Raw genomic sequence first — 82,773 nt, 5'->3', positions numbered from 1 at the left:
CCCTTACCTCGAAATTTCCGCGGCCGCATGCTCCATGCCCCGCTGCGGACGCGGTACTACTTCTGTATAAGGAGATGCTTTATAAGTCGTCATCCCGACGAAGACTTTGGCGACTAGCGAAAGACGGGATGGTGTAATTTCAACATCGGATTGTCGTTAAACTAGATGATGAGCTACGACAAAGCCATTCCGGAGCTCAGGCGCTTAGCTCGCCGAACGCTTCCATGGCGCGCAGTGAGTACACATAGGCGGCACCCGCATTCATGGCGATTGCGACGCCCAGGGCGTCGGACATCTCGGCTTCTGTGGCGCCAGCCTTGACGGCAGCGGCAGCATGGGAGGAGATGCAGCCGTCGCAACGGGTCGTAACGGCCACGGCCATGGAGATTAGCTCGCGAGTCTTAGCGTCCAGGGCGCCATTGGAGCCTTGAGCAGCGGCTAAGCCGCGGTATGCTTCGAGCATTTTCGGGTTGGAATGGCCCAAGCGGGTGTAGGAGCGCTTCAACGTACCAAGCAGATCGGTCCAATTCATAAAGGCCATGATAAGTCCTTAAAAGTATCGCGGTGAAAAAAGCTAATCTGTGACGGTAAGGCGTGCAGCCATTGCTCGTTGCACGTACGTAGAGATCCGGTCCCGAAGCCCGGGAAGGGCGGCGGAACGTACTAGGCGTTCAAGATCCTTGGCATCGTTCATCCCGGCTTCAGGTTCGATGGCCGAACGAAGTGCTGCCGCCATATGGGTGGGCATGTTAAGTTGCTGGCTAACTTCCTCAGCTATGCTCTGCTCGTTGGGCAGGAAGGCGCTGACCAGCCCTGCTCGCTGTGCCTCCGCCGCGGGCACGCCTCGGCCAGTCTCGATCCAATTGAGCGCTGTCGACGATCCGACCAGCGCGGCGAGGCGTCGTGTGCCGAGCACTAGCCCGAACCCGCTCGCGCCGGGAAATGCGAAACTTGCATTGCCCTCGGCGAGTCGCAAGCGGCAGGCGGCGAAAACGTCAGCGCCTGCGCCCATGGCCCGACCGCGGGCGATCGCAACCGTCAAGTACGGCGCTCGGGCGATGCGCTGAAGCAATAGCTCGATGCGTACAAACCGCGCGAGCAACGTATCGTCGGACTCCTCGGCAAGATCTGACAGATCGAAGCCTGTACAAAAATGCCGGCCGCTGCCTGCAAGGATGACCGCCGCAGGAAGATCGCGCTCTGCCCGCGCCAGTACCTCGTCTAGTTCGGTTACGAGTTGCGCGGACAGCGCATTGCCGTGTTGAGGACGGTCAAGCGTAACGCGCCAGATATGGGAGTTCAGATCCAATTGGAGCGTGTTCATGCCTCATTTCCCACGGTATTGCTGTAGCCGGACACAAATTCCTTTACGGCGCCCGACTGTGGTTCAAAGACGTGTCGGCGAACGGCGCCAATATCCGCGCCATAAACATGGATGCTGATCGAGACTCTGTCGTCGAAGGCATTTCGCACCTCATGGATATCGCCGGTGGCAGGCGAGACGGCGGCGACGTGACCCGGCATCAGTGTTTCAACCGGCCCCGTGGGAGCCATCCCCGCCGGCGTCTGGGTGTAGCCCTGAGCCAGTTCACTGCCGCGCAACATGCCAATGACGCCCCAAACGGTGTGATCATGAATGGGCGTCTTCTGGCCAGGTCCCCACACGAAGCTCACCACAGAGAAGCGTGCGTGTGCGTCACGATGCAAGAGATATTGGGTGTAATACTGCGGATTAGGCTTCGCCATTTCATCGGGAAGCCAGTCATCCACGGCGACTAGCTCTCTCATGGCGGCCCGAGCCCGATCCAGAATATCCGCCTCCTCCGACGTGGCGTCGAGCGCCAAATCAATCTCGCCGACGAATCGCTCGAGCCTATTCATGGCTGATTCACCTTATGTTCATAGTGTTCGCGAATCTCCTGGGTATGCTCGCCCAGTGCCGGCGGTCGCCGGCGAATGGACGCTGCTTCACCGCTGAATCGCAAGGGAGATCCGAAGGTCCGCGTAACTAGCCCATTGGGAAGTTCCATATCGTGCACCCAGCCCATCTCTTGCACTTGGGGGTCCTCCAATGCTTGGGCGTAATCGTTGATGCCGGAATGAGGAACTCCCGCTTCGCGGAAGACGGTCAGCCAATGATCGACCGGGTGGTGGCAAAACACTGCTTCGAGCGCTTCCTTGAGTTGCGCCTGATTCGTTGCCCGCAACTGGGTCGTTGCGAACCGCTGATCATCAGCCAGGTGTGGCATACCAACGACGGACACTACCTTCAACCACAACTGCTGATTGCCGGCCGCGATGGCGAAGTAGCCGTCTGAAGCCCGGAAGGCACGATACGGTGCATTGCGCGGATGCGCGGAACCTAAACGCCGGGGGCTACGACCCGTACCAAAGTACTCACTCGTCTGTAGTGCAGCGATCGCGAGCGTGCAACCGAACATAGGCACATCAATATGCACGCCCTCTGCACCGCCGCGCACCGCCGCCAAGGCGGCCGAAATGGCGTAGGCCCCATATAGTCCGGATGCGAAGTCAGAGATCGGGACGCCACACTTGACCGGAGCGCCGTTTTCCTCACCTGTCACGCTCATCACGCCGGCGGCGGCTTGGATTGTGAGGTCAAAGCCACCTTCCTTGGCGCGTGGGCCACTTTGTCCGAAAGCTGAGATGGAGCAGTAGATCAGTTTGCCGTGCTGCGCCTTGAACGTACGGTAGCCCAGACCTAGGCGGTCCATCACGCCAGGGCGATTATTCTCAACAAGCACGTCAGCGTCCATCACCAGTCGGCGTGCGACCTCGACGCAAGCGGGATCCTTTAAGTTAAGGACGACGGACCTCTTGTTTCTGTTGACGGAGGCGAAGTTTTCGCTAAAACCATCCTTGATGGGCGGCCATTGACGCAACCCGTCGCCCTCAGGCGGCTCAATCTTTATGACGTCCGCGCCAAGATCGGCGAGCAGCATCGAACAAAAGGGTCCTGCCGCAGTGGAGCAGAACTCGACAACTCGGATGCCGGCGAGAGGGCGGTGAGCAAGAGGTGACGTTGAAGACTGTGCTGGAGACTGTTCGGTTGCCTGTGTCATGGGGGGTATCCGATGGCTTCGTGATCTGGTGGATGCACGATATAATGTTCTCCAATTGGTAGCAACTGTTCAACATTTGAGAACATGAACAACACTTTGCTGAAAGGCCTCGCAGTCCTTGAACTGCTTTCCCGGAGCGATCGGCCGCTAAACCTCACGCAGATCGGCCGTGATCTCGGCATCGTCAAGAGCAACGTTCATCGACTGATGCAGGCGCTAGTGGAAACGCGCTTTGTCCTGCGCGATGACGAAACGGGCTGCTATAGCGCTTCAATAAAGCTCTGGGAGCTCGGCTCTGCGGTGCTGGCAAAGCTGGACTTGCGTCGCCATGCAGAGCGTCAGATGGAAGCACTTATGACTTTTACTGGCGAAAGCGTGCACCTGTCTGTCTTGGACGGAAGCGAAGCGGTGTACGTACACAAGGTGGATAGTCCGAATCCCGTGCGGGCCTATACTCAAATCGGCGGTCGCGTGCCAGCGTACTGCGTTGCCACCGGCAAGGCGCAATTGGCATTTGCGGGTGAACGCCGCCTACACGAAATCGCAGGATCACTGCAACGCTTCACGGGGCGGACTATCACTGACCCGGAGATCTTTCTGAAGGAAATGCGCAAGGTGCGTGAGCAGGGATACGCTGTGAATCGCGCAGAGTGGCGCGATGATGTATGGGGTATTGCTGCGCCCATCCGGGATTCCCGCGGATCGGTGATTGCTGCGGTCGGTGTGTCAGGCCCTGCTGCGCGCTTTCGCAAGGCCGTACTCGCTCCCTGGAGCGAAGCCGTCATCGCGGCCGCACAGGAGGTGGCACTTGCCCTGGGGGGCCACCAGCCGGAGTCCTCTGCACTAGCAGCGGTCAGGTTCGATCCGATGTAAGACTGACTGCGCAGTGCACCGGTGCGCTGGCGGCGGGAAAGCTGGGATCCCTCACTCCTATCCACGATGCGCCAACCAACAACCTGTATTTGGTATGGAACAAGTCTTCCATGCGCAATCCACACATCGTCCACGTCCGCGACTTTATCCTCGGCCTGTTTGAAAGTGATTCTTAGCCTTTGCTTACGTTGGAACTCGCCGCGCTAACGGGCATTCGATGGCCAGCGGTCTCGGATTCGAATTTAACCACGAGCGTCGGGCGGCTACGTTGCATAACGAGGCTTCTGGCGTAGTCGGGGCCGCCGACTGACCTCGACCGCCTGCTAAATAGATAGGGCGTCTATGTCCGCAATGCTGACGGAAAGCTCGGTTAAACAAGCATCCACGGCAAACCACAACTTACGTCGACGCCCGCCGATTGAACGAATACGAGAACTCATTCAAAACGCGATGAAAAGAGATCCCCATCTTGCGACAGCGTTTCGAGAGGGCACACGCCAAACAAGTAGGGACCTGGAGTCGCTTTACGATGATCTCGTATTAATGGGGAAGATCCGACCAGATGATGAGAGCGCCTGAAATTGCGCGCCTCAGCGCGCCCGAATGCTTGCTGTGGAGTCATGGCGTCAGACATCCGGATCATATCGATCTTGATGCCATCGCCCTATCCAAGGGGACTCACGTTATCTATCGTCGTCTGGATGGTTGCGCAGCACGATTAGTGGAGCCACCGAAGACCAAGCCGTCATTAGTGTAGCAGCGGAAGACAAGGTAGGCAGGCAACGATTCTCGCTTGGCCATGAGTTGGCACATTGGCTCACTGACGTAAATCGCGGGTCTTTCCTCTGTGCAAATGCCGACATCGGTCCGCAAAATGCCGAAGCAAAAAACACGGAAGCGCACGCCAATCGATTTGCCAGTCAACTGGTCTTACCCGATTATTTGGTGATTCCATGGATGGGTTCAAGAAGACCAAGCCTTGACCTCGCAAGCGAGATGGCCGCAGCATTTAGAACGGGTCTAACCGCCTCCGCCATCAATCTCGTTCGCCGCTCCGTCGTTCCGGCCATTGTTGCCTGCCATGATCAGCACCGGCTCCGCTGGAACCAGCGGAGCCGGACATTTCCTCACGACCTGTTCGTTGTAAAACAGCTTCACTATGACACGCACGCGTTTGAGTTGGCCTTCAATGCCACCAGCATGTCCCGCTTCATCGAGGTGCTGGAGGCTGAAAAAGAAGCGCTCGACCAGGCGGGGTTCAAGGCAATCCTGATCGGCATGCTGCAGCGATTGGATACCGTTTCCCGTCCGGCGAACGGTCGTTTGGCGTACACGACCCATTCGGAGGCACGCAGCGGCGCCAACCACTGCGCGAAGGCGTGCGGGTCAGCAAGCGAAGCGTACTCGCCGAAGAACTGCAATTGCCCCCTTGCATGCGCGGCCTCGAGTGCCTCAAGAATGCGGCGTCGGAACGGGAGTTCGTCGGCCAAGCCTTTGGCGGCCACACGGCCGATGACCGTGCGGCCACTTCTATCATCTTGCCCCGGCTCGAACACCGCCAGCTCGCGCGGCTGACCGCTCTTGGCGCGGGCGCATGAAGTTGCGCGATCGACTCTCTCAGCGAGATCGCGAAGTGCGGCAACCGCTTCGAGAGCGGCCATGTCAGCAAAGCAAAGCCCTTCCATCTACCGCAACACATCCAAGGCCTGCGCGTCTGACCAGCAGTGGATTGATATCCAGCTCTTTCAGCGAGGCACCCCAATCGTGCGCCAGCCAACTCAAGCGCGACACGGCTTCAGCGGCAGCTTGAATGTCGATCGGGGGCTTGCCGCGCATGCCATCGAGCACAGGCGCAATGCGCAATCCCCGAAGCATCCGTACTGCCCTTTCCGATGACACAGGCGCACGCGCCAGCACGACGTCCTTCAAAAGTTCAGTGAAGACACCGCCAGCCCCGACCACGACCATCGGGCCGAACTGGTCGTCGTGCTTGAGACCGATCAGAAGCTCGAGATCCCCTATCACCTGCTCCTGAACCAAAAAACCCTGTATCTGCGCATGGGGTACTTGGACGCGAACACGCTCCCACATCTTCCGGGCTGCCGTTTCCACGTCCTCTGGATGTTCCAAACCGAGCGCCACGCCGCCCACATCAGTTTTGTGGACAATGTCACTCGAGACGATTTTGAGGACATAGGGGGACGTGAGCTGGCTCGCAGCGCTTGCGACGTCCAGAACCGTGCTTGCGAACCGCCCGTGATTCACGCCTATGCCATAGGCGGTGATTACATCTTTCACCCCCTGCTCTCCCAGCAGACCGGCTGAAGGCGCTGGGAGCGCGGGAAGTTCCGGAGGCCGAACCGGCATTTCAGGCGCAACGAACATGGACCACTCTCGCCATGCGCTGATGGCTCTCAACGCACTGTCGAGTGTGTCGGTATGCAGAACGTTGCGCTGCCGAAGCAGGGCACGAGCCTCTTCGGCGGCCCTGCCCGGCAGCAACACCATCATGGACGGCTTGTCCGATCCGGCAATGCCGTCGGCGGCCATCTCCGCGAAGCGCGCAATGTCAGGCGCCGCAGTGATCACCGTGAGCGACAAGTCCACGTTCACGTCCGACAGGACTGCTCTATGGGTCTGCTCGGTATGGGACATCGAAGCGCCGTCATTGGCTGCGCCAATGTCCACGGGGTTGTGGGCAACGCCGGGATACATCGGATCCAACGCAGCAACCGTTGCGGTCGAGAACGTCGCAAGGACGCCACCGACATCCACCAGCCTGTCTGTGGCCATGGCACAGCCACCGCCCGAGGGGGACAGCAAGGCGATCTTGTCGACGGTGCGGCCAGGAAAGCGCGACATCCCAGCCGCCAGCAAAAACATGGCCTCGGGCTCGTCGATCAGCAAGACGCCTTGCTCTCGGCACACTGCGGCAAACGCTGCATGGCTGCCCGCAAGACTGGCCGTATGAGAGAAAGCTGCCGCAGCCCCGGCTTCGGTGCGTCCGGCCTTGACAATCAACCACGGCTTTCCGGCTTGCCGTGCCCTTGCAGCGACCTGGTCGAACCGTTGGGGGCGCTTGATGCCTTCGACATAGCTGCAGATTACCCGGGTCGCTGGATCATCGATCAGGTAATCAACGAAATCGCAAAGTTCAAGATCCCCTTGGTTTCCGATGGAGATGCAGTGAGAGAACCCGATTCCTTGGGAAATCGCACGATCGAAGATCGTGCCCATGACCGCGCCGCTCTGACTCACAAAGCCGATTTCCCCGCGAAGAACCGATCGCCCCAGCAGCACAGGAGACGGGCAAAGGACGAAGTTGTTGACGGGGCTGATGATTCCGATGCAGTTTGGCCCGAGGATTCGCATACCGGAGCGATGCGCAATTTCGACCAGATCGCGCTCGAGCGCGGCGCCTTCATCTCCGGCGTCCGAGAACTTCGACGTCACCACGATCGCGCCTTTGACCCCCGCCTTGGCACATTGGGCAATCGTGTCTAGTACGTGCTCGCGCGGAATCGCCATGATGGCCAGGTCGATCGGCCCCGGAATCCGGTCGATCGATGGATACGCCTGGTGCCCCAGCAGTTCGCCACGCTGGGCGTTGACCGGGTAGAGCGTGCCATGAAAGCCTTGCTCCAGCAGCGTTCGCAGGATTCGACCGCCAAATTTGCGTGGATCTTCCGATGCCCCGATGACGGCAATGGACCGGGGCGTCATGATTTCATCGACGGTTCTCAGAAGGGAGGCAGAGGGTGTTGTCATTCGATCGGTTGGGTTTGAATCGAGGTGGATGTGCTGAAGAATCCGCGGGCCAGCCCACTTCATCTGCGCCTCTTACTTGGACGACAGATCGATCTGTTTCGCCAGTTGCCGCCAGCGCAGAACTTCTTCCTGCAAGCTGGCGTCAACCTCATTGGGAGCGCGGGGCTCCGCGGGAGTCAACCCAGCGCTTTCGAGCCTGGCGCGGACGTCGGGCGTAGCCAGTGCGGCAGCCACCCCCTGGTTGATCTTCCGCACGATCGGGTCTGGCGTGCCTGCCGGGACGTGAATGCCAAACCACGGCACGACCAGAGCCGCCGCGTATCCCGCCTCGACGATGGTGGGGACGCCGGGCAGCAGAGGAGAACGCTTGGGGGCGATCACTGCAAGCGCCTTGAGCTTGCCAGCCTTGACCTGCGGGGCCGCAAGGCTCGAACTGACGAGCATGAACTGCACGCGGCCTGCGATGACGTCCAGAAGCGCTGCAGGCGCCCCCTTGTAAAGGACCTGTGTCGCCTCGAAGCCCGCCTGACGTTTCAACACTTCAGTGCCGATGTGCGCCGAACTTCCGTTGGCTGGAATAGCATAGAACACCCTGCCGGGGTTAGCCTTCGCATAGGCGATGAAGTCGCCGATGGTGCTTGCAGGCACCTGTGGAGCAACGACCAGAACGTTGGGGGCGGTTGCGGTCAAAGCAACGGCGCGAAAGTCCTTGATCGGATCGAATGACAATGACGCGTGCAATGCCGGAGCGACCGTGAGGGGGAACGAGGACGCAAGCCATGTGTAGCCGTCCGGCGCGCTCTTCGCGACGGCGTCGGTACCGATATTTCCGTCAGCCCCGAGCTTTTGCTCGATGACGATTGGCTGGCCCAATGCCGTGCTCAGTTTTTCGGCGACAACCCGAATGACGGTATCGTTGATCCCCCCCGCAGGAAACGGGGTAATGACGCGTATCGGCTTGGAAGGCCAAGTTTGTGCGCCTTGCGCCACGCAGACAGATGAAACTCCGAAGGCCAATGCAGCAGCTACGAGTGCTGTCAACTTTTTCATGAAAATCTTTCAGTGAAGATCCCGGTCTGGATGGAAACCAGCGAAGCCGGAACGGGCTCCGGCGTCATTCATGGTTAATCTTGCGCGCCGATTCGTAGCAGCAGCTAAACAATCGGTTAGTTCTTCAACGCTCTTCGCCGTGGCCGGAAAGCAGGCGGCTCAAGTGTTCCGCAAACCGTTCGGCTGCAGGTGACAGCGCGAATCGCCGGTTGCGATACAGCATGACCTTGCGCATCACCGATGGCTCGACCAGCGGCACCAAGACAACGTCGTACGCTTTCATCAACCTGCGTCCATAGTCCGGGCTGACCACGACACCCCGGTTCTCGTTCGCCAGCGCCAATGCGGTCGTGAAATGCCCGACGTCGTATGTATTCGCAAGCATGAATTGATACTTGGCATCTCGCGCTATCAACGGCGCTGCGCCACGATCGATCATGATCATCTGTTCATCCTGCAACTCGGCCCATTTCACTGAAGTTCGGCCTGCGAATGGATGATTGATTGAACACGCTATGTTCAATCGTGTGGAGAAAATAGGGGCCGCGACGATATCGTGCTCGCAGGTCCGCTCGGGGGCCACGACGAAATCGACCTCGCCTCGTACCAGAAGTTCTTGAAGTTTGTCGAATAGAGCATCCACCGGCAGGATCTTGATCTTCGGCCATTTCGCCTGCAACTTGGTGCAAACCGGCGGTAGAATGGTGCAACTCAACAACTGAGTCGCGGCCACGCGCACGACCCCCTCGCTTTTCTGGCCAATGTTCAGGATCGCCTGGGTCAGATTGCGATGCTCCGAAAGCAGCCGCTCCGCGTAGGGCAACAGGGCTTGCCCCGCCTGCGTTAGCCGGACCGATCGAGTCGTTCGATCGAACACCTTGAACCCCGCCGTCTCCTCGACAGACTTCACGATCAGACTGAGCGCGGGACTGCTCAGATGGAGCACCTTGGCGGCCTCGGCGAAGCTGCCGAGCTGCGAGATCGCAACAAACACTTTCAGTTGTCGAATTGACAGATTCATCCGTAAATGTTCCTTATCAGCAGATAAGCCAATTGAGCCCATCGATGTGGAACGATCGATGGGGGCTGTCACCACGGCCTCAGCATATCCATACAGGAAGCACTCATGTCAGAAGTGACCTACCAGTCCAGCAAGGGCGTCGCCGTCATCACGATCAACCGCCCGAAAGCCCGCAACGCAGTAAACACTGTCGCCTGTCAACAGCTTCACGAAGCCTGGAAACGCTTCGCCGCTGAAGATGATCGGGTTGCCATTCTCACCGGCGCCGGCCCCGATTTTTGCGCAGGAGGCGACGTTCGTGACATGCCCGACAACGCATTGCTCTGCATGCCAAATCTTTCGGTGCCTTGCGACAAGCCTGTGATCGCAGCGGTATCTGGATGGGTCATTGGTGCAGGCTCCTCATTGACCATGATGTCGGACATGGCCATTGCGGCTTCGGACTCCAAGTTTGTGTATCCGGAAGCGAAGGTCGGTGCATTCGCCGGACTCATGGGCGGGTTTCCGACGCGTATGCCCGTCAAGGTCGGCATGCAATGGACCTTGACGGGAGACCCGATGATGGCACAACGCGCCTATGAGATCGGCTTTATCAATGAAATATGCGAGCCGGGTGAACAACTTCCGCGTGCCCTTGAGTTGGCGCAGAAGATCGCGCACAACGCGCCGTTGGTGGTAAGGGCTCTGAAGACGCTGGCCCGCGAGACGCTGGTCAAGGGGCCTGTGGAAAATGCATTCGCACATAGCTTGATGCTTCAGGGTATTCGCACGAGCCAGGACTATGAAGAGGGGCTGAGTGCGATCAACCAGAAGCGTAAACCGAACTTCATCGGTCGCTGATCAGGGATACATGCTAAGCCGCCGGGGATCCCATAGTGACCGCTGACGGCAGTCACGGCTGATATTCATACGATGGCAGGTTGCCAGCGGTTGGGCAGCAACTCCTCCGCGCAACTGGCCTTGTGCGTTGGCATCCGATGTCTGACTTCCAATTGTTGGCGGCTGATGCAGAGCATGCGGCGTGTCTCGAAGCGCGCTTTGCATGCGTCGTCGCGCTTTTGAGTTGCCGAAGTCTTTGGCCATGGAGGCCAAGCTCACCAGGGCAGCGATCTCGCGACGATTGAGCCTACCAAGCCCGCCGACTAACCGAATCCTTCTTCAGCAGAGGCTGCGGCCCATGCGTCCAAGACCGGCGAGCTGGCAGCGTGGGATTAGTCAGCATGACTCCCCTGAAGGGCAAGAGGGCTGGCCCGCCGTGAGCGGAGTCATACTGACTAGTCCGATCGCCATCGCAGGCGGGTGAACTCGTGCGGCCGGCATGAGGCTGGCGGGCTCGCCCACGGTGCGCCCTCGTCACACAAAGTGCGGAAGATGCATGACGGCGTCCATCCGGCCGATGGCGTTGACCTGGTCGGCGACTGGTCGGGTTTCGTCGGCGCTGGCAAGGTCACCCACCACAATGGCCGTCGCGCCCGCCAGGCCCCTCTGCCGATCCGGTGATGAAAATTCGGCTCATGGGGATGTCCTTTCTACGGGAAGACCGTCGGGCTTCTCAGTCGCTCACCCGCGAAGTGAAGGTGAGCGATGGGCCGAAACTCAGCAGCGGTCCCAGCTCTTTCATCACGCTGGCCACGTGGGCGTTCTTGGCGTGGGAGTCGACAGCCATCTGGTTGGCCCAGCCGTCGATGATGCAGAACGTGTTGGGCTCGTCGAGCTTCTGATGAAGGTTGTAATAGAGACAGCCTTCTTCGGCCCTGGCGGGCTCGACGAATTGGAGCGCGAGTTCGCGCACCCGCTCACGGTTGGCCGTCTCGCAGCGCAGCTCGCACACGATGTGGATTTCGTCCGGTAGATGGCCCCACTTCAGCATGGCGAGCACAAGGCAGACCAGGAAGACGGTTTCGCCCACCATCAGCACCACAGGCTTGATGCCAACAGCGGCCAGTTCGCGCAACTGCGTCTTCATACCGATGCCCACCATAGCGGCGGCCAGACACCAGCCAGACAGGCTGATGCCCACGTCGGCCACCACCTTGGGCACATAGCCCGTGCTGTTGATAGCCACCAGCACCGCAAAGCCTACGGCAAACCAGGGCAGCAGCGGGGAGCGGGGGCCGTCGCCCTGCTTGCCTTCATCTCGTGATTTGACGCGGGTGTAGGTCACGGCGAACAAAATGACCGGCAACAAGCAGGCCACACGCAGCAGCTTGACGAGGGTGGCCGTGTCGCCCACTTCTTTCGAGATGCTGTAGCCCGCGCCCACCACCTGGGCCACGTCGTGGATGGTGGCGCCAAGGAACACGCCGGCCATGTGCGGGTTCAATCCCAGCATGTGCATGATCGTGGGGTACAGGATCATGCTGGTGGTGGACAGCGCTGAGATGCCAATCACGGTGAACAGCGTGGCGCGTTCCTTGAGCGGGTGGGGCGGCAGCGCGGCCGACAGCGCCAGCGCGGCGGACGCTCCGCAGATCGCCGTGGCCCCGCCGCTCAGCAGCCCGAATAGGCTGTTGAAGCCTATGAGCCGCGCCACGACCATCCACAGGCCGATGGTCAGCATGAGCGACACCCCTACGATCACCAACGGCTGCCAGCCCAGTGCCATTACCTGCGCGCCGGTGATGCGCAGGCCCAGCAGTGCTACGCCCCAACGCAACACCTGGCGCGAGGTGAAATCGATGCCGGTCATGCACGGCCCCCTCGGTGGTGAGAAAGTTCATCGCCATGCCCAGCAGCAGCGCAAATAGCATCTGCGGCGCGTGATAGTGCTCTGACAGAAAGGTGGCCGCGACTGCCCCCACGGCGCAGGCCACAACGCCGGGGAACAGGATGCGGATGCGATACATCATGATGAATCCTCCTCAGTTGTCTCTCGCGCTACGCGCCGCCTTCAGCCCATGAAACCGGCGCGGCCCAGGCCTCGACTGAGGAGGCCATCTATTCGGCTTTCAGAACCGTTGGGACTTCGTACCGAATCTAAGGATCGACACCGAGTTGATGCACGATTGAGATGCTGTTCGATAGTTCCAGGGCCACTGCCAATACATCTTCTCCGGGCACAGAATGATTGATATGGTTCGGTTGCATGACGTGCGCCAAGGTGAATGGGTCGCACCTTTACTTTAGGAGCGCTTTGCGTGCGTTACCGACCCGCCTTCATTCATAGGATCTAGAGCTGCATTTTTTGTCGGACGCCGGCTCCTGATATCGCGCAATCTCTTACGAAATGAAGAGTGCCCCGACTCCAGGTCGATTGACTTGCACGAAGAATGCCACGCCGATGTGCTTACTTGGGTTTTCCTTCATGCGCGCCCATGCGCGATCCGTGCCTTGCATCTGCTCGACATGATCGCAAACGGGCATCATTCCGGCCCACGGCAACAGCCACACCGTGACCTCGCTGTGGAACTAGCACTAGCCGATGGCTGCGCCTGATCGGGTCATTGTTTCAGGGGATTCCCAGCCCAGACAGATGTTGCATGAGCCAGATCATTGCGGACACCGCGGCAAGGGCCCAGAGCGCGACGATCACCAGCGGCGCAACGTGGCTGACGGGGCGGCAGGCAGATGCCGCGGCCGCCCTGCGATGCTCGCGCATCACCTCGACTGGAATCCATCGTATTGCCACCAACAAGAGGAGAGGCACCACCACCACGTCATCCAGATAGCCGAGCACTGGGATGAAATCCGGGATCAGGTCAATGGGCGACAAAGCATAACCGGAGACCAGCAAGGCCAGCGCCTTCGCATACCATGGCGTGCGGGGATCTTGCGCGGCCAGCCACACGGCGTGCACATCTTCCCTGACTGCGCGTGCCCAACGCCGGGAGCGTGCGACCAAATGAGGCAGAAGGTCCCGGCACCACAAATGCAGACGCACATCGTCGAGCACCGGGACTGCCGCGAGGGCGAGCAGCAGGGTTGCCAGCACCAGCGTGGCGCTGAACCCAACGTGCTTGAACCCCAAGGCGCCCATGACGCCGCCGGCGAAGAACAATGCGACGAGCGTGATGAGTACCCGTAGTTTGTGTCGATTGGCGAGCACCGGTGGCTTGCTCGAGTCGGCTCTGGACAAATTCCAATAAAACAGCTTGCCCAGTTCTATGCCGATGTCCGTGACCATGCCGGTCACATGCGTGGTGCGGATCTCGGCATTCGACAACTTGGTGATCATGGCATTTTGTAAGCCCATGATGAAACAGAGCACCATTACCGTTGCAGGCACGAACAGCCATTCGTGGTGCTCGAGATTGCTCCCCAGCAGGCCAAAACATACCAACAGCGCGGCTTCCAGCAGGAGCGGCAATGCGTATTTGCTATGCAGGTACTCTCGTCGACCCCAATTAATCAGCACCGCTGAGCAGGCGGCGCCCGCCAGAAACGATAGTAGGGCCCCTAGGCCATCCAGCATCAGCCAGAGGCTGCCAAGCGCCAGGTTGTCGGCCATCGCGGACACAATTCCGGACATGTGCGAGGTGTACTGCTGGACGGCCAGGAACCCGCCCGCGTTGGTCGCTCCGGCCACAAAGGCCAGGTAGCAGGCCAGTTGCCGATTGCGTCCGGGGCTGCGCTCCTTCCCGGTTAGCTTACGCAAATACAGGATTGGCATGGTTGCCTTGGTCAGCAGGCTGGCGCGGAAGAGGGACTTGCCGGCTTGGGCCAGGCGGCGCGATTCGACGCAACGCGCTCGCCGCTTTTCAGGCGGCGGGCGGCCGCAGTCAGGTTCAGCGGGTGCGCCGTTTCCAGGATGCGCGCACGCGCCACCAGTGCGTCCAGAGGGGGCAGTTTGTTGTGAGTCCCTTTCCAGGCGAACAGCGTGTAGTTAGCACTGTCCTCGGACAGGGAAATCGACATTGATCTGCCGAACACGACACTGACTTCCTCCAGGTAGAGCGGAATATCGGGATCGCTTTCGAGAAAATTCGCGACCAGCACACCGTTGTCGGACAAGCGCGCACGACAGGCGGCATAGAAGTCTGCTGTGCCAAGCTGAACCGGCATGCCATCAGCCAGGAACCCGTCCACCAAGATCACGTCCGGTCGCGCATTCTGGTTCGCGACATATTCGGCGCCATCGGCGCAAACCACCTTGAGTCGTTCATCGTCCGGAGGGATTTGGAACTGCTTGCGCAAGGCGATGACCGCCGGATTGATTTCAATTGCTACAACCTTGGTGTTGGGTAGATGCCGGTAGCAGTATTTGGCAAGTGAACCGCCACCCAAGCGCATCATCGAGATTCTGGTAGGAGTCGGGTGCAACAGCAGGAAGCCCATCATCGTCCGGGTGTAACCCAGCACGAGCTTGTCGGGATCCTTGCGCGACATGAAGCTTTGGGTGGCCAGTGCGTCGAAATGCGGTGACAGCGCGTGCTGGGTTTCCAACACCTGGGGCGTACTGTCGCTGGCCGCCTCGGCCAAGAATTTCAGATTGGCCTCGCAAGACCGCTCGCCTGACCGTATTGATCGACCCGGCGAAGAAGAGGGCCTTCAAGGCGCTCTGTGCCGCCCAGGATCAGACCCCATCTCAAGTTGTTCGCCAGATGATTCGCGACTATTTGCAGCAGTACCAAGTCGAGCCCAGACTGCATGGCCCATCGACAACCCGATGAGCCAGCGAAACAGCAGGCCGAGGGTCAGCCCGAGCGGGCCGCCCTGGTACGCCAACTCGGCACCGTGGGTACGGTGTTGTCCTCGAAGTTCGGAGCGCGAATTGCGCTGGCAGGAAATGCTGCAACACCTGCCTTTCGGCCGTGCCGCATCCGCGGGTGAGATGGCAGATCTCGTCGTGTTTCTTGGTTCCGACAGAGCGTCCTACCTCAGTGGCGGTCGTAGTCGACGCTGACGGAGGGTTCAGTCCTTAACGTGGTTCCTGCCGGTTCCTACGCAGCCGGCGCATGCCAATTAGTCCGAATATCGGCCCCGGCAGCATGATCCATGCCACATGCGACCCTAGTGCCGGAAAGGAACCGGTGGCGATCGGGATCGATACGGTCGTGAGTGCGAAGCCCAGGCAGTTCTGGATGGTGAGCGCGCTACCCAGCAGTTGCGGCGGGCAAGCCTGTACCGACATGGCCGAGAATTGTGGCGAATCGGCAATCACCGCGATACCCCACAGAAGAAGAAGCGCCAGAACCAGCGCTGCAGGCGCATGATCGAGCATCGGATACAGTGCACACATGAGTCCCGAGGTGCCAAGCGCAACCCAGGCTACGCGCGCCGAACCCACGTGCCGGCTTAGCATGCCGCCAGCAATGCTACCCAGCGCGCCTACCCCGATTACCGCAAAAGCCCAGGCGGAGACAGCGGTTGGCGCCGCTGCGGCACCGTGCGTCAGCACCGGTGCCAGCAATAGCGGCACCAACGTCCAGAAGGTGTAGAGTTCCCACATGTGCCCGAAATAGCCGAAGGCAGATGCCCGGAACGCCGGCACGCGGAAGGCCTGCAAAACCCGGGCGCCACCTGGGGGTGGCCCAATACCGCGCAGCTTCGCGTGCGGTCCGTCCCCCAGCAATCCGACCAGCAACGCCCCAAGCAGCGCTAAACAAGACGAGCTAAGCATCACCCACTGCCACGACACCGACGCGCCCAGTGCCCGGATGCCATGCGGCAAAGCTGTCCCGAGCGTGAGCATCCCTACCAGCAGACCCAAACTCTGTCCCGCGCGCAACGGATCCCAGCTGACGACGAGCTTCATACCCAGCGGGTAAATGCCCGCCAGTGCAAGGCCGACGGCGAACCGAAAGGCCATGGCGTCGGCCATCCCTTGGCTGAGCAACGCGAAGCCGGCATTGCAGGTGGCACCGAGCAGGGCACACCCCATGAAGATTCGGCTCGCCGCAAAGCGGTCAGCCAAACCGCTAAGCGCGAACCCCAATGTTCCGGCGATGAAGCCGGCCTGCACAGCGTTGGTAAGCCAGCCGATATCGGCCGTGCTCAGGCCCCACAGCCGCCGCAGGTCGTCGGCTGCGCTGTTGGCACTGAACCAGAGTGAAGTGCCAAACAACTGGGCGATGACGATCCACGTCACCGGCCTGGCTTGGAGCGCTGCGGCGGCCATGGAGTCAGAGTTCCTTGCAGCCGGTGTGGGCCGCGTCAACCTTCACCGTATCCCACGGCAACGGCTCGATCACCTTCCAGCCGACCTTGGCGCCATAGGGCGAGTCCTTCACCGCAACCGTCTCCGAGAAGTAGGTGCCCACGGTGCCCTGGTGGTCCTGTTTGCGAATGGCAAGCTTGCCGACCACCGTGTCCACTGAGGTCTTCTCCAGCGAGGCGATCAGGTCCTTGGGCGACATGGACGGCGACGCGTCCATCGCAGCCAGGGCAAGGCGCATTCCGGCGTACGCCTGAATCGCCTGCGGGCCAGGCACACTATGTAACGTGGCGGTATATGCTTTGACGAAGCGCGCCATTTCCTTGTTCGTACTCTCCGTCGTCCAGGAACCGAACAAGCCAGCGGTTACCAGCTGCGGGACGTCACTGCCGAGTGCGGCAAGCATGGAATCCGGCATGCCCAGCGGCGGCAGCATGAACTGCTTCAGTCCAAAGCTTCGTACCTGACGAATGAAGGCGGGCATGTCGTCGCCTACCGCCAGCGCCAAGTAGATGGCATCGGCGCCGCTGCTCTTGATCTGCGAGATAGCGCTGGACCAGTCAGCCGTGCCCATTGAGCGGCCAGCCTCGCCGACGATCTTGACCCCCGGGATCTTCGCGAACTCTGCCTTGTTGCTCTGGCCCCAGACAACGTCGTGGTAGACAATGAACCACTTTTTCTGAAGCAGCTCGGGCCGCTTTTGCATCAGCACGCGGGTGGCATTCCCCACCATTGCATCGTTCGGGTTGGTGCGGAACACAAACCGGCTGCACTGCGCGCCAGTCACCTGAACCGCCTGAGCATTCGTGGTCACAATGGGAACATTGAGCCGCTCAGCTTGTGCGGCCAGCCCCAGTACCAGAGCACTGGTGGCGCCGCCAACGAGAATGGGGGCCCGGTCCTTGATGACAAGCTTTTGCGCTTTCATCAAGCCGGTGGCGGCGTTGCCCTGGTCGTCCTCAATCACAAGGCGTACCGGCTTGCCTTTGACCGTCGGATGGTCCTTGACGGCCAGTTCGTAGCCGTTTTTCATGTCAATGCCCAGCGGCGCGAGCGCACCGGTGGTCGGAACGATCACACCGATCACCACGTCATCCGCCGCGTTGGCCATCACGGGCAAAAGCGTAGCGCACGTGATTGCAGCGGCGCAGAACGCAAACGTCTTGCTGATTTTCATGTCATCCCCTCTTAATCGAAGTGCCCGCTGCCAGCTTCATCTGCCGGACGGTCTGATTGGCGCCCGCGGTTGCGCTATATGGTGAGCCAGGCGGCTCGTCTTCCGCGATTTCACGGTCCTTGTCGTACACCGCCATGATCCAGCGCCGCGCGGCCTCGTCGGCCTCGCGGCTATCGCCACGCTCGATGGCGGCCAAGACCGCTTCCCAGTTCTCGATCCAGCCGGCGCGGTTGCCCTCGTCGCGCATCACCTTGCGCGTGATCGGTAGCGTCAGCCGACGCAGGGACATCAAGAATTTGCGCGCGTACTGGTTCTGTCCGGCTTCGACGAACTGCAGGTTGAGCCGGAACATCTGCGCGAAGAAGGTGTCAGTGTCCTCTTGCACGCTTGCCTTGAGAGCATTGGTGCTTTCATGCAGTACCTTCAATGTGGCCGCATCGTTTTTCGATGCAGCCTCCGCGGCAATCAGGCCATACAGCACAGCGCGTACATCGAAGGACTCCTTCATGGTCTGCGGCGTCAATACCGCAACTCTGGCGCCCCGGCGCGGCTGAACATCCACCAGCCCTTCGACCTGGAGTTGCTGAAACGCTTCACGCACGGGGCCGCGGCTGACGTTGAAGGCCTCGGCAATCGTCATCTCAATCAGCGGTTGGCCGGGCGCGTACACGCCGCGGATGATGTCATCCGCCAGGCTGTTTGCGATTTGCTCGACCAGCATCAGCGGCACTTTTGCGCCTCGGCCATCAGGCAGGTAGTTGTCGCGCCCTGAATCTTCGTTGTGGGCCATATCAGTCCTTGTCTTCGTTTGCCGCCGCCGCGGCGCTAATCAATGCGGCTTTGTCGAGAGCAAAAGCAGTTTCTGCAATGCCCGGACCGCCCTCGCAGTGGAGGGGAACACCGCGATGCCTTGTTCCAGAAGCTCCACGCGTTTGCGACGCACGAGGTCCTCCTGTGTCGTGTCGCCGGTTGAGCGTAGCGCCACGCACACAGGAGGACCGCTGGAACTGGCGCTGGCAATGCTGGCACAGATGGATTCGATCTCCTTCACACCGTCGGCCTCGCTGTCCGCGAAATCCATGATCGAGCCCATTTCCACATATACCACCACCGCATCGACGGCCGGATCCTTCTTCAATTGGTCCACTATGTCGCCAAAGATGTGCCGCTCGCCTTCTTTCAGCCCCCACACTGGAATGTCAATCGGATTGGCGACGCTGGTGCCCGGCAGCCCGAAACGGCTGAGCGCATGAGCGGTAGCATCCGAGAGGGGCGGCACCTCAAGGCCTGCACGTGCAGCGGCGTCGCAGCACGTCACACTGACACCGCCGCCAGAGCCAAAGATACCAAGGCCTAGTCCGCGCAGGCTGCCATGCGCGCTATGGATGAGGAAAGCGTCCATCAGCTCGTCAACGCTATCGACCTCCAGTACGCCGGACTGCTTCACCGCGGCACGCCACAGGGTCTGGTCCGTGGCCAGCGCGGCGGTATGGCTGCCGGCAGCGACCAACCCTTGCTCCGTCGTGCCGCCCTTGAACAGGATCACCGGCTTGCTAATTTGTCGCGCCAAGCGGAAGAACAGACCGGGGTCACGGATCGACTCACTGTAGAACGCGATCAGTGTGGTGGCCGGATCCGCTTCGCAGAACAGCAGGAAATCCACCAAGTCGAGGTCACTGCAGTTGCCGCAAGAGAGCACCCGTGCCACGGGAACGCCTTGCACCTGGGCGCGTCGCACCACGTCACCCGCGAAGGTGCCGCTTTGGGAAATGAAGCTGATCCCGCGCGTGGCCGTCGGGCAGTATTGTGCCGCACCCATCGCCATGCGGCTCGTCGCGCTGAACGTGCCGATGCAGTTGGGGCCAACCATACGCATGGTACCGTTCGCGAGCACTGCTGCGATCTCACGTTCCAGTGCCTCGCCCTTTGAGGGATCGTCACCTGCTGACCATTCGGAAAAGCCGGCGGTGAGAACCTGTACAACCTTCACGCCTATGTCCTGACACTGGCGCAATGCGTCGGGCACCTGAGCGGCGCCCAGCGCGATATAAGCGCGATCTACTTGTGCCGGCACATCGAGGATCGAGGGGTATGCCGGCAGGTCGCAAATTGTCTTGGCCTTGGGATGAATCGGGTAGATTGGTCCGTGAAAGCCGAAATCCAGCAGGTTCCGGATGCTACGGTAGCCCAGCTTCGTCGTAACAGTTGACGCGCCGATGAAGGCAATGGACTGGGGGTCGAACAATGCCTCGACGCCCTCGAGTCTCGCGCCGCGGCGCGCCGCCGCCTCCGCTACTTGCGTCGCCGACAGGACCCGCGGGCCCAACTCCTTCGCCAGTGGCATGACCACCGCGTCTACTGCCAGGCAGCCGCTAGGGCCGACGATCACCGGATTGATATCGACGTCCCCGACTTCGCCGCGCAAGATCAGCCCATCCGGACCTGCCACCGCCAAAAGGCAAGAGCGCAGCGCCGCCCGAGCATCCGGGTCGAGCGGTATGCGCCCGGGCGGAAACGCCTCGTCAATCAACGCGGAGGCGGCGCGCTCGGTAAGCGGGGCCAGTGCCGCGGCGGGAGCAGCTTTCTGCTCCACGCCCGTGCCCCCGGAACCCAGCAACACCACGGCGCCATAGTCGCGGTCCACCCGAGCCCCGATGAAAACCTCCAGTCCCTCCGGCACGCGCTCTTCGACCAGTACGCCGTCGAGGCGCGCCTGTGGCGATGAAGCCCTGCACGCATTCAGGATGTCGTCGAAGGCTTGTCCCACCTCCGCCAGGGGCACCCCTACGCGCACACCCCCGGCGGCCGCCTTGTGCACAATGTCGGGTGATACCACTTTCATCACCACGGGCCGCTCAAGCGCTCGCGCCGCTTGTATCGCCTCAGCCGCAGAGGTGGCCAATTGCGGTCGAGTGGTTGCGATCCCGCAGGCGCGCAGCAGTTTTTTTGATTCAATCTCGTTCTTCATGGTGTCCGTTCGAAGGTAACTAGGTTTAGCGAGCAGGGCGCACGTCAGATCAGGATCTTGCCTCACTGGAACCAATGCAGCGGCTCCGGCGTTTGCCCACGGCACCGCGGCAGCGGACACCGGATGGAGACGGCGCGGCGGCAACTCGACCCTGGCAAAGAGGAGATCCTCATTGACATCTGTTCGGACGAGAGCGGGTCTATTGGAAACGTGGCGCACGCTTCTCGAGAAAGGCGCGGATGCCTTCGCTTGCATCGGGTGCGCGCTGCAGTTCGGCACTTGCGCTCCATTCGTGCTCACGCGCCGCGTCGGCGCCGGCGTACAGCCCTGTCTCGAGGCCAGTCTTTACCTCCCAGACGACGCCGGCCGAATGACGCGTGATCTCGCCGGCCATGGCCAGCGCAACGTTAAGCGCACCACCTTGCGGCGCGGCACGGCTGGCAAAGCCGAGGCGCAGTGCCTCTTCAGCTTTCATCTCGCGGCAGGTCACCAGCAGTTCGTGTGCCACCGGGCGCGGTAGCAGTGCCGGGAGCCGGCTTAGCTGTCCGCCAATCGGCAGCAAGCCAATGCGGGCGCCTGGCGCGGCAAAGCTGGCATTGGCCGCGCATACGCGAAAGTCGCAATTCAGGGCCAGGATGAACCCGGCAGCGAGCGCGTATCCATTGACGGCGGCGATCGTGGGCGTGCGCATGCGCGCAGGCATGAGGAAAGGCTCGTTAAGCGAAGCATCCGAGGCCTGGTCCTGATGCGTGAGCATCTCCTTCAGGTCATGGCCGCTGGAGAACGCGACATCGCCCTCACCAGTGATCACGACGCATTTCACAGCAGGGTCGCGCTCGGCTGCGTCGAGATGGCGTCCCAGCGCCTGTGTCATCTCATGCGTGAAGGCATTGCGCTTGGTCGGGTTGTCGATCGTGAGCACGGCGATGCCGTCGCGCAGTTCGAGTCGGATGGCAGGCATCAGAGTCACTCCACAGTGAGTCGCTTTTCCAGGGAAGCCGGGTCAGCGAGCACGCGTTCACGCGTCTCGCTGAAGACGATATGGCCGCTCTCGATGACCTGGAAGTGGTCGCCGACGGCGGTGGCCAGCGCCAGGCTCTGCTCCACCAGCAGTACGCCAATGCCGCGCTCACGCATCTCGAGGATGGCGTCATGGATCGCTCCCACGTAATTCGGAGCCAGCCCCTCGGTGGGCTCATCGAGTAGGATGTAGCGTGGGTTGGCCACCATCGCGCGCGCCACTACCAGCATCTGCTGCTCCCCGCCGCTTAGCGTGCCGGCCAGTTGGTCCATGCGCTCTGCCAGGCGAGGGAACAGCCGCGTGGCGTCGTCAATGGTGAATGGCTGTGAGCCTTCCGTAGCGGGCTGGCGCGCTACCTCCAGGTTGTCGCGCACGCTGAGGCTGGCAAATACCTTGCGGTCTTCCGGCACCAGCGTGACCCCGGCTCGCGCGCGGCGGTGCGTCGAACCTTGCAGGGGGCGACCGTCGCACACGATCTGTCCTTCCTGGCGGTCAACCAGACCGAGGATGGCACGCAGCGTGGTGGTCTTGCCCATGCCGTTCAAGCCCAGGAGGCAACTTACCTCGCCGCGCCGCACACGCATCGATACGCCATGGAGGATGTGGCTACTGCCATAGGAAGCCGACAACTGGTCGAGTCTCAGTTCGCGGTTAGTGATGCCGTTCATGATGCAAAGCTCCCGTGCAGGTACGCGCTCTTGACCGCAGCACTTTCCCGAATGACCCTCGGCGGGCCGTCGGCGATCACCTTGCCGTTTTGCATCACGGTGATCGCATCGGACAGCGCCATCACCATGCCGACGTCGTGCTCTACCAGCACGATCGTCAAGCCCATTTCGTCGCGCAGTTTCAGAATCAGCTCGCCAATGCCATGCCGGTCGCCCTTGGACATTCCAGCCAGGGGCTCGTCCATCAGGATCAACCTCGGCTTGAGCGCCAGCCCGATGGCCACGTCGAGCGCGCGCTGCGAGCCGTGGGCCAGTTGCTTGGCAGTGAGGGCCGCCTTATCGGCCAGGCCGACGCTGCGAAGGTGCTGATGGGCTTCGGCAGCAATCTCGTCTTCATCGGCACGGGAACACCGTACGCTGAAGTTCAGTCTGCGGCTTGAGCGAATCGCCAGCGCAACGTTCTCGCACAGCGTCAGTTCAAGAAAGACGCTGGTGCGCTGGAAGGTGCGAACGATGCCGCGGCCCGCGAGGCGTTCGGGCGTCCAGCCGGTGACATCGCTGCCGTCGAACGACACGCGGCCGGATGCCGGCGGGATCGCGCCAGTGATCAGGTTGAACAACGTGGTCTTGCCGGCGCCGTTTGGCCCCAGGATGGCATGGATGGTTCGCGGCATGACGCTCAGCGAAACGTCTTGCACCGCCTTCAGGCCACCGAAGTGTCGGGACAGGCCAGTGGTTTGCAACAGCGCGCTCATCGTCCCGCTCCCTTATCTGCTCGTCCGACCCGCGTCGCCCACAACGGCCGCAGCAATCCGTACAACCCGCCCGGCGCCACCAGTACGATCACCACGAACAACGCGCCGAAGTACACCAGCCACGCGTCGGTGATACTGCTGATCGCGTGCTCGGCAAAGGTGAAGGCCACCGCGCCTAGCGCGGGCCCCACCACGCTGCCAACACCGCCCAGTACGACGTACATCAGAATCTTGCCGCTCTGGAACCAGTGCAGCGATTCCGGCGTGACAGCGCCGTTGAACAGGACGAACAACGCGCCCGCTATCGAAGCCAGAATGGCCGAGATGACGTAGGCGGTGAGCTTCAGGCGGAACACGTCGATGCCGATGAAGCGCGCGCGCTCGGGGTTGTCACGCAACCCCAGCCAGGCTTTACCCAGCGGCGTGGCACGCAGGTAAATCACGCCCGCTACCATGGCCACCAGCACCGCCAGCAAAAGCCAGTACCAGGTGTTTTGGCCAACTATCTTCAGTCCGAACAGCGTGGGGGAGGGCACCCCCTGCAGGCCGTCCTCGCCCCCGGTGATACCGGCCGCCACAAACACCAGCGAGTACAGTACCTGGCACAACGCCAACGTCAGGATGGCAAAGGCCTTGCCGACTTGGCGCAGGAAGATCAGTCCAACGCCGGTAGCGAACAGCAACGCCACCAGTGCCGCCATCAGCAGCAACAACAGCAGATCGGCAGTCACCCCGCGCGCCAGCAGTCCCGCAGCGTAGGCGCCCAGGCCGAACCAGGCGGCATGACCGAAGGACAGCAGGCCGGTATTGCCCGTCAGCATGTCCAGGCTCACCGCCAGCATGGCGGCGATGAACGCGTGCGAGAACAGCACGATGACAAAGGGCTGCTCGGTGAGCCACAGGGGCAGAAGCGCGGCAGCGATGACCACCAGCACCGCAGCAACGGACACCAGGTTGATGCGGCGCGGCGGCAGCCCGACTGGTAGAGACGAGGTCCTCATCATTCTGTCCTCCCTTCGCCAAACAGGCCACGCGGCCAGCGAACCAGCATGGCCATAAGGATTATGAACAGCAGCATCATTGCCGCGTGGCCGCCGGTGAAGGCCTCGCCAAACACGACCACGAGCCCCACCAGGTATGCCGATACCACGGCGCCTCGAAAGCTGCCCAGCCCGCCGAGAATGACGGTCATAAACGACAGGATCAGCATCTTGTCGCCAACAGTTGCGTAGGCATTCAAGATCGGCGCGGATGCCGCCCCCGCGATGCCAACGAGCGCCGCGCTCACGCCAACCACTGAATGCATCAGCACGTTGCGATCAATACCCAGGCATGCGGCCATTTCGCCGTTGTCATTCGCGGCCCGCACGCGCAGTCCCCACCGGGTTGTTTTCAAGACCAGCATCAAGGCGGCAGCCAGCGCGATTGACAATAGCGAGGCAAAGACCCGATACACCGGCAACGACACGCTGCCCATCTCCAACGTTCCGGCCAGCGCTGTAGGCGGCACCAGCACCTGGATGTCCCGGCCGCCCGCCTCGTACAGCAGTCCGGTAATTAGCATGGCCAGGCCAAAGGTCAGAAGAAGACCGTCCATCATGGGGCGGTGACGGATGCGCGAGAACAGAGCCCAGTCCATCGCCACGCCGACAGCGCCGACTGCCAGCGCCGTGAGCGGGAGCACCCACCACAGGGGTAAGCCCTTCGCCACCAGCCAGACGCCTGCCATGGCACCGATGCTGTAGAGGGCGCCGTGGGCGAAGTTGATGATTCGCCCGACGCCGTAGATCAGCGTCAGCCCCAGGCTGGACAGCAACAGGATCGATCCGAAGACCACCCCGTTTAACAAGAGTGATAACAAAAGCACCATCTTTCTCCCCGGACTGGTAAATTGTTAACAATCGACTGTTAACTGATTATAGGCGTGCAATGGCTTTCTAGAAGATAGGGATACTGCCTATGGGGTTTACCTTGTGGGCAGCATGGAGGCTCAAAGATCACGAAGCATGTTGCGTTGCACCTAGCCCTGCCTGGCGGCCAACTGTGAGAGGCCGGACAGGTGTTCGAGTGCCATGCGGTGTTTGAGACGCATAAACGCCTCCTCGAGGCGCCAGCGCTGGTGATAGAGATCGCGGAAGGCGGCAGCCGGGTAGCGGTGCATGTCGAGCAGATTGGTGATGAGCACGCGCACCTTACCGGCTGGCGAGATCTGTCGGATCAGCCGGACGGTCTGCGGGGTAGCCGCACACTCATAGTCGCGCGCGTCATTGCGGGCTGGAGCCGGGAGTGTGACGATGGCCTCGTCGCGGCCGGAGCGGACGAAGTGTCGCACGGGCGGTAAAGCCGCTGCCGTCGGCGCGCATGCAGAAGGGGATTTTTCGGGATCTCCCGCACTTTGTGTGACGACCGCGTCAAGGGCTTGATTTCGGGCCGATCTGGCTTTACGTTGATCGTTACCATGAGCCACGTTCTCGGTGGGATCGATCGTATTCTCGCCCGTGTGGGTAAGCGCTTCATCTCCAGCGATGCGCGAGGGGATACCATTACCGTCGAAGCCTGCAGTACGGTTCGCGCGGCACCGTGTCCTGCCTGCCATCGTTGGAGTAATCGACGCCACGGCAGCTATGTGCGCAGGCTGGAAGAACGTCCGATGCTCGAACAGCGGGTCGTTCTCGCCGTTGAGGTGCGTCGCTTCAAGTGTGCAAACGCCGGCTGCCCGCGTCGTACCTTTGCCGAGAACATCCACGCCTTAGCCGGTCCGCATCAACGTTGTACGCGATCGCAGGCTCGGGCGTTGCACGCGCTGGGCCATGCCCTCGGTGGTGAGGCGGCAGCCAGGCTTGCTAACGTCCTGGGCTTGCGCACCAGTGCCGACACCGTGCTGCGGGAGTTGCGCAGAGCTCCTGAGCGCAAGCGCAAACCACGACCGCGGGTCGTCGGCATCGATGACTGGGCGATCGCGCGCGGTCACCAGTACGGAACGATCATCGTCGACCTGGAGCGGCGTGAGCCTATCGAAGTGTTCGCCGGCAGGGAAGGAACTGCGGTGGCCGCGTGGATGCGTGCGCACCCATCGATCGAGATCGTCGCCAGGGACCGGGCTGGGGCCTACTCCGAGGCGGTCGACATCGCGCTGCCGGCAGCCACGCAAATCTCGGATCGCTGGCATCTACTGTGCAATCTGCGCGACAACGTTGAGAGACTGCTGTGCCGACTCGGACCGCAACTGCGCCAAGCCGCGCAGCAAGTCGAGGTCGGTGGCGTGACCCTGGGACGGCAGCGGGAGCTGAGCCGCAACTCACTGTGGTCATGGCAGCGTCTGAGCGATCAGCGACGCGCCTCGCGGGTGGCGCTGTACGAGCGGGTTATGGCGCTACACGCCCAGGGCGCCACGATGAAAGGAATCGGACGCGAGCTCTCAATCGACCATCGAAGCGTGCGCAACTTCATCACCGCGGGGGCATTCCCCGAGCGCGCCCCCAGGGCGCGGGGTCCGACGCCTTTAGATCCTTATCTCGGCTATATCGAGGAACGAATCGCACAGGGCTGTCGCTTTCCTGAACTGATCTGGCAGGAACTCAAGCAGCGAGGATATACGGGCAGTCGCGCCGCCGTTCGGAATTGCGTGATTCGCCTCCTTTTTCCGCAGGGCAAGAAGCCTCCTTTCCAGGCACCCGTGCGCACGATGCCGTGCCCGTCGGCCCGGCGCGTGTTCGGATGGCTTATCCGATGGAGGAAGCTCGCGGTCGCGGAGCCCAAAAGCGCGGACCACGAGCGCTTCGTGCAGGCGCTGTGCAAGATCGAACCCGTGGTGGGCGAGGTCCGCAGCCTCGCGCGGGAGTTTCTTGGGCTCATGCACAGGCGAAGTCCGCGGCAGTTCGATCGATGGTTGAAGCGTTTGTCGCGCTGCGACGCTTTGGAAATGCGGAGGTTCGCGCAAAGCCTGCGCGCCGACTTACCGGCTGTGCGGGCGGCCTTCAAGCTGCCATGGAGCAATGGGCAGACCGAAGGGCACGTCAACCGGCTCAAGTTCCTCAAGCGCCAGATGTATGGCCGCGCGAACATCGAGCTTCTGCGGCTGCGGGTATTGAAGCCAAACTGATAGACCTGCCTTGTCCTGCATGACACGCTAGTCCGATCGCTCGCAGGCGGGTGAGCTCGCGCGGCCGGCATGATGCTGGCGGGCTCCTACGTTCGTCAACAAGAAGAATGGTGGTGGGCGGTGGAGACGACGGCCGCTCCGCGCTACAACATCCTCCACGCCAGCGCGCCCTCGTCACACAAAGTGCGGAAGACCTAACATTGCTTTGTTCTACCGTGAAGCAGTCATCGAGCCAGCCTGGTTCGGCATCCGCTATCAGGCCATGGACGAGTTCGCGCTACACCAGGGGCTGACCACCTGCGGCAGGCGACATAGCGCTGCCATCGCGCACCGCGATGGCAGCTTCACCAATCGCTGCTTTACGGACTGCGCGGCATCTTTCAATCTGTGTCATTTCCTTCCCCCGTTTCTCGCCGCGCGTCTGCGTCAGCCATCGTGTCGTCCGATGGGGGGCCACGCGAACCGGCCGGCCATCTTCGGTCATTCGATTCCGGGAATAAAGTGAATACGGGCTATGGAATGGCGGAAATGACGTGGTTTTATTATCGTAAAGACGATTAAGGAGACGTGAAAATTCCAGTGAGCAGACCATATACCGGCGGCGCTCTGATTCAACGCGACCTTGGATGGATCTGGTCACCACCGGCAATGAAATCACATCGGCGGGATACTGATTTTTTCCCTGCTGCCTTTTCCATTGAGACCGACATTGAACGAAAGCCTTACACAAGCGGCAGTTGGCGGGGTTGAACATCGTTCCGCCATCCGCGTACTGGTCATTTTTCACTCGTGGTCCGGAAATACGCTGTCGCTTGCCCAGGCAGTCGCAGAGGGAGCAAGGAGCGAATCCTGCGCAACGGTCAGCATCCGCCGAGTCTCCGAGATACGGAATGAACAGGAGCTGATGTTGGACCGACGATTCGGCCAGCAGTTTGCAGCAGCGTGCGCATATCCGGTCGTGACGGTGGATGAAGTGCTGGACGCGGACGTGATCATCCTTGGCTGCCCGACGCGCATGGGGACGCTCTCGGCCGAGATGAAACGCTTCATCGACGGGCTGGGACCGATATGGAGCGACGGGGCATTGGCCAACAAGGTCGGCGCAGCCTTTACCACGGCGTCGACGCCTCACGGTGGCCAGGAAATGACGCTGTTGTCTCTGGTGGTTGCGATGAGCCATCTTGGCATGATCGTGGCCTGCCCGGGCTACACCGCCGACATCTTCGAAGTTGCGGGATCTCCCTACGGAGCAAGCTCGACGTCGAAGGTCGACGGCATTCGCACCAGGCCACGGCCCGCGGATCTTGCCGCGGCCGCCGCGCTCGGGAATCGATCGGCTTGCGTGGGGGCATGGGTACGCCGCGGGCGGCAGAGGGGAAAGACTTTAACTGAAGGAGAGAGACAAGATGTCGACACAAGAAGCAACGCTGGTGAACGTGTATAGCCCGATCGGGCATCGGGATGTCCGGACGGACAATGCATTTGGATTGAACCGCATCCATCAGCGTGATATTGCGTGTGGGCAATGCGAAATGATCGAGTTACCCGGTTGAACTCAAGCTGCTCATGCCGGGTTTCAACTGGCTTCGCCTGGGCGCGGTGGTCGCACACGCGCTCAATGGCTACCACAGCCCGCTGCCGGCAGGCTCTTCCATTTCCGTACACACGCGCCATGCCGGGCGCATGTGCTTCGAAGGTCCAGAGCTGGTCCCGATGTGCGGCGCGATGTTGGGGTCGTCCTTGCGGATGATCATCGACCCATCGTCGGTCTCGGCACCAGACGAAGCCGTTAGCCGAACTTAAAATGCAATTAATCGCCAAGCTTCGCTTGCAACCATCAGTCGTTTGCTGGCATGAGGTTGTTCCCCGTCGCCCTCGGCATAGCATGCGCACGATTGGCATCTTCCCTCGGACGCGCGCAGCCTCTTGGGGCGCCAGATCCACCCGCGATGCGCCTTCGATGAGGCAAGCCCAGTAGGGGTGCCGCGGCATCAGGTCCGGATGCCCCGCGCAATTCGGTCTCGCTTAGGGAGACGTTTAGGCCGTCCTGACCGCGGCTCTCCAACTCCAATTCGAAGCTGTGGATGATAGCTGCCTGTAGCGATTCCGGAAGCGGCGATGGAAATGGGCGGCGACATACAAGGCGTTGCAAGCCCAGACTTCTTCGCCGTCCGGGTTGCAGGATCGTTAGGCGGCAATCTCCATTGAGAACCTTGCGAGGTTCCAGCGAGGCGAATCATAAATTAACGTCGTCGATCCGAGAACCGGCTATTGACGCGCTCCCCGAGGCGGCCTCAAGCGGGTCGCCTCCCGGGCAGCGCATCGTATTGCCTGATCGATGTAGTTCACCGCTCCAGTCCGACGGCACGATTGTTCCACACCCGCAGGCTGATGAGCCCACGATAGACCGGGTTCCCGTTCCAGTGGGGGTCCGCATCCACCAGTGTCAGATCGGGCAGCCTGGTAAGCAGGCTGCGGAAGACGATTTCCGCCTCCATCAGCGTTAGCGCGGCCCCGATGCAGAAATGCGCGCCATGACCGAAGGAAAGGTGCGAGCCCTCACGCCGTGTGATGTCCAATGTGTCGGGGTCGCTGTAGCGCGATGGATCGCGGTTGGCGGCTCCGATCAACGGCACAATCAGGTCACCGCGCCGGAGCTGTTTCCCGTGCAAGATGATATCCGCTGTGACGCGTCGGCCGGTATATTGAACCGGGCTTTCGTAGCGCAGCAGTTCGCGAAGGGCGTTTGGCACAAGCTCGGGTGCCTGTTGCAGGCGCTGCCACTGCTGCGGATGGCTGAGCAAGGCATGTAGTCCATTACCGAGAAGGTTGCGCGTCGTCTCGTGCCCGGCGAACAGCAGCATGGCACATTGCGCCAGCAGTTCGGCCCCGGTTTCGATCGTTCCTTCAGCCTCGGCCTGCAGCAGGTGGCTTATCAGGTCCCGCTGTTGGGGTTGCTGGTAAGTCGGGCACGAGGCCTGCGTTCTGCGGCGCGCCAGCATGGCTTCGAAGGCGGCGCTCATCTTTAGCAGGCTCGCTTGCGCACGCCGCTTTAGCGCCAGGTCTGGATCCGGCGAGCCGATAAATGCGGCCAGGTCTTCTGACCAAGCCAGAAAGCCCGGTTGCTCGTTGACGTCCATGCCCAGCAACGTCGCGATCACCATCGCGGGCAGCGGCCTGGCCACCGCCGCCATGAAATCGAACTGGTGTTCCTGCGCAATCCGGTCCATCAGTAGCGCGATCATTTGCTCGATGGTGCCGGCGAAAGCGCGCAGGGCTGCGGGCCGGAAGCCTGCATTGAGCACCTGGCGCAGGCGCGTGTGGTCGGGCGCGTCGAGGAACAGCATGGCCCGGCTGAACAGGCGCTGGAAGGGGCACAGCGCCTGGCGCTCGTCCTCGCTGTTACGCATGACCCAGCCGCCCGTGCGGCGCGCTGAGTAGAGCGGATCGCGCAGCACGACTTCCATGTCCTCGTGCCTAGTTAGCAGCCAGGCTCCACCAAAGAATTCTTCGCTCCAGTGAATGGGGCCGGCGGCCCGCAATGCGTGGTAGGCGGGATACGGGTCGCGCAGGAAGCTGGCATCGACGAAGGCGTCGCAAGGCGCGCGGTCGTCCTGCGATGCCACCGACCGCGCCCTGGCGCGTTCAGACAGAACGGCGGCCGTCATCCTGCGTCGCCTTCAGTGCGGATGCCGAGGCGTTCGAGCAGGGCGCGGTCGCGGTCGGCCTGGGGGTTGCTGGTGGTGAGTAGCTTGTCGCCGTAGAAGATGGAGTTGGCGCCGGCCACGAGGCAAAGTGCTTGCAACGCGTCGTCCATCTGCTCACGTCCCGCGGACAGCCGAACCATGGCGCGCGGCATGGTAATGCGAGCCACTGCAATGGTACGGATGAATTCGAAGGGATCGATCGGAGGAGTGCCGGCGAGGGGCGTGCCTTCCACCGCAACCAGGTTGTTGATCGGCACCGACTCCGGATAAGGCTCCAAATTGGCGAGTTGCGCAATGAGCCCGGCGCGGGCTTCGCGGGATTCGCCCATGCCGACGATGCCGCCACAGCAGACATTGATGCCAGCGTCGCGCACATGGCCGATGGTGTCCAACCTATCCTGGTACGTGCGAGTGCCGATGATCTTTCCGTAAAACTCGGGCGCCGTATCCAAATTGTGGTTGTAATAATCGAGGCCCGCTTCCTTCAAGCGCTGCGCCTGTTCCGCCTTCAACATGCCAAGCGTGACGCAGGTCTCCATGCCCATCGCCTTGACCTCGCGCACCATCTCCATCACCGGCTCCAGGTGACGGTCCTTGGGGCTGCGCCAGGCGGCCCCCATGCAGAAGCGCGTGGCGCCGTTGGCCTTGGCGGCGCGCGCGGCCTCCAGCACCTCGTCCAGCGCCATCAGCTTCTCGGCCTTGACGCCGGCATCGTGATGCGCACTCTGTGGGCAATAGCCGCAGTCCTCTTCGCACCCTCCGGTCTTGATTGAGAGCAGGGTCGACAGCTGCACCGTGTTGGCGTCGAAATGTTCGCGGTGCACTTGCTGGGCCCGGAAGAGCAGGTCGTTGAAAGGCAGCGCGAAGAGTTCGCCGACCTGGGCCACACTCCAGCGCCCGGCGGGCTCCTGAGCTGTGGTCGGGCGGCGCACGGCGTTGCGCAGGGTTTCGACATCTATGGTAGCGATTGTGGCATCGTTCGCGGTGGAGGCGTCGGCGATCATGGTCATGTCTGAGTCCAGGTTAGGCAGTTTGGCCTCGGGTCTCGGCCAGTTGATAGGCGAAAGGAGCTGTCAGTAGCGGTGACAGATCGATCGCTGCGGCGGCTTCCCGCGGATCCTTCTGCCAGGGGATTTCCCCAAGGCAGGGGGCATCCAGGGAGGCGCACAGCGTGGCGATGTTCTCGGCGGCCAGGGCCATATCCGGATCTATGCGGTTCGCGATCCAGCCGGCGAGTCGTAGGCCCCGCGCACGTACCGCGGCGGCAGTCAGCACTGCGTGGTTAAGGCACCCCAGCCGGATACCGACCACCAATACCACCGGCAGGCCGAGCATGACGGCCAGGTCAGCCGTGGTCCACTGGGCCAGGCCGGCGGATAACGGCACATGAAAGCCGCCCACGCCTTCCACGACTACTGCACTGGCGCGTGTGCACAGCTCGCTGAACGCGGCTTGGATGGGCTCGGGCGTGATTTGCGTGCCCTCGAGCGCCGCGGCCAAATGCGGCGAGCAGGGCGTGCGCAGCAGGAAAGGGCAGGTCATTGCGGGCGGTACGTCCACGCTGCTCGCATTGCGCAGTGCGGCCACATCATCGTTGTGCCAATGGTCGTCACGCCATTCGCTGCCACTGGCCACCGGCTTCATCCCTACGCTGGGATAGCCGGCAGCGCGCAGCGCATGCAGCAATGTCGCGCTGGCGTAAGTCTTGCCGACGCCGGTATCGGTGCCGGTGACAAAGCAGGCAATGCCTGCGAAAGTGCCCGTCGCATTCATGCCGTCTCCTTGTGCGCCGCCAGGACTCCCAAGCTGTCCAGCAGCCGCGCCACGTCGGCGCAGGTATGTTCGGCCGACAAGGTGATGCGCAAGCGCGCCGTGCCATCGGGCACCGTCGGTGGCCGGATCGCAGTGACGCGGATGCCACCGGCCTCCAGCGCCTCGGACAGCGCGAGCGCAATCGAGTTGCCGCCCACGATCAGGGGCTGAATCGGCGTTGCGCTGTTGACCATGCGCCAGCCAGTTTGGGGGTGGCGGGCTTGCAAGATCTCCAGGCCACCGCGCAGGAGGGCGATCGATTTCGCCACTTGCCCGCGCCGCTGCCGGCCCTCGTCGCCCGCGATCAATGCCAAGCTGGTCAGAAGCGCATGGGCCACTGCCGGCGGCGCGGCCGTGGTGTAGATATAAGGTCTTGCGACGTTGACCAAGTGCTCCACGATCGTGGTGTGCGCGGCCACAAATGCACCCGCTACGCCAGCGGCCTTGCCCAGCGTGCCGATGTAGATGAAGCGCTGCGACATCAGCCTGAGATGCTCCAGCACACCGCGGCCGCGCTCGCCCAGCACGCCGAAGCCGTGGGCGTCGTCCACGACAATCCATGCGTCGTGCAGTTCAGCCAGTGCCAGCAGTTCAGCCAAGGGGGCAATGTCGCCATCCATGCTGAACACGCCGTCGGTCACGATCAGTTTGAGCCGGCTGCTGCTGACGGTCAGCTGCCGGCTCAACGCGGCGGTGTCCCGGTGCGGGTAGCGGCGCACCTCCGCACGAGCGAGCAGCGCGCCATCGATCAGTGAGGCGTGGTTGAGCTTGTCGCAAAAGAGGGTAGCGTCGGACGTGCCGAGGGCGCTCAGCACCGCCAGATTGGCCATATAGCCGGTGCAAAAGTAAAGCGCCCGCACGTCAGGAATATAGGGCGCCTGCCAGTTTGCCAGCTCGGCCTCGAGCTGATGGTGGACCACCGAGTGGCCGCTGACCAGATGGGAGGCTCCGCTGCCGGCACCGTAGCGATGGGCGCCCTCGGCGAAGGCGTCGACCACTGCGGGATGGTTTGCCAGGCCGAGGTAGTCATTGCTGCAAAAGCTCAGCAACGGGCGCGCGGCACCGTGACCGTCGCTGACCGCCTGGTGCGGCGCGCAGGCGGTATGGGTTACGCGGCGGCGGCGCGTTAGCGCGCTCGCAGCTCGCTCGGCGGCAGCGCGCTCGAGTCGCTCAAGCAGCATGGCAGACCTCCATTGGCGCACCGCCTTGGATTTGCGACGCTTCGGTCAGCGTCGCATCGAGCGCAGCCTGCAGTTGTTGGCCCAGCCATTGCGCCTGCGCTTGGTCGAAGCAATACGGTGGCAATACGTAGAGGGTGTTGCCGATCGGACGTGCCAGGACGCCGTGGGCCAGCGCCGATCGGTGGAAGCGCGCGGAAAAGTCGGCTCCTGCGAACTCAGGCCGCACGTCGGCGGCCCAGATCACGCCACGCTGGCGCGTATGCATCAGGCGCGCGTCCGCGCCGAGCGACGCCAACGCCTCACCAAGCCATTGCGCGCGCTGACGATTTTGCTCGATGACGTGGTCATACTCGAACAGGTCTAGCGTGGCGAGTGCGGCACGGCAGGCCAGGGGATTGCCGGTGTAGGAATGCGAATGCAGAAAGCTTCTGGCCACATCATCTGCAATGAAGGCATGTTGAATTTCCGGCCGCGACAGCACCAGGGATAGCGGCAGATAGCCGCCGCTGATGCCTTTGGACAGGCACAGGAAATCCGGCCAAAGATGGGCTGGCAACGGCGCTCTGCCCTCACGCGATTGCTCCCATGCGAAGAAGGTGCCAGTGCGGCCACAGCCAACCGCGATCTCGTCCGCAATCAGGTGAACCCGGTAGCGGTCGCACAGCGCCCGTGCCCCGTCCAGATAGGAAGGGTCGTGCATCGCCATGCCGGCCGCTCCCTGTACCAGAGGCTCGACGATCAGCGCTGCGATTTGTCCGGAGCGTTCGCGCAGCAGCGCTTCCAGTTCCGCCAGGGCACGCGCGGCAACGTCAGCAGCCGATTCTCCACTCACAGCCTGGCGCCCATCAGGCGACATCACGACATGGGCCCGGCGGATCAATGGGTCGTAGGCGTCGCGGAAGATCTCGACGTCGGTCACGGCCAGGGCGCCCACCGTTTCGCCGTGGTAACCGTTCCGGAGGCAGATGAATTCCCGCTTGGCTGTCAGACCGATATTGCGCCAGTAGTGAAAACTCATCTTGAGCGCGATCTCAACGGCCGACGCGCCGTCCGACGCGTAGAAAACATTGCCGAGTGCCCCACCGGTCAGTGCCGACAAACGCTCGCCCAGTTCCACTGCGGGTGCGTGGGTGCATCCGGCGAGCATCACGTGCTCAAGCGTTTCCAGCTGGTGCACCAGGGCGGCATTGATATGTGGGTTGGCGTGACCGAACAAGTTGACCCACCAGGAGCTGGTGGCGTCAAAGTAGCGCCGCCCCTCCGTGTCGATCAGCCATACGCCTTCGCCACGCGCTATCGCCAACGGCTCGACGGTGTCACCGGGTCTGAGTGCAGTACACGGATGCCACACGGAACGCACACTGCGCCGGGCGAGACTTGTGGCAGCGAGCCGGGTGCCCTCCACCGGCACCGAGTCGGCACTGCAAAGCGTGAGGTATTCCATAGTGTCCTACCTTTATCGATCGTGCTCTGCGGCCAAGACCGCGAGTGGTTTCTTCCGGTTCTATGCGCTGGTCGGGCGAGTTCACCAGCGATGCCACGCCCCCTGCCCGTCAAAGTCGTCGCTTTCCATCTTGCGCAAGGTCAGTATGGGCACAGAAGACAAAAAAGTAAACTATTTTGTAGTCTATTTTGACTACCGTAATGGTTTGTGCTCAATGTGTCGCGCCGGTACGGAAAAGTTGTCGAGACTAGGGAGCCTGCACTGAACAGTGGACGTGTGAAGGAAGGGCGCTTGCGGACCGGAAAAGTGAGGGGGCCAAAGCTGAACTCGACGGCAGAACCCTCTGGCCTCCAAAAGCGCTTACAAAAGGGTTTACTATTATGTTTTCAAGAACACTGATCATTCGCGCGCACGGAACGGAACACCATGACAGCTACAGCGAAAGCCAGCCAACAGAAAGGCGTCGCCGGCAATCAAGCCGGGAAGTCGAAGGCAACGTCGGCAACAGCGATTGCGGACGAACTACGGGCCCGGATTGCTCGCCATGATCTACTGCCGGGGACGAAGCTTGTGGAAGCTGAACTGGCTCACGAGTTTGATTCGACGCGTCCGCGCATCCGGGAAGCTCTGGCGGCACTGGAAGAGCGTGGGTTGGTGGAGCGAATTCCCAATCGAGGGGCCATCGTCACCCGCATTAGCTTTGAGCAGATCCTGCAAATTTACTGCGCCCGGGAAGCACTTGAAGGCATGGGCGTGCGCTTGGCCGCGCAAAACGCTCCACAGGGGGAGTGGGACGATCTGATAGCCCTGTTCGGGGCTCCAATGGAAGAGGCGCTCGAGAAAGGGGATTTTGATTTCTACATGGCGGGCTATGAGCAGTTCCGCCAACGCGTCTTCAAGAATGCAAATAACCCGATTATCCAAGGCATGCTTGACACGATCGTTGAGCGCTCGCAAGCTGTTATCCAGCGTGCGATCGTTCTGCCGGGCCGGGCGCGTCTGGGGCTGGAGCATCATCGAGCCGTGCTTGCCGCCCTGCGTGATCGCGATGCGGACAAGGCTGAATCGATCCGACGCCAGAGCCTCAGAGAGGCGGCAGAGTATTTAAGCCGCTTTCGCAAGTATGTCGTTTGAGCACCAATATCGGCGCTTGCAAGTCGCCATCAGCCCGAGTTGAAAGGCGCGTAGTGATTGGCGGGTGGCAGCCACAGGCATTGCAGGGCGCGCGCCACCGCTAAACCAAATACTTTTGATAACGAGACAAGGTTTTCTTGGCGCTCTGAAAATTCTTCCGCCGCAACGCTTCTGCTGCCGCGGCATCGCCTGCCCGCATTGCGTTCAGCACGGCGGAATGCTCGGCAAGGCCTTGTTTTGGCCGGCCGGGAAGTATGATGATGCGTCGGATCAGGAATTGCGTCTTGTCCCAGATACTATCTAGCATTTCGGCGAGCGGAGGGTTGGCCGCTGCCTCAATAACTCTCCGGCGAAAGAAATCATAACCGTCAATAAAGGCGTCCAGGTTCGATTCCTCGACATACTGAACCATCGGACCGTTAAAAAAATCAACCAGATCTTGCCACGATTCCGGCGGTACGTTTTGAGTCGCCAATCTGACGCAAAGCCCGTCGAGCACCTCACGCACGTCGTAGATGTGCAATAATTGTTGAAGATCGATCCGTGTCACCACCGCGCCGCGGTTTGGTATTCGCTCAATGAGACCACGCTGCGCGAGAGCCGCAAAAACCTCTCGCACCAGCGGGCGCGGCACGTCAAATTCTTCGGCTAGATCCTGCTCCCTCACCTTGGCGCCAGGCAGAAGATCTTGCTTCGCGATTCTTGCGCGCAGTATCCGCAGTATCTCAAGCGCTTTGTTCGCACCGTCACCGCGCTGCCGGGCCCGGACTTCCGAGCCAAGGACTTGGGAGGTTTCGGCATTGTTCATCGCCCGTTCCCATCGTTGTTACTACGTCTTCACTAATAATTGTGCAAGGCGAACGCATTTCGCTAGCTCCCTTATTTCCGCTCACGAAAGCGACACGCCCATCCCACTAGCAAGGAGCTGGATTCAAGCCAGCACAATTCGGTGCGGCCTGAAGGACGCATTCTTTTCGCAAGGGACGTCACTTGTCTCGCTATTTCTTCGCCTCGCCGCTGGCGAAAAGGTCCTGCACGAGGCTCGTGTGCAAATCACCCGCGCGCCAGGCAGGAAAATCAAGCATGCGCTGCAAGAGCGGAATGTTGGTCTTTACGCCCTCAATTCTCGTTTCGGACAGTGCCTGCTCTGCAAGCTCGATGGCCGCATGCCTGTCTGACGCGTGAATCACTAGCTTCGCGATCATAGGGTCGTAGTACTGGCTTACGGTGTTTCCCTCCGCATAGCCTGTCTCGATTCGGATGCCGGTACCCGATGGCAGGCGGAAAGTCTGTAGGATGCCCGGCGAGGGGAAGAAGCGGACGGGGTCTTCCGCATAAATTCGCAGCTCGATGGCGTGACCCGAAGCCGTCACCGGCGTGGGAAGGACATCGCGCAGGGCCTCACCTGCCGCAAGACGGATTTGTGCTTCGACCAGATCCACCCCGGTAATGGCTTCGGTGACCGCGTGCTCAACCTGCAGGCGGGTATTCATTTCCAGAAAACTGTAGCTGCCGTCTGAGCCGCGCAGCATCTCCACGGTCCCGATCACGTCGTAGCCGAGCTTACCCAGCAATCTTGCCACACGGTCTGCGACTTCGTCGGCCTCGCCGGGTGGCAGTCCAGGCGCGCAGGCTTCTTCGATTACCTTCTGGTGGCGTCGTTGCACCGAGCAATCCCGCTCCATCAGATGCTGCACGTTGCCGTGCCGATCGCCGAGGATCTGGAACTCGATATGCCGCGGCCGCTCAAACAGCTGCTCCAGATACACGTCGCCATTTCCGAAACTTCGTTGTGCAAGCGCTCTTGCGCGGCCGACGGCTTCCACGAGTTCATCGGCGTCGTGGGCGGCAATCATGCCAATGCCACCGCCGCCTCCGGCAGGCTTAACCAATATCGGATAGCCTACTTCAACGCCAGCCGCCCGGATCGCGGCGGCGTCGTCGCCGATAATGCCAGAGGAGCGGCACATCGGCATACCGTGTTGCGCCATCAAATTGCGCGCGCGGGTCTTATGTCCCATCGCGTCGATCCAGCGCGGGCTGGGGCCAATAAACGTTAGGCCCGCTGCTTCCACGCGGCTGGCGAATCCTGAGTCTTCTGACAAGAAGCCATAGCCGGGGTGCACCGCATCGGCACCCGAGCGGCGTATTGCGTCAAAGAGGGCAGGTTCGTTCAGATAGCTCTGTGCCGCCGGTGATGGTCCGATGCAATACGCCTGGTCGGCTTCCGCCACATAAGGCAGGTCACGGTCGGCTTCGGAATAAACCACGATCGACCGCAGGCCCATCCTGTGTAAGGTTCGCTGTACGCGAGCAGCCACCGCGCCGCGGTTTGCGATGAGTACCGTTTGCATGTTGTTGATCTCCTAGATCTCAATATCTGGTGAGCCCAAGTGCGCGTCGAATGCCGCCCCACGCCCACGCCCACGCTCAGTCGAAGCCGGTGCTGGCTTCGACCGCATTCACTTTGGCGATGCGCCCAAGCTCGAAATGCTCGGTGCCACAGCCCGATCGCTCTCCGAACGTACTGGTGGCATGTTCGGCCAGGAACACCTCCTTGAGCGCACCATTCCCAACTACGTCGGGCGGTCCCGCCAGTTCGTGAAAACAAGAAAATCGGTCGGTGCCTGCCATGTAATGCGGGCACATCGCGTCGTTGCAAATGCTCGCAATAGCCGTGCTATTGCTGCGCTTTGCGCCTAGCGCTGTATCCCGCATGACATGCCCTTCACCTCCAATCTCAATGATTCAGTGGACTAGTGAAAAAAGGCACGTCGATACTGTTACGGGCGCACGCCGGCCCTAAGTTTCGGGCCCAGCGTGGTTTTCAGCGAGATCTGAGCAGCGTCGATGAAGCGGCAAAGCGTCTGGCGAGTCTCGCGGGGGTCAATGATGTCCTCCACGCCGAAGGCCTCCGCGGTACGGAAGGGTGATGCGAGCTGACGCAGGTGATGTTCGAGCTCGCGTTCCTTTGCCGCAGGATCTTCGGACGCAGCGATCTCGCGCCGAAACGCTGCAGCCACGCCTCCCTCGATCGGCAGCGAGCCCCATTCCGCCGTCGGCCACGCGAGCTTGAGGCCCAAGCCGTTTTTATCGGTGGCTGCCATGCCTGCCATGCCGTAGCACTTTCGAATGACTACCGTCACTATCGGCACAGTAGCCTGCAGACTGACGAACACGCTGCGCATGCCTTCGCGAAGGGTACCCTGAGCCTCTGCGTCGCGACCGACCATAAAGCCGGGCACATCCACCAGGAACACCAAAGGGATATGGAAGGTGTCACACAATTCGATGAAGTGCGTTTGCTTGCGCGCAGCCTTGGCATCAATGGCCCCACCGTAAGCCATGGGGTTGCTCGCTACCACGCCCACAACCTTGCCATTCAAACGCGCTAGGCATGTGATTACCGCCTTGCCGTATGTGGGTTGGATTTCGAACATCGAGCCACGGTCAAATACCATGCGCACAATCTTGCGCATGTCATAAGCCTTACGCCTAGCGGATGGCACGATGGTCGCCAGTTCCTCGTCGCGACGATCGGTCGGATCATCGCACGGCGTCACTGGCGGCAGTTCCCACACGTTCTGCGGCATGTACGACAGATAGCGCCGGATCATCGCGAAGCAGTCCGCCTCGGTTTCAACGGCATTGTCTACCGATCCAGCCAAAGCCACTGCAATCGGGGCGCCTCCGAGGTCTTCTTTAGAAATTTCCTGGCCAAGCGAACGTTTCACCACCGGGGGCCCTGCGGCGAAAACATGGCTGGTGCCATTCACCATCACCGACCAGTGTGACATGATAGCCCTTCCGGCTGGCCCTCCTGCTGCCGTACCCAGCACGGCACTGACAACCGGTACTTGGCCAAGCAGCGCTGCGGACGTTTCAAAGCCATGCACGCCAGGAAAGACTGTATGGCCTCGCCGTTGCGCAGAGGTGACGCTGCCGCCCACGCCGTCAATCAGGTTGATCAGCGGAATCTTGTAATTCAGGGCAAGATCTTCGACGAAGCCACCTTGACCGCCTTTTTTCCGGTCGCCGCTCCAGCTTGTGCCGCCGCGTACGGTATAGTCCTCTCCGCCGATTGCGACAGGACGACCGTCCACGTTAGCTAGCCCCATCACATACGGCGCTGGTGTAACCTTCGTCAGCACACCGGCCGCGTCGTAGTGGCCTTGGCCGGTGAGTCGGCCGACTTCATGGAACGAGTTTTTGTCAGAGAGTGCCTCGATGCGCTCGCGGATCGTCAGCTTGCCGGCCGCATGATGCCGTTCGATGGCTTCAGGCCCGCCGAGTCCCAACGCGAGTTGGCGGCGCCGTTCGAGTTCCAGAAGGTCCTCGGAGGGAATGCTATGGTTCATTTCCATGGCCATCTCCTTACGCCGGATCGACTACTGCCATCACTTGGCCTTCGGCGATTGGCTCGCCTTCTTTGACCAGTACCTGAGATACCGTACCGGCGTACATCGCTTCTACCGGAATCTCCATCTTCATCGATTCGATGATGAAGAGCACGTCGCCTTCGGTTACGGTCTGTCCAATCTCGCACTCGCACTTCCAGACAGAACCAACCACCTCCGATTTCACTTTGATGCTCATAACCTCCATCCTTGCAATTTAAATGTCGTAACGTTGTGGGAAGAGTTGAGGTGTAGTCTGGCTCAGTGGGCCAGGGCCGGGTCATAAATGACGCCGCGCCGCTGCAGAGTGGACACCGCCTCGGAGGTAAGCCCCAGCATGCGGGCAAGGACTGTGGCGGTGTCGGCGCCGGTGTCGCGACCAAGTTCCCGCACTTCGCCAGGGGTTTCGGTGAGCCGCGGCGTTACGTTCGGAACAGCGACCATGCCCAGCCTTTCGTGCGGCCGGCGTTGAATGCTGCCGCGTGCGGCGAAGTGGGGATCGGCAAAGACATCATCGATGTTGTAGATCTTGGCATGTGGGATATCGTGGTCGCCCAGCACCTGGTGAATCTCGTGATAGGTTCGCGCACCGATCCAGCATTGCACGACAGCATCCACCTCATCGCTGTGTTGGCTGCGCATCATGTTAGAGGCGTAGCGAGGCTCGTTGGCCAGTTCTGGCTGACCCATCGCCACGCAAAGGCGTCGGAAGATTGGGTCCGCAAGCGCTGCAACATGGATGTAGCAGCCATCGCCGGCTTGATATAGGTTGTTGGGGCTGGACCCTGGCAATTGTGAACCCGCCCGCTGGGCGATAACGCCAAGTTGGTCGTAGGCCATGACGTGCGGTTCCATGAAGCTAAATGCGCATTCGGCCAGCGCGGTATCCACCACTTGGCCGCGTCCTGTGCGGTGGCGGGCTTCCAGCGCCAGCAGCGCGCCAAATGCTCCATACAGCCCCGTGAGGTAGTCCGACAGCGAGGTGGCAACTCGTGCCGGCGGGCGATCTGGATCGCCAGTAATCGAGCGCAGGCCGCTAATGGCTTCACCGATCACGCCGTAGCCTGGCTGGAGACTGTATGGGCCATCCTGACCGTAGCCACTGATACGAACCATGATCAAACCAGGGTTGCTTGCACTTAGGGACTCGTAAGCGAGGCCCCAACGTTCCATCGTGCCAGGGCGGAAATTTTCGACCACGAAGTCGGCCTTGTTGATCAGCTGTCGTAACAGCGATTGCCCCTCTTCAGTGCGCAGGTCGACCGAAATCAACTCCTTGTTGCGGAACATGGAAAGGGCGTACAGCGATACGCCGTCTTTATGGCTGCCCATTGAGCGCAACGCGTCGCCCTCGGCCACCTCGACCTTGATGACGGTTGCGCCAAAGTCGGCCAGCAGCCTGCCGCAGAAGGGGCCAGCAACGGTCGAGCCAAGTTCGATAACGGTGTACCCGGACAGCGGTTGGATACGTTGGTTGGGAGTCATTCGGGAAATCTCCGCTCGTGTCATTGGTTGACGGTCACATTGGCGTTCTTCACGACGCTGCGCCACTGGAGCACTTCCTTGTGCAGGGTGACGCGGAACTGGTCCGGACTTCCGCCAACGAGTTCCAGGCCCCCCGCCGATTGCAGGCGCTCTTTCAGTTCAGGCGAGTTTTTCAGCAAGTCATTCACTTCGCGGTTAATCCGCTGAACGATCTCCGAAGGCATTCCCTTCGGCCCCATCAGTCCAAAGAACAAGCTGCCGTCGTAGCCCTTTAGGCCAGCCTCGGCAAAGGTAGGCACTTCGGGTGCCAACGGCGAGCGCGATTGGCTGGAGATGGCCAGCGCGCGGACACGACGAGCCTGGATGTTGGGTGCAGCGAGCAGGATGGTGTCGGTCACCATGTCGATCTCGCCCCCGAACAACGCAGCGACAGCCTGCGAATTGCCGCGGTACGGTACATGCGTGAACGATGTGTTGGTGAGTGTCGCGAGATATTCGGTGGCCAGATGTGATGAGCCGCCCACGCCGGAGGAGCCGTAGTTGATCTTTTTGGGATGGCTACGTGCGTATGACAAAAGCTCGCTCAGCGTTTTGGCCGGGAAGTCATTCCGGACCAGCAATACGGTAGGCAGTCGGCCGACCAATGCAATCGGCGTGAGATCTTTTTCAACGTCGAACGAGAGGTTTGGATACACCGCAGGGTTGACAGCGATCGCGCTCGACACGGTCAGCAGGGTGTAGCCGTCTGGTGCGGAGCGGGCAACGGCTTCTGCCGCGAGGCTGCCACCCACGCCTGTCTTGTTCTCGACAACGATCGATTGCCCGAGCCGTTCCGACAGGTATTGGGCCACCACGCGCGCCACGATGTCGGTAGCGCTACCAGCGGAGAAGCCGACAAACATCTTGATCGGCCGATTCGGATACTTGCCTTGCGCTTGCAACGGTCCACTGGTGATGGCCATCCCGACAAGGGCCAAAGCGGCCGCCCGAAAAGCGCGATTGATCAATGACAGCATCAAAGGTCTCCTTCTGTTTTGCTGTTCTTACGGCGGGTGTTGTGGGGATCCACTGACCCGGTCCACGGCAACAAGACATTTTCCCCACGCCGCGTCTTCCCGGCTCACCGGCAGCAATCCGCCAACTCGTACGGTCTGCACAGCGCGCGTCTCGTTGGTCTCGCATCGACTCCAATATACGTCATGAAATCAAAATAGCAAACAAAATTGTAGTCTATTTGGGATACTAAAAAAGACCGCGGCGTTCGTAATGGTTTGATGCGAGCCAACCAGGCCGTCACTGCGGCCTTGTCATCGCCAGCGGAGATCCGAGCCGGCGCCCCGGGGGGTACCGGGCGCCGTCAGCCCTGGTTAGGACAAGCGTCGGCCAGGCTCTCGTAGAGCCTTAAAAATCACACCTAGCTTCGACATTGTAGACATAAGCGCAGTTATGTCTAAAGGCTTGTCAAGAAAATTGGATATGAGGCGTATTACGTAGTAATATTTATCAATCGCTTTTTCTTTTTTTCTTCCCATGGCCGCTGCCGACCTGGATCTGACCGACGCCGCGCTGCAGGCCGACCTGGCTGAGTTGCGCAGCCGCTTCCCCGAGACCCGCGCGCTCTACCGCGAGGTCTGTGGCCTGCTGTTCTTCCGCTACGGCGTCACGCCCACCGCCAACAAGCTCTACAGCCTGGTGCGCAAAGGCAGCATGGGCACGCCCGCCGAGGTGCTGCAGGCGTTCTGGCAGGAACTGCGTGGGCGCACGCGCGTCACCATCGACCATCCCGACCTGCCGGAGGCGCTGAAGGACATTGCGGCCGGGGCGGTCCAGACCATCTGGCAGGCGGCCAACGAGGCCGCTACCGGCGAGCTGGCCACGCTGCGCGCCGAGGCCCGCCATGCGGCCAGCGCCGCAGAGGCTGAGCGCGACGCCGCGCGGGCCGAGACCGCGGGCGCGCGGGAGGAGGCGGCCGTCCTCTCGGCGCAGTTGACCGAGGCGCGCGACGCGCACGGCGCCGTGCAGGCGGACCTGGCCGCGGAGCGCCAGGCGCATGCAGCGACCCAGGCGCGGCTGGACGCGGGGCGGGCGGAACTGGACGCCGCCGGGCGGCAGCTGGCGGAACTGCGTACGCAATTCTCGACCGAGCTGGAGCGCGCCCGCGAGCAGGTGACCCTCGCGCAGGAACGGGCCGAGGCCAGCGAGCGGCGCAGCTTGCGCGAACTGGACGCGGAACGTACCGCGCGCCAGCAGAGCGATCGCACGGCCGAAGCGTTGCGCGGCGAACTGGTGGCGGCGCGCAGCGAGGCGCGCGACGCGGCCGTGGCGCAGGCCGAAGTCCGCGCCCGGCTCGAGGCCCAGGCCGCGGCACTCGCTGATCGACTCGCGGCCGCCGAGCAGGCGCAGCGCAAAGCGGCGCACGACCTGGACGCGGTGCAGGCGGCGTTGGGCGCGGCGCAGCGCCGGGCCGAACGCGCCGAGGCCGAAGCGGCGCTGGCGCGCCAGCTGCTGGCAGAATTGCGAATGGCGCCACCCGGGCGGGGGGAGGGTGGCGGCGGGCGGCGGCGCAAGGCCGGCGCCCCGGCGCCGGCCGAGCAAGGGGCGCCAGGCGAAAAACCGGACGAACCGCAGGACCACAAGCAGGGCGCGCCAGCCGCAGCCTTGAACCCGGATGACGGCAGCGACAGCAGTGACGACAGCACCGATGACAGAAATCAATGAGCGGGCGGCGGCGATCCGCTGGATCCAGAATGAGATGGCCGACTACGGGCTGACCATGGAGGAGTTGGAAGCGGCGGGGTGCTTCGATCCGCCGCCCCCACCCCCACCGCCGCCGGTGGTCTGCTACCGCAACGCGGAAGGGCTCACCTGGGACGGGCAGGGGGAGATGCCGACCTGGCTGCGGCGGGCGGTCAATGCGGGGCAGAGCGTGGAGTTTTTCCGGAACGCATAGCGTTGGGCAAGGGCCCGGCTGTCCGATGCCGGCCTATCTGCGCGTGATTCGAGGAGAAACAGATTAAGAAAAAAGCTGCTTATGGCGCACTTTCCCTTGTGCTGCAACGCTTTTTGGGAGTGGCCTGCTATTACGCTTGCTAATCATCGTGCTATCATTGGTCTATCTCGAAACCCTTCCGCCGCTTCGGCGCGAGCCAACAGCCAGTGGAAGGTCCGGCTCGACTTTGGGCTGGAAAGGCTTAGCAGCTAGCGGGGTGTCCAGGTTCAAAAGCTAAGCGCCGCCTCGACTCTGTCGAGGTCCCACCAGGAGTGGGATATCCAAGAGAACCCCCGTGTTCTATTCCTAAACGCCCCCTCTGCGCAGGGGGCGTTTGCTTTTTCGGCGCCTCAGCACTTCTTCTTGCGCTTGGCTTTCCCTATTGCCTTGTTGGTAGGGTCGGGCTCCGTGTAGTCGCGGCCCTCCCAATAGCATTGCAGGATTTTCTTCAGGCTATACGGCTTCCGGAGGTCCGGCTTGTCATAGTTCAACAGGTCCTCGGGAAAGGCGGTTTCGACGCGGATCTTCATGATCTTCTGCTCGCCGGGGACCTCGTGCTTTCGGATGCGCAGGAAAATGTAATAGTTGACCGCGCAGGTGGTGCCGTCGACCAGTTCCTCTACGAGTTCCACCTGAACAAAGTTGTGGTGAGCCGTCGAGTGGACCGTGGCCTCGCTGGTGAACAACTTCTCCATGACCTGGGGCAACATCTTTGATAGGTGGTAGCGCCGCCAGTCGAAGATGCGTTCCTTCGCCCCATCCATCACCAGGAAGCCCTCGTGGATCGCTTCATTCTCAAGTGGCCCGCGCGAATAGCAGTGATTAGTGTACGCGAGCTCCACCGTCATCTTCTTGATATGGTTGCCACGCAGCGGCACCTCCACCGTGTGCTTGCATACGGCCAAGTGCGAAATGTCGACGAGCATGCCGGAGATCGTGATGTGCGGCATAGAGATGGGGCAGTGAGCGAACCCAGAATTATGCCTGCATTGCTCGCCTGCAAGCTACACAGCGCTCAACATGGCATTCCAAATGCGAGTCGCGTCCCTGGCGTCAAGCTGCTTCCTGCAGGCAAAGAAGTGTTTGTGGCCAGTCAGGAAATACCGGTTGGGTTCGTTCTTCTTGGTGTCGGCGCGGGCCTTTTTCGACCAAGGCCATCAAGCCCGTGGTCTGCGCTAAGGATGACGCGCGGGCGATGTGCTGGTTCGGAATAACCGTGCCTTCATGGATGGTGTCGTAGCGCGCCATTGCGAAGGGACGGGGTTCTCGCGAATTGCGGCCATGAAGAGGAACATCTTCAGTGCATTCAGCTCATGGCGGCTGCGCAACGTGAAGTGGCTGAACGGAACGATCTGCGTGCGCTCACGGTTCATCAGGGCGCTACCTGGCAATTTGCACCAACCGCCCCTCGGCGACAGATTGCACGGGCGTAGACGTTATGGCGCGCCCGGCGATCGGTCTGGACCAGATTGGTTTCCTCGAGCAGAGCAAGTCGAGCGGCTGGAATTTTGCCACGGCTGGGCCCGCCCCACCACGCACTGGCCGTGCAGGAATAGCACTAATTGGTGCAAGGCATAGCCGCGAACACTACCCTCCGTCTTGTCTTCCCTATTGGCCGACGTTGGTCTCTGCTATGTCAGTGCGAATGCCTGTGATGAATATCAGGGTAGTGGGGATGCTTGTGGACGAGGGGGGCATGCCAGTGGGGATGAACATGTGGCTCCTGCCCATCCCATCGAAAGTCATGCTCATGCTGGTGATGCTCATCGTGGCGATGCGCATGCGTGTGTTCCACCGCCTCATGAGTGTGTTCGTGCTCGTGCCGTTCGCGGAGATGCAGCCACACACCCAATGCCATCAGCGCTGCGGCGAGCCAGAACAGGACATTCGGTTTCTCCGGCCACAAGAGGAAGGAGATGACCACACCGAACAAGGGGGCCACCGAGAAATAAGCACCTGTCCTAGCCGTACCAAGATGACGAAGCGCGATCACAAACAGCGCCAGGCTCACGCCATAGCCGGCAAAGCCGATCGCCATCGCCGAAGCTAAAGGTAACGCTCCCGGGAGCGTGCTGCCTGCAACCAGTGCGAATCCCGTATTGCATGCGCCCGCGACCAGGCCCTTCAGACAGGCGATCAGGACAGCATCATTCGATGACACCTTCCTGGTGAGATTGTTGTCGACCGCCCAGCAGCCGCAGGCGGCAATAATGAGCAGCGCACCTGGGGACAAGGTAGCAGCACCCGGCTGCCAGGAAAGAAGAATGCCCCCGGCAACGATGGCAATCATGCCAAGCACAATCTGCCGATCGGCGTTCTCCTTGAACACGATCCAGGCGATGAGCGCCGTGAAGACACCCTCCACATTCAATAGGAGCGAGGCCGATGCCGCGCTGGTCACGGCAAGCCCCGTCATCAGAAGTGCCGGACCGGCCACTCCGCCAGCCAGGATCGCTCCCAATAGCCAGGGAATTTCGTGACGCGGAATCGGCGGTTGGGGCGGAGTCTGGCTCTCGGCCTTTCGTGTGAGCTTCCTTAGTAGTTGTCCATCGGGCGCGCCCGACCCCAAAGGATGAAGCGGGCTTGCGGCCCATGCGTTGCGAATGGATGGGCATAAGATGGCGTCTGGTAACGGCAACGAGGTCGGCTTGCGCTTGGTGCCCCGAGCCCGTTTAGTAGTTGGACCCGCAGCCCTGCGAGCACCCCGAATTGCGACCACGGGTGGTGACACCCCGGAACGCGCCTAGTAGATTTCGACGACGAGGGCTGCTGCCGATGCCATTGACTCTGGCAGGAGGCTCCATGCAAGTACTCTTTCCCCGCTGCGCCGGCCTCGACGTGCACAAGGACACCATCGTGGCCTGTGTGCGCTGCGTCTCGGCGCCCGTGCACCATGAAGTACGCAGCTTTGACAGCACCACCGCCGGCCTGCTGGCGCTGGCCGACTGGCTGGCGCTGCACGGCTGCACCCATGTCGCCATGGAAGCCACCGGCGTGTACTGGAAGCCGGTGTGGCACATCCTCGAGGGCAACTTCGAACTGGTGCTGGCCAACGCCCAGCACATCCGCAACGTGCCTGGGCGCAAGACCGATGTCAACGACGCGATGTGGATTGCCGATCTGCTCGCCCACGGCTTGATCCGCTCCAGCTTCGTGCCGCCGGCGGCCATTCAGGAGTTGCGCGATCTCACCCGCACCCGCAAGCAACTCGTGCGCGAGATCTCCCAGCACAGCCTGCGCATCCAGAAAGTGCTCGAAGACGCCAACCTTAAGCTGGGTAGTGTGCTCTCGGACGTGCTCGGACACAGCGGTCGGGCCATGCTCAAGGCGATCGTCAATGGTGAGGACGATCCCGAGCGGCTTGCCGCCCTGGCCCAAGGCAACGCCCGAAAGAAGAGCGCGGAATTGCGCGAGGCGCTGCGCGGGCGCATTACCGAACACCACCGCACGATGCTCAAGCTGCACCTGGACATCATCGGCGCCCTGGAGCACACCCTCGCCGAGCTCGACGCCGTCGTGGGAAAAGCGCTGACGCCGATCCGACAGCGCGCCCGCCTGCTGACCACGATCCCCGGGGTTAGCGACTTGACCGCCCAGGTCCTGTTGGCGGAGATCGGCGTCGACATGACGCGCTTTCCCGATGCTGGCCATCTGGTGTCCTGGGCCGGCCTGTGCCCGCGTAATGACGAGAGCGCCGGCAAGCGGCGCAGTACCCGGGTGCGCAAGAGCGGCACTTGGCTCAAAACCGCCCTGGTCACCGCCGCTTGGGCCGCGGTGCGCGTCAAGACCAGCTACCTGCGTGCCCAGTTCCTGCGGCTCAAGGCACGGCGCGGCGCTAAGAAAGCCATCCTCGCGGTGGCTGCTTCTATGCTCACGGCCGCCTACCACATGCTCCGGGATGGCGTGGAGTACGCCGACCTTGGCCCTGACTACTTCAATCGCCACGACGCCAACAAAACCATCCGCCGACTGCTCAAACGCCTTGCCGATCTCGGATGTCATGTGGATCCCATAGCTCATGCTGTCTAGCGCTTCCTAGTAGCAGGAATCCGCCAAGGCCCAGGCCGCTGCCCAGGTACGACAGTCCCGCCAGCAACAGCGGCGAGACTGAGCCCATGAGGGTCTTGGCCAGCGGCGTGCTTGCGCCGAACAGGAGTGCGGCAGCGAGCGCCGGGGCGGCGGAACGAACGGACATGTCAGCAATGTCATGGGGGAATGGTTGCCTATTGTCGCGCGTTTGCGGAGAATACGGGCCTGTTATCCATATTGCGAGTGCAGCGGCCTTCCCGTGGCACCGCTTGCTGGTTCGTGCAACGCCTTGTCTCGCGCTTCGCCGTCCGTCTGGTCACGCTGCTGTTCGTCCTGAACTGCGGCGCGACCTTGGCTGCGGCGCCTGCATGGCTCCACCACGAAATGGAACACGCACTGGAGCACGCGCACGGCGCTGCCGGGCTGGATGGCAACGCCGACCTCGGCCAGCAACTCGCCGCTGAAGTTGCCATGCCCGATCATGACGACGATTTCGGCATTCCACATGGCGCACTGCATGCCTTCGCCCAACTGCCTGCCACGCTGCATCCGCATGCGCCCCTGGTGATTGTGGAGCGCACGGGGACACCGCCATCGCGTACCGCGGCAGATGCCCCGACCGACCAGCCTCCTGGTCTTCCCTTCAAGCCGCCCCGAGTCTGACCCCGCCAGGCGCTTCCTTCTGCGCCGTCCAAGCCTATCTGCTGACGCGGCTTGCCCACGTCGGCGGCCCATTCCTGTCGTTTAACGAGTTCCGACATGGTCGCATTTCCGTGCCCACGCGGCCGGCGCGCGGCAACGGCAGCTGCGTTTCTCCTGACGCTCCAGCCGTGCGCTTCGCATGCCCAGCCGTCTGATGCCGGCATCGGCGCTGCCACACCCGCAGCCTCGGTTTCCGCACAACCCGCATTGACGTTGCAAGCCGCGCAAAACCGCGCGCTGGCAGCGAATCCTTCACTCCTCGCCGCCGAGAAGGAGCGGCTTGCCTGGGATGGCACGGTTCGCCAGGCCGGGGCCTACGCGAATCCCGAACTCTCCCTGGAGGGCGACGAGTTGCGCAGCGATAGCCGCACCGAGGCGATCCGTCTGATTCAGCCCATTGATGTAAGCGGCAAGCGACGCGCCCGTGCCGCCGTAGCCGAGGCAGGCAGGGACCGGACCGGTGCCACCCTGGCGGCCAGGCGCAGCGAACTGCGCGTCATGGTAGCCACCGCCTTTGTATCGCTGCAGGAGGCCGAGGCGCTGGAGCGCCTGGCGGGCCAGAAGCTGGAAACCATCGAGTTGTTCCGGAGTGCAGTTGGCCGCCGCGTGGATGCGGGCAAGGTATCGCCGATCGAGCGGGAGAAAGTCGGCTCGGATGCGGGAGGCGCTCTCATCGAGGCGCAGGACGCGAGGCAACGGACTGCGCTGGCCCGCAGGCGTCTGGCCAGCTTCTGGGCTCGCACCGATGCGCCGGATTTCACCACGGTCAGCGGGCCTTTTGGCGAGGAGGGAGCGTTCCCGAATCGCCAGATCGTTTTGAACGCCTTGTCGCAGCGCCCGGAATATCAGGCACGGCAGCAAGCCATCCGTGAGCAAGAGGCCCGTCTCGACCTGGAGCGCGCTCGCCGGGTCGGCGACGTTACGGTTGCCGCGGGCGTCAAGCGGGTCCACCAGGCCCCCGCGTTTGGGCAGCCCACCGCGCAGAATACGTTGATGCTAACCGTCGGCATCCCCTTGCCACTGTTTGACCGGAACCAGGGGAATATCTACGAGGTGACCCAGCAGGTAGACCGGGTCCGCCTGGAAGCCGATGCCACACGCGACCAGCTGCAGTTCAGGGCGCTCGAGCTGTCTGACGGCATCGCGCTGGCGGCCAGTGAACTCAAGACCCTGCGCGGGGAGGTACTTCCCGCCTCGCGTGAAACGGCCCGTGCAGTCATGAAAGGCTATGAGTTCGGCAAGTTTTCCTACCTGGAAGCACTGGACGCGCAGCGCGCCCACTTCCGCAACGAAGCTCAGTACATCGCCGCCGCCGCGCGATACGAGCGCCTGAAGAACGAAATCCTTGAATTTGCCGGTAGCCCGGCGGCCAACCCGGGAGCGCAACCATGAACACCAAATCCGCTGTCGCCCTGGCTGTGGCGACGCTCCTCGTCGGTTCCATTGCCGGCTTTCAACTCGGACACCGCAATGCAGGCAGCTCGCATCAGTCCACTCAAGCTGCCCATGGCTCCGCGGCGCCAGCCGCGGAAGAGGCCCAGCGCGGCCCTCACGGCGGGCGCCTGCTCGAGGACGGGGCGTTCCAGGTAGAAGTCACGATCTTCGAGCAAGGCGTCCCTCCACAGTTCCGGCTCTATGTGTATGAGAATGGCAAGCCGCTGCCGCCCAAGGCTGCGCAAGCGGCAATCTCACTGCAACGCCTGGGCCGGCCGGCCGAGCCCATCGCTCTCCATGCCGAACGGGACTATCTGCGTGGCGACAAGACCGTGGTCGAGCCGCACTCGTTCGATGTAACCGTGTCCGCCGACCACAATGGCAAGACGTCGCGCTGGCGATATGCGCAGGTCGAAGCGAGGGTCGAGATGGGCGACGCGCAGTTGAAGGAGGCGGGCGTCAATGTACTGACCGCGGGGCCAGTCCGCATTCGTTCCGTCCTTGAGCTGCCCGGCGCGATCAAGCCCAATGGCGACCGCTTCGTCCCGCTGCTGCAACAGTTCAATGGAACCGTGGTCGCGGCACCCGTCGGGGAAGGGCTGCATGTCAAGCGTGGAGACATCCTGGCGGTCGTGGAAAGCCCTGAAGTCGGCGACCTGCGTAGCGCGCTTGCCGTCGCTCGAGACAAGGCGGAGCTGTATCGGAGAACACTCGAGCGGGAAGAAAAGCTCTTTGCCGAGCGCATTTCGCCGGAACAGGACGTGCTCGCAGCGCGGCAAGCCTATCGCGAAGCCCAGATCACCGCAAACGCCGCTGCACGTAAGCTGGAGGCGATGCGCGTGACCGCTGGCGGCGGCGCCAACGTCGCCCGGGTCGAACTGCGCGCCCCCATTGACGGCGTGGTCACGGGGAAGTCAGTAGCGCCGGGCCAGGCCGTCGACGCCGGCACCGTCCTGATGTCAGTCGCGGACACTTCCACGGTCTGGGTCGAGTTTCCCATCTATCCGAAGGACATGGCCGCCGTGCGCCCCGGCCAGGCTGTCGTCATCAAGGCGAGCGACGGCGAGACCGAGGCGCAGGGGAAGGTAGAGGCAGTCAGCGCGGTCGCCGGCGAGCAGACGCGCACGGCCATGGCGCGCATTGTCCTTCCCAATCGCGAGGGTGCGTGGCGTCCGGGCACTCTGGTCAATGCTGTGCTGACCACCGACGAGCAGGAAGTCGCCGTCGCGGTGGACAAGAGCGCGATACAGACGGTGCGTGACTGGAAGGTCGTGTTTGGCCGGTACGGGCAATACCTCGAAGCTCGCCCGCTCGAGCTTGGGCGTAGTGACGGGAAGATGGTGGAAGTGATCGAGGGCCTGTCAGCCGGCGAGAAGTACGCGGCCGGCAACAGCTTCACCGTGAAGGCCGAGCTCGGCAAGGCCGGCGCGACACACGACCACTGAGGCTACGGGAGTCCGCCATGTTCGACAGATTGCTTCAATTCTCCATCCGGCGCCGCTGGCTTGTGATGCTGTGCGTCCTCGCCCTGGTCCTGGTCGGCGTCGCAAGCCTCCTGAGGCTGCCCATCGACGCGGTGCCTGATATCACCAATGTGCAGGTGCAGATCAACACGCGTGCGGAGGGATATTCACCACTAGAGGTCGAGCAGCGCATCACCTTCCCCATCGAGACGGTAATGGCCGGCCTACCGGGTCTTGAGGCCACGCGCTCGGTCTCGCGCTACGGGCTGTCCCAGGTGACCGTGACCTTCAAGGACGGTACCGACATCTATTTCGCCAGGCAGCTCGTCAACGAGCGGATAACCGAGGCCCGTGAGCGGCTGCCGGCGGGCGTCACCCCGGCGATGGGGCCGATCGCGACCGGCCTGGGCGAAATCTTCATGTACACGGTGAAAGCTCGACCCGGCGCTCGCAAGGAGGATGGCTCCGCCTATACCCCGACCGATTTGCGCGAGGTCCAGGACTGGATCATCCGGCCGCAGTTGCGCACGGTAAAGGGTGTCACCGAGGTGAACTCCGTTGGTGGCTTTGTCAAACAGTTCCATGTGACCCCGGACCTGACAAAGCTGGCCGGATTTGGCCTGACCCTTTCGGATGTCTCGCGTGCGCTCGCGGAGAACAATGCCAATGTCGGCGCCGGATACATCGAACGCCAGGGCGAGCAATACCTGATTCGGTCGCCCGGACAGGTGACGTCCCTGGACGACCTGTCTGCCATCGTCATCGAAACTCGCGGCAGCACGCCGATCCGCATCGGCGATGTCGCCACGGTGCATCTGGGCCAGGAGCTGCGTAACGGTGCGGCGACGGAAAACGGTCAGGAAGTGGTGCTGGGAACGGTGTTCATGCTGATCGGCGAGAACAGCCGCACTGTTTCGTCCGCCGCCGCCGCCCGGCTTCAGGAAATCAATGCCAGCCTGCCCGGCGGCATAGTCGCGGAACCCGTGTACGACCGGACCACTCTGGTGGACCGCACGATCAATACCGTCAGCAAGAATCTGCTTGAGGGGGCCGCGCTCGTCATCGCCGTGCTCTTCGTACTACTCGGCAACCTGCGCGCCGCGGTCATCACCGCAATGGTGATTCCGCTCTCCATGCTGTTCACGATCACCGGCATGGCGAGCAACGGCATCAGCGCCAACCTGATGAGCCTCGGGGCGCTAGATTTCGGCATCATCATCGACGGTGCCATTGTCATCGTCGAGAACTGCATCCGACACCTCGCGGACGAGCAGCGCCGGATGGGCCGCCCGTTGACCCGCGACGAACGCTTTGCCCTGGTATTCAAGTCTTCGCGCGAGGCACGCAAGGCCATTCTCTATGGGCAACTCATCATCATGGTGGTCTACCTGCCGATCTTTGCCTTGACCGGCGTCGAAGGAAAGATGTTCCATCCGATGGCGCTCACGGTCGTGCTGGCGCTCGTCGGCGCCATCATTCTGTCGGTGGTCTTCGTGCCTGCCGCCATCGCCATGTGCCTGACCGGGAGCATCAAGGAGAAGGAGGGCAGAGTCTACGCCGCGATCAAGCGCTTCTATGCACGGCAACTCGATCGCGCGTTGGGCAGGCCAGTTCTTACCCTCGGGATCGCCGGAGCCATCCTTGCCGGAAGTGCGGTGCTTGCGGCAAGGATGGGGTCGGAGTTCATTCCCAGTCTCAACGAAGGGGACATTGCCTTGCATGCCCTGCGGATTCCGGGCACCAGTCTGTCCCAGGCAATCCAGATGCAGGAGGCGCTGGAGAAGCGCATCAAGGCGTTTCCGGAAGTGGACCGCGTCTTCGCCAAGATCGGAACGGCCGAGATCGCGACTGACCCGGTACCACCCAGCGTGGCCGATAACTTCGTCATCATGAAGCCGTCGTCCGAGTGGCCGGACCCGCGCAAGCGCAAAGAGATTCTGGTTGCAGAAATGGAGCAGGCTGTTGCCAGGATTCCTGGCAACAACTACGAGTTCACCCAGCCCATCCAGATGCGATTCAATGAACTCCTGTCTGGCGTGCGTGCCGACGTTGCGTTCAAGATCTTTGGCGATGACATGGAGACCCTGGAGAGCCTGGGCAAGCGCGCCGAGGCGCTAATGGAATCCGTGCCGGGCGCCGCAGACGTCAAAGCTGAGCAACTGACGGGCTTGCCTGTGCTGTCGGTGAACTTTGACCGGCAAAAGCTCGCGCGCTACGGTATTTCCCTGGCCAGTGCACAGCGGGTGGTGAATGCAGCTATCGGCGGGCAGGAAAGCGGCACCTTGTTCGAAGGCGACCGGCGCTTCGATATTGTCGTGCGCCTGCAGGAGCAGGTTCGCTCCGACCCGGACAAATTGCGCATGCTGCCACTTCCCGTGCCGGGCGGAGCCGCGCGCTATGTGTTGCTTGGGGAGGTAGCCACGCTGGACGTGACGCAAGGTCCCAATCAGTTGAGCCGCGAGAACGGCAAGCGCCGGGTGGTCGTGACGGCAAACGTTCGCGGCAGGGACCTGGGCTCGTTCGTCCTCGAGGCGCAAGCGAAGATTGCCGGCGGCATCAAGTTGCCTGCAGGCTATTGGTCTAGCTGGGGCGGTCAGTTCGAGCGGCTGGAGTCCGCTGCCAACCGGCTCAGGATCGTGGTCCCCGTCGCCCTTGGCCTGATCTTCCTGCTGCTGTACAGCATGTTTACCAGCGTCAAGGATGGCCTGTTGGTCTTTACCGGCGTGCCGTTTGCATTGACGGGGGGTGTCATTGCCCTGTGGCTGCGCGACATTCCCTTCTCCATCTCCGCTGGCGTGGGCTTCATCGCGCTGTCTGGGGTGGCGGTGCTCAACGGTCTGGTGATGATCTCTTTTGTCCGCCAGCTCCGAGCCGAGGGGACGCCACTTGACGAAGCGGTCAGAAATGGCGCGTTGCTTCGCCTGCGGCCGGTGTTGTGCACCGCGCTCGTGGCTTCGTTGGGCTTTGTACCGATGGCGATCGCCACTGGTGCGGGGGCCGAGGTGCAACGTCCACTCGCCACGGTCGTCATTGGCGGCATCCTGTCTTCGACGTTCCTGACCCTGCTTGTCCTGCCATTGCTCTACAGATGGGCGTATCGGAACGAGGCGGAAGAACGCTCGCAAGCAGGGCGTCTTGCCCGTGACATTGCGCCACCTTTGGGGGGTGTGGGAGATTAGGCCCCACGTGCTATGGTCCGGGAGCCGGCATAGAACCGGCTTACCAACGGGAGAAGAAAGATGAAGAAGCTTGCGACGGGAATCATGGCATTGGCGCTGTTTGCAGCAGTTGGCGCTGCGAATGCCCACAGCGGTGGCACAGACAGGCAGGGTTGCCACGTGGACCACAGTACTGGCATTCGCCACTGTCATTGAGACGGTTGAGCACCTTCGCGGAGGTGCTCAAAGCCTTTGCCTCTCTGGTTCACAAGCCGGCTGAAGCGCCGGAAGTGGAATGGAGTCATACGGATCGGATTGGGCGCTACGAGGAACCACCCCGGCTGTGCAGCCAGTGCCGTGTTGGTTGGCGCACAGTAGGCGAGGGACGCGTGGCCTCACGCACAGCGGGCGCGTCGTAAGGGAGCGGCAAGGGCATTCTTTCCGCGCCGCAGCCACGGATGCCGTCGACAAACTGATCGGCAATGACGGTGCCGTGAATTGTGTCCAGGCATCCAGGCCACTCCTCTGGCCGGCCAGCGATGGCCCCGCATCCGGCCTGCCAGGTGACCAGAGGTCGTTCTTGTTGCCGATGTTAGTAAATGCCTTGACTAACTTTGCCGGCATCAACTTGGCATTAGGAGAGACAAAGCATGAACAAATCGTCAATTTGGAAAGTCATCTTGATTGTGTGCGCTGCCATTGGCGTGCTTGCCATCCTTGGTGTGGTAGGCATGCTTTTGATGCATCAGCGCATGATGGGTGGCCTGCGCTGTTGCTAGCCCGGATGCAAGCAAAGTAGCGGCGGCGCCTGGGCACCGACGTCGCCCATACGATGATGATTCAATGGAAGCCCCCACCCGTGCGCGCCGTTGCGACAAGCAGGTAACCCGTGGACGAGCCCTTCCCGACCGCTATTTACGCCGTCTCGTCGATCTCCTGGTGCGCTTGCGCGAGACCGTGCCATGCTGGTTGCGGGTTCGCCGGCGAGAGCCGTGCTGTCGTCGCAGATACCAAGCAAACAGTCCGAGCATACCAAGGATGATGGCCAGTGAGCTCAGGACGACGATGAGGACATCGTGGGGCAGATCAAACGGGGGGCGGCGCACGGTCTGATTTGATTCGGATCTGGCTAGCCAGGATCGTTGCGCAATGGCGCCAATGGCTACCGGCGTGATGTTGCTAGGTCATGCCGGAAGGTCAGGTCGCGCACGGCCGCCGGCGGCGAACCGTGCGCGCATGGCGCGGATTACTTGCGCTGCATGTCAACGACCGTCGGCGCGCCATCCACCTTGTCGAAGGTCACCGACACGGCATCGCCTTCCTTGAACTTGCTAAGCGATGCGCGATCCTTGACCGGAAACGCCATCGTCATGCCGGGCATGCCCAGGTTCTCGATCGGGCCGTGCTTAAGCGTGACCTTCCCGGCTTGCGCATCGATTTTCTTGATTTCTGCGGGCACCGGCCGAGCCGCGTGTTGCGAGGCGGACGGTGCCTTCATCTCCATGCCGTCCATCGAACCCGCGGCGAACACGGCCGGCGAGGCAGTGATGGCCAGGGCGGCCGCGAGGGTCTTGAGGTGTTTCATTACGATTCCTCCTGAGGTGTGAGGTTGGGGGAAAGAGAAGTCTGCTTGAGATGGCGGCGACGTAGCAGCAGATACACCGCCGGCACCACGAACATCGACAGCAGCGGCGCCGTCACCATGCCGCCGACCATCGGGGCAGCGATGCGCTGCATCACTTCCGAGCCAGTGCCGTGCGACCACATGATGGGAAGCAGGCCGGCCAGAATCACAGCCACGGTCATCGCCTTCGGGCGCACACGTAGCACGGCGCCTTCCTGGATGGCATCGAGCAGGGCCGCAAGACTACTTTGTCCATCTTCGATTCGTTCCTGCCAGGCTTGTTTCAGGTAGAGCAGCATGATGACGCCGAATTCCGCAGCGACCCCGGCGAGCGCGATGAAGCCAACAATCCCCGCTACCGACAGGTTGTACCCCAGCAGATAGAGCAGCCAGAAACCGCCGATCAAGGCCAGCGGCAGGGTTCCCATGATGAGCAGCGCCTCATCCAGGCGGCCGAATACCAGGTATAGCAAGACGAAGATGATCAGCAGCGTGAACGGGACCACCACCTTCAGCTTGGTGGTGGCGCGCTCGAGATACTCGAATTGCCCCGACCAGCTCAGCGAATACCCGGCAGGCATCGGCACTGCTTTTGCAACTGCCGCTTGCATGTCTTGCACGGCAGAACGCAGGTCCCTGCCGCGAATGTCGACGTAGATCCACCCGGAGAGCCGCGCATTTTCGCTACGGAGCATGGGCGGCCCTTGCACGACCTGGATGCGTGCAACATCGGCCAGCGTGATCTGCAGCCCCTTGTCGGTCACGATGGGCAGGCTGCGCAATTGTTCGATGGAGTCCCGATAGTCACGCGGATACCGCACATTGATAGGAAAGCGAGCGAGCCCGTCGACCACTTCGCCGACGTTTTCGCCGCCAATGGCCGACGATACGATTGCCTGAATGTCTTCGATGTTCAGGCCGTACCGACCAGCAACCGCCCGGTCGATATCGACATCGATGTACCGGCCGCCAGTGAGCCGCTCGGCCAGCGCGGAGGTGACGCCGGGAACCGACTTGACGGCCTCCTCGATGCGCGTTGCCAGGCGATCGATTTCCTTTAGGTCCGTACCGGCGACCTTGATCCCAACTGGGCTCTTGATGCCGGTCGCCAGCATGTCAATGCGGTTGCGGATCGGCGGCACCCAGATGTTGGACAGGCCGGGCACTCTGACGACCCGATCGAGCTCCTCCACCAGCTTGTCGGTAGTCATGCCAGCACGCCATTGGTCCTTAGGCTTGAACTGGATAGTAGTCTCGAACATTTCGATCGGCGCCGGGTCGGTCGCGGTATCGGCGCGGCCCGCCTTGCCATACACCGTTGCGACCTCCGGCACGGTCTTGATGAGCCGATCGGTCTGCTGCAGTAGCTGGGAGGCCTTACCTGCAGAGAGACCTGGCAACGCGGAGGGCATGTAGAGCAGATCGCCTTCATCCAAGGGCGGCATGAATTCGCCGCCAATGCGCATAATGGGCCACGCGGTGGCGACGAGCAGCACGGCGGCGACTGCCAGGGTGGTCTTGGGATACGTGAGCACCTTGCCGAGCAGCGGCTGGTAGCCACGAATCAGCCAGCGATTGAGCGGATTGGCCTGCTCCGACGGGATCTTGCCGCGGATCATGTAACCCATCAACACTGGTACCAAGGTGACGGAAAGTCCCGCTGCGGCTGCCATGGAATAGGTCTTGGTAAAGGCGAGCGGCGAAAAAAGACGGCCCTCCTGCGCCTCCAGCGTGAACACCGGAATAAACGACAGCGTGATGATCAACAGGGAGAAGAAGAGGGCAGGTCCGACTTCGGCAGCAGATTCGCCGATGACGCGCCAACGCTCATGCTCGCCGAGGTCGCGCTGCGGGTTGTCGGCATGCCAGTGCTCGAGATGTTTGTGCGCGTTCTCGATCATGACCACCGCGGCATCAACCATCGCGCCGATGGCGATGGCGATGCCACCCAGCGACATGATATTGGCGTTCACGCCTTGATAGCGCATCACCAGGAAGGCGGCCAGCACGCCCAGCGGGAGCGAGACGATGGCCACCAGCGCCGAGCGCAGATGAAAGAGAAACACCAGGCAGACCAGCGCAACGACCGCGAATTCCTCGATCAGCTTGGTGGTGAGATTGTCCACTGCCCGTTCGATCAGCGCCGACCGATCGTAAGTCGTGACGATCTCGACGCCCTTGGGCAGGCTCTTTTGCAAGGTGGCGAGCTTGGCCTTGACCGCTTCAATAGTTTCCAGGGCATTCTTGCCTGAGCGCAGGACGATGACGCCACCAGCCACTTCGCCCTGACCATTCAGTTCGGCAATGCCACGCCGCATCTCGGGGCCGAGTTGCACGGTGGCAACGTCGCCCAGCCGTACTGGGATGCCGGCGTCGCTGGTGACGAGCGGAATCTGGCGAAAGTCGTCCAGCGTTTTCAGGTAACCGGTCGCCCGAACCATGTACTCCGCTTCACCCAACTCCAGCACCGAACCGCCAGTTTCCTGGTTGGCACCCTTGAGCGCTGCGAGCACCTTGGCTTGTGACAGGTTGTAGGCGCGCAGCCGATCCGGCATCAGCACGATCTGGTATTGCTTGACCATGCCGCCAAGCGAAGCCACTTCAGCGACGTTGGGCAGGGACTTGAGCTCGAAACGTAGGAACCAGTCCTGTAGCGCCCGTAGCTGGCTAAGGTCATGCTGGCCGGTCTTGTCAACCAAGGCATACTCATAAATCCAGCCGACGCCGGTTGCATCGGGGCCGAGCGCGGGCTTGGCCGCTGCCGGCAGCCGCGATTGCACCTGATTCAGGTACTCGAGCACGCGCGAGCGCGCCCAGTAAAGGTCGGTCCCGTCTTCGAACAACACATAGACATAGGAGTCACCAAAGAACGAGTAGCCGCGCACGGTCTTGGCGCCGGGTACGGATAACATGGTCGTGGTGAGCGGATAGGTGACCTGGTTTTCCACGATCTGTGGTGCCTGGCCTGGGAACGGCGTGCGGATGATCACCTGCACATCGGACAGGTCCGGGAGGGCGTCAAGCGGTGTGCTCTGTACCGCCCAAAGTCCCCACGCGGTGACCATGACGGTGGTGAGCAGCACCAGGAACCGATTGCGGATGGACGCGAGGATGAGCCGGGCAATCATGGCTTGGCTCCTGCAGTGGCGTCGGCGGTCTCAACTGCGGAGAGGGTTGCCACGCCGTCGCTATCCAGGCGGAAGCGGAATCGGACCCGGTCCCCGGGCTTGAAACCTTTGGGCATGCCGGCTGGCGGCGCGCCAAACTCCATCGTCATGGCGCCCCACTGCGCCGAGGGAATGGCACCATGGGAGATCGTCATGCTCTGTTCGGTGAGGGCCTCGATCCGGCCGACGCCTTGATGCTCCGGCCCGGGCGCCGCAGCGGTGCCAGGCGCGGACGCACCGGCTGCGGAGGCGGCCGCAGGCGCGGTCATGCGCTGTGCCGTGCCGCGCAGGCTTGCCTCCGAGTCGATCAGAAACTGTCCTGATACGACCACTTTCTGACCCGCTTTGAGCCCTTCAATGACTTCGGTTTGACCGCCCGCCGCCGCGCCGGTCTTGACCTCCACCGGGCTGAAGCCGCCTTGGCCGGATGCCACCATGGCGATGGTGCGCGCGCCGGTGCGAATCAGCGCCTCGGTTGGCACGAGCACACGATCTGGCCCTGAGGCGGCGTCGTCAAAGCGCACCGAGACAAACATGCCGGGCAACAGCTGACGCGCCTTGTTCTGCAATTCGATGCGCACCTTGACCGTGCGGGTACCCACGCTGATATCTGGCAGGATGGCATCGACCTTGCCTGACAACGTCTGGCCGGGCAAGGCTGCGGCCGTGGCCGACACCGTCTGCCCGGGCCGCAACGGGGCGGCCTGGCTCTCTGGCACCTCGGCGATGACCCATACGGTCGCAAGGCTCGCGATGCGAAAGAGGGTTGTCCCCGGCGAGACCGTCATGCCATCGCGCGCCCCGATTTCCGTGATGATGCCGTCCACCGAACTGGTGATCGTCAGCCGCGGCTGCAGTTTGCCGGTGGACTGGACCAACCGGATATGGCTCTCGGTCATGCCCACCTGACGCATGCGCGCAATGGCGGCCTCACGCAGATCGCGCTGGAGGCTGCCGTCCATCCGGCTCACGGCCAGATATTCCTCCTGCGCGGCGACCCATTCCGGCGCATAGATTTGCGCCAACGCTTGACCTTTGCGGACCGGATCGAGGGTGGTCCGGGCATACGCGTGTTCCACGAACCCGCTGGTGCGCGCCTGGAGCACTTCGATGCCGCGTTCATTGATCGCGACATTGCCCGGGACCTGCAAAGCGGCCTCCAGCCGACCGGTCTTGACCTCGGCCGTGCGAATGCCAAGGTTCTGTGTGACGCGGCTGTCAATCGTGACGGCCGCACCGCCGCTGGCTTCTTCGTATACCGGCGACAACGGCATGTCCATGTACGGTGACTTGCCCGGCTTGTCAAAGCGCTGTCCTGGCACCATCGGGTCATGCCAGTAGAGGATGCGCTTGCCAGTTTTCGGGTCGATATCGCCCGCCTTGAGCGCGGCACCGCTGGCGCCGCTCGTGTCCCTGCCAAAGCTCGCCGATGCGGGCGACTGCTGGCGCCCTTGCTGTTGACCGAGGAAATAGGCCGCTCCAACGCTTGCCACCACCATCAGGCCTGCCACCGTCCGTGCGATCGTGGTCTTGTTCATGGTTGAGCTCCTTGCAGTGACGTGGGCTGGGCTGCCGTGGGTAATGGCATCAGGAAAGCCAGATCCGCCCAGAGTCGGGCGGTAGCGGCTTCAAGCTTGAGGCGCTCGAGCGAAATATTGAGCGCCTTGCGACTGGCATCGGCGACGGCGGTCAGGGTGCCTGCGCCCGCGCGATAGGCGGTCAGGGCCGCTTCGGTCTGGGCCTTAGCCAGTGGCACGGTGGTGTTCCGATAGCGCTCGAGCCGCGACTGGCTGAGCGACAGCTCCGCCTGCTTGCCACGCAACTGTCCGATCAAGCCGCGGCGTATGACCTCGGCTTGCGCGCGCGCGGCGTCGGCCTGCGCCAGCTTTGCGGCGAGTTCCCGATCCTGGCGCTGCTTCTGGTCCCAGGGAAGCGGCAGTGAGACGTTGAGAGAAACCATGTTGGAGTAAGCGGGGCCACGCTGGCTGTACATCAGTTCCACGCTCACATCCGGGATCTTGTTCTCCCGGGCGACGCGGCTTTCGGCCTCGGCGACGCCGACCTGGGCCTCGGCCGCCGCCACGTCTGGTAGTTGCGCCACGCCGTCGGCCTCCAAGGTGTTGAGCCAAGCCGGCGCCTCGAGCGCCGGGCGTTCGGTCAGCGGGCGCTCGGCCGCCTGGCCCACCCAGCGGCGCAGCATCGCACGGGCTGATGCCAGCGCCGCGCGAGCCTCGTCTTCGCGATCCTGCAGTTGCTGGAGTTCCAGTTCGGCGGCCACGATGTCGGCACGGGAGCCGCGGTTGCCGCGATAGGCGGCCTGCGCCGCGTCTACCATCAACTGGATGGAGTGCGCCTGTTCGGAGAGCACACTGTAGGCGCGCTCGGCATACCAGCGGTCCAGCCAGGCCGTCGCGGCGCCGCGCTGCACCGTGGCGAGCGCCGCCGTACGCTGGGCCTCCGCCGACGACGCCTCGGCTTCGAAGCGCTGGGCGCGAGCCTCACGCTTGGCCGATCTCGTGAACTCCTGCATCAGGCTGATCGAGCGCATCGTCATCGATTCCGTGCCGAGGGAAAACCGGTCGGGTCCGTTCGCCGGTACGTTATTGACACCGACTTTGAGCACCGGATCCGGCAATTGCCGGCCAGCGACCGCCATCTCGATGGCGGACTGGACCGCCGAGCGCGATGTTTCGGCGTCCGACGAGCCGGAAGACGCGAGGGCTACCGCTTCCTGCAAGGAGAGTGCGGCCGCCGGTTGTGCCCATCCGGGATGGGCAGCGGCCAACAGCGTAAGGGCGAGCGTCAGCCGGCACCCATACGCAAAGGGAGAACGCAAATGCATAAAGCCTCCGCAAAGCAACGACCACCCTGAACACCATGGTTCAGGGCACGATAGTAGGCGTTGCTGCGGAGGCTAGTTTCGGAAACAGCAGTGGAGGATGGGCAGCGGGCGAGGGGGCCCGCGTGGCACCGCGTCGGCGTAGGCGGCTCGCTGGCTGAAGACTATTGGCACCAAGGCCGGCTCAACCAGATTGACGAGCACGGGCTGGAACGCTGGAATCTGCGGGCTGGGGTGGTCGGCCGATTTGGAGCCAAGCTGGCAGTGCTCCAGGCACAAGCCGTCATGGGCAGCCGGCGCTTCGGCCTTCTGCGTCATGTCGGGACAGGACTCGGTCATACCGGCCATGTCCGTCATACCGTCCATCGAATACCGGCTGCCCGCGCAGGCGTAGGCCGCCGCTGCCAGCTGAACTGTCAGGAAGGTACTCAGCAGGAAGGCGGCAAGGCAAAGCCGGCGAAAGCGGATACGCACGTGGGAAACTCGGTTTGAGCCAAATGGTAGCAGCGTTTGGCCGCTTTCGGCACTTTGCCCTCGCGGCCGTTTGCCGCAGATCAAATGCGACCCACTTGTGGCATCGCCCAATCGAGGCGCTCCGATGCGCCACGCCAACGCAGCGCATCGGAGTAAGCCGGTTACTTGGGCTGACCCATCATTTCGCGGCACTTTTGCATCATGGCGGCATGGTCACGCCTCATCGCGGTGTGGTCCTCTGCCTGCTGCGCCTTCAATTGTTGCGCCTCAGCCCGCTTGGCGTTGCGAGCCTTTTCGATCACATACCAGTCCGGACCGGCGACTGCTGACAGCGAGAGCCCAAGGGCGACGGCGCCCCCTAGCGCGTGAAAAAAGAATTTCATGATGTTCCTCGTTCTGGGTATGCAGCGCGCGGCCTAAACCCACCAGCGAGCGGCAGGCGACACTGCAAATGTCGAAATCAGACGAGCACGTTGGTGCGATGGCACCAAGTGCGGCACCCTCGCCGTGCGAGACCGCCCTACAGACAGTACCGTTTGGGCGGGCGCTCGAGGCGAGGCGGAACGACGGAGCGATATGCGAACTCCGGATGCGCGACCAACACGCTGGTCCATGCATCCGTGGGGGCGGCGGTGGCCAACGGCGTGCCCGCGAGGATTGCACAAGCGGAAATCGTGCAGGGAAGACGAGACGGGCCGCTGACATGTCGGTCACCGGCGCAACCGAATTGACTGACGCAGTCATGGGGACTGCCGGTCTCGACACTGGCTTGCGCCGCTTGAGCAGGTCCGTGTGCTGGCATTTGAGCGATGCCAGCGATACAGCAGTTGTCTAACGGTCCGGCCTGAGCTCGTAGAGGCAAAGCCAGCGCCAGGGTCAGGAGCACGACGAGACGCCAAAGGCGATTCATAGGCTTACGCATTGGACCTCTCCGAGCCGACGTGCGGTAGCGCCGTCGCGGGAACCATATTGAGTATAGAACTTCATCTTGCGCGCGGCACGGTTGAGTCCGACAGCGCGTTGCCTGCAGGGCAGGTCGACGCGAACGACAGGTAGACCTCGTCGAGCATGCGATGGTTGTCGCCGGCCAATTGTTCCAGGGCAGCCAGCAGGTGCTCGGCCACGCTGTACTGCTGCTGTGCGCAGGCCAGACGGAACGCAGCGAACACGTCATCAAATAACGTTGGCGTTGCAGTCGTCATGCTTTCCCCGCTGGATGCGTGGTACGGCCAAGGCGTGATCGCCGCGATGCCGTCCTCATTTGCACTATGGACCTTCCCACGGGGGTAAGGTCAAGCAGTGCGCAGGCTGGCGTCGCGCTTCGATTGAAAACGACCGGTAAGCGCCACCCATCCGCAGCCGCTAGGCGTCGGGTGTAGAGAACGAACTCGCCGCGAATTGCCCCGCCATACGCGGGGCATGCGTTTCAAAACCGTCGATGCATACACGGTCCACTTCCGGCACTGAGGCGTAACACGCAGTCACGCCACGGATCCGAGTCTTTCTGATAGCCGAGCTTTTCGCAAGCGGGGCCCTCAACGCGTAGTGAGGTCTCCATATCGCGCTCGGCGTGCGCGGTACGTTCTGCGACGGTCGCGCACCCGGCCAACATGACGGTAATGAGTAATAAGACACGCATGATTTCTCCTTTGCCCTAGATGACGAGAGTCCGTTGCGGTGGTTCAGGGCGCGACACGACCGGGAAGCCAGCGAAGCGGTGTGCAAACGGCAATGCCGTTATCGTGAATCTAGGTTCTGATTGCTTTTGCACCAAGATCTGCCTTTGCAGAAGGGCCCCGCAGCGTGCCATCTTTCAGCGACCTTACTTCACATTGCTATGCAATGACCCAACCATTACATGCTGGGCATCCATGTTCGGTTGGGCTTTCGTCCTATTGATGTTCATCGGCAGGGGATTGCGACATTCACGACCAGCCCGTATTACGCGACCATTACGTGCAGGAATTTTTTCTGTGTTGTCTTGGCCGGCGGGAATGGCAGCAAGCGTTCCCGTTTGGAAATTGCCGCCATCATTACCCAACCATTACGCGGCAGTCATCGAGTTCGACTCGCGCGTCATTGCTGGGGTAATACCGTTACAACCGCTCACATTTGTAGGGAAACGCGAACACTGCCGGCAATGCAGAAGTCGTATGCTCCCACCCTCTACGCACGCAAAGGAGAAAACATGAAAAAGCTTCCCATCCTAGTCGGCACCGCGCTGGTCATCGGGTTCAGTTACGCCAATGCGCAGACGCATGGCTACACGCAAGATGGCTATGGTCGGGCCGGCCTCTACCCGTCACGGCCGGCGCCTGCCGCTGTGCACGTCGTGCCCGCGGTTGCGGTGGTACATGATGCCCAGCCCTCGTACGGGCATGGCACTGCGCTGCGCGAGTCGCATCGCCAGCCGCGCCACGGCATCGAACATGGGCGACGTGAGCCTGAGCGCCGCCGGCACAATGCCCCTCACGGTTCACGCGACCACTGACGCACTCGCCTGTTATTGATTGCCCGCTGGCGTGCCGACACCGGCCGGAGCGGGGGGACTCCCGCATGATACGGATGCTTTCATCAGAGGCATCGCTTCTAGGCTTCCTTCGTTACCGTACGCCGGCGTCCGTTGGAAAAAGTCAGGGGAAGCGCCGCGTCTGTCATGTCCACGTCATTCTACTGACAGGCGGCTCGTATAGACTCTCGACTCAATTGATGCTTGATGCCGCCGGATGAGAAGGCTGTTGCGCCACCTATCGCTTTGGCTCGTTGTATTGGCATTGCCGATTCAGAACGTTGGCGCAGCGGCTACTCTTTCGTGCGGCGAGCTGACCGAGTTGCGGCAGGGCGCCGGTCTCTTCGCCATCGTTGCCACCATCGACGTCGCTGACGAGGCGAGCGCCGACCAGGCCGACGCACACTGCGATCCGAGGTCGCATCACTGTCCGGCAAGCAAAGAGCGCGGCAAGGGGCGCGGTTGTCATGCGTGTTCTGCCTGCTCGGCCGCCTCGACACTTGCCATCTTTGCCTTCTCGGGGACCCAAGCATTGTCCATGAACAGCATGCTACCGGCGTCTCTGCTGTGGATATTTGCCAGCACAACGCCTGAAACGCTGCTGCGCCCGCCTTCCCATCATCTCTGACGCCGCCCAAGCAACTCCTGGGCTGGCTACCTCCACCTTCCTAGATCTCGTCCTTCGGCCTGACCGAAGACGAAACAAGCCTGCCTGCGCTCGTCCCTGTGCGAGAGCAAGGTAGGGCAATTATGGTGCGGCGTGCGATTGTCGCCTGGCGGTCGCCCGCGCACATATTGGAGACAGCGATGCGCATCTGTAATCAATGTAAGGCCCCGCTCAAAATTGACGTGTGGGCGTGCACCGCGTGCGGTTGGCAGCCCCGTGTTCTGGCCGGCGTGCTCTGCCTGGCACCCGCCATGATGGTCGACCATGATGGCTTTCACGAACCGCTCTTTGTCGAGTACGAGAAGCTCGAAGCGACGCACTTCTGGTTCGTCTATCGCCGCAAACTGATCCTGGACGCGCTGCAGCGCTACTTTCCGACCTTGCGCTCGTTCATGGACGTCGGTTGCGGGACCGCGGAGAACCTGCGCGCGATCCAGGCCCGCTTCCCGCGTGCACGCTTGGTCGGCGGCGAGGCATCGTTGCGCGCCCTGATGCAGGGACAGCGCAAATGCAAAGCTCAGTTGTTGCAAATGGATGCCCGTGCCATTCCCTTTGCCCAAGCCTTCGATGTCCTGGGGGCGTTTGACGTCATCGAACACGTCGACGACGACGCCCAAGTATTGGCGGAGATGTACCGGGCCTGCAGGAATGATGGGGGAATCGTATTGACAGTGCCCCAGCATCCGTCGCTGTGGAGCCATATGGACGATGCGGCCAAGCATAAGCGGCGCTATACGCGCCAAGAACTGGTGAAGAAAGTGGAGGCGGCCGGGTTCGAAATCGTGGACGTCACCTCCTTCATGACGCTGCTGCTGCCTGCGATGGCCATCTCCCGGGTGTGGCAGCGCGCCAAGCCGCCCGGCGATGCCATGGACGACGGGTTTCGCATTGGGGCGGCCATGAACGGCATGCTCGGGGGTGTTTGCACCCTCGAGCACAACCTAATACGGGCCGGTTTGCGTTTCCCGGCAGGCGGCTCGCTGCTGCTGGTGGCCAGGAAGAAGGGCTGGACTTTGTAGAGGACGCAGTCACGCGTGGGCCCATCGCGGCGTTTAACGTCAATGACGAGGACGCCGCGGGCCGCGTCTCAAGCGTTCGCCAGGCTCGTCTGTGGCGCAAGAGCGGACGCGTCGGCTTGGGTTCTTCCGAAATGCCTTGGCTCGCGCGGAACGTCAGGGCAGCGTCGCAGGCGCGGCCCTCGCGCCTGACAATCCAGCTCGTTAGCCTCGCCGACGTACCCATTTCTGCGGCGCAGATGGATGCGGGAAAGCTTACGGGGATGTAATTCGCGAGTAACGTCCGCGTGAGTGCCGGTTGCCTACCATGACACTTAAGAGGTTACGCCTCGAAACGTTATGGAGCGCATCATGAACACCAAGAAGACCGCTTTGACCGCATTGGCGCTGGCGGCCGTTTCCGTCCTATCCAGTTCACCGGCGTGGAGTGCGGACCAGACCAGAACCAATGCGGGCGACAACTGGGCGGAGCACGTGCGGCGGCAAGCCGCCGACCAAGCCAGCTCATCGGCATCGCTCACAGTGCCCAGCGCAATGGCTACGGCGCAGGCTGCTACCCCATTGGGGCCGCAGGCGACGCTCTTCGGTAGCCTGGCGCCGGCGAACACGGCCGCACGCGCGGTGACGCTCGCTCCCGGCCTGAAGTCTGTCAATGTGGCCTCCGGCGACACCGTTACCTTCCGCAGCGGCGCGCAGGAGGCCACCTGGACGTTCGCCGAATTTGTTCAAGGAAAATCCGTGGATCTTGGCGTCCTGTTCCCGGCAATGCCCAACGCCCAAGGCGTGCGCGTCTATATCGAGCGCAGCAAGCTCTTTACCGGTGGCTAAGAATGGCCGGTTTGCCAGGAGTGACAACATGACACATTTGTAATTTTGTCGTCAGGCCCTGGTGGGGTACATCTTTCTACACTGCAAATGCAGGCTCACTGAGCCACTATCGAAACAAGGAGAAATAGAATGCGTACATTGAAGAAGACTGCCTTGGTGGCATTGACCGTGGCAACCCTTGGTGGCGTCGCGGGCATCGCGAACGCTGGCGTCAATTCGCCGCGCGATACCTTTACCGATGGAGCGCATGCCATGGGCACGCGCGATCCGTTCACCGATGGCAGTCACGCCATGGGCACGCGGGACCCGTTCACCGACGGTAGCCACGCCGTAGGCCCTCGCGACACGTTCAGCGACGGCGCCTAAATCTCGGCAACGCGCCGACTCGTCGGGGCGATGGGCCGCTCGGTGGGCCGGTGCGTTGACGCGGGGCGGGTATCGGGGAAACTCTCCCGATACCCGTTATCGTGCTTGCGCACGCGCCGAGATTCAGCCTTGCCGATGCGCCGGCTCGGGTCGGACCAGGCCTGATCTAGGCAGACGGCATAGGCTGCAGCGGTCGGACCGCACCCAGCCCAGCGAGTGATCATCGCGCCTTCGGCGCGATTCTTTTTGTCCACCACTGGCTCAACACAGCGTTGCGTACTGCAACGCCTGCGGCTGGTAATGCCCCGCCTTTCGCGCCATGCGCCAATGATAGAACCGAATCTAAACCGGTCGCGCCGTGACCCGGCTTCGCCCGACACACCACCGAGCGGGGCGCGCGCAAATTGGGTGGGTCGCGCCTGGCGTCTGGAGGTCGGCGTCGAGACCTTGCTACTCGGCTTCTGCCTATACTTTGTTCTCGTCCTGAACGGTCCGTTCTGGCGGGCGCTATTTGCCGAACGGACGTTGAGCGGGCTCCGTGATCTGGGCTACGGCGTGGCAGTGGGCACCGCGCTGGTCACGGCGCATTTTGTGCTGCTGGCGCCGTTCATAAACCGCTGGACGGCCAAACCGTTGCTGACAATTTTGGTCGTAGTGGCCGCCGGTGCCAGCTATTTCATGGGTCAATACGGCATCTACCTTGACCCCAGCATGGCCCGCAATGTGCTGCGCACCGACGTGGCGGAAGCTCGCGAGTTGCTAACGCTGCGTATGATGGGCAGCATCGCGCTCTTGGCACTACCACCATTGTTGTTGTTGCCCTGGGTGACGCTGCGCCAGCGCGCACTGACACGAAGCGTCGGCCTGCGCCTGGTCGCGATTTTGGTGGCGATTGTTGCCGGCGTGGGGACGCTGTCCTTGGTGTTTAAGGACTTCGCAGCCCAGATGCGCAATCATAAAGAGATCCGCTATCTGCTCGCGCCGGTCAATGTGGTGTACGCCTTCACCGGGGCGCTGGCACGCGATGCCAGTACCGCGAACCGGCCGCGCCAGCCGGTTGGCACCGACGCCCGGCTCGGCGCTAGCTGGAGCGAGCACAACAAGCCCCTGCTCTTCGTCGTGGTCGTGGGAGAAACCGCACGAGCGGCGGACTGGGGGCTCAGTGGCAGGTCGCCCCATGACACGACGCCGAACCTGGCGCAGCGCGCTGTGATCAATTTCGCTCAAGTCACCAGTTGCGGCACCAATACCGAGGTGTCGTTGCCCTGTATGTTCTCGCCCCAGGGACGGCGCAATTACGACGAAGATGCCATCAAGGCCAGCGAGTCTTTGCTACACGTCATCGGACGAGCGGGAATGAAGGTTGGGTGGGCAGACAATCAATCAGGATGCAAAGGCGTCTGCGCAGGCCTGCCCACGTGGCAGCCGGATCCTCAGGCTATGTCGGCGTTATGCGATCGCGACCGCTGCCTGGATGAAGTGTTGTTAGCCGGGGCGGAAGCTTTGCGGCACCAGCTACCTGGCAGCTTGGTCGTGGTCCTGCACCAACTTGGCAATCATGGTCCCGCGTACTACCGGCGGTATCCGGCCCGATTCGCGCAGTTCGGTCCGACTTGCGACACCGATGATCTCTCGCGCTGTACCCCAGAGCGAATTCGCAACGCGTACGACAATGCATTGCTGTACACCGATTATGTGCTCGCACGCACCATCGACTGGCTCGAACAACTCGAGGCGCGCTATGACACGGCCATGATCTATGTATCAGACCATGGCGAGTCGCTGGGAGAGCGCGGACTGTTCTTGCATGGCATGCCTTACGCGATTGCTCCGCGGGAGCAGACCGAGGTACCGATGGTGATGTGGTTCTCAGCCTCATTCGCCCAGCGCATGCGGCTCGATGTCTCCTGCCTGCGGGCGCGGGCGCGCGAACCCGCCACGCATGACCACTTATTCTCCACGGTCTTGGGCCTGCTGGATATCCGCACCCAGACCCGGGATGCCACCATGGATTTGTCGGCACGCTGCCGCAACGGATAATGCCCCCATGAGAGAAATGCCGTTGGTTCAGACGCCCGCCAGTCAGCGTTGGCTGCGCCAGCAATGGTGGATGCTGGCATCGGCCGCGTTGGTGCTGGCCTACGTGTTCCAGCGCACCGAACTCGACCTCTGGCTCGAGGGCCGTTTCTACGATGTCGGTCGGACGGTCTTCCCGTTGCGCCAGCACTGGCTATTTGAAGCGGTGCTCCACAAGGGCGCGAAGTGGCTCACTTACGTCGCCGTAGCCGCGGCCATGGGTGTCTGCTGGCTGGGCTGGCGGGGGCGTCTGCCTTGGCTGCCGCGTCGCAATGCGTTGCTTGCCGCTGCGGGCATGGTGGTGATCCCGTTGAGCGTCACGCTCCTGAAGCTCATGACGGGACGCCACTGTCCCTGGGACATGGCTCAATTCGGCGGCAGCTTGCCCTATATGCGGTTGCTGGATCCGCTGCCAGCAGACGTCAAGCCGGGACAATGCTTTCCTGCCGGCCACGCCGCTACCGGCTTTCTCTGGGTCGTCTGGGGGATCGCATTGCGTCCTGCCGGCCGTCGCTGGGCGTGGGTTGGGCTGGCTGGCGGACTGCTGCTGGGCGGCACGCTTGGCGCGGCGCGCATGGCGCAGGGCGCGCACTTCTTGTCGCACACGCTCGCAACCCTCTGGGTGGCGTGGGCGGTCAGCTTGCTACTCGCGTGGGGGCTGCGGGCCGACGTCCGGCTAGGCAGCGCCGCGCCGCACCAGGGCCCGAAAGCTTGCCCGCGCCGTCGCCGACCACCGCCAGGACCGGACTCACAACTGTCTCGCGATGGCCTCGATCGGCTTTAAGCCACTGCCAAAGCGCGCAATGCTTTCGCGATGCTCGCGCAGGCTGGAATAGGGGACATAGCGGATATTGAGTGCCGAGACGCGGCTAAAGGCCGGGCGGCTCAATTGCGCGCGCACGTCGCCTTCGCGATCATCCGGCGCGACCAGGAAAAGATGCTTGCGGGCGGACGGGTCGGAGCCGAGGGCAAGATCGAGCAAGCGCACGATACCGGAATAGAGGGAGGTGGTATGTTCGACTTCAAAGGCGGCTTCGACCTCGAGTGTGGTGGCATTTAGCCAGACGGTGTCAATCCATGGAACGGTATCGCCTCCTGCCACCAGCAGCGCCGGCGGCAACGTTGAGAGACAGCCCTGACTCAAGGGCTCGCCGTTGTACAGCCGACTTCGGTCGTTGGTGGCAATCCAAACGGCAAAGCCGAGCGACTTGCCGAGATCGCGCAGCCATCCCTGCACTTCGGTATGGGTGGCGTCTTCGGCCTGCCCCAGCTGAATCTGCCTGGCAAGCGCGGCAGCCTGCTCGCGCACCTTGGCCAGTTCCTGCTGCCAGACGGCCACATCGTCGGCCTGCGCTTGCCGCGGTGGCAGCGGATAGCGCTGCATGCCGATGTCAAACAGTAGGCCCGCGATCGCGCCAAGGTCATTGGAGAGCAAATCCCGATAACACTGATTCAGGGTGAGTACCCCCTCGCGCATCGCCAGATAGTGATCCCATTTGCCAAGCTTGACCGCCGATCCGGTCAAGGCGTTATAGCCGTTGACAATTGCGGTGTTGAACGGCATCACCAGCGTGGGATGAATGAAATACAGCAGGTTGGCCGCCGCCGGCCCGAGACCCTTGATGCCGAGGCTGCTCAGCTGACGAATCGCATCAAGGACTTCGGATTCGGTGTCACAGCAGTTGCAGGTATGGAGCAGTCTGGCAAAGGCACGCTGATTGTCGGCATGCTCATAGATATCTGGAATGCGCAGTTTTGGCTTCCACAGAAAGGCGTGATCCGCGCCTTTGAAAATCTGCCGTTGCTCTGCGATTGACGACACCACGGTCTCGAGCGATGAGCCCCGATACGCGTTGCCGAATGTACCGGCCTGGATCTCGTCGACCACCGCGCCGATGCCACGCCGAATCGAGCGGAAATTCTTCAGCCGCTCCGGCCAAAGAAACCAGGTTTGATAGGCGCCAGCGGGATCGGTCTTCCAGCGCTCAATGAGGATGCGGATGGTGTCAGTCATGGTGTGCATTTTTGCCGGCAGTGTATCACCGTGAGGCCTTTTGACCTGGCGCAATGTTGACGCGAACCGGCTTGACCTTCCCATTATCGGAAGCTCTACCGTTATCACAAGAAAGCTGGGCGCGGCGATTGACTGCCGGTCAGCTTCCCGTCATGGTCAAGTAAGGAGTCTGTCATGAAAGCATGTCATTCCCAATCGACGCATCACGGCGCCATCGCCGGCCAAGTCGGTCGGTTTCGCTGGTCGCTGCGTTGGGGGATCGTCCTCGCCGCCCTGGCAATCTTCGCCGCCATCGCGCTCGGGATGCCCCGTTGGAGCGCGGTTGCCTCCTGGTTGCCGTTTGCACTAGTGTTATTGTGCCCGTTGATGCATCTATTCCACGGCGGCCACGGGCGCAGCGCGCCTTCGAAAGAGGGCGGCGACTCAGTGGACGGACAGCGCCACGACTAACAGGAGGCCTTCCATGAATGAACCCAGCAGCCAGCGCCACCCACCGAAAGCGGGCCACCCTGACAAGGCAACAGGCCCCGGTCCTGGCGCGCATGCTGACCAGCACCATTCCCATCGCCACGGTGCGCCGCACGACAGCCCAGTGTCGGGCGTCGGCACCGCCAAGGATCCGGTTTGTGGCATGGTGGTGTCGGCCGGCTCGGCATTCCACAGCGAACACGCTGGCATTCCCTATTACTTTTGCAGTGCATCGTGTCAGCGCAAGTTCGAGGCGGACCCGGCCAAGCACGCCGCGGCTCCGGCAGCTCCTACCGCGGCCCCTTCAGCCGCCCCCGATGCGGAATCGGGGCCTCCCGGCACGATCTACACCTGTCCGATGCACCCCGAGATCCGGCAGGATCATCCCGGCAACTGTCCGAAATGCGGCATGGCGCTGGAGCCGCTGTTGCCGGACCTGGACGAGACCGAGAATCCGGAGCTGGTGGATTTTCGGCACCGTTTTTGGTGGACGCTGCCGTTGACGGTGGTGACCACGGTGTTGGCCATGCTCGGGCATCGATTTGGGTGGATGGAGGCGGCGACGCAGAGCTGGGTCGAACTGGTCCTGTCGACGCCGGTGGTGCTGTGGGCGGGTTGGCCCTTTTTCGTGCGGTGCATCCAGTCGTTTCTGCATCGCAGCCCCAATATGTGGACGCTGATCGGTCTGGGCACGGGTGCGGCCTATGCCTATAGCGTGGTCGCAACCGTGGCACCGGATGCGTTCCCGCAGACCTTTGCCGCCCACGGCCGCATCGGCGTGTACTTTGAGGCCGCCGCCGTCATCATCTCGTTGACGCTGCTCGGCCAGCTGCTTGAACTTAAGGCGCGATCCCAAACCTCCGCAGCGATAAAATCGTTGCTCGGGCTCGCGCCCAAGACGGCGCGCCGCATCGGACGCGATGGCGCCGAGGAGGATGTGCCCCTCACTCATGTGCATGTCGGCGACTTGTTGCGCGTAAGGCCCGGGGAGAAGGTGCCCGTCGACGGCATCGTGACCGAAGGCAGCAGTTCGGTGGACGAATCCATGATCACCGGTGAACCGATGCCGGTCACCAAGCGCGAGGGCGACCCCGTTATTGGCGCCACCATGAATACCTCAGGCAGCCTGATCATCCGATCGGAGAAGGTTGGCGCACAAACAGTGCTCTCCCAGATCGTACAGATGGTGGCGCAGGCGCAACGCTCAAAGGCGCCGATGCAACGCATGGCCGACAAGGTCGCGGGCGTGTTCGTGCTCGGCGTCATCGGCGTCGCCGTGGTGACGTTCTTTGCCTGGGGCCTGTTCGGTCCACAGCCCAGCTGGGTGTTCGGTCTGATCAATGCAGTTGCGGTCTTGATCATCGCCTGTCCCTGTGCATTGGGGCTGGCCACGCCGATGTCGATCATGGTTGCCAGCGGCAAGGGCGCCACCAACGGCGTGCTGTTCCGCGACGCCGCCGCGATCGAGAACCTGCGCAAGGTCGACACCCTGATCGTCGACAAGACCGGTACCCTGACCGAGGGGCGGCCGGCTTTCGAGCGTGCAATTGGCGCCAATGGCTATGCCGACGACGAAGTCCTGCGGCTGGCGGCGAGCCTGGACCAGGGCAGCGAACATCCGCTGGCCGCGGCGCTGGTTAAGGCGGCCCGCATTCGTGGCTTGGCGCTGGAGAAGTCACAGGACTTTGAATCGAGCACGGGCATCGGTGTGCGCGGTACGGTCGGTGGGAAGACACTCGCCATTGGTAATACGGCGCTGATGCAAGCCGACGGCATCGACACCGAGGCGCTGCGCGCCCAAGCCGATACGCTGCGCGCACAAGGCGCGAGCGTTATGTATCTCGGCGTCGATGGCCGTCTGGCCGGCCTGCTTGCGGTGTCGGATCCCGTCAAAGGCTCAACGCCCGAGGCGCTGGCGGCCCTGAAGGCCGAAGGCATCCGCGTGGTCATGGCCACCGGCGACGGCGTGGCCACGGCAAAGGCGGTGGCCGCAAGGCTGGACATTGCGGAGTTCCACGGCGAAGTGAAGCCCGCGGACAAGCTTCAACTGGTGAGCCAACTGCAGCAAAGCGGAGCGGTGGTCGCCATGGCCGGTGACGGCATCAATGATGCCCCGGCGCTGGCCAAGTCGGATGTGGGCATCGCCATGGGCACCGGCACCGATGTGGCGATGAACAGTGCGCAGGTGACGTTGGTCAAAGGCGACCTGCGTGGCATTGCGCGCGCACGCGAGCTATCCGAGGCAACCATTCGCAACATGAAACAAAACCTTGGCTTCGCGTTTATCTATAACGCGCTCGGAGTACCGTTAGCGGCAGGGGTGCTGTACCCGTTCACCGGTTTGCTGCTTTCGCCTATGATTGCCGCGTTGGCAATGAGCCTGAGCTCGGCCTCGGTGATCTCCAATGCGCTACGCCTGCGGCAGGCAGAGATTTAAGCTGGCGATGAGGCACTCGACCGGTGCTGACTTGTCTATTGACATGATGTTTTTCGGAGAATCCATGAAGTATTTCTTGGCCACTGCCGCATTGCTCGCGGCCGCCACCGGCGCGCAAGCGGCCTCGCCGACGCTAACGGTGTACAAGGATCCCAGTTGTGGCTGCTGTGCAGAATGGGTCAAACACGTGAACCAGGCCGGCATCCAGACCAAGGTCATTGATTCGTCCGACATGACGGCGGTCAAAGCCAGGCTCGGCGTCCCGACCCAGTTCGGCTCCTGCCATACCGCGGTGATCGATGGCAGCGCGCAGGTGGTGGAGGGGCACGTGCCGGCAGCAGCGGTGCGCAAGCTCGCTGCGAAGCCGACCTTGAAAGGGGTCGCAGTGCCCGGCATGCCGGCAAACTCGCCAGGCATGGGGCAGATGGACGGAAAGCTTGTGACAGTGGATTTTAGCGGCAAGCCATTCTCGAAAGACTAGGACTGCAGCGGGGCTGCGCGGGTAAGCGTTGCCAGAACTTCAGAACTGCCAGACAAAGGACATGGAAGAGTCAACTCAGTCGCGCTGGATCGTGGCCTGCGTGTTGGTGGTGGCCGCCGCGGCGGCCACCGGGGTCGCGCTCAAGGCGAAACGCTATCTGGAGCCACCCTCCGGTGGACCGCAGACGCTCAGGGAAGGGCGCCAACTGCGCATCGATGCCACGGATGCCGCGCAGCTCGGTCGCGGCAGGCAGCTGTACGCACAGGCCTGCGCGTCGTGCCATGGCGTCAAGCTCGAAGGCCAGCCTAACTGGCGCGAGCGGCTCGCAAATGGCCGGATGCCGGCGCCCCCGCATGATGCATCGGGTCATACCTGGCACCATGCGGACGCGGTGCTGTTTGCCATCACCAAGAACGGGCTCGTTGCCGGCGTGACCGCGCCGAGAGGCTATGTCAGTGACATGCCAGCCTTCGGCCAGTCGATGTCGGATGACGACATCATTGCCGTGCTCGCGTACATCAAGAGCACTTGGCCTGAGAAAATGGCAGTAGCGCAGCGCGAAGCGACCGCGCAGTATGCGAGCCCGAAGTAGCGACCCAAGCAAACACCGCAAGCAGGCGCTCCGGTCAGCGATGGCGCCTACGTCCGTTTCGAGCCTAGCCTGGGCTGCTGCAGTGACCCTGCACGAGCTGTCGCGGTGTGTACGCCACAGCTGACGAACATGTCGCGTTGAGCGGCCGGCTTGCTGGTATTCAGGCGCTTGGATCGCGCCTGGTAATTTCTGTCTCTTGCCTGCCTGCCCGCTCGCGCGTGGCACACAGCTGTAGGCGAGCAGCGGTCGCGCGCCGTCGAAACGGCTCGAACACGCGTGCCGCTACGCCGATGACTCGTCGTGGGCGAAGATCGGCGAACGCTGCGCCGCACTAATCCCCTTACGTCGTCCAGAAGAGATACAAAAGCCCAAGCACGACCAGCGCCGCCCCAATGATCGAGTAGTAGCGCATGCCATGCAGGGGCTGGTCTGGATGGCCTCGCCGGTGAAAGACGAGTCTCATAGCCGTTATGGAAAGTCGAGCATTGCCATATGGTAGACCCAGCGCCGGTGATTTACCTTGACGTGTCTGCACGGCGGTCATTGAATGAATGCTGAAACGCGTCGCCACGAGAGCGGAACCATCCGCCGATTCACTTCTAGGGGTCCTGGGAGACTACGATGCTGACACCACATGAAGTGGCCACCCTTATGCTGATCGACGACGCAGCCCCCAATCTCGCCGACCTCGATCACGCGTCGATCGAGGCATTGATTGAGCGGCAGCTGGTGCATCTGGAAAAATTGGCTTACGGCGATCGTCTGCACATCACGCCGCGGGGCAGTGACTTTTTGCATGCTCTCGCTAAATTGCATTAGGCTGGTCTGCAAACGCACTTGCGCACTGAAGGCTATGCGTTGCAGTTGCGCAGTATGCCGCGATATGGCTAGACCCGGCGGTGCCCCTCGGGTCTGCAAGCGCCAAGTCATCGGACCAAGGCGGACGTTCCACCGCCTACTGGTCCGGATGCGGCGTGGGGGAGGGCTGTCGAAGTGGTCGTCTGGCACAGCGTCCAGTAAGCAACCAATACGTCATGAGCTGCCCCGATAGAGCGGGCTTGGCGCGATGATGGCCGTGATGCCTTTGGCTTCCGGCAGATCCGGCAAAAGGAAGTTCAGCGCAACTGCCGATCGTCCACTACTTGTGGTCATAAAGGTCCAAGCCACCGTGCGGTTGGCGCCCCGGAAAGCAACGGTTTCTCCAGAGGTGACATTAACGTATCGCGCACCTGGCCGCAGCGTGATCGACCGAGTCGCCGTCTCGACGGCAGCGACGGTACCATACAAATCGGCCCTAGCAGGTGGCAAAGGCGCACACGCCGACGCCATGCCGAAGGCAGAGAGTGCCAGTGCGATCCGTAAAGCCTGCGTGGTAGTCATAATGAGACTCCCTGTCGATGTGCGGCAAGGTCTAACGGACCCGCCTTTGCGACAACCCGACTTCCACCCGCGCCAAGGACGCACGCAGCTTGGTGCTGCGCTGATCTGTGGGCAACTGGCAAGGCTACCGGCACCCAAACGCGAGTTGCCGCACGATCTAGTCTAATCAGGGCATTCCAACGATAACGTTGCCCAAACGTTACATTCTGGACAGGTAACAATGTGGTCCACGTCATGCCCCACAAGTCAACGCTTCCAAGTGGGGAGGATCACGCGCAAGGAAACGGGTCCGCCACGGCGGCACCATGACCCAACCTACGCTGTCGAACCCTCAGCATCGGTGCGCCGTTTTGTTCGCCGCCGGACGCACCCGTCGTCGCGCTTTTTACTTGACGGCCACCTTGCCGACCATGCCGGCTTCGAAATGGCCCGGCACCAGACAAGCGAAGTCGACGGTCCCAGGACCGTCGAACTGCCACACCAGTGTGCCTTGTTTGCCAGGTGCGAGCATAATCTGGTTCGGGATAGAGTGCTTAGCATCAGGCATGCTGCGCATCATCTGCGCGTGCTCTTTCAACTCAGCGGCGGTACCGATCACCATTTCGTGCTCCACTTTGCCGACATTCCGCACGACAAAACGCACGGTTTCACCGCGCTTGACCTGAATCGAGTCGGGCGCGAACCGCATCGTGTCGCTCATGGTCACGTTAACCGTGCGTGAGACCTTGGCCGGCTTGCCCGGCTGACCGGCAGCGGACTTACTGGCGCTAGCTGGGCTCGCATGGCCCTCCATGCTGCCGGCAGCCCACACCAGCATCGGCGACAGCCCCAACACCAGCAGCAACGACTTGAGCGTCTTCATGGCATCTCCTTGGCGGTTGTTTGAGAGCAAGACAAGCGCAGCCTTGCTGCGCGGTTCGTGAAAACGTGGCTACATGCCCGCGGGGGATAGGATGCCGAGCGAGGCGACAAGAGCCAGAATGAGCGTTGCCGCAATGGTCTCGAACATCAGGCTGCGCCGCAAGGTACGAACGGCGACGGCATGGTCGCCCGTCCGTACGGCATGCTCCAGGCGCGGGCTCAGATGAAAACGGTTAGCCGCGGCAAGGGCGAGCATGGTACCGAACAGCGCCAGCTTGGACGCCAGCAGTCCACCGTATGAGTTCAGCGACAGTTCCGGCAAGACCGGACCGACAATCAACCAATAGTTCACTGCGCCGGTAATGACCAAGGTTGCGACAACGATCGTACCCACCTGAGCGAAGCCGTTTGAGGTGCGGCTCAGTAGGGCAACCTTGGCAGGTGTGGCAGAGGGATGCGACAACAACACTAACGCGAGCAGAGCGCCGACCCATGCGCCGGCGGCCATTAGATGCGCGATATCCGAGGCAAGGTGAATGTAGCGTCGAATGCCATCATCCATGGCGCCATGGCCGCCCCAGGCAAGCGTGGACAGCGCGACGCCGCCCGCTGCAGCCAGAACCCAGAATTGAAGTTCTGGCCGTTTGCGGACAAACAACGCGACCAGCACGCAGAGGACCAGGGCAACGAGTCGCACAACCCAGGCCGCGCCAAACGCGGTGCCTGTCACAATCATTTCGAAGACATGGCCTTGCAGTTCGGCGTAGGATGCGGCACCGGTCATGCCCTTGGCCATGATGGTGATATTGGCCAGCGACAGGACGATGCCCAGGGCCGCGACCGCCGCGCCAAGCGTCAAAAAGCGCGCACCCGTTGGCGACGCCATTTCCTCACGGCGCAGTGCGTACAAGCCAAACAGCGGCAGACCAAACAGTGCAGTCAGGTCGAAATAGAGTGCGAAACGCACTGCAACAGTTGCCCAGTCCATCGGCGGATCACTTCACGGTGAACGCGATGTTGCCATTAATCGGGTGCGTGTCGGACGACACTGCACGCCAATCGACGCGGTAGCTGCCAGGCGCCAGCGTCTGGGCCGGGGTGATCACCATGGTCTTGGGGTCGTCGCTGCCGGCAACCTTGGCGGCAATTTTCATCGGCGCATGGTTGGCCATGCCGGGCATGCTGGTCATGACGAGGCTGGCCCCGGAGAATTGGGTCGCGAGGTTCTCTGAAAACTTCAGCTCGATCTTCTGCGGCGCCGCCACCTCGGCCTTGTCGGCGGGCATGGACGATACCAGCTTTGGATGGGCGAAGGCTGCAGTACTAGCCAGCACAGCGGCGGCTGCCAGAGCGGCACGAATGGTGAAGCGGGGCGCTTGCATGGTGAACTCCAAATATGAGTGTGGATTGAAATACGTGGTTAGAACCACATGCGAACACCCGCTACAAAACGGGTTTCGCCACTTCGGCCGCCGGCGGTGCGAACCATGTCGGCGGTATTGCCAAAGGTTTGGTACCGTTCAATGCCGATATAGGGAGCGAACTGACGGCTGAACTCATAGCGCAGGCGCAGACCCACGGCACCGCTGGAAAGCCCGCTGCCCACGCCGACCTCGGGATCGTTCTTGCCATAAAGATTGGCCTCGATTCGGGGTTGCAGGATCAGGCGCTGGGTAATTAGCAATTCATACTCGGCTGACAGGCGCAGCGCAGTGCGACCTTCGGTGCCGATATAGCCAGTAGCGTCGACCTCGAACCAGTATGGCGCCAGGCCCTGGATACCGAAGGCCAGCCAGTTTCGGGTTGGCCGGCCATAGCCGGCATCGTTGCGGATACCCAGCTGCGTGTCCCAATAGGTGGCAATGGCATGACCCCACAGCAATTCGGTCCGCGCCTCGTGGATCTTGCGCCTCTCGGATTCGCCTTCGGCCTTGATCACGAGGCGGTTAAAGCTGCTGCCAATCCACGCTTGCGCCTCATAGGCAGCGGCATTGCTCTCATTTCCCTTGACCCATTCCAGCCGGTCAACGAGTACCGAGGCAAATAGGTGTTCGTCTGCCATGTGCAGCGAACGGTGCGGACCAATGGCGTATTGACCCACGCCGAGCTGATAGCCCCCTGAGTAACCGTGCGGGTCGCGCGCATCCGCGGGCGCGCTCCCCCCTTGCATCTGCATGTCGCCATGATCCATGCCTTGCATCGAACCCGTGCCTTGCATCTGGCTGTGGTCCATGCCCTGCATCGAACCCATGCCCTGCATCTGGCTGTGGTCCATGCCCTGCATCGAACCCATGCCCTGCATCTGGCTGTGGTCCATGCCCTGCATCGAGTCCATGCCTTGCATCTGGCTGTGGTCCATGCCCTGCATCGAGTCCATGCCTTGCATCTGGCTGTGGTCCATGCCCTGCATCGAGTCCATGCCTTGCATCTGGCTGTGGTCCATGCCCTGCATCGAGTCCA

The 82,773-nt window shown here is 62.1% G+C and carries 77 protein-coding genes and 3 pseudogenes; 30 read left to right on the top strand and 50 right to left on the bottom strand.

Translation table 11 applies throughout. From position 1 onward, the window contains the following. Positions 1-196 precede the first annotated feature (196 nt). Genes AC1Q7H_RS27850 through AC1Q7H_RS27835 form a run of 4 tightly spaced genes read right to left on the bottom strand, consistent with a single transcriptional unit; the run spans position 197 to position 3,083 of the window. Complete coding sequence (locus AC1Q7H_RS27850; RefSeq protein ID WP_411860282.1) at positions 197-541, bottom strand: carboxymuconolactone decarboxylase family protein; 345 nt, start codon at positions 539-541, stop codon at positions 197-199. Positions 542-574: 33 nt separating this feature from the next. Beyond that, positions 575-1,324 carry an enoyl-CoA hydratase/isomerase family protein gene (locus AC1Q7H_RS27845; RefSeq protein ID WP_317920536.1) on the bottom strand — a complete coding sequence of 250 codons (750 nt, stop codon included), beginning with the start codon at positions 1,322-1,324 and terminating at the stop codon, positions 575-577. After that, on the bottom strand, positions 1,321-1,881 hold the full coding sequence (locus AC1Q7H_RS27840) for a cysteine dioxygenase family protein (RefSeq protein ID WP_317920535.1): 561 nt from the start codon (positions 1,879-1,881) through the stop codon (positions 1,321-1,323). The genes AC1Q7H_RS27845 and AC1Q7H_RS27840 overlap by 4 nt, the downstream gene beginning before the upstream one ends. Next, positions 1,878-3,083: a CaiB/BaiF CoA transferase family protein gene (locus AC1Q7H_RS27835; protein WP_317920534.1), complete on the bottom strand. Its 1,206-nt coding sequence runs from the start codon at positions 3,081-3,083 to the stop codon at positions 1,878-1,880. Before AC1Q7H_RS27835 ends, AC1Q7H_RS27840 begins: the two co-directional genes overlap by 4 nt. A gap of 84 nt (positions 3,084-3,167) precedes the next feature. Here AC1Q7H_RS27835 and AC1Q7H_RS27830 point away from each other — a divergent pair, with 84 nt between their 5' ends. After that, positions 3,168-3,956 (top strand): IclR family transcriptional regulator, encoded by a 789-nt coding sequence (locus AC1Q7H_RS27830; RefSeq protein WP_317920532.1) that lies wholly within the window; start codon positions 3,168-3,170, stop codon positions 3,954-3,956. Positions 3,957-4,661: 705 nt separating this feature from the next. Further along, positions 4,662-4,913 (top strand): annotated as a pseudogene (locus AC1Q7H_RS27825) (ImmA/IrrE family metallo-endopeptidase); the annotation flags it as partial. 338 nt (positions 4,914-5,251) lie between these two features. Here AC1Q7H_RS27825 and AC1Q7H_RS27820 read toward each other — a convergent pair. From AC1Q7H_RS27820 to AC1Q7H_RS27805, 4 genes and pseudogenes are all read right to left on the bottom strand, one after another. Beyond that, positions 5,252-5,428 (bottom strand): annotated as a pseudogene (locus tag AC1Q7H_RS27820) (transposase); the annotation flags it as partial. Between the two features lie 190 nt (positions 5,429-5,618). Continuing rightward, positions 5,619-7,787 carry an acetate--CoA ligase family protein gene (locus AC1Q7H_RS27815; protein WP_317920531.1) on the bottom strand — a complete coding sequence of 723 codons (2,169 nt, stop codon included), beginning with the start codon at positions 7,785-7,787 and terminating at the stop codon, positions 5,619-5,621. Positions 7,788-7,796: 9 nt separating this feature from the next. Next, complete coding sequence (locus tag AC1Q7H_RS27810) at positions 7,797-8,774, bottom strand: Bug family tripartite tricarboxylate transporter substrate binding protein (protein WP_317920530.1); 978 nt, start codon at positions 8,772-8,774, stop codon at positions 7,797-7,799. A 124-nt stretch (positions 8,775-8,898) separates the two neighbouring features. After that, positions 8,899-9,795, bottom strand: coding sequence for a LysR family transcriptional regulator (locus AC1Q7H_RS27805; RefSeq protein ID WP_317920529.1), 897 nt, complete (start codon positions 9,793-9,795; stop codon positions 8,899-8,901). 105 nt (positions 9,796-9,900) lie between these two features. Between AC1Q7H_RS27805 and AC1Q7H_RS27800 the strand changes: the two genes are divergently transcribed. Further along, the gene (locus AC1Q7H_RS27800) at positions 9,901-10,635 is read left to right on the top strand and encodes an enoyl-CoA hydratase/isomerase family protein (RefSeq protein ID WP_317920528.1); all 735 of its coding nucleotides are present in this window, start codon (positions 9,901-9,903) and stop codon (positions 10,633-10,635) included. Positions 10,636-10,805: 170 nt separating this feature from the next. Here AC1Q7H_RS27800 and AC1Q7H_RS27795 read toward each other — a convergent pair. Continuing rightward, positions 10,806-10,929 (bottom strand): annotated as a pseudogene (locus AC1Q7H_RS27795) (IS110 family transposase); the annotation flags it as partial. Positions 10,930-11,166: 237 nt separating this feature from the next. On the opposite strand from AC1Q7H_RS27795, the gene AC1Q7H_RS27790 reads away from it, so the two are divergent. Further along, positions 11,167-11,295, top strand: a complete 129-nt coding sequence (locus AC1Q7H_RS27790; protein WP_317920527.1) for a hypothetical protein — start codon at positions 11,167-11,169, stop codon at positions 11,293-11,295. A gap of 52 nt (positions 11,296-11,347) precedes the next feature. Here AC1Q7H_RS27790 and AC1Q7H_RS27785 read toward each other — a convergent pair whose 3' ends face one another. From AC1Q7H_RS27785 to AC1Q7H_RS27775, 3 genes are all read right to left on the bottom strand, one after another. Next, on the bottom strand, positions 11,348-12,484 hold the full coding sequence (locus tag AC1Q7H_RS27785; RefSeq protein WP_317920525.1) for a putative sulfate exporter family transporter: 1,137 nt from the start codon (positions 12,482-12,484) through the stop codon (positions 11,348-11,350). A 759-nt stretch (positions 12,485-13,243) separates the two neighbouring features. After that, on the bottom strand, positions 13,244-14,404 hold the full coding sequence (locus tag AC1Q7H_RS27780; RefSeq protein WP_317920523.1) for a DUF1275 domain-containing transporter: 1,161 nt from the start codon (positions 14,402-14,404) through the stop codon (positions 13,244-13,246). An 11-nt stretch (positions 14,405-14,415) separates the two neighbouring features. Further along, the gene (locus AC1Q7H_RS27775; RefSeq protein ID WP_487247059.1) at positions 14,416-15,255 is read right to left on the bottom strand and encodes a fused MFS/spermidine synthase; all 840 of its coding nucleotides are present in this window, start codon (positions 15,253-15,255) and stop codon (positions 14,416-14,418) included. On the opposite strand from AC1Q7H_RS27775, the gene AC1Q7H_RS27770 reads away from it, so the two are divergent. Further along, positions 15,216-15,404 (top strand): ribbon-helix-helix protein, CopG family, encoded by a 189-nt coding sequence (locus AC1Q7H_RS27770; protein ID WP_116321373.1) that lies wholly within the window; start codon positions 15,216-15,218, stop codon positions 15,402-15,404. The two genes, AC1Q7H_RS27775 and AC1Q7H_RS27770, sit on opposite strands and share 40 nt — an antisense overlap. Before the next feature lie 248 nt (positions 15,405-15,652). On the opposite strand, the gene AC1Q7H_RS27765 is transcribed toward AC1Q7H_RS27770, so the two are convergent. From AC1Q7H_RS27765 to AC1Q7H_RS27720, 10 genes are all read right to left on the bottom strand, one after another. Beyond that, positions 15,653-16,852: an MFS transporter gene (locus tag AC1Q7H_RS27765; RefSeq protein ID WP_116321276.1), complete on the bottom strand. Its 1,200-nt coding sequence runs from the start codon at positions 16,850-16,852 to the stop codon at positions 15,653-15,655. A 4-nt stretch (positions 16,853-16,856) separates the two neighbouring features. Then, positions 16,857-18,065 (bottom strand): ABC transporter substrate-binding protein, encoded by a 1,209-nt coding sequence (locus AC1Q7H_RS27760; RefSeq protein ID WP_116321275.1) that lies wholly within the window; start codon positions 18,063-18,065, stop codon positions 16,857-16,859. A gap of 1 nt (position 18,066) precedes the next feature. After that, a complete protein-coding gene (locus tag AC1Q7H_RS27755; protein WP_116321274.1) occupies positions 18,067-18,855 on the bottom strand; it encodes a GntR family transcriptional regulator in 789 nt (262 codons plus the stop codon). Positions 18,856-18,894: 39 nt separating this feature from the next. After that, positions 18,895-21,033 (bottom strand): acetate--CoA ligase family protein, encoded by a 2,139-nt coding sequence (locus tag AC1Q7H_RS27750; RefSeq protein WP_116321273.1) that lies wholly within the window; start codon positions 21,031-21,033, stop codon positions 18,895-18,897. 199 nt (positions 21,034-21,232) lie between these two features. Further along, positions 21,233-21,994, bottom strand: coding sequence for an enoyl-CoA hydratase/isomerase family protein (locus AC1Q7H_RS27745; RefSeq protein WP_116321272.1), 762 nt, complete (start codon positions 21,992-21,994; stop codon positions 21,233-21,235). 5 nt (positions 21,995-21,999) lie between these two features. Further along, the gene (locus AC1Q7H_RS27740; RefSeq protein ID WP_116321271.1) at positions 22,000-22,722 is read right to left on the bottom strand and encodes an ABC transporter ATP-binding protein; all 723 of its coding nucleotides are present in this window, start codon (positions 22,720-22,722) and stop codon (positions 22,000-22,002) included. Then, on the bottom strand, positions 22,719-23,477 hold the full coding sequence (locus AC1Q7H_RS27735; protein ID WP_116321270.1) for an ABC transporter ATP-binding protein: 759 nt from the start codon (positions 23,475-23,477) through the stop codon (positions 22,719-22,721). The genes AC1Q7H_RS27740 and AC1Q7H_RS27735 overlap by 4 nt, the downstream gene beginning before the upstream one ends. Then, positions 23,474-24,481, bottom strand: coding sequence for a branched-chain amino acid ABC transporter permease (locus AC1Q7H_RS27730; protein WP_271816383.1), 1,008 nt, complete (start codon positions 24,479-24,481; stop codon positions 23,474-23,476). Before AC1Q7H_RS27730 ends, AC1Q7H_RS27735 begins: the two co-directional genes overlap by 4 nt. Next, positions 24,478-25,347, bottom strand: a complete 870-nt coding sequence (locus AC1Q7H_RS27725; protein WP_116321268.1) for a branched-chain amino acid ABC transporter permease — start codon at positions 25,345-25,347, stop codon at positions 24,478-24,480. The genes AC1Q7H_RS27730 and AC1Q7H_RS27725 overlap by 4 nt, the downstream gene beginning before the upstream one ends. A 150-nt stretch (positions 25,348-25,497) precedes the next feature. Further along, entirely contained in the window at positions 25,498-25,809 is a 312-nt protein-coding gene (locus AC1Q7H_RS27720) for a hypothetical protein (protein WP_233528218.1), read from the bottom strand. A gap of 126 nt (positions 25,810-25,935) precedes the next feature. On the opposite strand from AC1Q7H_RS27720, the gene AC1Q7H_RS27715 reads away from it, so the two are divergent. The 3 genes from AC1Q7H_RS27715 (at position 25,936) to wrbA (ending at position 29,023) form a co-directional block, all read left to right on the top strand. Then, on the top strand, positions 25,936-27,579 hold the full coding sequence (locus AC1Q7H_RS27715) for an ISL3 family transposase (RefSeq protein ID WP_116321372.1): 1,644 nt from the start codon (positions 25,936-25,938) through the stop codon (positions 27,577-27,579). 205 nt (positions 27,580-27,784) lie between these two features. Further along, on the top strand, positions 27,785-28,084 hold the full coding sequence (locus tag AC1Q7H_RS27710) for a hypothetical protein (RefSeq protein ID WP_233528217.1): 300 nt from the start codon (positions 27,785-27,787) through the stop codon (positions 28,082-28,084). A gap of 204 nt (positions 28,085-28,288) precedes the next feature. Continuing rightward, complete coding sequence (gene wrbA / locus AC1Q7H_RS27705; protein ID WP_158577681.1) at positions 28,289-29,023, top strand: NAD(P)H:quinone oxidoreductase; 735 nt, start codon at positions 28,289-28,291, stop codon at positions 29,021-29,023. Between the two features lie 901 nt (positions 29,024-29,924). Here the strand turns inward: wrbA and AC1Q7H_RS27700 are convergent. The 5 genes from AC1Q7H_RS27700 to bioA are packed head-to-tail and all read right to left on the bottom strand — an operon-like array spanning position 29,925 to position 35,723. Then, complete coding sequence (locus AC1Q7H_RS27700) at positions 29,925-31,247, bottom strand: cytochrome P450 (protein WP_116321266.1); 1,323 nt, start codon at positions 31,245-31,247, stop codon at positions 29,925-29,927. Next, positions 31,244-32,296 (bottom strand): biotin synthase BioB, encoded by a 1,053-nt coding sequence (gene bioB, locus AC1Q7H_RS27695; RefSeq protein ID WP_116321265.1) that lies wholly within the window; start codon positions 32,294-32,296, stop codon positions 31,244-31,246. The genes AC1Q7H_RS27700 and bioB overlap by 4 nt, the downstream gene beginning before the upstream one ends. 13 nt (positions 32,297-32,309) lie before the next feature. Then, positions 32,310-33,059: a dethiobiotin synthase gene (bioD, locus tag AC1Q7H_RS27690; protein WP_116321264.1), complete on the bottom strand. Its 750-nt coding sequence runs from the start codon at positions 33,057-33,059 to the stop codon at positions 32,310-32,312. Continuing rightward, complete coding sequence (gene bioF / locus AC1Q7H_RS27685) at positions 33,056-34,279, bottom strand: 8-amino-7-oxononanoate synthase (protein ID WP_116321263.1); 1,224 nt, start codon at positions 34,277-34,279, stop codon at positions 33,056-33,058. The genes bioD and bioF overlap by 4 nt, the downstream gene beginning before the upstream one ends. Next, positions 34,269-35,723 carry an adenosylmethionine--8-amino-7-oxononanoate transaminase gene (gene bioA, locus AC1Q7H_RS27680; protein ID WP_116321262.1) on the bottom strand — a complete coding sequence of 485 codons (1,455 nt, stop codon included), beginning with the start codon at positions 35,721-35,723 and terminating at the stop codon, positions 34,269-34,271. The genes bioF and bioA overlap by 11 nt, the downstream gene beginning before the upstream one ends. A gap of 426 nt (positions 35,724-36,149) precedes the next feature. Between bioA and AC1Q7H_RS27675 the strand changes: the two genes are divergently transcribed. Next, positions 36,150-36,857, top strand: a complete 708-nt coding sequence (locus AC1Q7H_RS27675; RefSeq protein WP_116321261.1) for a GntR family transcriptional regulator — start codon at positions 36,150-36,152, stop codon at positions 36,855-36,857. 100 nt (positions 36,858-36,957) lie between these two features. On the opposite strand, the gene AC1Q7H_RS27670 is transcribed toward AC1Q7H_RS27675, so the two are convergent. From AC1Q7H_RS27670 to AC1Q7H_RS27640, 7 genes are all read right to left on the bottom strand, one after another. Then, positions 36,958-37,665 carry a GntR family transcriptional regulator gene (locus AC1Q7H_RS27670; RefSeq protein ID WP_116321260.1) on the bottom strand — a complete coding sequence of 236 codons (708 nt, stop codon included), beginning with the start codon at positions 37,663-37,665 and terminating at the stop codon, positions 36,958-36,960. A gap of 190 nt (positions 37,666-37,855) precedes the next feature. Further along, positions 37,856-39,211: an acetyl-CoA carboxylase biotin carboxylase subunit gene (locus tag AC1Q7H_RS27665; RefSeq protein WP_116321259.1), complete on the bottom strand. Its 1,356-nt coding sequence runs from the start codon at positions 39,209-39,211 to the stop codon at positions 37,856-37,858. Between the two features lie 76 nt (positions 39,212-39,287). Then, entirely contained in the window at positions 39,288-39,491 is a 204-nt protein-coding gene (locus AC1Q7H_RS27660) for a hypothetical protein (protein ID WP_147316231.1), read from the bottom strand. Positions 39,492-39,640: 149 nt separating this feature from the next. Then, complete coding sequence (locus AC1Q7H_RS27655) at positions 39,641-41,221, bottom strand: acyl-CoA carboxylase subunit beta (RefSeq protein WP_116321257.1); 1,581 nt, start codon at positions 41,219-41,221, stop codon at positions 39,641-39,643. Positions 41,222-41,231: 10 nt separating this feature from the next. After that, the gene (locus tag AC1Q7H_RS27650) at positions 41,232-41,453 is read right to left on the bottom strand and encodes a biotin/lipoyl-binding carrier protein (RefSeq protein ID WP_116321256.1); all 222 of its coding nucleotides are present in this window, start codon (positions 41,451-41,453) and stop codon (positions 41,232-41,234) included. 62 nt (positions 41,454-41,515) lie between these two features. Then, positions 41,516-42,739: a CaiB/BaiF CoA transferase family protein gene (locus tag AC1Q7H_RS27645; RefSeq protein ID WP_317920510.1), complete on the bottom strand. Its 1,224-nt coding sequence runs from the start codon at positions 42,737-42,739 to the stop codon at positions 41,516-41,518. 20 nt (positions 42,740-42,759) lie between these two features. Continuing rightward, a complete protein-coding gene (locus tag AC1Q7H_RS27640) occupies positions 42,760-43,755 on the bottom strand; it encodes a Bug family tripartite tricarboxylate transporter substrate binding protein (RefSeq protein ID WP_116321254.1) in 996 nt (331 codons plus the stop codon). Between the two features lie 514 nt (positions 43,756-44,269). On the opposite strand from AC1Q7H_RS27640, the gene AC1Q7H_RS27635 reads away from it, so the two are divergent. After that, positions 44,270-45,457, top strand: coding sequence for a DNA-binding protein (locus AC1Q7H_RS27635; RefSeq protein ID WP_492381941.1), 1,188 nt, complete (start codon positions 44,270-44,272; stop codon positions 45,455-45,457). Beyond that, positions 45,441-45,689: an H-NS family nucleoid-associated regulatory protein gene (locus AC1Q7H_RS27630; RefSeq protein WP_492381940.1), complete on the top strand. Its 249-nt coding sequence runs from the start codon at positions 45,441-45,443 to the stop codon at positions 45,687-45,689. Before AC1Q7H_RS27635 ends, AC1Q7H_RS27630 begins: the two co-directional genes overlap by 17 nt. Positions 45,690-46,078: 389 nt before the next feature. Here AC1Q7H_RS27630 and AC1Q7H_RS27625 read toward each other — a convergent pair whose 3' ends face one another. The 3 genes from AC1Q7H_RS27625 to AC1Q7H_RS27615 form a co-directional block, all read right to left on the bottom strand. Then, the gene (locus AC1Q7H_RS27625; RefSeq protein WP_492381939.1) at positions 46,079-46,678 is read right to left on the bottom strand and encodes a YjaZ family protein; all 600 of its coding nucleotides are present in this window, start codon (positions 46,676-46,678) and stop codon (positions 46,079-46,081) included. Between the two features lie 103 nt (positions 46,679-46,781). Next, the gene (locus AC1Q7H_RS27620) at positions 46,782-46,976 is read right to left on the bottom strand and encodes a hypothetical protein (protein WP_492381938.1); all 195 of its coding nucleotides are present in this window, start codon (positions 46,974-46,976) and stop codon (positions 46,782-46,784) included. A 388-nt stretch (positions 46,977-47,364) separates the two neighbouring features. Continuing rightward, positions 47,365-48,348, bottom strand: a complete 984-nt coding sequence (locus AC1Q7H_RS27615) for a DMT family transporter (protein WP_492381943.1) — start codon at positions 48,346-48,348, stop codon at positions 47,365-47,367. Positions 48,349-48,530: 182 nt separating this feature from the next. Between AC1Q7H_RS27615 and AC1Q7H_RS27610 the strand changes: the two genes are divergently transcribed. From AC1Q7H_RS27610 to AC1Q7H_RS27580, 7 genes are all read left to right on the top strand, one after another. Further along, complete coding sequence (locus AC1Q7H_RS27610) at positions 48,531-49,757, top strand: IS110 family RNA-guided transposase (RefSeq protein ID WP_492381937.1); 1,227 nt, start codon at positions 48,531-48,533, stop codon at positions 49,755-49,757. Between the two features lie 279 nt (positions 49,758-50,036). After that, positions 50,037-50,420 carry a hypothetical protein gene (locus AC1Q7H_RS27605; protein ID WP_492381936.1) on the top strand — a complete coding sequence of 128 codons (384 nt, stop codon included), beginning with the start codon at positions 50,037-50,039 and terminating at the stop codon, positions 50,418-50,420. Positions 50,421-50,516: 96 nt separating this feature from the next. Further along, positions 50,517-51,851 carry a TolC family protein gene (locus AC1Q7H_RS27600; RefSeq protein WP_492381935.1) on the top strand — a complete coding sequence of 445 codons (1,335 nt, stop codon included), beginning with the start codon at positions 50,517-50,519 and terminating at the stop codon, positions 51,849-51,851. Beyond that, entirely contained in the window at positions 51,848-53,338 is a 1,491-nt protein-coding gene (locus tag AC1Q7H_RS27595; RefSeq protein ID WP_492381934.1) for an efflux RND transporter periplasmic adaptor subunit, read from the top strand. The genes AC1Q7H_RS27600 and AC1Q7H_RS27595 overlap by 4 nt, the downstream gene beginning before the upstream one ends. A gap of 17 nt (positions 53,339-53,355) precedes the next feature. Next, complete coding sequence (locus AC1Q7H_RS27590) at positions 53,356-56,535, top strand: efflux RND transporter permease subunit (protein ID WP_492381933.1); 3,180 nt, start codon at positions 53,356-53,358, stop codon at positions 56,533-56,535. A gap of 60 nt (positions 56,536-56,595) precedes the next feature. Further along, positions 56,596-56,730, top strand: coding sequence for a YHYH domain-containing protein (locus AC1Q7H_RS27585; RefSeq protein WP_151023078.1), 135 nt, complete (start codon positions 56,596-56,598; stop codon positions 56,728-56,730). Between the two features lie 434 nt (positions 56,731-57,164). After that, positions 57,165-57,293, top strand: a complete 129-nt coding sequence (locus AC1Q7H_RS27580; protein WP_492381932.1) for a hypothetical protein — start codon at positions 57,165-57,167, stop codon at positions 57,291-57,293. A 467-nt stretch (positions 57,294-57,760) separates the two neighbouring features. On the opposite strand, the gene AC1Q7H_RS27575 is transcribed toward AC1Q7H_RS27580, so the two are convergent. The 7 genes from AC1Q7H_RS27575 to AC1Q7H_RS27545 all read right to left on the bottom strand — a co-directional run bounded on the left by AC1Q7H_RS27575 (position 57,761) and on the right by AC1Q7H_RS27545 (position 65,820). Beyond that, positions 57,761-58,099, bottom strand: a complete 339-nt coding sequence (locus tag AC1Q7H_RS27575) for a copper-binding protein (RefSeq protein ID WP_492381931.1) — start codon at positions 58,097-58,099, stop codon at positions 57,761-57,763. Next, entirely contained in the window at positions 58,099-61,266 is a 3,168-nt protein-coding gene (locus AC1Q7H_RS27570; RefSeq protein WP_492381930.1) for an efflux RND transporter permease subunit, read from the bottom strand. Before AC1Q7H_RS27570 ends, AC1Q7H_RS27575 begins: the two co-directional genes overlap by 1 nt. Next, complete coding sequence (locus tag AC1Q7H_RS27565) at positions 61,263-62,843, bottom strand: efflux RND transporter periplasmic adaptor subunit (protein ID WP_492381929.1); 1,581 nt, start codon at positions 62,841-62,843, stop codon at positions 61,263-61,265. The genes AC1Q7H_RS27570 and AC1Q7H_RS27565 overlap by 4 nt, the downstream gene beginning before the upstream one ends. Further along, positions 62,840-64,147, bottom strand: a complete 1,308-nt coding sequence (locus tag AC1Q7H_RS27560) for a TolC family protein (protein WP_492381928.1) — start codon at positions 64,145-64,147, stop codon at positions 62,840-62,842. Before AC1Q7H_RS27560 ends, AC1Q7H_RS27565 begins: the two co-directional genes overlap by 4 nt. Before the next feature lie 72 nt (positions 64,148-64,219). Continuing rightward, positions 64,220-64,729 (bottom strand): copper resistance protein, encoded by a 510-nt coding sequence (locus tag AC1Q7H_RS27555; protein ID WP_492381927.1) that lies wholly within the window; start codon positions 64,727-64,729, stop codon positions 64,220-64,222. A 50-nt stretch (positions 64,730-64,779) separates the two neighbouring features. Then, positions 64,780-65,001 (bottom strand): hypothetical protein, encoded by a 222-nt coding sequence (locus AC1Q7H_RS27550; protein WP_062799422.1) that lies wholly within the window; start codon positions 64,999-65,001, stop codon positions 64,780-64,782. Between the two features lie 600 nt (positions 65,002-65,601). Next, positions 65,602-65,820, bottom strand: a complete 219-nt coding sequence (locus AC1Q7H_RS27545) for a hypothetical protein (protein ID WP_145987315.1) — start codon at positions 65,818-65,820, stop codon at positions 65,602-65,604. A 986-nt stretch (positions 65,821-66,806) separates the two neighbouring features. On the opposite strand from AC1Q7H_RS27545, the gene AC1Q7H_RS27540 reads away from it, so the two are divergent. The 7 genes from AC1Q7H_RS27540 (at position 66,807) to AC1Q7H_RS27510 (ending at position 72,864) form a co-directional block, all read left to right on the top strand. Continuing rightward, positions 66,807-67,109, top strand: a complete 303-nt coding sequence (locus tag AC1Q7H_RS27540; protein ID WP_116322061.1) for a hypothetical protein — start codon at positions 66,807-66,809, stop codon at positions 67,107-67,109. 247 nt (positions 67,110-67,356) lie between these two features. Continuing rightward, positions 67,357-67,755, top strand: coding sequence for a hypothetical protein (locus AC1Q7H_RS27535; protein ID WP_151073250.1), 399 nt, complete (start codon positions 67,357-67,359; stop codon positions 67,753-67,755). Positions 67,756-68,045: 290 nt separating this feature from the next. Next, positions 68,046-68,813: a class I SAM-dependent methyltransferase gene (locus AC1Q7H_RS27530; RefSeq protein ID WP_240805071.1), complete on the top strand. Its 768-nt coding sequence runs from the start codon at positions 68,046-68,048 to the stop codon at positions 68,811-68,813. Between the two features lie 348 nt (positions 68,814-69,161). Then, positions 69,162-69,638 (top strand): CzcE family metal-binding protein, encoded by a 477-nt coding sequence (locus AC1Q7H_RS27525; protein ID WP_439673180.1) that lies wholly within the window; start codon positions 69,162-69,164, stop codon positions 69,636-69,638. A gap of 129 nt (positions 69,639-69,767) precedes the next feature. Next, positions 69,768-70,004: a hypothetical protein gene (locus tag AC1Q7H_RS27520; protein ID WP_062799411.1), complete on the top strand. Its 237-nt coding sequence runs from the start codon at positions 69,768-69,770 to the stop codon at positions 70,002-70,004. Between the two features lie 408 nt (positions 70,005-70,412). Beyond that, positions 70,413-72,044 (top strand): phosphoethanolamine transferase, encoded by a 1,632-nt coding sequence (locus AC1Q7H_RS27515; protein ID WP_492381926.1) that lies wholly within the window; start codon positions 70,413-70,415, stop codon positions 72,042-72,044. Between the two features lie 7 nt (positions 72,045-72,051). Continuing rightward, a complete protein-coding gene (locus AC1Q7H_RS27510; protein ID WP_439673182.1) occupies positions 72,052-72,864 on the top strand; it encodes a phosphatase PAP2 family protein in 813 nt (270 codons plus the stop codon). On the opposite strand, the gene AC1Q7H_RS27505 is transcribed toward AC1Q7H_RS27510, so the two are convergent. Further along, entirely contained in the window at positions 72,829-74,094 is a 1,266-nt protein-coding gene (locus AC1Q7H_RS27505; RefSeq protein WP_492381925.1) for a type II restriction enzyme NmeDI-related protein, read from the bottom strand. The genes AC1Q7H_RS27510 and AC1Q7H_RS27505 overlap by 36 nt on opposite strands. 174 nt (positions 74,095-74,268) lie before the next feature. Here AC1Q7H_RS27505 and AC1Q7H_RS27500 point away from each other — a divergent pair, with 174 nt between their 5' ends. The 5 genes from AC1Q7H_RS27500 (at position 74,269) to AC1Q7H_RS27480 (ending at position 78,891) form a co-directional block, all read left to right on the top strand. Then, complete coding sequence (locus tag AC1Q7H_RS27500; RefSeq protein ID WP_492381924.1) at positions 74,269-74,544, top strand: DUF2933 domain-containing protein; 276 nt, start codon at positions 74,269-74,271, stop codon at positions 74,542-74,544. Between the two features lie 13 nt (positions 74,545-74,557). Further along, a complete protein-coding gene (locus tag AC1Q7H_RS27495) occupies positions 74,558-76,999 on the top strand; it encodes a heavy metal translocating P-type ATPase (protein ID WP_492381923.1) in 2,442 nt (813 codons plus the stop codon). A gap of 31 nt (positions 77,000-77,030) precedes the next feature. Beyond that, complete coding sequence (locus tag AC1Q7H_RS27490; protein WP_492381922.1) at positions 77,031-77,480, top strand: DUF411 domain-containing protein; 450 nt, start codon at positions 77,031-77,033, stop codon at positions 77,478-77,480. A gap of 61 nt (positions 77,481-77,541) precedes the next feature. Beyond that, positions 77,542-78,072 (top strand): c-type cytochrome, encoded by a 531-nt coding sequence (locus tag AC1Q7H_RS27485; protein WP_053821772.1) that lies wholly within the window; start codon positions 77,542-77,544, stop codon positions 78,070-78,072. Between the two features lie 621 nt (positions 78,073-78,693). Beyond that, positions 78,694-78,891: a hypothetical protein gene (locus tag AC1Q7H_RS27480; RefSeq protein WP_082371627.1), complete on the top strand. Its 198-nt coding sequence runs from the start codon at positions 78,694-78,696 to the stop codon at positions 78,889-78,891. 213 nt (positions 78,892-79,104) lie between these two features. Here the strand turns inward: AC1Q7H_RS27480 and AC1Q7H_RS27475 are convergent, their stop codons facing one another. The 5 genes from AC1Q7H_RS27475 to AC1Q7H_RS27455 all read right to left on the bottom strand — a co-directional run bounded on the left by AC1Q7H_RS27475 (position 79,105) and on the right by AC1Q7H_RS27455 (position 82,765). Further along, positions 79,105-79,452 (bottom strand): CzcE family metal-binding protein, encoded by a 348-nt coding sequence (locus AC1Q7H_RS27475; RefSeq protein ID WP_082371461.1) that lies wholly within the window; start codon positions 79,450-79,452, stop codon positions 79,105-79,107. 385 nt (positions 79,453-79,837) lie between these two features. Then, entirely contained in the window at positions 79,838-80,314 is a 477-nt protein-coding gene (locus tag AC1Q7H_RS27470) for a cupredoxin domain-containing protein (RefSeq protein WP_053821774.1), read from the bottom strand. A gap of 69 nt (positions 80,315-80,383) precedes the next feature. Further along, positions 80,384-81,301 (bottom strand): copper homeostasis membrane protein CopD, encoded by a 918-nt coding sequence (gene copD, locus AC1Q7H_RS27465; protein WP_492381921.1) that lies wholly within the window; start codon positions 81,299-81,301, stop codon positions 80,384-80,386. Positions 81,302-81,308: 7 nt separating this feature from the next. Then, complete coding sequence (gene copC, locus AC1Q7H_RS27460; protein ID WP_053823086.1) at positions 81,309-81,695, bottom strand: copper homeostasis periplasmic binding protein CopC; 387 nt, start codon at positions 81,693-81,695, stop codon at positions 81,309-81,311. A gap of 38 nt (positions 81,696-81,733) precedes the next feature. Beyond that, positions 81,734-82,765 (bottom strand): copper resistance protein B, encoded by a 1,032-nt coding sequence (locus AC1Q7H_RS27455; RefSeq protein WP_492381942.1) that lies wholly within the window; start codon positions 82,763-82,765, stop codon positions 81,734-81,736. Positions 82,766-82,773 lie beyond the last annotated feature (8 nt).

This window comes from Cupriavidus sp. GW823-FHT06D04 (assembly GCF_058795055.1).
This window is presented reverse-complemented; position numbering and strand designations above follow the sequence as displayed.

What these genes read in the sequence shown, in the direction of transcription:
- AC1Q7H_RS27805 (WP_317920529.1), bottom strand. Translation starts at nt 9,795, where the DNA reads ATGAATCTGTCAATTCGACAACTGAAAGTGTTTGTTGCGATCTCGCAG.
- AC1Q7H_RS27790 (WP_317920527.1), top strand. Translation starts at nt 11,167, where the DNA reads ATGCATGACGGCGTCCATCCGGCCGATGGCGTTGACCTGGTCGGCGAC.
- AC1Q7H_RS27660 (WP_147316231.1), bottom strand. Translation starts at nt 39,491, where the DNA reads ATGGCAGGCACCGACCGATTTTCTTGTTTTCACGAACTGGCGGGACCG.
- AC1Q7H_RS27835 (WP_317920534.1), bottom strand. Translation starts at nt 3,083, where the DNA reads ATGACACAGGCAACCGAACAGTCTCCAGCACAGTCTTCAACGTCACCT.
- AC1Q7H_RS27525 (WP_439673180.1), top strand. Translation starts at nt 69,162, where the DNA reads ATGAACACCAAGAAGACCGCTTTGACCGCATTGGCGCTGGCGGCCGTT.
- AC1Q7H_RS27645 (WP_317920510.1), bottom strand. Translation starts at nt 42,739, where the DNA reads ATGACTCCCAACCAACGTATCCAACCGCTGTCCGGGTACACCGTTATC.
- AC1Q7H_RS27580 (WP_492381932.1), top strand. Translation starts at nt 57,165, where the DNA reads ATGAACAAATCGTCAATTTGGAAAGTCATCTTGATTGTGTGCGCTGCC.
- AC1Q7H_RS27755 (WP_116321274.1), bottom strand. Translation starts at nt 18,855, where the DNA reads ATGGCCCACAACGAAGATTCAGGGCGCGACAACTACCTGCCTGATGGC.
- AC1Q7H_RS27550 (WP_062799422.1), bottom strand. Translation starts at nt 65,001, where the DNA reads ATGAAATTCTTTTTTCACGCGCTAGGGGGCGCCGTCGCCCTTGGGCTC.
- AC1Q7H_RS27670 (WP_116321260.1), bottom strand. Translation starts at nt 37,665, where the DNA reads ATGAACAATGCCGAAACCTCCCAAGTCCTTGGCTCGGAAGTCCGGGCC.
- AC1Q7H_RS27735 (WP_116321270.1), bottom strand. Translation starts at nt 23,477, where the DNA reads ATGAGCGCGCTGTTGCAAACCACTGGCCTGTCCCGACACTTCGGTGGC.
- AC1Q7H_RS27730 (WP_271816383.1), bottom strand. Translation starts at nt 24,481, where the DNA reads ATGATGAGGACCTCGTCTCTACCAGTCGGGCTGCCGCCGCGCCGCATC.
- AC1Q7H_RS27845 (WP_317920536.1), bottom strand. Translation starts at nt 1,324, where the DNA reads ATGAACACGCTCCAATTGGATCTGAACTCCCATATCTGGCGCGTTACG.
- AC1Q7H_RS27675 (WP_116321261.1), top strand. Translation starts at nt 36,150, where the DNA reads ATGACAGCTACAGCGAAAGCCAGCCAACAGAAAGGCGTCGCCGGCAAT.
- bioD (WP_116321264.1), bottom strand. Translation starts at nt 33,059, where the DNA reads ATGAATGCGACGGGCACTTTCGCAGGCATTGCCTGCTTTGTCACCGGC.
- copC (WP_053823086.1), bottom strand. Translation starts at nt 81,695, where the DNA reads ATGCAAGCGCCCCGCTTCACCATTCGTGCCGCTCTGGCAGCCGCCGCT.
- AC1Q7H_RS27495 (WP_492381923.1), top strand. Translation starts at nt 74,558, where the DNA reads ATGAATGAACCCAGCAGCCAGCGCCACCCACCGAAAGCGGGCCACCCT.
- AC1Q7H_RS27640 (WP_116321254.1), bottom strand. Translation starts at nt 43,755, where the DNA reads ATGCTGTCATTGATCAATCGCGCTTTTCGGGCGGCCGCTTTGGCCCTT.
- AC1Q7H_RS27830 (WP_317920532.1), top strand. Translation starts at nt 3,168, where the DNA reads ATGAACAACACTTTGCTGAAAGGCCTCGCAGTCCTTGAACTGCTTTCC.
- AC1Q7H_RS27715 (WP_116321372.1), top strand. Translation starts at nt 25,936, where the DNA reads ATGAGCCACGTTCTCGGTGGGATCGATCGTATTCTCGCCCGTGTGGGT.
- AC1Q7H_RS27480 (WP_082371627.1), top strand. Translation starts at nt 78,694, where the DNA reads ATGCTGACACCACATGAAGTGGCCACCCTTATGCTGATCGACGACGCA.
- AC1Q7H_RS27810 (WP_317920530.1), bottom strand. Translation starts at nt 8,774, where the DNA reads ATGAAAAAGTTGACAGCACTCGTAGCTGCTGCATTGGCCTTCGGAGTT.
- AC1Q7H_RS27530 (WP_240805071.1), top strand. Translation starts at nt 68,046, where the DNA reads ATGATGGTCGACCATGATGGCTTTCACGAACCGCTCTTTGTCGAGTAC.
- bioF (WP_116321263.1), bottom strand. Translation starts at nt 34,279, where the DNA reads ATGCTGCTTGAGCGACTCGAGCGCGCTGCCGCCGAGCGAGCTGCGAGC.
- AC1Q7H_RS27565 (WP_492381929.1), bottom strand. Translation starts at nt 62,843, where the DNA reads ATGAACAAGACCACGATCGCACGGACGGTGGCAGGCCTGATGGTGGTG.
- AC1Q7H_RS27520 (WP_062799411.1), top strand. Translation starts at nt 69,768, where the DNA reads ATGCGTACATTGAAGAAGACTGCCTTGGTGGCATTGACCGTGGCAACC.
- AC1Q7H_RS27700 (WP_116321266.1), bottom strand. Translation starts at nt 31,247, where the DNA reads ATGACGGCCGCCGTTCTGTCTGAACGCGCCAGGGCGCGGTCGGTGGCA.
- AC1Q7H_RS27650 (WP_116321256.1), bottom strand. Translation starts at nt 41,453, where the DNA reads ATGAGCATCAAAGTGAAATCGGAGGTGGTTGGTTCTGTCTGGAAGTGC.
- AC1Q7H_RS27815 (WP_317920531.1), bottom strand. Translation starts at nt 7,787, where the DNA reads ATGAAGTGGGCTGGCCCGCGGATTCTTCAGCACATCCACCTCGATTCA.
- AC1Q7H_RS27610 (WP_492381937.1), top strand. Translation starts at nt 48,531, where the DNA reads ATGCAAGTACTCTTTCCCCGCTGCGCCGGCCTCGACGTGCACAAGGAC.
- AC1Q7H_RS27600 (WP_492381935.1), top strand. Translation starts at nt 50,517, where the DNA reads ATGGTCGCATTTCCGTGCCCACGCGGCCGGCGCGCGGCAACGGCAGCT.
- AC1Q7H_RS27725 (WP_116321268.1), bottom strand. Translation starts at nt 25,347, where the DNA reads ATGGTGCTTTTGTTATCACTCTTGTTAAACGGGGTGGTCTTCGGATCG.
- AC1Q7H_RS27850 (WP_411860282.1), bottom strand. Translation starts at nt 541, where the DNA reads ATGGCCTTTATGAATTGGACCGATCTGCTTGGTACGTTGAAGCGCTCC.
- AC1Q7H_RS27635 (WP_492381941.1), top strand. Translation starts at nt 44,270, where the DNA reads ATGGCCGCTGCCGACCTGGATCTGACCGACGCCGCGCTGCAGGCCGAC.
- AC1Q7H_RS27475 (WP_082371461.1), bottom strand. Translation starts at nt 79,452, where the DNA reads ATGACTACCACGCAGGCTTTACGGATCGCACTGGCACTCTCTGCCTTC.
- AC1Q7H_RS27485 (WP_053821772.1), top strand. Translation starts at nt 77,542, where the DNA reads ATGGAAGAGTCAACTCAGTCGCGCTGGATCGTGGCCTGCGTGTTGGTG.
- AC1Q7H_RS27540 (WP_116322061.1), top strand. Translation starts at nt 66,807, where the DNA reads ATGAAAAAGCTTCCCATCCTAGTCGGCACCGCGCTGGTCATCGGGTTC.
- AC1Q7H_RS27590 (WP_492381933.1), top strand. Translation starts at nt 53,356, where the DNA reads ATGTTCGACAGATTGCTTCAATTCTCCATCCGGCGCCGCTGGCTTGTG.
- AC1Q7H_RS27840 (WP_317920535.1), bottom strand. Translation starts at nt 1,881, where the DNA reads ATGAATAGGCTCGAGCGATTCGTCGGCGAGATTGATTTGGCGCTCGAC.
- AC1Q7H_RS27505 (WP_492381925.1), bottom strand. Translation starts at nt 74,094, where the DNA reads ATGACTGACACCATCCGCATCCTCATTGAGCGCTGGAAGACCGATCCC.
- copD (WP_492381921.1), bottom strand. Translation starts at nt 81,301, where the DNA reads ATGGACTGGGCAACTGTTGCAGTGCGTTTCGCACTCTATTTCGACCTG.
- AC1Q7H_RS27760 (WP_116321275.1), bottom strand. Translation starts at nt 18,065, where the DNA reads ATGAAAATCAGCAAGACGTTTGCGTTCTGCGCCGCTGCAATCACGTGC.
- AC1Q7H_RS27665 (WP_116321259.1), bottom strand. Translation starts at nt 39,211, where the DNA reads ATGCAAACGGTACTCATCGCAAACCGCGGCGCGGTGGCTGCTCGCGTA.
- AC1Q7H_RS27510 (WP_439673182.1), top strand. Translation starts at nt 72,052, where the DNA reads ATGAGAGAAATGCCGTTGGTTCAGACGCCCGCCAGTCAGCGTTGGCTG.
- bioA (WP_116321262.1), bottom strand. Translation starts at nt 35,723, where the DNA reads ATGGAATACCTCACGCTTTGCAGTGCCGACTCGGTGCCGGTGGAGGGC.
- AC1Q7H_RS27785 (WP_317920525.1), bottom strand. Translation starts at nt 12,484, where the DNA reads ATGACCGGCATCGATTTCACCTCGCGCCAGGTGTTGCGTTGGGGCGTA.
- AC1Q7H_RS27625 (WP_492381939.1), bottom strand. Translation starts at nt 46,678, where the DNA reads ATGCCGCACATCACGATCTCCGGCATGCTCGTCGACATTTCGCACTTG.
- AC1Q7H_RS27560 (WP_492381928.1), bottom strand. Translation starts at nt 64,147, where the DNA reads ATGCATTTGCGTTCTCCCTTTGCGTATGGGTGCCGGCTGACGCTCGCC.
- AC1Q7H_RS27765 (WP_116321276.1), bottom strand. Translation starts at nt 16,852, where the DNA reads ATGGCCGCCGCAGCGCTCCAAGCCAGGCCGGTGACGTGGATCGTCATC.
- AC1Q7H_RS27620 (WP_492381938.1), bottom strand. Translation starts at nt 46,976, where the DNA reads ATGGCGCGCTACGACACCATCCATGAAGGCACGGTTATTCCGAACCAG.
- AC1Q7H_RS27500 (WP_492381924.1), top strand. Translation starts at nt 74,269, where the DNA reads ATGAAAGCATGTCATTCCCAATCGACGCATCACGGCGCCATCGCCGGC.
- AC1Q7H_RS27740 (WP_116321271.1), bottom strand. Translation starts at nt 22,722, where the DNA reads ATGAACGGCATCACTAACCGCGAACTGAGACTCGACCAGTTGTCGGCT.
- AC1Q7H_RS27655 (WP_116321257.1), bottom strand. Translation starts at nt 41,221, where the DNA reads ATGGAAATGAACCATAGCATTCCCTCCGAGGACCTTCTGGAACTCGAA.
- AC1Q7H_RS27595 (WP_492381934.1), top strand. Translation starts at nt 51,848, where the DNA reads ATGAACACCAAATCCGCTGTCGCCCTGGCTGTGGCGACGCTCCTCGTC.
- AC1Q7H_RS27545 (WP_145987315.1), bottom strand. Translation starts at nt 65,820, where the DNA reads ATGACGACTGCAACGCCAACGTTATTTGATGACGTGTTCGCTGCGTTC.
- AC1Q7H_RS27585 (WP_151023078.1), top strand. Translation starts at nt 56,596, where the DNA reads ATGAAGAAGCTTGCGACGGGAATCATGGCATTGGCGCTGTTTGCAGCA.
- AC1Q7H_RS27470 (WP_053821774.1), bottom strand. Translation starts at nt 80,314, where the DNA reads ATGAAGACGCTCAAGTCGTTGCTGCTGGTGTTGGGGCTGTCGCCGATG.
- AC1Q7H_RS27455 (WP_492381942.1), bottom strand. Translation starts at nt 82,765, where the DNA reads ATGCAGGGCATGGACCACAGCCAGATGCAAGGCATGGACTCGATGCAG.
- AC1Q7H_RS27570 (WP_492381930.1), bottom strand. Translation starts at nt 61,266, where the DNA reads ATGATTGCCCGGCTCATCCTCGCGTCCATCCGCAATCGGTTCCTGGTG.
- AC1Q7H_RS27750 (WP_116321273.1), bottom strand. Translation starts at nt 21,033, where the DNA reads ATGAAGAACGAGATTGAATCAAAAAAACTGCTGCGCGCCTGCGGGATC.
- AC1Q7H_RS27630 (WP_492381940.1), top strand. Translation starts at nt 45,441, where the DNA reads ATGACAGAAATCAATGAGCGGGCGGCGGCGATCCGCTGGATCCAGAAT.
- AC1Q7H_RS27780 (WP_317920523.1), bottom strand. Translation starts at nt 14,404, where the DNA reads ATGCCAATCCTGTATTTGCGTAAGCTAACCGGGAAGGAGCGCAGCCCC.
- AC1Q7H_RS27800 (WP_317920528.1), top strand. Translation starts at nt 9,901, where the DNA reads ATGTCAGAAGTGACCTACCAGTCCAGCAAGGGCGTCGCCGTCATCACG.
- AC1Q7H_RS27575 (WP_492381931.1), bottom strand. Translation starts at nt 58,099, where the DNA reads ATGAAACACCTCAAGACCCTCGCGGCCGCCCTGGCCATCACTGCCTCG.
- bioB (WP_116321265.1), bottom strand. Translation starts at nt 32,296, where the DNA reads ATGACCATGATCGCCGACGCCTCCACCGCGAACGATGCCACAATCGCT.
- AC1Q7H_RS27745 (WP_116321272.1), bottom strand. Translation starts at nt 21,994, where the DNA reads ATGCCTGCCATCCGACTCGAACTGCGCGACGGCATCGCCGTGCTCACG.